The sequence below is a fragment of the Streptomyces sp. NPDC012935 genome (assembly GCF_042900345.1).
Taxonomy (GTDB): domain Bacteria; phylum Actinomycetota; class Actinomycetes; order Streptomycetales; family Streptomycetaceae; genus Streptomyces.
Window position 1 is genome coordinate 223,822 of the sequence record NZ_JBIBBC010000006.1, and the last position, 113,300, is coordinate 337,121.

A 113,300-nucleotide genomic window follows, 5' to 3' on the forward strand; every position below is an offset into this window, starting at 1 on the left:
GACTGGTACTGGCGCAAGAACCTACGGCCGCGGCTGGACGGTCTTACCGATGAGGAGTACTTCTGGGAGCCGGTGCGCGGCTGCTGGAGTATTCGCCCACGTGGCACGTCGGCCGCACCGATGTCGGAAGGTTCGGGGGCATGGACGATGGACTTCGCTTCCCCCGGCCCGGAGCCAGCGCCGGTGACCACGATTGCCTGGCGGCTGGCGCACATCATCGTCTCGTGCCTGGGCTATCGGGTCGGGTGGTACTTCGGAGGCCAGGACGTCGACTCTGAGACATTCGCCTACGCGGGGACCGCTGACGAGGCGCTGAAGCAGCTCGATGAGATGTATGGGAGATGGAACGCGGGGGTCCGCGAACTCTCGGACGCTGACCTGGAGAATCCGCCCACGGTGGGTCCCGAGGGGTTTCCCATGGAGAACAGGGTCCTGCACGTCAACAGGGAGCTGATCCATCACGGGGCCGAGATCTCCCTGCTGCGCGACCTCTACCGCTGGCAGGACGGAGCCGTACCGCGCCTCTGACATCAATGGCTGACACCAACACCGGCGAACGACTGCGGATCAGTGCGGACCTCAACGGCCGGTCTAAGGGCACGTAGCGGCTTCAATACAGGTCCGGGAGCCCCAGTGGATCGACCTGATAAGGATGAGGCCAGACTTCAACGCTTGGCCTATACGGACCGACCACACCATCGGCGGCGCCCATCACCTTGACTCGGTCATTGAGACTCCGTCGATCACGTGAGCCGAGGACCGCGCATGGACGCTGAGGTGCACGCCAACTGTTGCTGTCTAGTGCAGGTGGTCGTGCGGGGTACGACCGTGGACGGGATGTCGTCGGCAGATGTCCGTGAGTCGGGCTTGAGGTAGTTGCGGATGATGCCCTCGGCCCGGTCGTGCGACGTCTCCTCGTGCTCCGCGACGCCAAGCCACCGGTCGAGCAGGAACGACATGGTCACCTGCGTCTTGGGGTGGCGGTTCTCGTCGACCTGGTGGAGGAGCTTAGTGCGGGCCTTCTCAGCCTCGACCTCCGTGTCGGCTTGCTCGTGGAGATAGATGTCCTTCTTCGTGAGCGGGTCACGCCCGGCGTAGACCCGGACTTGGAAGCCGGCCCCGTTGGGGCGGATGCTGCCGCGCTGACGTCGCTTGTTCTTGGTGTTCGCCATGGTTCTGGAACCTATTCATGGTTAATGCCATGGCTACGACGAACAGCGCGCCTACCCGTGAGAGGTAAACGCGCTGGTCAGACTCTGTGCCCCCGGCAGGATTCGAACCTGCGACACCCGCTTTAGGAGAGCGGTGCTCTATCCCCTGAGCTACGAAGGCGGAAGGTGCCCTGACAGCGTAGCGGATGCGTCCCTCGGGGTTCGCCCCGGTTGTGGGGGATCGGTGGCGTGCCTTGTCGATCTTCTTCGAGAGTCGACCTCGGTCGCGCTTGACCTCAAGTTAACTTGAGATTTTACGTTGCTTGCGCGGGCCCCGCTCAGGGCCGATCGCGGTCACCTCCGGCTACCGAAACGAGGCACCTCCATGTCCGAGACCCCGCGCACCCCCGTACCTCAGGACTCCCGGATCCCCCGGACCCACCAGTCCCCCCAGCCCCCACTCAAGATCGGCGTACTCATCGGCAGCGTCCGCCCCGGTCGTTTCGCTGACAAGGTCTCCCGGTGGTTCGTGGCTGAGATCGGGCGGCGTGACGACATGGAGACGCATGTCATCGATCTGTCCGAGCCCGCCCTCACCGACGAGCTCAAGCTCACGCTGGAGCGGGCCGCGGGGCCCGGCGATGCACCGACGCTGGCCGAGCGGATCGGTGGGCTCGATGGGTTCGTCGTCGTGACGCCCGAGTACAACCACGGCTACCCCGCCTCCCTCAAGCTGGCCATCGACTACGTGTACCGGGAGTGGCGGGCCAAGCCGGTTGGCTTCGTTTCGTACGGCGGTATGGCCGGCGGTCAGCGGGCGGTGGAGCAGTTGCGGCAGGTCTTCGCCGAGCTGCACGCCGTCACGCTGCGCGACACCGTCAGCTTTCACATGGCGTGGGAGCAGTTCGACGACGAAGGGCGCCCGCACGACCGGGACGGCACCGGCAAGGCCGCCGCCGTGCTGCTGGACCAGCTCGCCTGGTGGGGGCTGACCCTGCGGGAGGGCCGGGCCGCCAGGCCGTACGACGGCTGAGGCGCCTCCCGGCACCCGGCCTCCCCCCTGCAAGCCCCGTCACGCCACCCCCACCCGAGCAAATCTCCCCGCCACCCGAAGGTCCCCCTCCACCCGCCCCGCCGTCTCCACCAGCTCCGGCAGCACCTCCCGCACGCACTCCTCCACCGATCGTCGAGCCGCATGCATCGCCACGTTCAGTGCGGCGACCACGCGGCCGGTGCGGTCCCGTACCGGTACCGCCACCGAGCGGAGTCCCGCTTCCAACTCCTCGTCGACCAGGGCGTATCCACGGGTCCGGATGTCCTCCAGCGTGGCTGTCAGAGTCGCCGGGTCGGTGGTGGTGTGGGGTGTCAGGGGGGAGAGGGGGCCCAGGTGGCGGTCTTCGGGAGGCAGATCCGCCAGCAGGACCCGGCCCAACGACGTCGCGTACGCCGGCAGTCGCGTGCCCACCGTGACGTCGACGCTCATCACGCGGCCCGTGGCGGCGCGGGCCGTGTACTGGATCTCGTCGCCCGACGGCGTCAGCACTGCCAGGGACGTCGACTCGTGGACACGGGCGGCCAGTTCGGTCAGGTGTGGGGTCGCGATCTGGGGGAGGGAGGTGCGGGACAGAGGCGGGAAGCCAAGAGAGAGTACGCGTGGGGTCAGGGCGAAGGCGCGGTTGCCGGACTGGCGTACCAGGCCCAGGTGCTCGTAGGTGATGAGTGCCCTGCGTGCGGTGGCCCTCGCCAGTCCGGTCGCCCGGGCCACATCCGTCAGTGTCAGTTCCGCCCGGCCCTCGCCGAAGGCGGTCAGTACGGTCAACCCGCGAGCCAGTGACTCCACGAACTCCCTGCCCAGTTCCTGCTTGGAGGCTCCTGTCCAGGCCGCCAGGCCGGCCGCTGTCGGCCCGCGCTGCGCGTGCGGCTGCGGTGCCTCGCGCAGTTCGTGCTCCATCTTCGCCACCGTGGCCCGTAGGCGGGGGAGCAGCGTGTCGCGCAGGTCCGCGGCTGTGTGCCGGCTGGTGTGGCTGACGACGTTCGCCACGCAGGCGATACGGCCACCCGCCCGAGGGTCCCTCACCGGCACGGACACGGCGACCAGTCCCGGCTCGATCAACTGGTCGTCCAGTGCCCAGCCGTCCTTTTGCGCACGTGCCGCGCGGCGCTCGAATTCCTCGTCGGGGGACGGGTGCGGTTGCGCCGGTACTGCGGGAAAGCCGCGGTCCTCCCGGTCCGCCGCCCGGCGCTCACGCCAGGCGTGCCACTCCGTGGCCGTCCACTCCGTCGCGAACAGCGGGCCCGGCGAGGTGCGTTCGGCCGGGAGCAGGTCGCCGATGCGGAAGCTCAGGGACATCGCGCGGCGGCGGGTGGCCTGGTGGATGAAGCGGATGCCGTCGCGGTCGGCGACCGCCAGCGACACCGACTCGTCCAACTCGTCCGCGAGCGCGTCGGCGTGGGAGGCGAGGAGGGCGGGCAGGCCGAGGGCGGCCAGGTAGGCGTTGCCCAGTTCCATCACTCGGGGCGCCAGGATCACGTCGCGGCCGTCGAGGCGGACGTATCCCATGCGCGCGAGCGTGGACGCGATCCGGTCCACCGTGGAGCGTGCGAGTCCGGTCGCCCGCTCCAGCCCGCTCGCGCTCAGCGTCCCGCCCGCCTCCGTCAGCCGCCACAGCACCCCGACGCCACGGATCAGCGGCGTGACCGCCTCCACCGGCACGGCACGGTCGTCCAGGGTCGTCTTCGCGGGCATCGGCTCTCCGGTACGGCGGTCGCGGCAGGCCTAACCGTAATGCGATGTGCCGCGAGGCGACGCGATGGGATGGGATGCGATGCGGTTCGTTCGATTCACGCGCTCGTACGGCGGCGACTCGAGCCCACACCCCAGCCCAGCAACCCTCTACGCCCCCAGCTCAGTAACCCCCCAGACCCCAGCCCAGCAACCCTCTACGCCCCAGCCCAACAACCCCCCACACCTCAGCCCAGCAACCCTCTACGCCCCAGCCCAGCAACCCGCCACATCCCCAGCCCAACAACCCCCACACCCCTACCCCCGCGAAACCCGCACCCGATACCCCCCCGCCAGATCCGCCCCCACCACCGCCACCCGCACCCCCCTCTTCTCGTCCCGGAACTCCTCCCCCGGCACGAACGTCGCGTCCGAGAGTTCGGCGTGGACGTTCGGGCTGCGGGTGCAGCCGCCGCTGTCCTCGTGGGAGTCGAGGACCTTTACCGGGCCCATTCCGGTGTCGACGTCGGCGTCGACCTTGTAGATCAGGACGCCGGGGCGGCACACGGCCTCGTCGTTGCCCTCGCGGGTGCGTAGTTCGACGGCGTAACCGGTGCGGCGGTCCAGCGGGACGAAGACCAGTTTGGGGCCGCCCGTGCGGGCCAGCGGGGTGAGGGCGTACTCGGCCTTGCCGGGGGTGGCCGCGCACCGGACCTGGTCCGAGTCCAGCCAGCCCAGTTTCCACTTGTGCCAGCCGAGGAGGTCGTTGTTGGCCCCCCAGTCCTCGCTCATGATGTCCCAGTGGCCGACCGCGCCCCCGCCCTCGGCGGTGTACAGGTCCGGCAGGCCGAAGACGTGGCCGTTCTCGTGGGGGAGTACCCGGTAGCCGGTGCGGTGGTAGGTGCCGGAGCCGTCGTCCTGGCGGGAGTAGACGAAGGACGCGTTGGTCACCGAGACGCCGTCGGCCACCGGAGCCTCGGCGTTGCCCGCGAAGGTCACCGACAGGACCGTGTCCAGGGCCGACGGGCCGGCGTTCGGGGTGACCAGGACGTTCAGGAAGTCGTACGACCGGAAGTCCACCTTGGGGTCGGCCGCGATCACGAGGTCCTGGACCAGTTGCCGGTACCCGGGGTCGAAGGGCGCGCCGCGCTCTATGCCGTACGCCCGGAACGACTTGGGCATGCGCAGCCAGCGGGGTATCGGGGTGTCGGGGCGGTAGTCGAGGCGGCCGTAGGAACTGGTGCGGAACCACTTCTGGGTCTGCGGGAAGAACTCCCCGAAACGGTCGAGCGCCTTGCCCGTGCCGGGCGCGTCGGGGAAGTCGACCATCAGGGTGAGGGCGCGGACGGTTCCGGTGGAGCGGGCGTAACCGCGCGGTGTCGGTACGCCCTCCGACATCTGGACCGTCGGCCGGCCGCTGATCATGCAGGGGCCGAGAGCCGCGGAGTGGCCCGGTGGTATCGGGCTCGCTCCGGCCGCCGTGGAGGTCCCCGCCGTGAGGTGCCCGGTGCCTGCCGAGGTGCTGACCGCCAGGGTCAGGGCGGTCACGGAGGCAAGGGCGGCCACACGGCGGGGGCGTATCCGACTGGTCGGCTGCATGCATGGGCCTCTCGTCCATGGCAGCCGCCGACTGCGTACTGCACCCTCTCGATCACCCTGTGTCGAGGGCTGGACGTGCGCGCGTTGGAGGAGACCGAACGTGGGTCCCCGGCCGCGAGAGGCGGGCGAGATTGTGACTCAGGTCACAAGGAATTCCTTGCGGGTTTGGGAAATAACCGGGGAGCCCCTCCCCGTTTAGTCATGTGTCCGAGCGAAACGGGGACAGCTTCCCCGGATCGCCACCAGAGAACTCAGGAGTACGCCGTGCAGACCGCAACCCCCGCACCGCGCAAGGCGACCCGGCCGCGCGCCGACGCCCTGCGCAACCGGGAGCGGATCGTCACCGCCGCCCGGGAGATGTTCGTCGAGTTCGGCCCTGACGTGCCACTGGACGACATCGCCCGCCGGGCCGGCGTCGGCAACGCCACGGTGTACCGCAACTTCCCCGACCGCGACGCACTGGTCCGCGAGGTCGTCTGCTCCGTCATGGACCGTACGGCCGCGGCGGCCGAGCTCGCGCTCGCTCAGACCGGGGATGCCTTCGAGGCTCTGGAGCGCTTCGTGCACACGGCCGCCGACGAGCGGATCAGCGCGCTGTGCCCGATGGTCCAGAGCACGTTCGACAGCAACCACCCTGACCTGGAGGCCTCGCGCGAGCGGGTCGAGCAGCTCATCGGGGCGATCATGGACCGCGCCAAGGTGGCCGGCCAGCTCCGCTCCGACGTGGACGTCGGCGACGTCATGATCGCCGCCGCCCAGCTCAGCCGGCCCCCGGCCGGCACGGGCTGCGACATCGCCGACCGTTACGTCCACCGCCATCTGCAGCTGTTCCTGGACGGGCTGCGGGCCCCGGCCCGTTCCGCCCTGCCGGGCACGCCGCTGACCATGGAGGACCTGCGCCAGGCCTGACCGATCAGTTCAGAGCACAACGGCAGTCATCAGAGCGCCACGGCAGCCGATAGACCGAACCACAAAGCCACCGACTGACTCTCACCGGCCGTCACAGCCGACGAGCCGTCCCCTTTCCTTTCACTTTTTCCGTCACGAAGTCCCGAAGTGGGTAGACCCATGTCTGAAACGGCCGTAAAGGCTTCCGGCGGCACCCTCGGTGCCGCTGATCCCAACCGCTGGAAAGCGCTCGCGTTCATCGCGATAGCCCAGCTGATGGTCGTGCTCGACGCGACCATCGTGAACATCGCCCTGCCCTCCGCCCAGCAGGACCTGGGTATCTCCGACGGCAACCGGCAGTGGGTCGTCACGGCCTACGCCCTCGCCTTCGGTGGTCTGCTGCTCTTCGGCGGCCGTATCGCCGACCTCTGGGGCCGTAAGCGGGCGTTTGTCATCGGTCTGGGCGGCTTCGCCGCGGCCTCCGCGCTCGGTGGCGCGGCCACCAACGAGGCCATGATGTTCGGCGCCCGCGCCCTGCAGGGTGCGTTCGGCGCGCTGCTCGCTCCTGCCGCGCTCTCGCTGCTCGCCGTGATGTTCACCGATGCCAAGGAGCGCGCGAAGGCGTTCGGCATCTACGGTGCGATCGCCGGTGGTGGCGGTGCCGTGGGTCTGATCCTCGGCGGTTTCCTCACCGAGTACCTGGACTGGCGCTGGACGTTCTTCGTGAACATCCCGTTCGCCATTCTCGCCGCGGCCGGTGCCTGGTTCGTCATCCGTGAGCCCAAGGGCGCCCGCAACCGCTCCGCGCTCGACATCCCGGGCGTGATCCTGTCCACCCTCGGTCTGGTCGCGCTGGTCTACGGCTTCACCCGCGCCGAGTCCAACGGCTGGGGCGACTCCCTGACGGTCGGCATGTTCGTCGCCTCCGGTGTGCTGCTGGCGGCCTTCGTCCTGGTCGAGTCCAAGGTCAAGGCCCCGCTGCTGCCGCTGCGCGTGGTCACCGAACGCAACCGCGGCGGCATTTACCTCTCGCTCGGCCTCGCGATCATCGCGATGTTCGGCCTGTTCCTCTTCCTGACCTACTACCTGCAGATCGTGAAGGGCTACTCGCCGGTCAAGACCGGCTTCGCCTTCCTGCCCATGATCGCGGGCATGATCGCGGGCTCCACCCAGATCGGCACCCGCCTGATGACCCGGGTCGCGCCGCGCCTGCTGATGGGCCCCGGCTTCCTGGTCGCCGCCCTCGGCATGCTGCTGCTGACCCAGCTGGAGATCGGCTCCTCGTACGCCGCGCTCCTGCTGCCGGCGATGCTGCTGCTCGGCCTCGGCATGGGTACCGCGTTCATGCCGGCGATGTCGCTGGCCACGCAGGGCGTCAAGCCGCAGGACGCCGGTGTGGCCTCCGCGATGGTGAACACCTCGCAGCAGGTGGGCGGCGCGATCGGTACGGCGCTGCTGAACACGATCGCCGCCTCGGCGACCACGGCGTACGTCGCCGACCACATCGCCGGTGCCACCAGCCGGTCCCAGCAGCAGCTGGTCCAGCTGGAGGCCATGGTGCAGGGCTACACCAGCGCCATCTGGTTCGCCGTCGGCATCCTGGTCGCGGCCGCGGTCATCGCCCTGACCTTCGTCAACGCCGGCCGCCCGGGCGGTACGACGGTGGCGTCCTCCGAGGAGGGCGCCGAGGACGAGGTGCCGGTGCCGGTCGTCGCGCACTGACGTAGCACCGAGGCCGGCGGCGACCGCCGGCCACCCCTTCGGGCCAGGCGTACGTACGGGGATGGGGACGCTCCGTACGTACGACCCCCAGGACCTGCCCCGGCTCGCTGAATGAGCGGTTCAGCGGAGCCAGGGCAGGTCCGCACCCGCTTCGCTGGGCTGCAGGCCCTCGGCGACGATCCGCATGATCTCGCCGAGGGCCTTTTGCTGTTCCGGCGTAAGCCGGTCGAACATCGCCTGCCGCACGGCCTCCACATGGCCAGGCGCGGTCTGCTGCAGCACCTCCAGGCCCGCGTCCGTCAGCACCGCGAACTGGCCCCGCTTGTCATCGGGGCAGTCCTCGCGCCGGACCCAGCCGTTCTTCTCCAGCCGGGCGATGGCATGCGAGAGACGGGAGCGGGTGATCTTCGCGTACATCGCCAGCTCGGTCATCCGCAGCCTGCGGTGCGCGGACTCGGCGAGCTTGACCAGCAACCCGTAGTAGATGTGCGGCATGCCCGCGTCCCGCTGGAGCTGACGGTCCAGGTGGTCCTCGAGCAAGGTGGCCGCATCCAGGTAGGTGCGCCAGACGCGCTGCTGCTCGTCGGTGAGCCAGCGCGGTTCCGGTGCGGATGCGGGGTCGGGCGAGGGTGGCGCGGAGGTCGATGCCGTATTCATGTACTCCACTGTACGAGAGCTCTCCTTGAAATTTTAACTACTGCGGCGTACCGTCTCTGGCAGAGAAGCTTTAGATTTGAAGCAAATGGCTTCAAGTCCCCGGAGGGAGCCGTCGCCATGTCCGCCGCCACGCAGGAGCGCATGCCCGCCCTCTATCTCAGTCACGGCGCCCCGCCCCTTGCGGACGATCCGCTCTGGCCCGCCGAGCTCGCCGCCTGGTCCGCCGACCTGCCGCGCCCGAAGGCGATCCTCATGGTCTCCGCCCACTGGGAGGAGGCCCCGCTCGCGATCGGTGCCACCGGGACCGTTCCTCTCGTCTACGACTTCTGGGGCTTCCCCGAGCACTACTACCAGGTGCGATACGCGGCCCCCGGCGCCCCCGAACTCGCCGAGTCCGTACGCAAACTGCTGCGCGCCCCCGGCATCCCCGTGCAGGACATCCCGGACCGCGGCCTCGACCACGGCGCCTACGTCCCCCTCGTCGAGATGTACCCCACCGCCGACATCCCCGTCCTGCAGATCTCCATGCCGACCCTCGACCCGGTGCGGCTCATGGAGATCGGCCGCAAACTGGCGCCGCTGCGCGACGAGGGCGTGCTGATCGTCGGCTCCGGCTTCTTCACCCACAACCTGGCCGCCCTCAGGCAGGGTGGAATACCCGCGTGGTCGGTGGAGTTCGACGACTGGGGCCGCCAGGCGCTGGAGAACCGCGACTGGGACGCCCTGCTGGACTTCCTGCGCAAGGCTCCGGCCGGCCGCTACGCCCATCCGCGCACCGAGCACTTCGCCCCGCTGTTCGTGACGATGGGCGCCGCGGACGCGACCGGTGAGCTGGAGGCGACGCAGAAGTCGGTGATCGACGGGTTCTGGATGGGGCTCGCGAAGCGCTCGGTGCAGTTCGGCTGAGGTCCGGCCTTCCGGCCCGGCTCACAGCTCCTTCTCGTACCAGGCGACGTCCCAGTACCGGCCGAACTTGCGGCCCACCTCGCGGTACGTGCCGACGTACCGGAAGCCGAACCGCTCGTGCAGCCGGGTGGACGCCTCGTTCGGCTGGGCGATACCGGCGTAGGCGCGGTGCACGTCCTCGCCGTCCAGGGCCTCGAACAGGGCCTTGTAGAGGAGGGTGCCGACGCCTCGGCGTCCGGCGTCCGGTGCGAGGTAGACGGTCACCTCGACAGAGGTCTCGTAGGCGGGCTTCGGCCGGAAGGCGCTGGATGTGGCGTAACCGAGAATCCGCTGTGAGTCGGCCCCAGGAGCCCCCTGGGTGGCAACCATCAACCGGTGCGGGCCGTCTTCAGGGTGGGAGAGCAGCCAAGGGCGGCGCTCTTCCGGCGTGAAGAGGGCGGTATCGAATGTGATCGGCGTCTCACGTACATAGTGGTTGTAGATGTCGGTGAGGGCTTCGAGGTCACTCTCGACTCCCGGTCTGACCTGCACCTCTGTACGTGCCGACGGCATCATGCCTCCTCGTGTGGCCGGACAGGGTACTGCAAGATCAGAAAAATACGGGGGTGGGTTGGGAATTCTGTCCTGATTCCAGTCGTTGTTTCCATCGGATGCAGGGCACTCGAGAAGAGTCCCAAGCGTTCACGAATCACCCGCCCGCCCACATCGCAAGGGAGCACGCATGGCAACCCGTGCCGTCGCCCGTCGTCAGTCCGCCACCGGCGAGACCGTCGACAAGGCACGCAGTGTTCGCGCCCATGGCGGCGAGATCGCGGACCGCGACCTGGTCGGCATGTACCTCGACGAGATCGCGCGCACGCCGCTTCTCGACGCAGCCAAAGAGGTCGAGCTGTCACAGATCATCGAGGCGGGTGTGTTCGCAAGGCAGGTCCTCGACGGCTACGAGGAGGCCAGGGCGGACGCCACCCGCGAGGAGCTCGAGGCCCTGGTCGCCGACTCGGAGCGGGCCAAGGACATCTTCATCCGCTCCAACCTCCGCCTGGTCGTCGCGGTGGCCCGCCGCTACCCGCGCAGCGGCCTGCCCCTCCTCGACCTGATCCAGGAGGGCAACGCCGGCCTGGTGCGCGCGGTGGAGAAGTTCGACTACCGCAAGGGCTTCAAGTTCTCCACGTACGCCACCTGGTGGATCCGCCAGGCGATCACCCGCTCCATAGCTGACCAGTCGCGCACCATCCGCCTCCCCGTCCACCTGGTGGAGGAGCTGGGCCGCATCCGCCGAGTGCAGCGCGAGTTCAACCGCGAGCACGGCCGCGACCCGGAGCCCGCGGAGATCGCCGCCGAGCTCGGTTCGAACCCGGACCGCGTGGTGGACGTCCTGGACTGGGCCCGCGACCCCGTCTCCCTGAACATGTCGGTGGACGACGAGGGCGAGACCCAGTTCGGCGACCTGCTGGAGGACACCTCCGCGGTCTCTCCGGAGCAGTCGGTCCTCACCCTCCTGCGCAGCGAGGAGCTGGACGACCTGATCGGCCGCCTCGACCAGCGCACGGCGTCCATCATCAAGATGCGGTACGGCATCGAGGACGGCCGCGAGCGCACCCTGACCGAGGTCGGCAAGGAGCATGGCCTCACTCGCGAGCGCATCCGCCAGATCGAGAAGCACGCTCTGCTGGAGCTGAAGAAGCTCGCGCGCAGCACCGGCTTCGACGCCGCGGCGTAACGTCACGGCCACAGGGCGTGCAAAGGGTGCGGCCGCGTACGCCGGGTGGCGAAAGACCGCGCAAACATGGCGCGTAACGCCGCTTTCAACCGACAGGACCCCGGGAACAAGACCTCCAGGCAAGGGAGTTCAGCCTCCGAGGCCACTGACCCGCACCGCACCGGGTCCCACTGACCAAGTCCCGACGCACTCCCCCCGGCGCCGGGACTTTCCCCGAGCCGGGCTTCGGCGCCCAACCCCCCTGGGTGCCGGGCCCGGCTCTCTCGCACGCCGGGGCAGGCCTGGAAGGGCGGGCCACCCCGTACCTGAACCACGGGGTGGCCCACCCGAATGGCAGATTGTGCCACATGGGCATAGCCTGCCGAGCGTGAGCAGCCCCACCCCCGCTTCCTCCCCGTCCCTCACGGAGCGACGCAAGGCGGCAACCCGCATGGAGATCGCCCGCGCCGCGGCCGGCCTCTTCGTGAAACGCGGCCTGAAGGCCACCCGAGCCGAGGACATCGCGCAGGCCGCCGGTATCGCCCCGCGCACCTTCTACCGCTACTTCGCCACCAAGGAAGAGGCGGTGGCCCCCCTCTACGCGGCAGGCGCCGACCGCTGGTCGCAAGCGGTCCGCAAGGCCCCGCCCGACCTCCCCCTTCCCCAGGCCCTGGAACACGCGGCCCGCCACACCCTCACCCCCGGCACCGCGGTCTCCACAGCCTCCTGGGACTGGGTCCGCACCCTGGTCCGCCTGGCCAACTCGAGCCCCGCGCTGAGGAAGGTGTGGGCGGAGGTCTGCCACGAGTCGGAGACGACGCTGGCGGAAGTACTCGCCGCGAGGTCGGCGGCCCCCGGCACCGACGACAACGTTGCCGAACGCCCTTCCCCCTCCCTCCACTTCGCAGCCGCAGTGGCCGCCGCCGCAGTACGAGTGGCCGTAGAAACCTGGGCAGCAGGCGACGCCCCACCAGAGGGCCCGCAGGGCCCGGCGGCCCTGGCGATGCGCAACCTGGCGACGCTGAGGGACTTTCCCTGGGAGGACGTATAGCCACGGCCGAAGCGATGGCGGCCCGCAGTCGCGTACGGCGGCAAGGGGACGCGTCGGGGGGCGTCCGCCCGCAGCGGCGGGCGTCAAGAAGCGGCCCCTCTTGAGTGACTTCAACCGCCCGACCGAGGACGGACACCCCCCCGACGCGGCCCCGACCCACCCCCCACCCGCAGGCGCTACGCGCACCCCCACTCACCCGGGCGGGCCGCCGCAGGCATGCCCTCACCCACCCCCGGACTCGCCAGCCCTCCTCAGCCGTCCCCCCAACTCCCGCACAGCCCGCGCCAGTTCGCCGGGCGACTCCACCACGAACTCGCACCCCACCATCGCCAACCGCACCCCCATCCACTCAACGGGATCACTACTGCTGCCCCGCAGCCGGCACCGCTCCGCCCCCACCGCCTCGGGCACCCCCAGCCACCCCGGCAACCGAGCCCCCACCACCTCGGCAGACGCCGCGAACGTGACCACGAACTCGTACGACTCCTGCCGCCGCCACATCGACTGCCGCAGATACTCCGCCGCACTCCCCGTAGGCAACTCCCGCGGAGCGAACCGCGCCCCCGTGGCGAACGGTTCGCTCACCCGGTCGACCCGGAACGTCCGCCAGTCCCCCCGGTCGAGGTCGTACGCGACGAGGTACCAGCGCCGCCCCGTCGACACCAGCCGATACGGCTCCACCAGCCGCCGCGACCCCGTCCCGTCCCCCGCCCGATACGCGAAGCGCAACCGCTCCTGCCCCGCCACACTCGCCGCCATCACCGTCAGCGTCTCGGGCGCGATACTCGCCCCGTCCCCACTGGTCAGCGGCGTGGTCGCGGCCTGCAGCGTGGAGACCCGATGCCGCAACCGCGACGGCAGCACCTGCTCCAGCTTCGCCAGCGCCCGCACGGACGCCTCCTCCACTCCCTCCACTGCGTGCCCGGCCCCCGCCCGCAGCCCGACCGCGATCGCCACGGCCTCCTCGTCGTCGAGGACGAGCGGCGGCATCGCCTTGCCCGCGACAAGCCGGTAGCCGCCGTCGGCGCCCATGCTCGCCTGCACGGGATATCCCAGCTCCCGCAGCCGGTCGATGTCCCGCCGCACCGTACGCCGGGACACCCCGAGCCGGTCGGCGAGTTCGCCGCCGGGCCATTCGCGGGGCGTCTGAAGCAGGGAGAGAAGAGTCAGGAGCCGTGCCGGAGTATCCGTCGTCATGTATCCGAGGATCCCCCAGAAGTAGGACACGGCCTGACCTAGTGCGGTCCTATCTTCGATGCATGACCTCCTCCGAAACGTCACCCGCACCTCAGCCCGCCCCAGGCGACCGCCGCCGATGGTTCGCCCTGGCGATCGTGATGACCGCGGCCTTCATGGACCTCGTCGACGTCACGATCGTCAACATCGCCATCCCGTCGATCCAGCGGGAGGCCGGCGCGAGCTTCAGCCAGATCCAGTGGATCACCGCCGGCTACGCACTCGCCTTCGCCGCGGGTCTGATCACGGGTGGCCGTCTCGGCGACATCCACGGCCGCAAGCGGCTGTTCCTCATCGGCATCGGCGGCTTCACCATCGCCTCGGCGCTGTGCGGCTTCGCGGCGAACCCGGAGATGCTGGTCGCCTCCCGCATCCTGCAGGGCGCGATGGCGGCGCTGATGGTCCCGCAGGTCCTGTCGATCGTGCACGCCACCTTCCCGGCGCACGAACGCGGCAAGGTGTTCGGCCTGTTCGGAGCGGTCGTGGGACTCGGCGCGGTCACCGGCCCGCTGCTCGGCGCCCTGCTGACGGAGTGGAACCTGTTCGGCCTCGAATGGCGCCCGATCTTCCTCATCAACCTCCCGGTCGGCATCGCGGGCCTGATCCTCGGCGGCCGCTACATCACCGAGTCCAAGGCGCCGAAGGCACTGAAGCTGGACCTGGTCGGCGTCGCCCTTGTCACGCTGGGCCTGCTGATGCTGCTGTACCCGCTGACGCGCGGCCGTGAGCTGGGCTGGCCGCTGTGGGGGTACGTGTCGATGGCGGGCGCGCTCGTCGTCCTCGCGGTGCTGGTGGCGTACGAGAGGCGGAAGGCGACCCGCGACGGCTCCCCGCTCGTCGAACTGTCACTGTTCAAGGTGAAGAGCTTCGCGGCGGGTATCGCGGTGCAGACCGTGTTCGGTGTGGCGCTCGGCATCTTCTTCCTGGTCTGGACGATGTACATGCAGTTCGGTCTGGGCTGGAGTCCGCTCAAGGCGGGCCTGACCGGGATCCCCTTCTCGATCGCGGTCTCGGTGGCGGCCGGCATGTCCGTGCAGGCGCTGGTGCCGCGCTTCGGCCGCAAGGTGCTGCAGGCGGGCGCGCTGGTGATGGCGCTCGGCGTCCTGCTCTACATCTGGGAGTCCGACCACTACGGCCTTTCCATCGCGCCCTGGCAGATGGCCCTGCCCCTGATCGTCATGGGTGTCGGCATGGGCCTGATCGTGGCCCCGCTGACGGACGCGATCCTGTCGGAGGTGCCGCGCGAGCACTCCGGTTCGGCGTCGGGCCTGATCAACACCGTGCAGCAGATGGGCAACGCGCTCGGCCTCGGCCTGGTGTCCGTCGTCTTCTTCGGCGTCATCGACGATCAGCTGGCCGAGGCGGCGCAGCGTCCGGCGGTGGGCGCGGCCTTCGTGGACGGCTTCCAGCACGCGCTGGGCTGGGTGGCCGCGGTGATGGCCGTCATCTTCCTGCTGATGTTCGCGCTGCCGAAGCGGCCCGCGCAGCACGTGGAGGGTGCGGGGGAGGAGGCGTCGCCGGCACCGGAGCAGGAGCCCGTGCTGGTGCCCTGAGAGCGGGGAGAGCGGGGCGGCGAGCGGAACCGCGGAGCAGCTCCCGAGAAGCGGGGGAGGGGCCCGGCACTTCGGTGCCGGGCCCCTCGGCATTCCCGTTCATGCCCGATTGAGCCCGAACCTGTTTACTTTCCGGAAATCCAGGCGTAGCCTCCCGCTGAAACCACAAGTTCGGGCACAGTTCGGAGGCGAACGGACATGTACGCACCGGAGCGGCAGCAGGAGATCCTCCGCCTCGCCCGTGACGGCGGCCGGGTGGACGTCCTGTCGCTGGCCGAGGAGTTCCAGGTCACGGCGGAGACGATCCGCCGTGACCTGAAGGCCCTCGACCGCGCCGGGCTCGTGCGCCGTGTGCACGGTGGCGCGATCCCCGCCGGGCGTCTGGACTTCGAGCCGGATCTCGCCGAGCGCGAGTCGACGGCGGCCGACGAGAAGGACCGGGTCGCGAAGGCGGCCGTCGCCGAGCTGCCGACCGAGGGCACGATGATCCTCGACGCCGGTACGACGGTGGCCCGCCTGGCCGCCGCGCTGCCGCTGGAGGCGTCCCTCACCGTCGTCACGCACAGCCTGCCGATCGCGGCCCGCCTCGCGGACCACCCCGGCATCCAGCTGCACCTGGTCGGCGGGCGGGTACGGCACCGTACGCGCGCCGCCGTGGACGCCTGGGCGCTGCGCGCGTACGGCGAGATCCGCGCCGACGTCCTGTTCGTCGCGGCCAACGGCTTCTCCGCCGAGCACGGTCTGACCACCCCGGATCTCGCCGAGGCCGCGGTGAAGCGGGCCGCGGTGGCCGCGGCCCGCCGCGTGGTGCTGCTCGCCGACTCCTCCAAGCACGGCCAGGAGCACTTCGCCCGCTTCGGCGACCTGAGCGACGTGGACCTGCTGATCACCGACAGCGGGTTGAGCCCGGAAGACGCCACCGCGATCGAGCGCGGGGGCACGGAAGTAGTGCGCGCATGATCCTCACCGTCACCCCGAACCCGTCCCTGGACCGCACCTACGAGGTGCCGTCCCTCGATCGCGGCGAGGTCATACGCGCCACCGGCGAGCGCATGGACCCGGGCGGCAAGGGCGTGAACGTCTCGCGCGCCGTCACGGCCGCCGGGCAGCGCACGGTCGCGGTCCTGCCCCTGGGCGGCGCGCCCGGCGCGCTCGTCGCCGACCTGCTCGACGCGCAGGGCATCGAGGTCGCCCCGGTGCCGGTCGCCGGGGCCACCAGGTCCAACATCGCGCTCGCGGAGTCGGACGGCGTGCTCACGAAGATCAACGCGCCCGGGCCGCAGCTGTCGGCCGCCGAGCAGGAACTCCTGCTGGAGACGGTCCGCGAGCAGTCGCCCGACGCCGACTGGATCGCCTGCTGCGGCAGCCTGCCGCGGGGGCTCGCCCCGTCCTGGTACGCCGATGTCGTCACCCGGGCGCACGCGGGCGGCGCGCGGATCGCGCTGGACACCTCCGGGCGCGCTCTCCTCGAAGCGCTGCGTGCCCGGCCCGACGTGGTGAAGCCGAACGCCGAGGAGCTCTCGGAGGCCGTCGGGCGCCCCCTGACCACCGTGGGCGACGCGCTGAAGGCCGCCGAGGAGCTGCGCGCGATGGGCGCCGGCGCCGTACTGGCGAGCCTGGGCGCCGACGGGCAGCTGCTCGTGGACGGCTCTGGCGCCTGGTTCGGCAGCGCGCGCGTGGACGTCGTACGCAGCAATGTCGGCGCCGGTGACTCCTCCCTCGCCGGCTTTCTGATCGCCGGGGGAGCCGGGCCCGAGGCGCTGGCCTCCGCGGTCGCGCACGGTGCGGCGGCCGTACAGCTGCCCGGCAGTGTGATGCCCTCGCCGGCCGATCTGGACCCGACCGCGGTGACGGTCACCGCCGAGGTGCCGGTGGACCGCGTACTGAAGGAGCCGGTGTCATGACGAATGTCGTGGTTGTCACAGTTCTTGCCGATCCGGATCGTGACCGGCGAAGCTCGGCGTTACTCACGGCCACCGACGGACGGCAGAGCGACCTGAGCCGCTCTGCCGCCCGTGGGAGGCGGGTTCTCCCCGACCCCGCCTCCCTCGACCTCGCCTCCCCCCACCGCATTCATGCCGCCCCCCACGGCACCCCCGTCCCCTTCACCGCCCACCAGACTCCCCGGGCGATACGCGTGCGAAGGAGCCCGCGATGAGCGACATGATCACCGCGGACCTGGTCGATCTCGACCTGTCCGCCGACACAAAGGACGCGGCGGCGCGTGCCCTCGCCGAGCGCATGGTGGCCCTGGGCCGGGTGACCGACCTGGAGGGCTTCCTCGCCGACGTGGCCGCCCGCGAGGCACAGATGCCGACCGGCCTCGACGGTGGCATCGGCATCCCGCACTGCCGCAGCGAGCACGTCACCGAGCCGACGCTCGCCTTCGGGCGCAGCACCGCCGGCATCGACTTCGGCGCCGCGGACGGCCCCGCCGACCTGATCTTCCTGATCGCTGCTCCGGCGGGCGCGGACGACGCCCACCTGACGATCCTGTCGTCGCTGGCCCGGCAGCTGATGAACCCCGAGTTCACGGACGCGCTGCGGTCGGCGGGGGACGCGGCGTCGGCGGCGGCGCTGATCCGGGGGGAGGAGCCGGAGGCGGAAGGGCCGGCCGAGGCGGAGGGGCCGGCCGACACCACCGGTTCCGAAGGCTCTGGAGTCATTGAAGGCTCCCAGGACTCCGTGGCGTCGTCGGTGGCGGCCTCCGCCGACGACGCCACGGGCACCACCACCCCTGCCGAGGGCGCTTCCTCCGAAGCCACCACGGAGACCCCCGGCGACCGCCCCTTCCGTATCGTCGCCGTCACCTCCTGCCCGACCGGCATCGCCCACACGTACATGGCGGCCGAGTCGCTGGAGAACGCGGGCCGCGACGCAGGCGTCGAGCTCGTCGTCGAGACGCAGGGCTCGGCCGGCTTCACCCGCCTGGACCCGGCCGTCATCGCGGCGGCGGACGGCGTGATCTTCGCCCACGACGTGGCCGTACGGGAGAAGGACCGGTTTGCCGGAAAGCCCACCGTCGACGTCGGCGTGAAGGCGGGCATCAACCGCCCCGCCGACCTCATCTCCGAGGTCCGTGCCAAGGCCGAGCGCGGCGAGGCCACCGCGGCCGCCCGGCCCGGCACCCCCGTCGAGCGCGCCGGCGAGCCCGGCGAGGGCTACGGCACCAAGCTGCGCAAGTGGCTCATGTCCGGCGTGAGCTACATGGTCCCGTTCGTCGCGGCGGGCGGTCTGCTGATAGCCCTCGGGTTCGCGATCGGCGGCTGGGAGATCGACAAGGCTCAGCCGGTCACTGAGCACTTCGACTGGCTCCAGGTCGACAGCTGGGCTGCGCTGCTGTTCCAGATCGGTGGCGTCGCCTTCGGCTTCCTGATCCCCGTCCTCGCCGGGTACATCGGATACGGCATGGCGGACCGGCCGGGTCTCGTCCCGGGCTTCGTCGGCGGCATGATCGCGGCCAACATCAACGCCGGTTTCCTCGGTGGTCTGGCCGCCGGTCTGATCGCCGGTGGCGTGGTCCTCGGTATCCAACGGATCAAGATCCCGCCGGTGCTGCGCGGCATCATGCCGGTGGTCGTGATTCCGCTGATCTCGTCGATGGTCGTCGGCTTCCTGATGCTGGTGGTGATCGGCAAGCCCATCGCCGAGGCTCAGAAGGCCATGACGGACTGGCTGGGCGGCCTCTCCGGCACCAACGCCGCCCTGCTCGGCATCCTGCTCGGCCTGATGATGTGCTTCGACCTGGGTGGCCCGGTCAACAAGGTCGCGTATGCCTTCGCCACCGCCGGTATCGCCGTGCAGGATCCCAGCGACTCGGCGATGAAGGTGATGGCCGCCGTGATGGCCGCCGGCATGGTCCCGCCGCTCGGCATGGCCCTCGCCACCACGATCCGCAAGAAGCTGTTCACCACCGCCGAGCGCGAGAACGGCAAGGCCGCCTGGGTCCTGGGGGCCTCCTTCATCTCCGAGGGCGCGATCCCCTTCGCGGCCGCCGACCCGCTGCGCGTGATCCCCGCCTCCATGGCGGGCGGCGCGGTCACCGGCGCGCTGACCATGGCCTTCGGCTCGACGCTGCGCGCCCCGCACGGCGGCATCTGGGTCACCTTCCTGATTGGCAAGCCGTTCCTCTACCTGCTGGCCATCGCGGCCGGTACGGCGGTCACGGCGGGCTTGGTCATCGTCCTGAAGGGCATGCGCAGGACGGTTCCCGAGGGCGCCGCAGCCGCTGAGCCCTCGGCGGCGACGACCGCGGAGGCGAAGCAGCCGGTGGCCGCATAAGCCCTCCGCCGGGCAAGTCGCCGGCTTGTCCCTTTGCGGGCGCCGTGAGTTGTTCACGGCACCTGCGAGATACGTCACGGTCCGGGCCCAATGGCCCGGACCGTGTTGTCTACTGGAGCGTATGCCTGAGAACGTCTCGATCATCCAGCTGCTGGGCCCGGTCGTCCTCGCCCTGGCGGCCGTGCTGTGGGTGATGGGGCTGGCCCGCCTCCTGCGCCGCACCCGCCCCGAGGCCGCCCCCGGGACGCTCCCCGGCCTCCCGCACCAGCGGCAGACCGCCCCGGCCCTGGAAGCCGTGGAACTGACCCCGGCAGAACGGGACGCGTTCGCCGGCCTGGTGCGCCAACTGGACGACAGCCGCTGAAGGGTTGAGCCGCTCGGACGGGCTGCCTCCGGCGCCCGCGCCGCCCTCGCGGCCCCAGCGCCGCCCTCGCGGCACTCGCGCCGCCCTCGCGGCACCTGCACCAGGCCTCACGGCACCTGCACCAGCCCTCGCGGCACCCGCGCCGCCTGCGCAGCCCTGAGGCACCCGCATCAGCCCCGCGGCACCCGCGCCGCCCCTGAGGCACCCGCACCAGCCCTACGGCACCTGCCGCCGCCCCCTGAGGCACCCGCGCCAGCCCTACGGCACCTGCGCAGCCCGCCGTTCCATCGCGTCGCGTGCCGCGTCCTCGCTGGTGTACACCTCGCACATGTGCCGGCCGTCGGGCGTGGCTGTGTGCTCGACCTCCCAGAGGGAGATCTCCTTGCCGTCGCGGAGCAGGAAGGCGTGCTCGTAGAGCGAGAAGCACAGCCCGGGGCGCCCCGCGCGGCCGGGGCGGCCGAATGCCTGGGTGATCTGGTGCGCGAACGCCGTGGCCAGCAGCGCGGCCGTGGCCGCGTCCGGCCGGTCCGGGTTCTCCGCGCGGCGCAGCAGCCGGCGCGCGTGGTCCGCCGAGTCGTCCGGCACATAGGCGTGCCGGGGCGCGGGGATCGGCGACAGCTGCACCGTCACCGGCAGTTCGAAGTCCGGCGCGTCCGGCGGCAGCGGCAGCCGCCCGGTCGCGGCGCGCAACTCCTCCTCGTCGACGTACACCTCGTGCTGCGGGGCCCGGCCCCGCGCGGTGTTGTGGACGAGCTCCCACAGTGTGAGTGCCGACCCGTCGGCGAGCAGCCAGGTGTGCCGGTACGTCTCTCGATGCAGCCCCGCGCTGTGGTGCGCGGAGTGCAGTGAGCTGTCGTGAGCCAGCGCAGAGTCGAGCCGCCGTATCGTCTCGTCGGGCAGCTCGAACGAGTTCAGGGCACGGCCGAGGAGTCGCGCGAGGTGCTCCTCCGGAGACTCCGGCGACTCGGGTGGTTCGTACGCTGCCGTCTCGTACGGAACGCTCAAGGTTTCTCCCGGCGTTGCTGCATGTCACCTTGTGGGTGCATACCGTAGCCCCTCGGTCGGACATCATGTCCGGGAACCGAGAAAACGTACGTCCGGTAAAACGCGCGGGCCGCGCGAGAAGTTCCCGCGCGGCCCGACGAACTGTCAAGAATCCCTGCTCGGACGGCACTTCAGTGGGTCACGCGGCGCTGCCCGCGACCCACTCGTTCCACGACATGTTCCAGCCGTTGAGTCCGTTGTCCGGCGTCACGGTCTTGTCGGGGGAGTTCTTGACGATCACCACGTCACCGAGGATCGAGCTGTCGTAGAACCACTTGGCGGGGGTGTCCCCCTGCCCGCCCTTCATGTCCTGCAGACCGACGCAGCCGTGGCTGGTGCCCTGGCGGCCGAAGGGCGGATTGCCCTGGCTGTACCAGTAGTTGCCGTGCAGGAAGGTCCCCGACTGCGTCAGTCGCATCGCGTTCGGCACGTCCTTGATGTCGTACGCGTTGGCGAGATCGACCGTGCGGCTGTCCATGCGGACCTTCTTGTACTTCTCGGAGATCACCATCTGCCCGTTGTAGGTGGAGAACTCCGAGCTGCCCGCCGAGATCGGCACCGACTTGACCGTCTTGCCGTCGCGCACGACCGTCATCGTCTGCGTGTTGACGTCGACCGTGGAGACCTGCGAGCGCCCGACGGTGAAGGTGACCGTCTTCTTCTGCACCCCGTAGACGCCGTTCGCGCCCTCGACCCCGTCCAGGTCGACCTTCATCGTGACCTTGGAGCCGGCCTTCCAGTACGCCTCGGGCCGGAAGTCGAGCCGCTGCCCGTTGAACCAGTGCCCGACCACCTTCTGGCCGCTGCTGGAGGTGACGGTGATGTGCGACTGGACGTCCTTCTTGTTGCTGATCGCCTTGTCGAAGTTGAACGACACCGGCATGCCGACGCCGACCGTGGTGCCGTCGTCGGGCGTGTACGTCCCGACGAAGCTGTTGGCCTTCGACACCGTCGTGAAGGTCGAGTCGGCCGCGGCGTTGCGCCCGTCGGCATCCTTCGCGGTGGCCGAAATCTGGTATTTCGTCCCGCGCTCCAGCTGCTCCTTCGGCTTCCAGCTGACCCCGTCGGCGGCCAGCGAGCCCGGCACGGCCTGCCCGGTCCCGGCCACCGTCATCTTCACCTCAGTCAGCTTGCCGTCACTGACCTTCACACCGGTCGAGTTGATCGACGCCCCCGTCGAGCCGTCCTTCGCCGAGATCGCGATCTGCGCTGCGGAAGTCTTGGACGAACCATTGCCGCCCTTTCCGTCCTCGTGATCGGCGTTGGCGCTCCCACCGCAGGCGGTGAGCGTCAGAGCGCCGATCATCAGGGCGGCACATGCCCCCACTGTGCGCCGCGCTGCTATGTCCGGCGTTGTCACGAGATACTCCATCTTCATGCGATCTACGGGATCCGTTCCGTTCCACGGTGGAAGAGGCCACCGCCACGGGACCGGGTTCCCAACGTGCGCCGTGAACGCCATCACGTGACACAACCGGGACAATCGGCCGCGGCGCCCGCACCGGAGGCCTACGTTGCCGGTCCCTGTCACCGTTGCCCGTACAACTCCCCGTACGACGGCCACACTCCACCCGGCCCGTCCACCGGCACAGCCGCCCGCACGGCCCGCACGATCGCCCGCGTCAGCACGTCCGCGCCCGCCGCGAGAAGCTCGTTCAGCGCGAGGGGCTGCCCGGCGTCGAGCGGGCGTTCCCCGGTGGCCAGCGCGAACACGGTGTCCCCGTCATTGAGCAGATGCACCGGTCGTACGGCCCGCGCGATGCCGTCGTGCGCCGTGCCGGCCAGCTTCTGCGCCTGCGCCTTCGTCAGGTCCGCATCGGTGGCGACCACAGCGAGAGTGGTGTTGAGCGGTGGCGGCGCGTTCTTCGCCGCGATCTCGGCGAGGCTTTGGCGCGCGGCCTCGTGGACGCTCTCCTGCGGGTAGTCCACGCGCCCCTGGAACAACTCCCCGTACAGGACCCCGGTTTCGGGATCCACGACCGAACCCGCCGCGTTGGCCACCACCAGCGCGGCCACCGTGATCCCCGAGTCGAGGACGACGCTCGCGGTGCCGATCCCGCCCTTGACCGGTCCGACAGTCGCCCCCGTGCCGGCGCCCACGCAGCCCTCCCGCACCGGGTCGCCGGGTTCGCTCGCCGCGGCCGCCTCGACCGCCGCCCGCCCGGTGGCCGCGTCCGGCCGCGCCCGGAAGTCACCGCCCCGGCCGAGATCGAAGACACACGCGGCGGGCACCACCGGCACGACATGAGCCGGATCCACCCCGACGCGCACGCCGCGCCGCTGCTCCTCCAACCAGGCCATCACCCCGGACGCCGCGTCCAGCCCGTACGCGCTGCCCCCGGTCAGCACGATCGCCTCGACCTTCTGCACGAGGTTGCGCGGATCGAGGGCGTCCGTCTCCTTGGTGCCCGGACCGCCGCCGCGGACGTCCACGGCGGCGACGGCCCCGCCCTCGGGCGCCAGGACGACCGTGGTGCCGGTCAGCCAACCGTCGCCGGTACGCGTCGCATGCCCCACCCGCAGCCCGGCGACATCTGTCAGTGCGTCAACTGTCATGGGCCCAGTCTCGTCCAGTCACCTGCGCGGCCCCGCGAAGACCGGCCATACGTGGCCGGCCGGGGCACGGTGCCTGACCGGACCCAACTGTCAGGCGACCGGCGTCTCCGCCGTCGTCCCGTGTCCTCGGGCCGACCTGGTGGCCGTCAGCGTCTCCCCGGTCACCACCGCCACCGCCGTGACGATGCCGGCCACGAGAACCGCCCAATCGCCCAGGAAGGTGCAGCAGATCACCAGCAGAGCCGTGGTCGGCAGCACCAGCTGCTGGGTGATCCCCACCTTGAAGTAGCGCGAGTGCAGCGCCCACACCGTGAGGAGATAGAGGGCCGTAGGCAGGGTCACCGCGGCCGACGCCGCCAGCGTCGAGATGTGCGCCTTGCCCACGGTCTGCTCCACCGCCACCTCCAGACCCGCGCCGATCGCGGCCGCCGACGCGAACACCACGTAGTGGCCGTAGCCCCACAGGAACGCCTGTCTGTTGGAGCGCAGATGGCCGTGGATCGGCACCACGAAGTAGATCCACCAGGCGGCGAAGATGATCAGCAGTCCGCCCGCGGCGATCGGCAGGACATCGCCCAGCGCGTCGTTCTCGTCGATGCCGGTCTTCACCGCCACCGTGGCCGCGGCGATGGTCTCGCCGAGCACGATGATCGTGAACAGTCCGTACCGCTCGGCGATGTGATGCGGGTGCCAGGACGTGGGGTGCTCCCTCTCCGCGAACGGAGGCACGCACATCTCCAGGATCGCCATCACCAGGAACAGCCAGGGTCTGGCGTCCTCGGGCAGGAGCACCAGGCCCACCCAGCCGGCCTGGCACAGCAGCACGCCGCCGGCGTACCGCAAAGCCATTCTCCGCTCCGGGCCCTCACTCGACCTGGCCACCCGCAGCCACTGCGTCACCAGGGCAAGCCGCATGATCACATAGCCCAGCAGCACCGCCACGTACTCGCGGCTTTCGAACGCCCGCGAGATCCCGGCCGCCAGGACCAGCACGCCGGCGATCTGGACCAGGGTGACGACCCGGTAGAGGATGTCGTCGTTGTCGTAGGCGGAGGCGAACCAGGTGAAGTTCATCCAGGCCCACCAGATGGCGAAGAAGACCATCGCGTAGTCGAGGATCCCCTGGCCCGCGTGGCTCTCGGCGACCGCGTGCACCAACTGGATGCCGGCCTGGGCGATGGCCACGACGAAGCACAGGTCGAAGAAGAGCTCCAGTGGAGTGGCGACCCGGTGCTCCTCACGCCGGCCACGGGCGGTGAGCCTGCGCAGCGGGCGGCGGTGCCCGGGTGGGCGGGGAGCGCCCGACGCGGGAGTGGAACTGGACGTCATGGGGACAAGCACAGCAGATGGAGCGGGGAATTTCTCCCGTAAGGGATCACCCGTGTGCGAGGGCGGGGGGCATCACCGCGCGGGCCGTACTCTGGACGTATGAGCACCGCCCCCGCCGCCCCCGAACCGCGTGAGCCGAAGCCCGCGCTGGTCTTCGACGACCCGCTGGACCAGCAGTCCTCGGACGACACGGACCGCGGGTGGGGCGAGCGGCCCGGTACCGGCGGCGACAGCGCGGCCGACCTGAAGCGCTTCCTCGACGAGAAGCCGCCCCACCACCTCTGAGCCCCTACTGCTGGCTGTGCCCCGAGCCGCGCTGGGCGATCAGGGCGTCGCGGATCTCCTTGAGCACCTCCAGCTCGGTCACCTCGATGACCTCCTGCGTGCCCTCCTTCGCCTTGCGGCGGGCCTCCACTCGGGCCAGGTACTTCGCCATGGGCAGGACCATCAGGAAGTAGACGACGGCCGCGGTGATCACGAAGCTGAGGGCCGCGCCGAGGACGGTCCCCCACAGGATCTGGATGCCCTGCTCGCCCTGGCACGTCGAGCTCAGGCACGAGCTGTAGTGATCGAGGTTCTTGGTGCCGATCGCTCCGACCAGTGGGTTGATGATCCCCTTCACCACCGCGTTGACGATGTTGGTGAACGCGGCGCCGATGACCACCGCTACCGCCAGGTCGACAACGTTCCCGCGCATCAGGAAGGCCTTGAAGCCGTCCCAGAGGCCCGGTTCCTTCTTCTCGCTCACCGCGGAGTCTCTCCTCGCATACGCAGGTTGTGGAACGAACAGCTCCGCAACCTACGTCAGCGTTACGCCATCCTGTCCAGTCAGGCCACCTGAACGAGGGGCTTGACAGGGCATCCAGCGCCATGTGCACGACATGCGCGATCCGGCTCAGCACAGCGTCACCGCCAGCCGCGCCGTAGCGCTCGCGCCGGCCAGGCGTGCCGCGGTGGAGCGCGGAACCGACAGCACGACCAGCGCCCCGCTCTCGCTCGCGGCGTCCAACGGCTCCGGCACCTTCGTCACCCGCGCCCCGCGCGCGACCACCCGGGCCTCACCGCCCGCCACGCTCTCCTGCGCGGCGATCACGTCGATCCGATCGCCGGGCCGCAGCAGCCGCACGGTGGCCCCGTCGGAGATCCGCACCGGCGCGGACACCCGCTCGACGGCACGCGCCCGCTCGACGGCCGGGTGCCGGCGGACCGGCTCCGCCACCGGATGCCCGCGCGCCCGGTCGGCCGCACCCGGGCCCGCTGCCACGAGCGCCGCCGCGGTCACCGCGAGCCCGGCGGCCACGGCTCGCCTGCGCTGCCGTACGAGCCGGTGCAGGCGATACCGCCCGCCGCGCACCCGCACCGGGGCGAAGTGCGGCACCTCGCAGACGGCGGGGGCGTCCGTGCCCAGCGGGAGCGGAGCAGCGGGGACGGGGGAGGGGGACGAGGGTGCAACGGACACGTGGACCACCACCTGCGACGACGGGAACGGCTTGCGAAGCCACGATGAGGCATCGCGCCGCCGCCCGCCGGAGCTCGTGGACTACCGACCGGTTGTGGACAACTCCCTCGCCCGAACGAGGAGTTCCGCCCTCCCGCGGACCCCCTACGGCAGCGCGAACCCCGGATCCATCCCGCCCAGCGCCTTGGTGCACAGGCAGTCCCGCTCGTCGTTCGCCGGCAGCGCGGCCACCGCGTCGAACAGCACGCCCCGCAGCCGGTCCACGTTCGCCGCGAACACCTGCAGCACCTCGTCGTGCGAGACGCCCTCGCCGGTCTCGGCACCCGCGTCCAGGTCGGTGACCAGCGTCAACGAGGTGTAGCAGAGCTCCAGTTCCCGGGCCAGCGCCGCCTCGGGGTGACCGGTCATGCCCACCACCGACCAGCCCTGAGCCTGGTGCCACAGTGATTCGGCACGGGTCGAGAAGCGGGGCCCCTCGACCACGACCAGAGTGCCGCCGTCCACCGGCTCCCAGTCCCGTCCCCGCGCCGCCTTCAGCGCGGCCGCGCGACCGGTGGGGCAGTAGGGGTCGGCCAGGGAGACGTGTACGACGTTCGGCACGGCGCCGTCGGGCAGCGGCAGTCCGTCGAAGTACGTCCCCACCCGGGACTTCGTACGGTCGACCAGCTGGTCCGGCACCAGCAGCGTGCCCGGTCCGTACTCGGGCCGCAGCCCGCCCACCGCGCACGGGCCGAGCACCTGGCGCGCGCCGAGCGAGCGCAGCGCCCACAGGTTGGCCCGGTAGTTGATCCGGTGCGGCGGCAGATGGTGGCCGCGTCCGTGCCGGGGCAGGAAGGCGACCCGCCGGCCGGCGATCTCGCCGAGGAAGAGTGAGTCGCTGGGCGGCCCGTAAGGGGTGTCGACCTGTATCTCGGTCACGTCGTCGAGGAACGAGTAGAAGCCGGAGCCGCCGATCACGCCGAGTTCCACGTTCGCCTTGTTCGCCATGCCCGCACCCTAACCGCACCGGGAAACGCCGAGGACCCCGTCGCCGGACGGCGAAAGGGTCCCGTAAGGAACGAGTCCTACGCGGCGGAGCTGCTGGAGGAGGTGCCGGCGCTCGACGGCTTCGAGTCCGAGGAGGACGAAGACGACGAGGAGGCGGACGAGGACGAGTCGGACGAGGAGGTCGTCGACGACTTCGACGACGCCGGCGAGCTGCTCGACGAGGAGCCGCGGCTGTCGTTCCGGTAGAAGCCGGAGCCCTTGAAGACGATGCCGACCGCGGAGAACACCTTCTTGAGGCGGCCCTGGCAGCTGGGGCACTCGGTCAGGGCGTCGTCGGTGAACTTCTGCACCGCTTCGAGACCCTCGCCGCACTCGGTGCACTGGTACTGATAGGTGGGCACTGTCTTCCTCCTGGCACTCTCACTCGATGAGTGCTAACGACGGTCCATAGTGACGTATTCCAGCCGCTCAGTCCACTGCCACCGGCACGCGGTGACCCACGCCACGTGCGACCGTCCGGCTGCCGGACCGTGTCTCCAGCCGCGACCGCAGCGCCACCAGGGTCGCGAGGGCAAGGAGAGTGCCGCCCATCGGCACCAGGAACCCGGCGCCGCCCCAGAAGCGGTCCTCCAGCTGACCTGCGACGGTGACGGCGGCGGCCTGGCCGAGCGCGACCGCACCCGTGAGCCAGGTGAAGGCCTCGGTGCGGGCACCGGCCGGGACCAGGCTCTCGACCAGGGTGTATCCGGTGATCAGCGCGGGTGCGATGCACATGCCGACGAGCAGACCGAGGCCGGCCAGGACGAGCACCGAGTGCGCGGCCCACAGGCCGGACGCGGTGAGCGCGAGGGCGGCGTATCCGATGAGCAGGCGGCGCTGCGGGGCGACCTTCCAGGCGATGGCTCCGCAGGCGATGCCCGAGAGCATGTTGCCCGCGGCGAAGGTGCCGTACAGGACGCCGTTCAGGCCGGGCTCGCCGATGGACTCGGAGAAGGCGGTCAGCGAGACCTGCATGCCGCCGAAGACGGAGCCGATGCCGAGGAAGGTCACGATCAGCACGCGCACGCCGGGGATGCGCAGCGCGGAAGTCTGCTCCACGCGCGTGTGCCCGACGGCGGTGACCGAGGGCTGCGTGCTCTTCTGCGCGGCGAACAGCAGACCGCCGAGCAACGTGAGCGCGGCCTCCGTGACCAGGCCCGCGGCCGGGTCGACAGCGGTGCACAGGGCGGTGGCCAGCAGCGGGCCGACGACGAAGGTCAGCTCGTCGGTCACCGACTCGAAGGCGGCGGCCGTCGTCATCAGGGGGGAGCCCTGGAGCTTCACGCCCCAGCGGGCCCGCACCATGGGTCCGACCTGCGGCACCGAGGCGCCGGTGGGCACGGCGGCGACGAACAGGGCCCACAGGGGCGCGTCGGTCAGGGCGAGCGTCGTCAGGGTCAGGCCCGACAGGGTGTGCAGCAGGATGCCGGGGATCAGGACGGCGCGCTGGCCGTAGCGGTCGGCGAGGCGGCCGCTGTAGGGCGCGAACAGCGCCATGGAGACGCCGGTGACGGCAGCGGCGGCGCCCGCCGCACCGTAGGAACCCGTGGTGTGCTGCACGAGCAGCACGATGGAGATGGTCAGCATCGCGAACGGCTGGCGTGCCGCGAAGCCGGGGAGCAGGAACGTCCAGGCGCCGCGGGTGCGCAGCAGCTGTCCGTATCCCGGGCGGGAGGAGGCCGGCGCGTCCTTCGACGGCTCGGTGGTGACCGTGGATGCCACGGCCCGTGCCTTTCTGCCGCCTGGTAGCGCGGCCCCTACGGGTGGGGGGCGGCGCCGAGAGCTGTCCTCTTGCGCGGAACTGCGGTAGATACCGGCGCCCACTTGAGGAAGGACGTCCCGGCCGCCATACGGTCGCGCCAGCTCTGCTTCAGGCAGAGTTGGTTCGATCTGGGTGCTCCTGCATAGTACAGGGGAAAGCGGCCGTTGATCCTGTGAAAATGAGCACTACGTGGCGCTCCACCTGCGATTGGGCAGGCGTCTCCGGCCGCCCCCGGCCGTCGCTCGGGCCGCCCCTCAGGCCTTCCCGTTCGTCCCCAGCCACCCGGCCAGCTTGCCCCCGGCGCCCACGGCGCGCAGCCGGCGCTCGGCGGCGTCCCGCACCGGGTCCGTGGCGACGACGAGCAGTTCGTCCCCGTGCCGCAGCACCGTGGTCGGCAGCGGAACGAACGACTTTCCCTCGCGGACGACGAGCGTCACGGCGGCCCCGGCGGGCAGCCGCAGCTCGTTGATCTCGACGCCGTGCATCTTCGAACCGTCTGGGATCACGAAGGACAGCAGGTGCCCGCGCAGCCGCTCCAGCGGCGCCGACTCGATGCCGAGGTCGTCGGCCTCGGGTCCCCGGCTCAGGTGCAGCTTGCGGGCCAGCCAGGGCAGGGTCGGACCCTGGACCAGGGTGTAGACGACGACCAGCACGAAGACGATGTTGAAGATGCGGCGGCTGTCCTCGACGCCGGCGACCATGGGGATCGTCGCCAGGATGATGGGCACGGCCCCGCGAAGCCCGGCCCAGGACATCAGGGCCTGCTCCCGCCAGGCGACGCCGAACGGCGTCAGGCACAGGACGACGCTCAGCGGGCGGGCCACCATGGTCAGCGCCAGCCCGATGACGAGGGCGGGCAGGATGTCGTCGCCCAGCTCGTGCGGGGTGACCAGGAGGCCGAGCAGGACGAACATGCCGATCTGCGCGATCCAGCCGACCCCGTCGGCGAACCCGCGCGTGGCGGGCCAGTGCGGCAGCTTGGCGTTGCCCATCACCATCGAGGCGAGGTACACGGCCAGGAAGCCGCTGCCGTGCGCCATCGCGCCCGCGGCGTACGCGGCGACGGCGATGGCCATGACCGCGATCGGGTAGAGACCGGAGGCGGGCAGCGCCACGTGCCGCAGGCCCCAGGAGCCCAGCCATCCCACGGCGAGACCGATGGCGGCGCCGATGGCCAGCTCCAGCAGTATCTCGCCCAGCAGCACGTACGAGTGCTCGATCGGACCGTGCGCCGAGAAGGCGACGACCAGGATGACCACGGGGGCGTCGTTGAAGCCGGACTCGGCCTCCAGCGTGCCGGTCACGCGCGAGGGCAGGGGAATCCGCCGTAGCACCGAGAAGACCGCGGCGGCGTCGGTCGAGGACACGACCGCCCCGATGATGAGCGCCTGCCGCCACTCCAGCCCGACCAGATAGTGCGCTGCCGCCGCCGTGACCCCGACGCTCACCGTGACCCCGGCCAGTGCCAGCGCGGTGGCGGCCGGAAGCGCAGGCTTGATCTCTGTCCACTTCGTGCCCAGACCGCCTTCGGCCAGGATCACGACCAGCGCCGCGTACCCGATGACCTGGGTCAGCTCGGCGTCGTTGAAGCTGATGCCGCCGATCCCGTCCTGGCCCATGAGGACGCCGATCCCCAGGTACACGAGCAGGCTGGGGAGCCCGCTGCGCGAGGAGATCCGGACCGCGGCGACCGCGACGAGCAGGACGAGCGAGCAGACGAGCAGGAGCTGGTTGAGGTCGTGGACAGTCAGCGGCCGTTCCCTTCCCTGGCCCGCACGCACGCGCGCGTGGGCTCACGTACATAGGACACGAAGTGGCGGTTCTCCGCACCCAACTACTTCGTTACCTTACCTAACTCTTGACGATTTCTTGACACTCGGGCAGGCATGATCGAACGTCCGTCCGCGCTGGTTCCCCACTCCGCGTCAAGGTGGAGCGGGCCCTGCGCCTATGGTTGCTCCAGCACTCCAGGACCGCCTGCCGCTCGCGTTAGGACAGCAAGGACAGCGATGCCCCCCAACACCACCGCCTCCACGGGTCAGCAGCCCGGCAAGTCCGGCAGGAAGAAGGGGCGCAGAGGCCGCCTGATCGTCATCGTGCTGGTCCTGGCCGTCGTGGCGGGCGTCACCGGCGGTGCGTACTGGTCCATCAGCACCGTGCGCGCCTCCTTCCCGCAGACCAAGGGGTCGATAACGCTCGACGGGCTGTCCGGGCCCGTCGACGTGAAGCGCGACGGCTACGGCATCCCGCAGATCTACGCCTCCTCCGACGAGGACCTGTTCATGGCGCAGGGCTTCGTCCAGGCGCAGGACCGGTTCTACGAGATGGACGTGCGCCGCCACATGACCTCCGGACGCCTGTCGGAGATGTTCGGCAAGAGCCAGGTCGACAACGACGAGTTCCTGCGCACACTGGGCTGGAACCGCGTGGCCGAGGAGGAGTACGAGAAGACGCTGTCCGACTCCACCAAGAAGTACCTCCAGGCATACGCCAAGGGAGTCAACGCCTACCTGGACGGCAAGAGCGACAAGGACATCTCCCTGGAGTACGCGGCCCTGGGGTTCGCCAACGACTACAAGCCGCAGAAGTGGACCCCGGTCGACTCGATCGCCTGGCTGAAGGCGATGGCCTGGGACCTGCGCGGCAACATGCAGGACGAGATCGACCGCGCCCTGATGACCAGCCGCCTGGGCCCCAAGGAGATCCAGGACCTGTACCCGGACTACCCCTACGGCCGGAACAAGACGATCGTCCAGGCGGGCCAGTACGACGAGGTCACCAAGACCTTCGAGCAGGGCTCCACGGCCGGCGCGGGGTCCTCCGCCGACAGCTCCGCGAGCGGCACGGGCACGGCCGCCGGCTCGGACGGCGCCGGGCTGCAGAGTCAGCTGTCGGGCCTCCAGGACGTCCTGGACGACCTGCCGACCGCCGTCGGCGTGAACGGCAACGGCATCGGCTCCAACTCCTGGGTGGTCGGCGGGAAATACACCATCACCGGCAAGCCGCTGCTGGCCAACGACCCGCACCTGTCGGCCTCGCTGCCGTCCGTCTGGTACCAGATGGGCCTGCACTGCCGCTCGGTCTCCAGCAAGTGCCAGTACGACGTCAGCGGCTACACCTTCGCGGGCATGCCCGGCGTGGTCATCGGCCACAACCAGGACATCTCCTGGGGCATGACGAACTCCGGCGTCGACGTCACCGACCTCTACCTGGAGAAGCTCTCCGGCGACGGCTACCTCTACGACGGCAAGACGCGCCCCTTCACCACGCGCGAGGAGACCATCAAGGTCGCCGGCGGCTCCCCCAAGAAGATCGTCGTCCGCGAGACCGGCAACGGACCGCTGCTGTCCGACCGCAGCAGCGAACTGGTGAAGGTGGGCAAGAAGGCCACCGTCGACACCGCCGCCCCCGACCGCGGCGACGGCTACGGCATCTCGCTGCGCTGGACCGCGCTCCAGGCGGGCACCACCATGGACGCCGTCTTCGCCATGGACAAGGCGAAGAACTGGACCGACTTCCGCGCCGCGGGCGCCCTGTTCGACGTGCCCTCGCAGAACCTGATCTACGCCGACACCGAGGGCAACATCGGCTACACGCTGCCCGGCAGGATCCCCACGCGCGCGCAGGGCTACGACGGATCCGTCCCGGCGCCCGGCTGGGAGTCCAAGTCCCGCTGGACCGGCTACATCGACGACGACGAGCTGCCGTACGAGTACAACCCGTCCCGCGGCTACATCGTCACCGCCAACCAGGCGGTGGTCGACAAGGCCAAGTACCCCTACACGCTCACCACGGACTGGGGTTACGGCGCCCGCAGCCAGCGCATCACCGATCTGATCCAGTCGAAGATCGACGACGGTGGCAAGATCTCCACCGAGGACATGCGTCAGATGCAGCTCGACAACAGCAGCGAGATCGCCAAGCTGCTGGTACCCAAGCTGCTGAAGATCGACATCGACGACAAGAACGTCCGGGACGCGCAGGAACTGCTGGAGGGCTGGGACTACACCCAGGACGCCGACTCGGCGGCCGCCGCCTACTTCAACTCGGTCTGGCGCAACATCCTCAAGCTCGCCTTCGGCAACAAGCTGCCCAAGGAGCTGCGGGTCAAGGGCCAGTGCCTGTGGGTCGACCCGGTCAACACCACCGGTCCCGCGGACGCGACGGAGAAGGTCCGCGAGTGCGGTGAGCGCGACGCCGACCAGGCGCAGCCGGACGGCGGCGACCGCTGGTTCGAGGTCGTGCGCAGCCTCATGGACGACGAGAAGAGCGACTGGTGGACGACGCCGAAGAACGGCACCCGTCCCGCGGCCACCGACCGTGACAGCCTGTTCGAGCGCGCCATGATCGACGCCCGCTGGGAACTGACCGCCAAGCTCGGCAAGGACATCGACACCTGGAGCTGGGGCCGGCTGCACCGCCTGTTCCTGAAGAACCAGACCCTCGGCACCGACGGCCCCGGGTTCGTCCAGTACGCCCTCAACCGCGGACCCTGGAAGCTCAGCGGCGGCGAGGCCACGGTCAACGCCAGCGGCTGGAACGCCGCCGGCGGCTACGGCGTCGTCTGGGTGCCGTCGATGCGGATGGTGGTCAACCTCGGCGACCTCGACAAGTCGAAGTGGATCAACCTCACCGGCGCCTCGGGGCACGCCTACAACGCTCACTACACCGACCAGACGAACAAGTGGGCCGACGGCGAACTGCTCGACTGGTCCTTCTCGGACGACGCGGTCGAGGAGAGCACGAGCGACACCCTGGTGCTCAAGCCGTGAGCCGCTGACGACCCACAGCCGAAGACGAACGCCGAAAGGGCCCTCCACGCACGCGTGGAGGGCCCTTCGCCTGTGCCGCCCGGGGGACTCAGTCCTCGCCGAACCTGCGCACACCGGACGGCGTCACCACCGCGTCCACCGGACGATCGTGCGGCTCTGCGGGGACGTGCTCGACGACCTCGGAGTCGTACAGCAGCACCACGCGCGCGGGATGCGCCCCCGCGCCCTCGAGGCGGGCCAGAACGCGGTCGTACGACCCGCCCCCGCGCCCCAGACGCATCCCGCGCGCGTCGACCGCGAGGCCCGGCAGCAGCACGACGTCGGCGCCGGTCACGGCGTCCCGGCCGAGGCGTTCGCCGGAGGGCTCGAAGAGGGCCATCTTTGCGGCGTGTTGGACGCGGGCGAGGGAGTCCTGCCCGAAGTAGGCACCCCAGTCGAGGTCGTTGTCGGGCAGGAGGGCGGGGAGCAGGACGCGTACGCCGCGGGCGCGCAGCGCGTCCAGCAGCGCGAGCGTGCCGGGTTCACTCCCCACGGAGACGTACGCCGCCACCACGCGCGCGTGCGCGAGCTCGGGCAGCTCCAGTGCCCGAGCCGCCAACGCGGTCGCCGTTTCCCGCAGGTCATCGGCCGTCAACCTGCTTCTCACCGAGATGAACTCTCGCCGCAACGTTCGCTTGTCAGTCTCGGCCGGACGTCCGGAGTGAGTCACTGGTCGCACCCGTACCCTTCCTAATGCGCTCATATGAGAGTGAATTAACCGGAGCCTCAGATTCACTGCAAAGGCACCGGATATGGTGTCGGGCATGACTCAGTCGCACCCTCGGATCAGCAAGGCTGTCATCCCCGCAGCGGGCCTCGGCACCCGCTTCCTGCCGGCCACCAAAGCCACTCCCAAGGAGATGCTGCCGGTCGTCGACAAGCCGGCGATCCAGTACGTGGTCGAAGAGGCCGTATCGGCAGGCCTCGACGACGTCCTCATGATCACGGGCCGCAACAAGCGTCCGCTGGAGGACCACTTCGACCGCAACTACGAGCTGGAATCCGCTCTTCAGAAGAAGGGCGACGCCGGCCGGCTCGCCAAGGTGCAGGAGTCCAGCGACCTCGCGACGATGCACTACGTCCGCCAGGGCGACCCCAAGGGCCTCGGCCACGCCGTCCTGTGCGCCGCCCCGCACGTCGGCCACGAGCCCTTCGCCGTCCTCCTCGGCGACGACCTCATCGACCCGCGCGACCCGCTGCTCAAGCGGATGGTCGAGGTGCAGGAGCAGCACGGCGGCAGCGTCATCGCACTGATGGAGGTCGCGCCCGAGCAGATCCACCTCTACGGCTGTGCGGCCGTGGACCCCACCGAGGACAGCGACGTGGTCAAGGTGCACGACCTCGTCGAGAAGCCGGCCGCCGCGGACGCCCCGTCGAACTACGCGATCATCGGCCGCTACGTCCTCGACCCGGCCATCTTCGACATACTGCGCAAGACCGAGCCGGGGCGCGGCGGTGAGATCCAGCTCACCGACGCCCTGCAGCAGCTCTCGCAGGACGAGAAGGTCGGCGGCCCGGTGCACGGCGTCGTCTTCAAGGGCCGCCGCTATGACACCGGCGACCGTGGCGACTACCTGCGTGCCATTGTCAGACTCGCATGCGAACGTGAAGACCTGGGCCCGGACTTCCGGACCTGGCTTCGCAGTTACGTAGCCGAGGAGATGTAGCGAGTTGAGCACCGCCGCCGCGCCCCGCCCCGCCGGCCAGGACCACCTCTGGTCGGTGGACGAACACCTGGAGGACATCCTCGCGACCGTCCGCCCCCTCGAACCCATCGAGCTGCAACTGCTCGACGCCCAGGGCTGTGTCCTGGTCGAGGACGTCACGGTGCCGGTCTCCCTGCCGCCGTTCGACAACAGCTCCATGGACGGGTACGCGGTGCGGGTCGCGGATGTCGCGGGCGCGAGCGAGGAGTTCCCGGCGGTCCTGGATGTCGTGGGGGACGTGGCGGCGGGCCAGGCCGACCTGGTCCACGTGGGCGCCGGCCAGGCCGCCCGCATCATGACCGGCGCCCCGCTGCCGCCCGGCGCGGAGACGGTCGTTCCGGTGGAGTGGACCGACGGCGGACTCGGCGAGGGCCCGGTGACCGCGATGCGCGCCCGCAGCCTTGCCCCCGACGGCGCACAGGGCCAGGTGCTCGTCCACCGGCCGGCCGAGGCGCGCGCGCATGTGCGCGCGAAGGGCAGCGACGTCAAGGCGGGCGACCGGGCCCTCGAGGCGGGCACCGTCCTCGGGCCGCCCCAGATCGCCCTGCTCGCCGCTGTCGGACGGGGCACGGTGCGCGTGCGCCCACGTCCGCGCGTGGTCGTCATGTCCACCGGCAGCGAACTCGTCCAGCCCGACGAGGCGCTGGGCGGCGGGCAGATCTACGACTCCAACAGCTTCGCCCTCACCGCCGCGGCCCGTGACGCCGGCGCCATCGCCTACCGCGTGGGCGCCGTCGCCGACGACGCCGAGACCCTCCGGTCCACCGTCGAGGACCAGCTCGTGCGCGCCGACCTCATGGTCACCACCGGCGGCGTGAGCGTCGGGGCGTACGACGTCGTCAAGGAGGCGCTGTCGCACGTCGGCGACGAGGACGAGGCCGGCAGCGGCATCGACTTCCGCAAGCTCGCCATGCAGCCCGGCAAGCCCCAGGGCTTCGGCTCCATCGGCCCCGACCACACCCCGCTGCTCGCGCTCCCGGGCAACCCGGTGTCCTCGTACGTCTCCTTCGAGCTGTTCGTGCGCCCCGCGATCCGCACCCTGATGGGCCTGGAGGACGTCCACCGGCCGCGGACGACCGCGACCCTTGCGGCGGACGAGGCGCTGAGCTCGCCCAAGGGCCGCAGACAGTTCCTGCGCGGGACGTACGCCGACGGCGAGGTGCGGCCGGTCGGCGGTGCCGGATCCCATCTGGTCGCCGCCCTCGCGCACGCCGACGCGCTGATCGTCGTCCCGGAGGATGTGGAGAGCGTCGAGCCCGGCGCCGAGGTCGAGGTGGTCCTGCTCGGCTGAGGGGCTCCGGCCCGCGATACCGTGTCGCGCACAGCAGGCCCGTGCGCCGCACCGCGACGGGCCCGGACCGGGAGCGCCACACGATCATGACTGTGCCTTCCCGGGGGGAGACCCCCGGACCCCATGAGCACGACCGACCCACGCAGGAGCGGCTGACGCACATCGACGACGCGGGAGCGGCCCGCATGGTCGACGTCTCCGAGAAGGACGTGACCGCGCGCACCGCCCGCGCCAGCGGACGCGTCCTCGTCTCGCCCCGCGTGGTCGAGCTGCTGCGCGGCGAGGGGGTACCCAAGGGCGACGCCCTCGCCACCGCGCGTATCGCGGGCATCATGGGCGCCAAGCGCACACCGGACCTGATCCCGCTGTGCCACCCCTTGTCGGTGTCCGGTGTGAAACTGGATCTGTCGGTCGCGGACGACGCGGTGGAGATCCTGGCCATCGTGAAGACGACGGACCGCACGGGCGTCGAGATGGAGGCCCTCACCGCGGTCTCCGTCGCCGCGCTCACCGTGATCGACATGGTGAAGGCGGTCGACAAGGGAGCGGTCATCACGGACGTACGGGTGGAGGAGAAGACGGGCGGCAAGTCGGGCGACTGGAGCCGGGCATGACACTGGACGCGTCGATCGGTGGTGCACTGCTCGCGCCGTACAGCGCCCTCGTGGTCACCGCCTCCAACCGAGCCGCCGCCGGGGTCTATGAGGACAAGGGCGGCCCGCTGGTCGCCGACGGCCTCAAGGGCTTCGGCTTCGCGGTCGACGGACCGCAGATCGTGCCCGACGGCGACCCCGTGAAGGCCGCTCTGCGGGCCGGGGTCGACGCCGGGTACGACGTCATTGTGACCACCGGCGGCACCGGCATCTCGCCGACCGACCGCACCCCGGAGGCGACCCGTGCCCTCCTCGACTTCGAGGTGCCGGGCATCGCCGAGGCGATCAGGGCGTTCGGACGGGACAAGGTGCCCACGGCGGCACTGTCCCGCGGGCTCGCCGGAGTCGCCGGAGGCACACTGATCATCAACCTGCCCGGCTCCAGCGGCGGGGTGAAGGACGGACTGGCCGTCCTCGAACCCCTGCTGACCCACGCCGTCGACCAGATCCGCGGCGGCGACCACCCCAGACCCAGCGGGGGTGCGAGCTGAACAGCCCATCCTGGCCCGTCGTGCTGAGGGACGGCGACGTCGTCCTGAGGCCGATAAAGATGCGCGACCAACGGGCCTGGCGCGAGGTCAACCGGCGCAACCGGGACTGGCTGCGGCCCTGGGAGGCGACCATTCCGCCGCCCACGCCCAGCGGACCGATCACGCACCGGCCGACCTACCGCCAGATGGTCCGGCATCTGCGGTCCGAGGCGCACTCGGGCCGGATGCTGCCGTTCGTCATCGAGTACCAGGGGCGGCTGGTCGGGCAGTTGACCGTCGCCGGGATCACCTGGGGCTCGATGTGTTCGGGACACGTCGGCTACTGGGTGGACGAGGCGGTGGCGGGCCGCGGCGTGATGCCGAGTGCGGTGGCACTCGTGGTGGACCACTGTTTCCGCACCGTTGGTCTGCACCGCATCGAGGTCTGCATTCGCCCCGAGAACGGGCCCAGCCGCCGGGTCGTGGAGAAACTCGGATTCCGCGAGGAGGGGCTGCGTCCGCGCTATCTCCACATCGACGGAGCCTGGCGCGACCATCTCGTCTTCGCGCTCACGGCGGAAGAGGTCCCGGAAGGGCTGGTCGGCCGCTGGCACCGGGCGCGCTCGCAGAAGACATCGCAGTCGAACCCGCAGGACACCCGCCAGAACAGCCAGGGGAATCCCGCCTGGCCCGGAAATTGAATAAGTGTTCGAAATTGATCGCCGGATGACCGGCTCAGGGCATTAAATTCGCGCCTCGGCGGGCTGCTGATCGCATCGGTCACAAAAAAAGTTCGAAATATCAGCCAGATCGTGCGACACACCGGCTCAATTGGCGGATGGCCTCACGCAAACCCCTCTACCGTGTGAGACGTGAGCAGCAGCGGCCTCATCTACGCAGTCATTGTCGGGGCCTGGGCCGCCTACTTGGTGCCGATGTGGCTCCGTAGGCAGGACGAGCTGAACGAGGCCCGTCCGACGGAACGCTTCAGCACAGCCATCCGGTTGCTGTCCGGACGGGCGGGGATGGAGCGCCGGTACGCCAAGGACCTGCGCGCGCGCTCCACCGAGGAGGGGGAGCCCAGCGCCGATGACCCGGGCGACGTCACCGAGTCGGTGGACGTCCGGGCCTTCGCCGTGCCTCCGACCCGTCAGCAGACCCAGGCTGCGGTACCGGCGCAGGCACCGGGGCGCCCGGAGCCGGCACGGGAATCCGCGCGGGAATCCTCGCGAGAACAGGGGGGCAAACCGGCACCCGAACACGGGTCCGGGCAGGCCCCCGAACGTGCGGGCGCGCCCACGGCCGAAGCGGGCTCCGGCCCGGACTCCAAGGCACGCAAGCGCGTGCCCGCCGCCCGGCGGGCGCCCTCGGCCTCGGAGGAGGCGGCAGCAGCGCGCGCCCGGCGCTTGAAGGTGCTCGCGCGCCGTCGGCGTACCACCGTCGTCCTCTTCCTCGCCTTCACCCTCGGCGCGATCGTCGCCGCGGTCGGCGGGCTCGCGTTCCTGTGGGCGCCCGGCGTTCCCGCCGTGATGCTCAGCGGGTACATCGCGTATCTGCGGTCCCAGGAGCGCCGTCGCTTCGCCTACCAGATGGACCGGCGCCGCGCCGAGGTCGCCGCGCAGCGGCTTCGCGAGCATGCGCGCCAGTCGCGCCGCCGCGGCGCCGCCGAAGCCGGCGCCGGCCTCGACGCGCCCGACGAGGGGCCCGAACCAGCCACCGACCCCGGGCTCTCCGCCCTCGCCGCGGACCGGCGTGCCCTCGTCGAGCAGACCGATCACGCCGAATGGGTCGACCAGCAGCGCGAGCGGCAGCGCAGGCCCGGCCACGGGGACAGCTGGGACCCGGTGCCGGTGCCCCTGCCGACGTACGTGACCGCGCCGGTCGCGCCTCGGGCCACATCCGACGTGGACCTCGGCGCGCCGGACACCTGGAGCTCGGCCCGTTCCAGCCCCGTCGGCCGGGACCGGGAGGCGGCCGCCGAGGCTGCAGACGGGTCCGCGCCGGGTGCCGAGCCGGGCGACGCCGGCCGCGAGGAGGAGAAGGGCGAGGGGGGCGGTCGTAGCGACGCACGCCGGGCCGCGTCCGCTCGCCGGGCGCGTGAGCGCGGCCGGACGCCGCTGTTCGACCAGTTCGAGGACGGTGAGCGGCCGCGAGCCGCGAACGAGTAGCCGCCCCCCGTCCGGCCAGGGAACGGATTTCCAAGCAGGCCGATCGGGGTGCTAAAGTTTCACTCGTTGCAAGGGCCTGTGGCGCAGTCCGGTAGCGCACCTCGTTCGCATCGAGGGGGCCAGGGGTTCAAATCCCCTCAGGTCCACCGCAACAACTTTCCAAGGAAACTTGGGCAGTTGAAAGATCCCGTCCGATCGGTTGATCGGGCGGGATCTTTGTTGTTCCCAAGTGCTTCCCAAGTGCTTCCCAAGTGGTTCCCAAGGGGTCACGTCTTGAGGGGGGACTGTGCAGAAGGCCACCGCGGAGTTACCGACGAGGCCCGCGACGCCGCTACGCAACGCACGCTTCCGGCGGTTCGTGACCGCCAGTCTCATCTCGGCCACCGGATCCGCGATGGCTCCCCTCGCGCTCGCCTACTCCGTGATCGAGCAGGGCGGTGGAGCCGCGGAGCTCGGTGTGGTGCTCGCCACGAACACCGTGCCGACCATCGTCTTCCTTCTCGTGGGCGGAGTGCTCGCGGACCGTGTCTCCCGGAGCAGACTGCTCTTCCTCGGCAACCTGCTTGCGGCCGCCGCGCAGGGGGCACTGGCCGTGACCGTCGCCATCGGGCAGGCGACGACCACGTCCATCGCGGTCTGCGGCTTCGTCTCGGGGACGGCCATGGCCTTCACCGTGCCGGCCACCCAGGGGGCCGTACCCCAGATCGTGCCGGCGGAGCAGTTGCAGCAGGCCAACACGCTGCTCAGGCTGCCGAGCAACGCCGTCAAAGTCCTCGGGCCGGCCATCGGTGGAGTCGTCGTCGCGGTCAGTGGCCCGGCCTGGGCGCTGGCCTGGGACGCGCTCACCTTCGCCGTGGCCGCCGTCCTGCTCCTCGGGCTGCGCCTGGACGCACCCGTCACCCTCACCAGTGCGCTGAGTGACCTGCGGCACGGCTGGACCGGCTTCTGGTCGCGGACCTGGCTGTGGACCTACACGGTCGCCGGGGCCGTCCTCGTCGCCGCCTGGCTGGCAGGCTTCCAGTTGCTGGGGCCGGTCGTCGCGGCGGAACAGTACGCGGGGGCGCGTGACTGGGGGCTCGTGGCCGGCTCGTTCTCTGCTGGGCTGCTGGCCGGGACCGTGGTGTGCCTGCGGTGGCGGCCCTACCGGCTGATGGTCGTGGCAGTCGTGGCCGGTGTACCGCTTGCCGGGCCGTTGCTCGTCATGGCGTGGGAACTGCCGCTGCCCTGGCTGCTGTTGGCTGCCCTGCTCGCCGGGATCGCCTTGGACGTGGCGATCGTCGCGTGGACGACCGCCTTCCAGCAGCACGTTCCGCAGGGCGAGTTGGGGCGCATGAGCGCGTTCAACAGCATCGGGGAGCGACTGGCCATTCCGCTCGGCTACCTGCTCACCGCGCTCGCCGCGGGCAGCTGGGGCAACCGGACGGTGCTGCTCGCGTGCGCCGGGCTCGTCGTCGCCGCCACCGTCCTCAACCTCTGTGTGCGGGACCTCTACCGCGTCAACGCCGCACGGAACTGACCGCTCACAGCGCCTTCGCGTAGCACAGGCTCAGCTCGTGGAAGCGGTAGTAGCCGAACTTCCCGCACGGCTCATAGCCGCTGGACGTGTACAGCGCCACCGCCTCCGGCTGCTTCGCCCCGGTCTCCAGCACCATGCGCGTGCGGCCCGCCGCCCGCGCGTCCTCCTCCAGCGCCGCCAGGACTTGTCTCGCCAGGCCTCGCCCACGCATCTGCTCGATGACGTACATCCGCTTGAGCTCGGCGTCCCCGTCCTCGTTGCCCTCGCCGTTCTCGTCCTGTGACCGCCAGCCGCCGGAGGCGACGGGAGTGCCGAGCGCGTCGTACGCGATCAGGTAGAGGCCGTTCGGCGGCCTGAAGTCCGCCGCGTCCAGGGGCGTGGCGTCGCCGTCGTCGCCGTAGCGGATGCCGTACTCGGCCTGCACCTGGTCGTTGAGCTTGACGGCGTCGGGGTGGTCGAACGGGACGGGACGTATATGCATGCTAGATACCGTATATCAATTCAAGATCAAGAGGTTCCAGAATCGGACACCGTCCAGTGTGCCGGTAAGGTGCCCGAGTGCTCACTGTGACCTCTGTGAATGTGAACGGGCTGCGGGCCGCCGCGAAGAAGGGCTTCGTGGAGTGGCTCGCCGGCACCGAGGCCGATGTGCTGTGCCTTCAGGAGGTGCGGGCGGAGCCGCAGCAGCTGCCGGAGTCCGTCCGCACGCCCGACGGCTGGCACGTCGTGCACGCGCCGGCCGCCGCGAAGGGCCGAGCCGGCGTCTCCCTCTATACCCGCCGCGAGCCCGACCGGGTCCAGGTCGGCTTCGGGTCGAGTGAGTTCGACGACAGCGGGCGATACGTCGAGGCCGACCTGCCGGGTGTGACGGTCGCCTCGCTCTACCTCCCCTCCGGCGAGGTGGGCACGGAGCGGCAGGACGAGAAGGTCCGCTTCATGGGCGAGTTCCTCGCCTACCTCAAGGCCCTGCGCGAGCGCGCCGCCGCCGACGGCCGCGAGGTCCTGGTCTGCGGCGACTGGAACATCGCCCACCAGCAGGCCGACCTGAAGAACTGGCGCGGCAACACCAAGAACTCCGGCTTCCTGCCTCAGGAGCGGGAGTGGCTGACCGAGGTGTTCGCCCCGGCCGCGGGCGGCTACGTCGACGTCGTACGGTCACTGCACCCGGATGTGGAGGGGCCGTACTCGTGGTGGTCGTACCGCGGGCGGGCCTTCGACAACGACACGGGATGGCGCATCGACTACCAGGTGGCGACGCCGGGGCTCGCCGCCAGGGCGCTCAAGGGGTACGTCGAGCGCGCCGCGACGCATGCCGAGCGATGGTCGGACCACGCGCCGGTGACGGTGGTCTACGGCCGCTAGTCCGGCCCTCGCCGTCAGTCCCGATCGCTCTGCTTGCGCAGCCGTCGGTCCAGCGCCAACGACAGCTCCGCCTCCACCACGCTCCGCGCCAGCGGGCGCAGGCGGTGGAGGTCGTCCTCGTGGGCGTGGCGCAGGACCAGGTCGGCGAACATCTCCGCGAGGTCGTCGACGTGTTCGCGGACCTGCTTGCCCGCCGCCAGAACTTCCGCGAGGGGGATGCCCTCGCGGACCAGGGCCGAGGAGACGTCCAGGAGGCGGCGGCTGATGTGGACGATCTCGCCGCCGTCGGTGCCGAGGTAGCCGAGGTCCAGGGCGGCGGCGAGGTTGTCCGGGGTGACCTGGCCCTCGAAGCGGGCGGCGAGTTCCTCGGGGGTGAGGCGGACCGGTTCCTCCTCCGTGGGGGCGGCGCCGAGGAGGTCGGCGACGTCGCGGCCGTGGTCGAGGGCGTCGGCCAGTTCCGCGATGCCGTTCAGCGTGTGGCCGCGTTCCAGCAGTGCCGAGATCGTGCGCAGGCGGGCCAGGTGGTGGTCGTCGTACCAGGCGATGCGGCCCTCGCGGCGGGGTGGCGGGATCAGCTTGCGTTCGCGGTAGAAGCGCAGGGTGCGCACCGTGATGCCGGCCAGGCCGGCCAGTTCCTCCATGCGGTACTCACGCTTCTGGGTCACCCGGGAACCTTAATTCGTACCGGCGGTAACTTTCCTCGATCCGACCCCTACCGGTCGGTACGGACCTCCTCTACTCTCCCCATTGTGCCAGTGTTCACTGGCATGGTTCCGGGTTCCGGGTGAAGCAGGGAGGCACAGGCATGGCCGAACGCGAACATGTGCGGGTCGCGGTGGTCGGGTCCGGGTTCGGTGGGCTGGGGGCCGCCGTACGGCTGCGGCGCGAGGGCGTCACCGACTTCGTCGTCCTGGAGCGGGCCGACAGCGTCGGCGGCACGTGGCGGGACAACAGCTACCCGGGGTGTGCGTGTGACGTGCCCTCCCATCTGTACTCCTTCTCCTTCGCGCCCAATCCCGACTGGCCGCGCACCTTCTCCGGCCAGCAGCACATCCGCGCCTACCTGGAACACGTCACCGACGTCTTCCGGCTCCGGCCGCACATCCGCTTCAACTCGGAGGTGCAGCGGATGACCTGGAACTCCGAGCGGCTGTGCTGGGACATCGAGACCAGCCAGGGGAATCTGTCGGCCGACCTCGTCGTCTCCGCCACCGGGCCGCTGTCCGACCCGAAGATGCCGGACATCCCGGGGCTCGACTCCTTCCCGGGCAAGGTCTTCCACTCCGCTCGCTGGGACCACGACTTCGACCTGCGCGGCAAGCGCGTCGCGATGGTCGGCACCGGCGCCTCCGCCATCCAGATCGTGCCGTCCATCCAGCCGCAGGTCGAGCGGCTCACGCTCTTTCAGCGCACCCCGCCGTGGGTCATGCCCCGCGTCGACCGTGCCATCAGCGGCGTCGAGCGTTCCCTGCACCGGGCCCTGCCCCTCACCGCGCAACTGCGCCGCGGACTGCTGTGGGGCATCCGGGAGCTTCAGGTCCAGGCGTTCACCAAGCGCCCCAACGAGCTCGGCCTGATCGAGCAGTTGGCCAAGCGCAACATGGCCCGCTCCATCAAGGACCCGGCCCTGCGCGCCAAGCTGACCCCCGACTACCGCATCGGCTGCAAGCGGATCCTGCTGAGCAGTGAGTACTACCCGGCGCTCGCCCAGCCCAACGTGGACCTCGTCGCCAGCGGTCTGAGCGAGATCCGCGGCTCGACCCTCGTCGCCGCCGACGGCAGTGAGGCCGAGGTGGACGCGATCGTCTTCGGTACGGGGTTCCACGTCACCGACATGCCGATCGCGGACCGGGTGGTGGGTGCGCAGGGGCAGACCCTCGCCGAGTCGTGGAAGGGCGGGATGGAGGCGCTGCGCGGCGCGTCCGCCGCCGGGTTCCCGAACTGGATGACGATCATCGGGCCCAACACGGGGCTCGGGAACTCGTCCATGATCCTCATGATCGAGTCCCAGCTGAACTACCTGGCCGACTTCGTGAAGCAGTTGAACGTCCTCGGCGGACGCGCGGCTCTGGACGCCCGGCCCAGCGCCGTGCACGCCTGGAACCGGCGGGTTCAGGAGCGCATGAAGCGGACGGTGTGGAACACGGGCGGCTGCACCAGCTGGTACCTGGACGCCAGCGGCCGCAACACGACCGTCTGGCCCGGTACGACGACCGAGTTCCGGCGGGCCACGCGGCGGGTGGATCTGGCGGAGTACGAACTCCTGCGAGCGCCGGACGGGAAGGACGCCACGCCACAGGACGTCAAGTCACCGGGCAGCAGGGCGAAGAGCGGCAAGTCGAAGGACACCAAGTCCAAGGACGCCAAGTCGGGGGTGACCGCGTGAGCCGGCTGACGCACGTCGCTTCCGGGCCGTACGCCCCGCCCGCCCCCGCCCGTGAGCTGACGGCGATATCCGCCGACGGCGCCCGTCTGCACGTGGAGGTGCACGGCCGCGTCGACGAGGCCGCGCCCGCTGTCGTGCTCGCGCACGGCTGGACCTGTTCGACCGCCTTCTGGGCGGCGCAGATCCGGGAGCTGGCCGTCGACCACCGGGTCATCGCCTACGACCAGCGCGGCCACGGACGCAGCCCGGCGAGCCCGGCGTGCAGCAGCGACGCCCTCGCGGACGACCTCGAAGCCGTACTGGAGGCGACCCTCGCACCCGGCGAGAAGGCCGTGATCGTCGGGCACTCCATGGGCGGCATGACGGTGATGGCCGCCGCCGATCGCCCGGGGTTCCGTGCGCACGCCGCCGCGGTCCTGCTGTGCAGCACGGGCGCCTCGCGGCTGGTCGCCGAGTCCACGGTCGTACCGATGCGGCCGGGGCGGCTGCGGACCTGGCTGACCAAGCACATCCTCGGCTCCCGCGCGCCGCTCGGGCCGGTCACGCCGGTCGCCAGGTCGATCCTCAAGTACGCGACGATGGGCCCCGGTTCGGCCCCGCACATGGTCGAGGCGTGCGCGCGGATCGTGCACGCGTGCCCGCGCAGGGTGCGACACGCCTGGTCGAACGTGCTGGATCTGCTTGATCTCGACCACCGCGTACGGGAGTTGACGGTGCCGACCGCGGTGGTCGTCGGCACGGCCGACCGGCTGACTCCGCCGGTGCACGCCCGCTCGCTGGCCGCCGCGCTGCCGCACTGCCTCGGCGTCACCGAACTGCCCGGCCTCGGGCACATGACACCGGTCGAGGCGCCCGAGCTGGTGACCGGGAAGATACGCGAACTGGCAATGACGTACCCGCAGGCCAAGACGTACACGCAGGTCAAGGAGGGCGCATGAGCAGGGTGAGCCTCGAAGGACAGGTCGCCGTCGTCACGGGGGCGGCGCGGGGAGTCGGGGAGCTGCTCGCCCGCAAGCTCTCGGCGCGCGGTGCGAAGGTGGCACTCGTGGGGCTGGAGGCGGACGCCCTCAAGCAGGTCTCCGCACGGCTGCACAGCGACAGCGACCACTGGTACGCCGACGTGACGGACCACGAGGCGATGGCGCGGGTGGCGCGGGAGGTGAAGGAACGGTTCGGGAAGGTCGACATCGTCGTCGCCAACGCGGGCGTCGCCAGCGGCGGACCGTTCGTGGACTCCGACCCGGAGGCGTGGCGGCGGGTCATCGAGGTCAACCTCATCGGGTCGGCGGTGACGGCTCGCGCGTTCCTGCCGGTGCTGATGGAGAGCCGGGGCTATCTGCTGCAGATCGCCTCGCTCGCGGCCATCACGCCGGCGCCCATGATGACCGCATACTGCGCGTCCAAGTCGGGTGTGGAGGCGTACGCGCACAGTCTGCGGGCCGAAGTCGGTTACAAGGGCGTGCGGGTGGGGGTCGGGTATCTGTCGTGGACCGACACCGACATGGTGCGCGGCGCCGATCAGGACGACGTCATGCGGGAGTTGAGGAAGCGGCTGCCGTGGCCGTCCAACAAGACGTATCCGCTGGGGCCGGCGGTCGACCGGATCGTGGCGGGTATCGAGCGGCGCTCCAGCCATGTCTACGGGCAGTGGTGGCTGCGCGGGATGCAGGGGGTCCGCGGTTACCTGCCGGGGATCATCGGCACCGTGGGGCAACGGGAGATGCGGCGCTTCGGGGACCGGCTGGCGGGGGTGCGCACGGGGCTGGTCGGAGCGGGCGGCGCCGCCGATGAGCAGGAGCGAATTACGCGGCGTAACTGATCGACATGCGCAGGGTTATCGCCCGTGTGAATCTGGTCGAGGCCCCACCGAGGGGCCAACCCCCACTCACTACGGGAGTGAACCCACATGGGCATGAAGGACCAGTTCAAGGAGAAGTCCGAGCAGCTGCAGGAGCGTGCGCGTCAGCACGGTCAGCAGGAGCGGGAGCGGGAGCGTCCGCAGGGGCAGCCGGAGCGGGGCCGTCCGCAGGGGCAGCCGGAGCGGGGCCGCCCGCAGCGGCCGCAGCGGGACGAGGAGTCCGACCGCATGCGTGAGGACGAGGAGCGCTTCGACCACGACTACGACCGGTAGTCAGTCGGTTCGCTGAACGCGACGCGGGGTGCCCCCTGTTCGGTGGGTGCCCCGCGTTCGTGTGGGTGTCCGGGGGTGCGTTGTCGGGTGCGGGCCGGTGGGGGTTTGTCGCGCCCGCGCGGCGGAGCCGCAAGTCGATACAGCCTCGCGCCCCTGGGGGTGGGTGCCGCCGCCCCTCAAGAACGCGGCGGCAATTTTGGTCTTGATCGGTCCGGTACGTGTGCGTAATCCGGCGGTGTCGCCGGGGGGTTGGTCTCCAGGAGCTCCAGCGCCAGCTCCACCGCGTCCTTGAGCTGCGCGTGCTTCCCCTCGGCCCAGTCCAGCGGTGTCCGCAGGACCTCGACATCCGGGCTCACCCCCTTGTTCTCGATGCTCCAGCCGTACGCGTCGAACCAGGCCGCGTTCATCGGGACCGTGATCACCGTGCCGTCGCCCAAGCGGTGGCGGCCGGTCATGCCGACGACTCCGCCCCAGGTGCGCTGGCCGACGACCGGGCCCAGTTTGAGGAGTCTGAAGGCGGCCGTGATCATGTCGCCGTCCGAGGAGGTCGCCTCGTCGGCGAGGGCGACGACGGGGCCGCGCGGGGCGTTCGAGGCGTACGACACCGGCTGGGCATTGCGGGTGAGGTCCCAGCCGAGGATCGTGCGGGTGAGTTTCTCCACGACCAGCTCGCTGATGTGGCCGCCCGCGTTGCCGCGCACGTCGACGATCAGTGCGGGGCGGGACATCTCCATGCGCAGGTCCCGGTTGAACTGGGCCCAGCCCGAGCCGCCCATGTCCGGGATGTGCAGGTAGCCGCAATGGCCGCCGCTCAACTCCCGTACGACGGCACGGCGTTTGGCGACCCAGTCCTGGTAGCGCAGGGGGCGTTCGTCGATGAGGGGGACCACCGCCACGCGGCGTGCCCGGCCCGCCTCGCCCTCCGCGGGCGTGAACGTCAGCTCCACCGTCGTGCCGCCGGCGCCGGCCAGGAGGGGGTAGGGCCCGGTGACCGGGTCCACGGGGCGGCCGTCGACGTGGGTGAGGACCGCCCCTTCCCGGATTCCGGTGCCTGCCAGTGGCGAGCGGGCCTTGGAGTCGGAGGACTCGCCGGGGAGGATGCGCCTGACCATCCAGCCCTCGTCGCGGCGTACGAAGTTGGCGCCGAGCAGGCCCTGCCAGCGCTGGTAGTGGGCCGGGCCCTCGTTGCGGCGGGCCGCGGAGACGTAGGCGTGCGACGTGCCGAGTTCGCCGAGGACCTCGCGGAGCAGGTCGGCGAACTCGTCGGGGGAGGCGACCCGTTCGACGAGCGGGCGGTACTGGGCGAGGACCGCGTCCCAGTCGATGCCGCACATCTCGGGCTCCCAGAAGTACGCCCGGATCAGCCGGTCGGCCTCCGCGTAGGACTGCCTCCACTCCGCCGCCGGGTCGACCTGGTGCAGGATGCGGCGCAGGTCGATCCACACCGTGGTGTCGCTGTCGCCGGACTCGGAGGCCGGAACTCCGCGCAGGTCGCTCTCGTCGACCACGACCAGGCGGCTGCCGTCGCCGCTCACCGCGAACCAGTCGAGATGGTCGACCAGTTCGGACTTCTTCGCCTTGCTGATGTTGAAGTGTTCGAGGGTCGGCCGGCCGGTCATGTCGTCGGGGTTGGCGAACGTCTCGCCCAGCGCGCCCGAGATCGGCCAGCGCAGCCAGACCAGCCCGCCGCCCGCGACCGGGTACAGCGCCGAGTATTTGGAGGCGGTGACCGGGAAGGGGGTCACCCGGCTCTCCAGGCCCTCGAGCTCGACGGTCGGCGCGCCCCCGTCGCCGCCCTCCTCGTCCTCCACCGGGTCCAGGCCGCCGGCCGCCGGGCGGCCCTCCGGGTTCAGGGCGAAGGGGGAGGGGGTCGCAGACGACAGGGGGACCAGGTAGGGGCGGCAGCCCAGCGGGAAGGACAGGTCGCCGGTGTGGACGTCGTACACCGGGTCGAAGCCGCGCCAGGAGAGGAAGGCCAGGTAGCGGCCGTCCCGCGTGAACACCGGATTCTCGTCCTCGAAGCGGCCGTTGGTGACGTCGACGATCATCCGGTCCTTTATGCGCGCCAGCTTGATCTGGCGCAGGGTGCGGCCGATGCCGGGGTGCGACCACGTCAGCCAGCTGCCGTCCGGGGAGAAGGCCAGGTCACGCACCGGGCCGTTGACGGACCGGATCAGCTCGGTGACCTCGCCGTTGGAGTCCTCCGTCACGTCCAGAAGCAGGAGACGTCCGTCGTGCGCGGCGATCGCGACGCGCTCGCCCTGCGGGTCGGCGACCATCTCCAGGACCCGGCCCAGCTCGCCCGAGGCGAGTCGGCGGGGTTCGCGGTCGCCGGTCGCCCTGGGCAGGTAGGCGATCTCGACGGCGTCCTCGCCCTCGGCGTCCGTCACATACGCGACCTGGCCGACCGAGCCGAGCATCTCCGGGAGCCGGACCCGTACGCCAGGGGTGTCGATGATCGTGCGGGCGGGGCCGTCCCGGTGGGTGAGCCAGTACAGGCTGCCGCGCACGACCACGGCGCTCGCGCGGCCCGTCTCGTCCACGGAGATGCCGTCGACGTGCTGGGCGGCCGGCACCTGGTACGGACGGCGGCCCGCGCGCGGCCCGCTCAGCCGTACGTCGAGCCGGCGCGGCTCGGAGTCCGCGGCGAGGTCGTCCACGATCCACAGGTCGCCCGCGCACTGGTACACCACCCGGGTGCCGTCGCTCGCGGCGTGCCGGGCGTAGAAGGCGTCGTGGTCGGTGTGCCGGCGCAGGTCGGAGCCGTCGTACGCGCACGAGTAGAGGTTGCCGACGCCTTCGTGGTCGGAGAGGAAGGCGATCCGGCCGCCGACGAACATGGGGGAGGCGAGGTGGCCGCCGATGTCCGCGAGCAGGCGTTCGCCGTGCAGCCACAGTCTGCCCATGGCACCGCCCCGGTAGCGCTTCCAGGCGGCCGGTTCGTGCGGCGGGGTGCCGGTCAGGAGCAGGGTCTTGCGTTCGCCGTCGAGGTCGGCGACCTGGAGGTCGGAGCACGGGCCCCAGGGGAGCTTGCGGCCGGGGTCGCCGTCCGGGCGGACCTTGTAGGCCCAGGTGAAGTGGGAGAAGGGCTCGCCGTGGGAGGCGACGGCGAGGATCACGCCGTCGGGGGTCCAGCCGCACACCTGGGTGTCGGCCGAGCCCCAGTGGGTGAGCTGGCGGCCGGGGCCGCCGTCCACCGGGACGAGGTGGATCTCGGGGACCAGGCTGCGCCAGCTCGTGTACGCGATGTGGCGGCCGTCGGGGGAGAAGCGGGGGTGGCCGCTCTTGGTGCGGTCCACGGTGAGCCGCCAGGCGCGGGCCGGGCCGTCGAGGGGGGCCAGCCACAGGTCGTCCTCGGCCACGAAGCACAGCAGGTCGTCATGGAGGTGCGGCAGGCGCAGATAGCTCACCTATCCATGCTTTTCCCGGGGACGGACCTGAGCAACTCGTGACCTGGAGGTGCACGTGACCCAGGACACGAACGAAACCGTTTCGTTTCGCTCGCGGAATGGGGTACCTTCTAGGTGTACGAAACCGTGTCGTTCGGAGTTGGGAAGGTGAGGACCGTGACCGAGGTGGCAACCACGCGTCGCAGTCGGATCACCCCTGAGCGCGAGGCCGAGTTGTACGAGGCCGTGCTCGACCTGCTCCGGGAGGTCGGCTACGACGCCCTCACCATGGACGCCGTGGCGGCCCGCACCCGGTCCAGCAAGGCGACGCTCTACCGCCAGTGGGGCGGCAAGCCGGAGCTGGTGGCGAAGGCGATCCGGCACAACAAGCCGGGGAACATCGCCGACGTCGACACCGGATCCCTGCGGGGCGACCTCCACGCCCTCACGTCACGCGAGGACGACTGCCACATGCAGCAGAACGCCGCGCTGATGCGGGGTCTGTTCATGGCGGTGCACGCCAACCCCGACCTTCTCCGGGCTTTCAAGGAACTGCTCATCGAGCCGGAGATGGAGGAGTTCAACCGGGTCGTCCAGCGGGCCGTCGACCGCGGCGAGGTCCGCGCCGACTGCCCCGCGCTGGACTACGTGGTGCACATGCTCGTCGGCGCGTTCGCCACCCGGACGCTGATCGACGACCAGCCGCCGACGCAGTCCTTCCTCATGTCGTACATCGACGCCGTGGTCCTCCCCGCCCTCGGCGTGCCCGTCACCTGACGAGAACCGACGAGTCCCCTTTAGGCAAGCCCTCCACCTGACGTATCCGCTCACGTCGTCGGGCTGATCACCCCTGCCCTCAGTACCAACTCACGACCTGACCGGGAGTCGCCCTCGTGGCCACGTTCCTCTACAAACTCGGCCGGCTCGCCTTCAGGCGACGGCATTTCGTCGCCCTCATATGGGTCGCGCTGCTCACCCTCGCCGGTGTGGGCGCGGCCAGCGCACCCGCCGCGGGCACCACGTCCTTCTCGATCCCCGGCACCGAGGCGCAGAAGGCCTTCGACCTGCTGGAACAGCGCTTCCCCGGCATGAGCGCCGACGGCGCCACCGCCCGGGTCGTCTTCAAGGCGCCCGACGGGCAGAAGATGACGGACGCCGGCAACAAGGCGACCGTCGAGGACACCGTCAAGGAGCTGTCCGACGGCTCCGAGGTGGCCTCCGTCGCCGACCCGTACACCGCGAAGGCCGTCAGCAAGGACGGCACGGTCGCCTACGCGTCGGTGAAGTACGACGTCTCCGGCATGGAACTGCAGGACTCCTCGCGCGACGCCCTGGAGGACGCCGCGCAGGACGCGCGGGACGCCGGGCTGACCGTGGAGATCGGCGGTGACGCGCTGCAGACGGTGCCGCACACCGGCGCCACGGAGATCATCGGCATCGGTGTCGCCGCCGTCGTCCTCGTCATCACCTTCGGCTCGCTCATCGCGGCCGGGCTCCCGCTGCTGACCGCCCTGATCGGCGTCGGCATCGGCATCTCGACGATCACCGCCCTGGCGAGCACGCTGGAGCTGGGCTCCACGACCTCGACGCTGGCGATGATGATCGGCCTGGCGGTCGGCATCGACTACGCCCTGTTCATCGTCTCCCGCTACCGCGCCGAGCTGGCCGAGGGCCGCGAGCGCGAGGAGGCGGCCGGCCGGGCCGTCGGCACCGCGGGTTCGGCGGTGGTCTTCGCCGGCCTGACGGTGGTCATCGCGCTGGTCGGCCTGTCGGTCGTCAACATCCCGATGCTCACGAAGATGGGCATCGCGGCGGCGGGCACGGTCGTGATCGCGGTGCTGATCGCGCTGACGATGATCCCGGCCCTGCTGGGGTACGCCGGCAAGAAGGTGCAGCCCGCCGGGAAGAAGAGCCGGTGGATGGGCGGCAAGCGGGCCGAGAAGAAGGCGGCCTCCGGCAGCGAGGCGGGCAGGCCGGCCAAGCCGAACCTGGGCACCCGCTGGGCCAGCTTCGTCGTACGCCGTCCGATCGCCATCCTCCTCCTGGGGGTCGTGGGCCTCGGCGCCGCGGCCATCCCCGCGACCTCCCTCGAACTCGGTCTCGGCGACGACGGTTCGCAGCCGACGTCCACCACCCAGCGGCGTGCCTACGACCTCCTGTCCGACGGCTTCGGGCCCGGCTTCAACGGCCCGCTGATGGTGGTGGTCGACGCCAAGGGCAGCGGTGACCCGGACGCCGCCTTCAAGCAGGTCGGCGACGACATCAAGGGCATCAAGAACGTCGTGGCGGTGACACCGGCGACGCCCAACAAGACGGGTGACACGGCGACGATCACGGTGATCCCGGACGCCAAGCCGTCGTCCGTCACGACCGAGGACCTGGTCCACGCCATCCGCGACAAGGGCGCGGAGGTGAAGGCCGACACGGACGCGACCGTGCTGGTCACCGGCTCCACCGCGATGAACATCGATGTCTCGGAGAAGCTGAACGACGCTCTGCTGCCGTATCTGGCGCTGGTGGTCGGCCTCGCCTTCCTGCTGCTGATCGTGGTCTTCCGCTCGATCCTGGTCCCGCTGAAGGCGGCGCTCGGCTTCCTGCTGAGCGTGATGGCGGCGCTGGGCGCGGTGGTCGCGGTCTTCCAGTGGGGCTGGTTCGCGGGCCTCCTGGGCGTGGAGGAGACCGGCCCGGTGATGTCCATGATGCCGATCTTCATGGTCGGGGTGGTCTTCGGCCTGGCGATGGACTACGAGGTGTTCCTCGTGACGCGGATGCGCGAGGCGTACGTCCACGGCGAGAAGCCGAGCCAGGCGGTGGTGACCGGGTTCAGGTACGGCGCCCGGGTGGTCTCCGCGGCCGCGGTGATCATGATGGCGGTGTTCGCCGGCTTCATCGGCTCCAGCGAGTCCATGGTCAAGATGATCGGCTTCGGCCTGGCGATCGCGGTGTTCTTCGACGCGTTCATCGTGCGGATGGCCATCGTCCCGGCGGTGCTGGCGCTGCTCGGAAGGAAGGCCTGGTGGCTCCCGAAGTGGCTGGACCGTGCCCTGCCGAACGTGGACGTGGAGGGCGAGGGCCTGCGCACGGACGCCGAGGCGAAGGGATCCGAGGACCCCGACGAGGACCGGGCACTGGTGCGCGCCTGACGGGCCGCACCTGAGGTACCACCCTTGAAGTGACAGGCCGGCCGGTGAGGGCTCCGTGGGGACGGGGCCCTCACCGGCTTCTTCATATGTCCGAACTGCGGCCTCCCGACGGGCCCGAGCGGCCGAGACGTCGGCCACACAACGGAATCGAAGGCCCCGCACCCGTGTTGGGATGACTGTCGTAGGCGGACGAGCCGGCCGCACAGCGAAGCCGGCCGGCCGCGGAGCGAGACAGTGGCAGGGGAGCACGGGCGTGGACGTGAACGGCACAGTGGCCGAGGGCTTCGAGCCGGTCCGAGAGGCGTTCATACGGAACTTCGGCACGCTCGGGGAACGCGGCGCGGCCGTCGCCGTGTACCGGGACGGGCGCAAGGTCGTCGACCTGTGGGCCGGCACGAAGGACGTCGACGGCACGCAGCCGTGGCAGCACGGCACCGCGCAGGTCGTGCGCTCGGCGACCAAGGGCGTCGCCGCCGCCGTACCGCTGATCCTGCGGCAGCGTGGGCAGCTGGACCTGGACGCGCCGGTGGGTGCGTACTGGCCGGAGTTCAAGGCGCACGGCAAGGAGCGGCTGCTGGTCCGGCATGTGCTGAACCACCGTGCCGGGCTCCCGGTACTCGACCGCCCGCTCACGCCCGAGGAGGCGCTGGACCCGCACCGCGGCCCCGAGGCGGTGGCTGCTCAGGCGCCCGCGTGGGTGCCCGGCACCGATCACGGCTATCACGCGCTGACGTATGGCTGGCTGCTCGACGAGCTGGTGCGCCGGGTGACCGGACGGTGGGCCGGCGAGTGGCTCGCGGCGGAGATCGCCGGTCCGCTCGGCCTGGACCTGTGGCTCGGACTGCCGGAGTCCGAGGCGGGCCGGGTGGGCCGTACGGGCCGCGTCGAGGGACCCGAGCCGGCGGGCGGGCTCCGCGCACGTCCGAAGCGCTCGGTCACGGAGGCATACCAGGACCCGGCCTCCCTCACGCGCCGCGCCTTCGCCGCGATCACCCCCTTCCCCGACCAGAACGACCCCGCCTACCGCGCCGCCGCCCTCCCCGCGACGAACGGCATCGCGACGGCCGACGGACTGGCCCGCTTCTACGCCGCGCTCATCGGCGAGGTCGACGGGGTACGGCTCTTCGACCCGGCGACGGTGGAGCTGGCGCGGGCCGAGGAGTCGGCGGGGCAGGACCGTGTCCTGGTGGTCAACACCCGTTTCGGGCTTGGCTACATGCTGCACGGCAGCGCGTCCCCGCTGCTGGGCCAGGGTTCCTTCGGCCACCCCGGCCGTGGCGGCGCCCTCGGCTTCGCCGACCCGGAGACGGGGATCGCGTTCGGCTATGTGACGAACGGTTTCCGCAAGACGGTGACGGCGGACCCGAGGGCGCAGGCGTTGATACGGGCGGTGCGGGCGGCGCTCGCCTAGCTCGCGGACACGGCCTGGCGTGCGGTGTTCGCGCGGCGATCGGTTCAGACGTGGATGGGGTGCGACGTACGCCCCGACGCCTGGTCGATCTCACTGTGCGCTTTGGTGAGCATCTGCATCGCGAGCTCGTTCAGCGCACGGGCGGCGGCGATCTCCTCGCCGACGCGTGGCTGATTCGAGTCCGTGTGGTGCCGTGTGGCGTGTCCGTGGGCGCGTACCTCGCTGCCGTCGGGGAGCCGCACCATCGCGACGGCCCTGGTGTGGGTCTCGTCCTCCTGGAACTCCATCTCGACGTGCCATCCCACTGTGGTGTGCAACATGACGATCACCTCCGGAATGTCTGCTTCCAGGGTGCGCCTCCGAGGGTGCCGCCGCATAGCCGGGGTCGCCGAACTGTTCGGGTCGCGGGGCGCGGTGGGGCGCCTGGTGCCGTAGGGGACGCCCGGGGTGCAAAGAGCGCAACTCGGGATCAGTGAGACTCGGCACATCCGCTTCGGGGACCGGCTTCGCCCTGCTTCCATGGAGATGTCGCGTTCCATGGAGATGTCGTGCGCCGGACCTGGCCCCGCCGTCACCGCCACCTCCCCCGTTAACCGCACAGGGCCATATCGAGGACATGCGCTGCTGCTTCTCCGCCCACCTCCCCGCTCTCGCAGCACTGTCGGCCTTCCCCGGCCCCTGCGAGGTGCTGCGCTCCGGTGCCCGCCTCGCCCCCGCCCTGCTGCGCTCGGCCTCCGCCGCCATGCAGCGGGCCCGCTCGCACCATCCCGACGCCCTGACCGCGGTCAACCTCGAACTGGTCACCCTCACCGAGGACAGCGCCGTCATCACCTGGTACACCGGCATCCCCGGCACCGACGACGGCCTGGGCCACCCGCTCCCCGCGATCACCGAGGGCGAGGTCGTCTACGGCACCCACCCCTCCCGGCTCAACCGCACCGCGTCCGTCGACCGGCCGACCGCCCATCACCAGGTCGAGCTCACCGGCCTGGAGCCGGGGCAGACGTACTACTACCGGGCCCGCTCACGGGGCGTGACCGCCACACCGACGCCGCTGCATCTCGTGCGCGGCAACGCGGTGGGCACGTCGACGTTCGGGTTCGGCGCGAGCGGCGGGCCGTACTCCTTCACCACCCCGCAGCCCCCGCCCGGCCGTCATCTGCTGTCGATCGCGCTCTGCAACGACCTGCACCTCGGTGAGACCACCGCCGGCCTCGTCGGCGGCCTGCCCCTGTTGCGCGGGGTGCCGCAGCAGCCGGGACGCGCGCCGTATCCGGAGCTGATGAGCCGCGCCCTGGTCGAGGAGGCCCGGCGGCGCGGAGCGGACCTGCTGCTGGCCGGGGGTGACATCTCGGCCGGCGGTGCGGCGCACGACCTGGGCGAGGCCCGGCGGATCCTGGACGGTTTCGGCACCCATGGGCAGGACTACTTCGTCGTACGCGGCAACCACGACCGCTCCGCCGACAACTCCACCTTCCGCACCGCCTTCCCGGGCCTGACGGGCAGCGACGGGCCCGGGTACTTCGCCCGCGACCTCGGCGGGCTGCGGATCATCGGCCTCGACACCTACGTCAAGACCGGCAACGGCGCCGACGCGGGCGGACTCGGACCCGAGCAACTGGCTTGGTTCCAGGCCGCGTTGAGGGAGGCGCCGGACCAGCCGACGGTGGTGTTCGGCCACCATCCGCTGACTGTGCGGGACTCCGTCTTCCCGGTGACCCGCGGCCAGTGCCTGGAGCGCCGCCAGGCCCGCACCGTCGTCGACGCCTACGCGAACGCGCCCGGTGTCTTCCTCCACCACGCGGGCCACACCCACCGCAACAAGCGCACCGTGCTGGTGCGTGCCCCGCACGTCACCCAGCAGGAGGTCGCCGCCGCCAAGGAGTACCCCGGCGGTTTCACCCTGCTGCGCATCCACTCCGGCGGCTACGCGCTCAACCACTACAAGGCCGGCGACCTGGCGGCCCGGCAGTGGAGCGAGCGCAGCCGCCGGGTGGCCGCGGGCCTGTGGCCGCACCACGCCCTGGGCCGCTCGGTCACCGACCGCAACAGCGTCGCGGCACACGACCTCTCGGGCGTCACACCACCCTCACCACTCTCACGGAGCGTGAATCGCGAGCAACGGTGAGTGTCCGTAGCATCGGAGCATGGCGACCCTCTGGGACCTCATGCGGGACTGCATCCCCGACGACCACGCCCGACAGGTCACCTCGCGGTACTACGTCGACGAGGTGATGAGCGCCCCCGGTGCGCCCGGGCTGGTCGTCGACCTGGGATGCGGGCGCGGCACGTCGGCCGCGCTCTTCCGCAAGCACGACCCCGAGGTGCGGTGGGTCGGGGTCGACATCCGGGACTCACCGGAGGCGGGCCAGCGCACGCCCGGCGGCGACCCGGTGGTGCACTACGACGGCGTCCGCCTGCCGCTCGCCTGCGACTCGCTGCCGCTGATCTACTCGCACCAGGTCTTCGAACATGTCGCCCGCCCGCGCGAACTGCTCGCGGAGATCGCCCGGGTGCTGGCGCCCGGCGGTTGCTTCATCGGATCGACGTCCCAGTTCGAGCCGTACCACTCCTTCAGCCTGTGGAACTACACGCCCTACGGCTTCCGGGTGCTGGTGGAGGACGCGGGGCTCGCGCTGCAGGAGATCCGGCCCTCGCTCGACGGGGTCGCGCTGATCATGCGCAGCTACCTCGGCAGGCCGCCGGAGTACAGCCGTTACTGGGACGAGCAGTCCCCGCTCAACTCCGAGATCGACCAGTGGGCGCGGGGCGGGCGCCGCAGGACGGCCCTGGTGAACCTGCGGAAGCTCACCTACTGCGGCCAGTTCGCCTTCCGGGTGGCCAAGCCGGCGCTTGCCTAGGCCGCCGCACTTCCGGTGCAACATCACGAAACTCGGCGCGCCGCAGGATGATTTGGGGCATTTCTTACTTAATCTCCCTTAATCGTAAGGGGTCACCCTTCACGCATTGCATCCACCTCACTCCACCGGAGATGACATGCACAAGCTTCGTAAGGCCGCCGTCCTGGTCGCCGCCCTCAGCACTGTCGGGCTCCTGGGCGCCGGCACGGCCCACGCCGCCGGCGACGACTACAAAGTCCAGCAGAGCACCCAGTGCAAGTCCCACGACCTGAACATCGACATCCTCGGCGCCGTCGGTCTGCTCAACGGCCTGCTGGGCAACGGCCTCAACGGTGAGGGCGACACGGCCGCCCAGAGCACCCACCTCGGCTCGACGATGGGCTGCAACAACAGCGCCTTCGGCGGCTGACCGCCTGACGGGTACGGAGCCCCGGCCGACGGCCGGGGCTCTCACCCGACCCGCCCCTAACTCGTGTGCAGCATCAGCCCGATGCCCACGACCAGCAGCGCAGCCGCCGCGATCCGCGGCGCCCCGAACCGCTCCTTGAAGAACACCGCCCCGATCGCGGCCCCCACGATGATGGAGGACTCCCGCAGGGCGGCGATCGGCGCCAGTTCGGCCTTCGTCTGCGCCCACAGGACCAGCGCGTACGCGGTGACGGACAGCGCGGCACCCAGCAGACCCAGCGCGGCGAACGGCCGCAGCACGGCGACGGTCTGTCCGCGCCAGCGCCAGACCGCGTACGCCGGGATGACGAGCCCCTCGACCACCATCAGCCAGGCGATGTAACCGAGGGACGATCCGGAGGCCCGTACGCCCAGTCCGTCGATGACGGTGTACGCCGCGATGCTCAGCCCCGTCGCCAGCGCGGCCCCGATCGCGGCCCAGTTGGGCCGTCGCCCGCGCAGCCCCCACAGGGCGACACCGGTCAGTCCCGCGCACGACAGGGCGATGCCGGCGGCCCCCCAGCCGTTCGGCACCTCGTGTGCGAACACGGCCGCCAGTACGGCGACCACGAGCGGCGCGGTGCCGCGTGCGAGGGGGTATGCCTGCCCGAAGTCGCCCAGCTGGAAGGACTTCATCAGCAGCGCGAAGTAGACGATGTGGACGAGGGCGGAGGCGAGCAGATACGGCCACGCCTCGGCCGCCGGGAACGCCCCGAAGGGCATGAGGGCCAGCCCGATCACCACCCCGCCGCCCGCGATGAGCGTGAACCCCACCAGCTTGTCGGTGATCTTGTGGGCGATGGCGTTCCAGCCGGCGTGCGTGACGGCCGCGAGCAGGACGGCGGCCGTGACCAGCGGGGTCACGAAGTCTGCTCGCGCACGTCCACCAGGGTGGCACCGGCATGGGCGACCAGGTCCAGGGGTGCCATGGGGAACACCACGTGCGGGTTACCGGCGGCGGCCCAGACGACGTCGTGCCCGAGCAGCGACCGATCGGCGAGCACGCGCGTCTTCGTCCGGTGCCCGAAGGGCGGTACGCCGCCGATGGCGTACCCGGTGGTCTCCCGTACGACGTCGACCTTGGCACGGGTGACCTTCTCGGCGCCGAGTTCCTTCCGCACCAGCTCCAGGTCGACCCGGGAGGCCCCGTCCATCAGGACGAGCACGGGGACCCCGTCGGCCGCGAAGATCAGCGACTTGCAGATCTCGCTGAGCTCGCACCCGATCGCTGCGGCGGCCTCGGTCGCGGTGCGGGTCGCGTCCGGGAACCGGCGCATCCGGGCGTTCAGATCGCTCAGCCCGAGCTCGTGCAGAGCCTCGGCGAAACGTGGGTGGGCATGTGATTCCGATGCTTCCGAGGACGTCATGCCCGGCAGGCTAGCTGTCGGATACGTGTGCCACGAACGAATTCCAGGTGCTGAGAGAGCGGGACCTCAGCCGAGCAGGATCGTGACGTCGATGTTGCCGCGGGTGGCGTTGGAGTACGGGCAGATGTCGTGCGCCGCGTCCACCAGCTTGGCGGCGAGATCCGCGTCCAGCACCGGCAGGGAGACACTGAGGGCGACCGCGAGGCCGTAGCCGCGCTGCTTGTTGGGGCCGATGCCGACCTTCGCGGCGACCGTGGAGCCGGTGAGGTCGTAGCCCTCGCGGTTGCCGACGAGGATGAGCGCGTTGTGGAAGCAGGTGCTGTAGCCGGCGGCGAACAGCTGCTCGGGGTTGGTGCCGTTGCCGTCGCCGCCGAGGGCCGGGGGCATCGCCACCTTGAGCTCGATCTGGCCGTCCTGGCTGGTGACATAGCCGTCGCGGCCGCCGTGCGCGGTGGCCTCGGCGACGTACATGATCTTCGTCGGACGGGTGTCGACGGCGGTGCCCTCGTCGGTCATGGTTGGCCCTCCCCCCAGACAGCGCGCATCGGAAAAGGCGCGCACAAGTGCATTGTGCACAAGGTACTGGCCGGTCGGTCGGTGACCGTTACCAGGGGGTAGGAACCGGGGGTAACCCGATTTCAGGGGGTGGGGTCCGCGGTGGGGTGTGCTCGGTGCGCGAGCTGCCACAACTCCTCGCGCAGTCGCGCGACTCCCGCCGCGTCGAGCCCCGTCGCGGTGAGCAGTGCGCCGGGCACGCACTTCGCGCGCTCCCGCAGCTCCGCCCCGTGCCCGGTGAGGGTCACGAGCACGGACCGCTCGTCCCGCGCCGACCGCTCACGCCGCACCAGGCCGGCCGCCTCCAGCCGCTTCAGCAGGGGAGAGACGGTGCCGTAGTCGAGCCGCAGCGCGGCGGCCAGCTCCTTCACCGTCGCCTCGCCCCGCTCCCACAGCACCAGCAGCACGAGGTACTGCGGGTAGGTGAGGCCGAGTTCGTCGAGGAGCGGGCGGTAGGCGGCCGTCACCGCCCGCTGGGCGGCGTACAGCGCGAAGCAGAGCTGGTCGTCCAGGGACAGCGACCCCGCGTCCTCTTGATGCGTCACGCGCCCATTGTCACGGACCGCGGGTCGAATCCGAACGGCAGCTCGAGGCGATGGGCGCGCATCAGCTCGTCGTCCGCGAGGAGTCCGGCCGTCCTCCCGTCCGCCGCGATCACGCCCTCGCTCAGGATCAGGGAGCGGGGGCACAGCTCGAGGGCGTACGGCAGGTCGTGCGTGACCATCAGGACGGTGACGTCCAACGAGCGCAGGATGTCGGCCAGTTCGCGGCGGGAGGCGGGGTCGAGGTTGGAGGAGGGCTCGTCCAGGACCAGGATCTCCGGTTCCATCGCCAGGACGGTCGCCACCGCGACCCGGCGCCGCTGGCCGAACGAGAGGTGGTGCGGCGGACGGTCCTTGAACTGCGCCATGCCGACCCGCTCCAGCGCCCGGTCGACGCGCTCCTCCAGCTCCGCCCCCTTCAGCCCGGCCGCCGCCGGCCCGAAGGCGACGTCCTCACGGACCGTCGGCATGAACAGCTGGTCGTCGGGGTCCTGGAACACGATCCCGACCCGGCGCCGGATCTCGGCCATGTGCTGCCTGCCGACGGGCAGTCCGGCGACCTTCACGCTGCCGGTGCCGCCGGTCAGGATGCCGTTGAGGTGCAGGACCAGGGTCGTCTTGCCGGCGCCGTTCGGGCCGAGCAGCGCGACCCGCTCACCGCGCGCGATGGTGAAGTCCACGCCGAACAGGGCCTGGTGACCGTCGGGATAGGCGAAGGCGAGGCCAAAGACCTCCAGGGAAGCAGTACTCACAGGGCCCATCCCAACACGCAGACGACAAGGGCGGCGAAGGGCAGCGCGAGGGCGTACGACCACTGCGCCCGGGACGCGGTCACCTCGTCGATCACCGGCATCGAACCGGCGTACCCCCGGCTGATCATGGCCAGATGCACGCGCTCACCCCGCTCGTAGGACCGGATGAACAGCGCGCCCGCCGACTTCGCGAGCACGCCCCAGTGCCGCACGCCCTTGGCCTCGAAGCCGCGTGACTCCCGTGCGATGCGCATCCGCCGCATCTCGTCGGCGATGACATCGCCGTACCGGATCATGAAGGACGCGATCTGCACGAGGAGCGGCGGGAGTCTCAGCCGCTGCAGGCCCAGCAGGAGTTCGCGCAGCTCGGTGGTGGAGGCGAGGAGCACGGAGGCGGCGACGCCCAGGGTGCCCTTCGCGAGCACGTTCCAGGCGCCCCACAGCCCGCTGACGCTCAGCGACATGCCCAGCACCTCGACCTGCTCGCCCTCCGCCACGAACGGCAGCAGCACGGCGAACGCGACGAACGGCACCTCGATCAGCAGCCGCTTGAGCAGAAAGCCGGCCGGCACGCGCGCGACACAGGCGACGACCGTGAGCAGTACGGCGTACAGGCCGAACGCCCACATCGCCTCCCGCGGCGTCGACACCACGACCACCACGAACGCGAACGTCGCGGCGAGCTTGGTGTGCGGCGGCAGGCCGTGCACGGGCGAGTGCCCGTGCCGGTAGAGCCTGTGCGCGTGCCCGGCGCCCATGTCGCGTCTCAGACCTTCGTGCTCGTGGGCGACACGTCGGCGGCCTCGTCCGTACGACGCCGGCGCACCGCCCAGAAGATGCCGGTGCCGGCGACGACGGTCGCGCCGACGCCGATCACGCCGGCGAGACCGCCGGACAGCCGGACGTTGTCGACGTCCTTGACGCCGTAGTCGGCCAGCGGGGAGTCGGCGTTCGCGTGCTCCTCCGCGGACTCGGCGAAGCCCTTGTCCTCGGCGACCTTCTCCAGACCGTCGGGGCTGGCGGAGGCGTAGAAGCTCACGAACCCGGCGAGGACGAGGGAGGTGACCAGACCGCTGATCCACAGGGTGCGGCGCGAGGTCCGGGCCGCGACCGGCTGCTCGGCCTCGGCGCCGGGAGCGTCGACGAGCTCGCCGCCGACCCGCAACTTCAGCGGCTGGCGCAGGTCACGGGCGCCGTACACGAGGTCGGGCCGTACGGCGATGACGGCGCCGATCGTCAGCGCGGTGATCGCCGCTTCGCCGATGCCGATCAGGAGGTGGACGCCGCCCATCGCGGTGGCGACCTTGCCGATCGGGACGTCGGTGGTGCCGCCGATCCAGAACAGCAGCGTGAACGCCAGCGCGGCGGCCGGCACCGACACCAGCGCGGAGACGAAGGAGGCGGCGGTGATCGAGCGACGGGTCTTCGGTAGGACCTTCACCAGGGCCCGGAAGACGGCGTAGGCGACGACGACGCCGACGATCGCCATGTTGGTGATGTTCACGCCGAGCGCGGTGAGGCCGCCGTCCGCGAAGAGGATGCCCTGCATCAGCAGGACGACGGAGATGCACAGCGCGCCGGTGTAGGGGCCGACGAGTATCGCGGCAAGGGCGCCGCCGAGCAGATGTCCGCTGGTCCCGGCTGCGACGGGGAAGTTCAGCATCTGCACGGCGAAGATGAAGGCGGCCACCAGGCCGGCCAACGGGGCCGTCCGCTCGTCGAGTTCACGGCGTGCGCCGCGCAGGCTCACGGCGACGGCGGCAGCGGCGACCACTCCGGTCACGGCGGAGGTCGGGGCGTCTATGAATCCGTCAGGTACGTGCACCCTTCGATGGTGTGGCTTGATGCGAACTGTTCGCAAGAGCGTCTCACTCTCTGTTGTAAACACGAGATAAGACGCTCCGGAGGGTGTAATCCCGGAAATATGGGACATTGAAGGGGAAGCGGATGCACGGTTTCCGCCTAGGTGACGTACGGTAAGGGGTCGTCCGATGTCCGTAGTCGAGCAGTACGCGCGAGCCCATATCGTCACGGACGCGGACCTCCTGGCGGAGGAACAGGATGCCGTGCCGGTGGTCCTGAAGTACGACCCCGACGCCGACCCGCGTTCGGTGTGCGTCAGGTTGCCCGGCCGCCAGGCACACGAGTGGACCTTCTCGCGCTCCCTGCTTGAGCAGGGGCTGCGCGCTCCCGCGGGCAGCGGGGAGATAAGGGTGTGGCCGTGCGGCCGGGTGCAGGCCGTGGTGGAGTTCCACTCCGCGCAGGGTGTCTCGGTGGTGCAGTTCGACATGAAGGCCCTGATGAGGTTCCTGCGGCGGACGTACCTGGCTGCCGCACCTGCCGCACCTGCTGCATCCGCCGCCCCCGTCGAGCGTGAGGCTCAGGCTCAGCTGCGGGGCTGAGTCGCTGAGTCTCAGCCGCCCAGCTTCAGCAGTTCCGCCACGATCGGGCCCGCCGTCTCGCCGCCGTGGCCACCCGCCTGGACGACGCCCGCGGCCGCGAGGTCGTTCCGGTACGCGGTGAACCAGCCGTTCGGCTTCTTCTGGGCGTCGACCTCCGCCGAGCCGGTCTTCGCACCGACGTCACCGGTGACCCCGGACATGGCCTCGGCCGCCGTGCCGTAGGCCGCCGTGTAGGACATCAGCTCGCGCAGCTGCGACAGCGCGGACGCGGACATGGTGCGGGAGGCCGTGGCGAGGGTGCGGTTGTCGACCGTCGGAGCGACCAGGTACGGCTGCTTGAAGGTGCCCGTCTTGATGGTCGCGGAGACCGACGCCATGTTCAGCGGGTTCATCCGCACCCCGCCCTGGCCGATCAGCGAGGCCGCCATCTGGGCCTGCGACTGGACCGGGACGGAGCCGTCGAAGGTGGGGACGCCGACGGACCAGTTGTTCAGGGAGAGACCGAAGACCTGCTGGGCCTGCTTGGTCAGGCTGTCGTTGTCCAGCTCGGGCGCCTGGCTGATGAAGGCCGTGTTGCAGGAGCGGGCGAAGCTCGCCTTGAAGGTGCCGCCCTTGATCTCGAACTTGTCGTCGTTCTGGAACTTCCAGTGCCCGTACGTGAAGTACTTGGGGCACGGGTGCTCCTTGTCGGCCTCCGCCAGGCCCTTCTCGATCAGCAGCGACGAGGTGATGACCTTCATGGTGGAGCCGGGCGCGAGGGAGCCCTGGAAGGCGATGTTGAAGCCGTGCGAGGAGTTCGCGACCGCCAGGATCTCGCCGGTCGAGGGGCGCAGCGCGACCACCGACGCCTTCGACTTGGCGGCCACCTGCTTCTCCGCGGCGGCCTGCAGCGTCGGGCTCAGCGTCGTCTCCACCGTGCCCGGCGTGCCCTTGCTCAGCTCCACCAGGGTCTTGTCGGACAGCTCGGCCTTCTTGGACTCCTTGCCCCGGATCACCTGGAGCTCGATGCCCGCCTTGCCGCCCGCCTTCTCGCCGTACTTCTCGCGCAGCCCGTCCAGGACCGAGCCCAGCGACGGGTACTCGTCCTCGGTCAGCTCACCGCCGTCCCGGTCGAGCGCCTTGACCGGCGGGGTGCCGGACTCGCCGGTGACGAGGGTGTCGCCGTCCTTCAGGTCGGGGTGCACGACCGCGGAGTGCCAGTCGACGAGCGGCTTGCCGTCCTCGGCCCGCCGCACGACGGTCAGCGCGCTGTCGTACGTGAGCGGCTTGGTGGTCCCCTTGTACGACACCGTGCCCTTCACGGAGAAGGGGACCTTGGCGCCGGTGCGGGTGCCGGTGGTGAGGGTGACGTCCTTGATGTGGGCGTCCTTGGCGTAGCCGGCCAACAGGGCCTTGGCGGCCGTGGTGTCGTCCGTGGCGGCGGCCGCCTCGGTCACCTTGCCCTGCTGCCAGGCGGTGAGGAACTCGCGGGCCGCGGTCTTGACCTCCGTCGCCGACAGCGGGCCGGTCTTGACGGACTTGGCCTTCTCCGAGCTCGACGACTGCGCACCGTTCTCGGCGGCGGCTCCGCTGCCGAGCAGGGCGTAGACGCCGACCCCGGCGCCGCCGAGGACCACGGCGATCATCCCGCCGAGCACGGCGGGGTTGGTCTTCCGTCGCTCGGCGACGCGCCTTCTGTTGCCCACTGCTTTCCGTTCCCTCGCGTATTCCAGGGGCCCCCGCCCGCCCCGCCTGCCTCACGCATACCAACGACGACGACCACCCTAGAGTCCCGTGCCGCGAGGGATAAGTTCACCCGGACGCTCGTAGCACGGCTGCGACAATCGGCCCGGCCGCGTCGCTGCCGTGACCGCCCTGCTGGGACATGGCCGCGGCCGCCACATCACCCCGGAATCCGGTGAACCAGCTGTCGGAGGTGGCCTCCCCGTCGACCTCCGCGGACCCGGTCTTGGCGCCGATGTCGCCGCCGAGCCCGGACATGACCTGCACGGCGGTGCCCTGGGGCGCGGTCGCGGTCAGCCGCATCATCTGCTTCAGCTGGGAGGCGGTGCTCGCCGGCAGCCCCTTGGCGGTGGCGAGTTGGCGGTCGTCGAGGTCGGGTGAGACCAGATACGGCTGGCGGAACTCGCCGGTGATCGCGGTGGCTGTGACCGATGCCATGTTCAGCGGGTTCATCTGGACCTGGCCCTGGCCGATGGCGTTCGCGGCGCGGTCCGGGCCGGTGGCGGCGGGGACGCTGCCGTCGAAGGAGCTGATGCCGGTCTTCCAGTCGCCGCCGAGCCCGAACCGCTCCTGCGCCTCCGTCGTCAGCGAGGCGTCGGTGAGCGGCTCCTCGTCGACGAGCTTGATGAAGGCCGTGTTGCAGGAGCGTGCGAAGCCGTTGGCCAACGTGGCGTTCGCGGTCTCGTCAGGCTCGAGGCCCGTGAGGTTCTTGAAGGTCTGGCTCTTCCAGGTCGCCGTGTCCGGGCAGGGCGCGGGGCCGTTCATCGTGGTCACGCCGTTGTCGATGAGCGTCGCCGCGGTGATGATCTTCATCGTGGAGCCGGGCGGGACGCGTCCCTCGAAGGCCGCGTTGAAGGCGTCCGCACGGTGGTTCGCCACCGCCAGCACCTCGCCGGTGCTCGGCTTGAGGGCCACGACGGAGGATTCGGCGTACCGCTTCACCGCCTTCTCGGCGGCTGCCTGCACGCTCGCGCTGAGCGTCGTCCGCAGTTTGCCGGGCCTGCCCTTCGCGAGGGTCAGCAGCGAGGTGTCCGGCGACTCGTCGGCGTGCCGGATCGCGAGCTCGACGCCGGGTGAGCCGCCGGCCTTGCTGCCGTACCTGTCGCGCAGGGTGTCCAGGACCGGGCCGAGGGAGGGGTACTTGTCCTTCGTCAGCACCGTGCCATTGCGGTCGACGGCCTCGATGGGCGGGGCTGCCGCCTCGCCGGTGACGAGGGTGTCGTTCCTCTTCAGCTGCGGATGGATCACGGTGGGCTGCCAGTCGACGAGCGCCCTCCCGGTGGTGCGGCCGCGGACGACGGTGAGCTCGCTGCGGTAGGACAGCGGCTTGGACTTGCCGTCGTACGACACCTTCGCCTTCACGGTGTAGGGCACCGTGTCGCCGTTCGCCTTGCCGGGCGTGATCTTCACGCCGGTTATGTGGGCGTCCTGGCCGTAGGACCTGAGTACCGGGGCGGCTGCCGCGTCGTTGTTCGTCAGCTGTGCCGCCTGCGCCGCCTGCCCCTTCTCCCAGGCCGCGAAGAACTTCGCGGTCGTCTCCTCGACCTCATCCGCGCTCGGCGGCCCGGACCGCACCGGCGCGGGCCCGCTCGCCCCCGTCGCCCCACCGCCGTTCAACGCCGACATGATGTTGTACGCGCCGTACCCGGCACCGCCCACCATCACGGCGAACACGCCGCCTATGACGGCGACTTTGACCCCCTTGGACATGGTCCCCTCCCCGTTTTCGTCCACCGCACTGTAAGTGGCATGGGGGAAAGGTGTGAGAGGTGTTTTCTTTTGTTGGCCGAACTATTGACCGAATAGTGACCGTTTGGCCGGTCAGACCCAGGTGTCCAGCCACATCCGCGACCGCCAGTCGTCGACCGGGATCGCCGTGCCCGTGTAGATCGGCCAGAAGTAGATGAAGTTCCAGGCGATGAGCAGCACCAGCACACCCGCGCCCGTGGCCCCCGCCACCCGGCGGGTGTCTCCGGCGCGTGGCGGGCCGATGATCGCGCCCAGGAGCATGGCCACGGCGAGGCAGAGGAAGGGGAGGAAGACGATGGCGTAGAAGAAGAAGATGGTGCGTTCCTGGTAGAGGAACCAGGGGAGGTAGCCGGCCACGACACCGCAGGCGATGGCGCCGGCGCGCCAGTCACGGCGGAAGGCCCAGCGCCACAGGACGTACAGGACCGCGAAGGCGGCCACCCACCACAGCAGCGGCGTGCCGAGTGCCAGTACCTCGCGGGCGCACTTCTCGCCCGCGTCGACGGGGCAGCCGTCCTTGCCGGGCGTGGGGGACTCGTAGAAGTACGAGACCGGGCGGCCGACGACCAGCCAGCTCCACGGGTTGGACTCATAGGTGTGCGGGGACGACAGGCCGACATGGAACTCGTACACCTGGTGCTCGTAGTGCCACAGGCTGAGCCACCAGTCGGGGAACAGCCAGGACCAGCTGCTGCTGCGGCCGTTCGCGCTCGCCCAGTCGCGGTAGTAGCCGCCGCTGCCGTCCGTGGAGGAGAGGATCCAGCCCGCCCAGGAGGCGACGTAGGTGACGATCGCCACCGGCACGGTCGCGAGGAAGGCAAAGCCCAGGTCGTGCTTGAGCACCGCCAGGTAGGGGTTGCGGGCACCGGCGACCTTGCGGGCGCCGACGTCCCACAGGACCGTCATCAGGCCGAACGCGACCAGGAAGTACAGGCCGTTCCATTTGGTCCCGATGGCCAGGCCCAGCATCAGGCCCGCCGCCCAGCGCCAGGGGCGCCACCCGAGGCGCAGGGTCCCGGCGATGTGCGCGTCGGGGCGGAACCTGCCGTCGGGGTCGGCCGGGAGCGCGGCCGCGAGTTTCGCGCGTGCCCTGTCCCGGTCGATGACGAGGCAGCCGAACGCCGCCAGCACGAAGAACATCAGCACCCCGTCGAGCAGCGAGGTGCGGGCCATCACGAAGGCCAGCCCGTCCACCGCCATCAGCGTGCCCGCGAGGCAGCCGAGGAAGGTGGAGCGGAAGATCCGGCGGCCGATGCGGCACAGCATCAGCACGGCCAGCGTCCCCAGCAGCGCCGTCATGAACCGCCAGCCGAACGGGTTGAACCCGAACATCAGCTCGCCGAGCCCGATGACGTACTTGCCGACCGGCGGATGCACCACGTACGCCGCGTCCGTCGGGATCTGGACCTGGTCGCCGACCTTGAGGATCAGGTCGTTGGCGTTCTTGTCCCAGTTGACCTCGAAACCGCGGTGGACGAGCGCCCAGGCGTCCTTGGCGTAGTACGTCTCGTCGAATATCACCGCCTTCGGGTTGCCCAGGTTCCAAAAGCGCGTCACTCCCGCCAGCAGCGTCACCAGCAGCGGTCCGACCCAGCCCGACCAGCGAGCGATCCGCTCGGCGAGCGGGCGCGGGACGCCGAGGAACTGCCACATCCGCGGGCTGGGCTGGACGTAGGGCGGCACGAGCCGGTCGCGGACGTCGCTGCTGGGCGCAGCCGTGTAGCCGAATCGGCGCAGCCGCTGCTGCCACGACGGCCGCTGCTCGTGGGTCGCCTGGCCCTGCCGGGTGTCCGTGGAGGACGCGGTACTGGTCACCGCGCCATCGTAGGGAACACGTCTGTGACAGTCGCGTGGATGCGCCCTGCGAGGATGGAAACGTGACAGGAACCCTTGTTTTGGCAGGCACCCCCATCGGCGACGTCAAGGACGCCCCGCCCCGGCTGGCCGAGGAGCTGGCCGGAGCGGACGTGGTCGCCGCCGAGGACACCCGGCGGCTGCGGCGCCTCACCCAGGCGCTGGGCGTGCAGCCCGCCGGGCGGGTCGTGTCGTACTTCGAGGGCAACGAGTCGGCCCGGACGCCCGAGCTGGTCGAGGCGCTGCTCGAGGGCTCGCGCGTGCTGCTGGTGACCGACGCGGGGATGCCGTCCGTGTCCGACCCCGGGTACCGGCTGGTCGCGGCGGCGGTCGAGAAGGACATCAAGGTCACCGCGGTGCCGGGGCCGTCCGCGGTGCTGACCGCGCTCGCCCTGTCCGGGCTGCCCGTCGACCGTTTCTGCTTCGAGGGGTTCCTGCCCCGCAAGGCGGGGGAGCGGCGCTCGCGCCTGAAGGAGGTCGCCGAGGAGCGGCGCACCCTCGTCTACTTCGAGGCGCCGCACCGGCTCGACGACACGCTGGCCGCGATGGCCGAGGTGTTCGGCGCCGAGCGGCGGGCCGCCGTGTGCCGGGAGCTGACCAAGACGTACGAGGAGGTCAGGCGCGGCGGGCTGGGGGAGCTGGCCGAATGGGCGGCCGAGGGCGTGCGCGGGGAGATCACCGTCGTCGTCGAGGGAGCGCCCGAGAAGGGGGCCGAGGAGGTCGACGCCGCCGAGTTCGTCCGGCGGGTTCGCATCCGCGAAGAGGCGGGGGAGCGGCGCAAGGAGGCCATCGCGGCGGTGGCGGCGGAGGCCGGGGTGCCCAAGAGGGAGGTCTTCGACGCCGTTGTGGCGGCGAAGAAGGCGGGGGCGTGAAACGCCGTGTGAGCAGGGCGTATATCGCATGAGCGTGCGCCCCATGCCGGGGTAAAGGGACCCGGCCCTTTCGGCAAGGAACGTCCAAGTCGGCGCCAACACTGGACAGATCCCGTGCGTTCACTGCTGCGGAGCAGTCCACTGGGTTCAGGGACGCGACCCGTCCCACCCAGCGGACCACAGGAGCTGGCATGAGTGAGATCGCACAGCAGACCACGGGCCTTCGCAGCGCCGCGACCGCCGTCGTCCACGAGTCGTATTCGTTCGCCTGCATGCACTGCGGGCACGGCTGGGAGCAGTCGTACGAGATAGAGCACCACATGGACGGTGACGGCCACGAGTTCGTCATGTACGTGGCGAACGGCCAGGTGGTGCCCTCCCCGTTGAGCCGGCCCACGTGCCAGAACTGCGACGGCCACGTCGTGCGGATCATGCGGCCCGGTCAGGTGTCCTCCGTGCAGAACTCCCTGCACCGCGCCCGCCCGATCCCGACCCAGCCGAAGGGCGAGCACGAGTCGGAGCCGGCGGCGGCGCCGGTCGAGCCGCACCACTGGCATCTGTCCGATCTCCTGCACGTCTTCCACCGCAAGGCGAGCTGAGCCGAGCACCCGGCGCTCGGGCATGCCCCTTTCGTAGGATCGGGGCATGCCTTCGAACGCCGCCGACAAGCACGCCGCCCCGCCGCTCCCGCAGCCTCTGCGGGTGCCGGTCGCCGACTCGCACACCCACCTCGACATGCAGTCCGGCACGGTCGAGGAGGGGCTCGCCAAGGCGGCGTCGGTGGGCGTGACGACGGTCGTGCAGGTCGGCTGTGACGTACGCGGCTCGCAGTGGGCGGCCGAGACGGCGGCCCAGTACGACGCGGTGCACGCGACCGTCGCCCTGCATCCGAACGAGGCGCCGCGCATCGTGCACGGCGACCCCGACGGCTGGTCGCGGCAGGGGGCGCGTGAGCCGGGTGGTACGCGGGCGCTCGACGAGGCGCTCGCCGAGATCGACCGCCTGGCCGCGCTCGAGCAGGTCAAGGGCGTCGGCGAGACCGGCCTCGACTACTTCCGCACCGGGCCCGAGGGCAAGGAGGCGCAGGAGGCGTCCTTCCGTGCCCACATCGAGATCGCCAAGCGGCACGGCAAGGCGCTGGTCATCCACGACCGCGAGGCCCATGCGGACGTGCTGCGGGTGCTGAAGGAGGAGGGCGCCCCGGAGCGGACCGTCTTCCACTGCTACTCCGGGGACGCCGAGATGGCCCAGGTGTGCGCCCGCGCCGGATACTTCATGTCCTTCGCCGGCAACGTCACCTTCAAGAACGCCCAGAATCTGCGGGACGCGGTGGCGGTGGCTCCGCTGGAGCTGCTCCTCGTGGAGACGGACGCGCCTTTCCTCACGCCTGCCCCGTACCGCGGACGGCCCAACGCTCCGTATCTCATTCCGATCACGGTGCGGGCCATGGCAGCCGTACGGGAGATCGACGAGGACGTGCTGGCGGCGGCCCTGGGCTCGAACACGGCACATGCCTTCGGCTACTGACGGATAACCGCTCGATAACGCTCGCACGGGTTCACCTCGACCCGGCCGCAACTGTGCGTAGTCGCGTCGCCTTGGAGAGTAATCGACGCTCCGCTAGGTTCTGGGGGCCCTAAACGGACCCCTCCGCTGGAGCGTGTCGTCGTGAGCAACGCGCAGTTCGAGACGTATGGCCCGAGCCCGGCCCGCGAGCCTGCGGCGTACGGCGGCTTCGACCCGCACAGCGCGCAGACGCTGGGTTACGGGGTGCAGGCGGTGTACGAGACGCACGACGCGTACGGCACGTACAGCGCAGCCCCTGCCTACGCCACTTATGAGGACACCTACCGGCCCGCCTACGAGGCGTCCGAAACGGGGTCCGAAACGGCGTACGAGACGGCGTACGAGGCGGAGTACGAGCCGGTTGTGCGCCCCAGGAGCGGACGTCGGGCCGCGCACCGGCGCAGGGCGCGGGCCGCCGAGCGGGGGGACGGGCCCATGCGCAGGCTCGTCCCGCAGGCGCTGGTCGTGGCGTTCCTCGCGGGCGGCACGAGCGCCTTCGTCGCCAAGGACAAGGCGATCGAGCTGAGCGTCGACGGCACGCCGCGCACTCTGCACACCTTCGCGGACGACGTCACCGAGCTGCTCGCCGAGGAGGGCGTCGACGTCGGCGCGCACGACGTGGTGGCGCCCGCTCCCGACGCGGCGCTCACCAGCGGTGACGAGGTCGCGGTGCGCTACGGCCGCCCCGTGCGGCTCACGCTCGACGGGCAGCGCCGCGAGGTGTGGACGACCGAGCGCACGGTGGAGGCGGCGCTCAGACAGATCGGGGTGCGCGCGGAGGGGGCGTACCTCTCGGCGTCGCGATCCCGGCGCATCGGGCGTGAAGGGCTCGCGCTGGATGTGCGTACCGAGCGCGCGGTGACGGTCATGGCGGACGGGCGGGCGCGCACCATCCGTACGAACGCGGCGACCGTGAGCGAGGTCGTGGAGCAGGCCGGCATCACCCTGCGCGGTCAGGACGCGACGTCCGTGCCGCTCGACAGCTTCCCGCGCGACGGGCAGACGGTCACGGTCCTGAGGATCACCGGCCGCAAGGAGATCCGCGACGAGGCGATCCAGTTCGCCGTGCAGCGGATCGAGGACCCCTCGGTATTCAAGGGGACGGAGGTCGTCGAGCGGGCGGGGCAGCTGGGGCTGCGGCGGGTCACGTACTCGCTGCGCACCGTCAACGGCGTCCGGCAGAAGCCGCGGCGGACCAGGTCCGAGGTGGTGCGCGAGCCGCAGACGCAGGTGGTGAAGGTCGGCACCAAGCCGCTGCCGACTTCCGTGCGCGGTGCGGGAGGGCTGAACTGGCAGGGTCTCGCGGCGTGCGAGTCCGGGGGCAGGGCGGACGCGGTGGACTCGTCGGGGACGTACGGCGGGCTGTACCAGTTCGATACGCACACCTGGCGGAGCCTCGGCGGGAAGGGCCGTCCGCAGGACGCGCCGGCGGCGGAGCAGACGGCACGGGCGAAGAAGCTGTACGTGCGGCAGGGGGCGAGTCCCTGGCCGCACTGCGGGGAGCGCTTGCACGGGTGAGCCGTGTGAGGTGACGGGCGGCCGGAGGCAGCTGTACGGCCCCGTACCCTTGTCGGGTGAGCAGCCCCACCCCCGACGCCCTCCTGGGCCCCGCCGACATCCGTGAACTGGCGGCCGCCCTCGGTGTGCGCCCCACCAAACAGCGCGGCCAGAACTTCGTGATCGACGCGAACACGGTCCGCCGCATCGTCCGCACCGCGGGCGTCCGCCCCGACGACGTGGTGGTCGAGGTGGGACCGGGACTCGGCTCGCTCACCCTGGCGCTGCTGGAGGTGGCCGACCGCGTCACCGCCGTCGAGATCGACGACGTCCTCGCCGCCGCGCTGCCCGCGACCATCGCGGCCCGCATGCCGGAGCGCGCCGACCGGTTCGCGCTGGTGCACTCCGACGCGATGCAGGTCGCCGAGCTGCCGGGCCCGCCGCCCACCGCACTGGTCGCCAACCTCCCCTACAACGTGGCCGTCCCGGTCCTCCTGCACATGCTCGAAACCTTCCCGAGCATCGAACGCACCCTCGTCATGGTGCAGTCGGAGGTCGCCGACCGACTGGCCGCCGCGCCCGGTTCGAAGGTGTACGGCGTCCCCTCGGTCAAGGCCAACTGGTACGCCGAGGTAAAGCGGGCCGGCGCCATCGGACGCAACGTCTTCTGGCCCGCCCCGAACGTCGACAGTGGGCTCGTGTCCCTGACCCGGCGCGCCGAGCCGCTCAGGACCACGGCCTCCAGGCGTGAGGTCTTCGCCGTCATCGACGGCGCGTTCGCCCAGCGCCGCAAGACGCTCCGGGCCGCACTCGCCGGCTGGGCGGGCTCGGCGGCCGCCGCCGAGCAAGCCCTTGTCGCAGCCGGCGTCTCACCGCAGGCCCGCGGAGAGGCCCTGACGGTCGAGGAGTTCGTCCGGATCGCCGAGCACAAGGCGGCCGGCACCCGCCCGCAGGAGTCCGGCGCGCGGGACGAGGAGTCCGGCGCGCGGTCGCAGGAGTCCGCCGTTGCGCGCAGCGAGCCCACCGCCGAATCGACGGGGGCCGCCGCCCGGGACGGAGAGTCCGGCGCGGAGTCGGCTGTGTCCGACGCCCGGTCGCAGCAGCCCGGCGTCCCGCCCGCCGAGTCCGCCGCCCGGTCCACCGCCCCGCACAAGGAGTCCGAGTAAGTGAGCGCGAGCGTCACCGTACGTGTCCCCGCCAAGGTCAACGTCCAGCTCGCGGTCGGCGCCGCACGGCCCGACGGCTTTCACGACCTGGCCAACGTCTTCCTGGCGGTCGGGCTGTACGACGAGGTCACCGTGACCCCCTCGCCCGACGGGCTGCGCGTCACGTGTGAGGGGCCCGACGCCGACCAGGTCCCCCTCGACCGGACGAACCTCGCCGCCCGCGCGGCGCTCGCCCTGGCGCAACGCCGTGGCCTGGACGCCGCCGTCCACCTCCACATCGCCAAGGACATTCCGGTCGCCGGCGGCATGGCGGGCGGCAGTGCGGACGGCGCGGGCGCGCTGCTGGCCTGCGACGCGTTGTGGGGTACGCACGCCTCCCGTGAGGAACTCCTGGACATCTGCGCCGAGTTGGGCAGCGACGTGCCGTTCAGCCTGGTCGGCGGGGCGGCTCTGGGCACCGGGCGGGGCGAGAAGCTCCGTGCGCTCGACGTGGGCGGCACCTTCCACTGGGTGTTCGCGATGGCCGAGCGGGGTCTGTCGACGCCGGCCGTGTTCCGTGAGTTCGACCGGCTCGGCGAGGGCACCGACATTCCCGAGCCCATCGCCTCCGAGCCGCTCCTCGCCGCCCTCGCGAAGGGCGACCCCGACGCCCTCGCCGCGGCCGTCTCCAACGACCTGCAGCCCGCCGCGCTCTCCCTCTTCCCGGAACTCGCCGGCACCCTCGCCGCCGGCCGTGCTGCCGGTGCGCTCACGGCGCTGGTCTCCGGCTCCGGCCCGACGACGGCGTTCCTCGCGCGCGACCCCGAGTCGGCGGAGAAGGTGGCCGACACCCTGCGGTCGTCCGGCACCTGCCGGTCGGTGCGCACGGCGTCCGGGCCCGCGCAGGGTGCCACGGTCGTGCGGGCCGCCGGAGCGTGACGCCGTACTCACAAGTACGCGTTCTTCGCCCGATCTCCACACGGAAGTACTGCGATCGCAGTACCCGTGGGGCGGCTGAGGCGTTTAGGGTCGCTTGACGTTTCAACTTTCGGGCTGTCATGCCCGGCTCACCGTCAAGTGCACTTCTGGAAGGGGACACTCCTGTGTCCGAATCCCCCACCCCCGCCCAGCCGTCTCACCGTAGAAAGCGCTCCCTGTCCCGTCGCGGCATGATGGCCGCGGGTGGGGCGGTGGCCGCCGGAACCGCGCTCACACCGATGGTGTTCGCCGCGGGCGACTCCGGCGAGACAGACAACTCCACCTCCGATTCCGGTGGATCGGGCACGACGCCGGAGAAGTTCCCCGCCACCCGGACCGAGGCCGCCACCGGCACCGGCGAGGCCACCACCGCCTTCGCCGCCTCCTACGTCGGTGTGCGCTGGTCCGGCGCCAAGGAGGGCGCCGCCATCCGGCTCGCGGACGGCAACTGGCAGACCCTGACCCACGGCTGCGCGGCCGTCGAGGACGGCGGTACCGCCCTGGTCGCCGCCGACAACGCCAAGGCCTACGAGGTGAAGGCCCCGACCGACATCAACGGCGTGCGCTCGCTGGCCATCGACACCACCGACGGCCCCGAGCGCACCTACCAGGTGCCGAGCGAGCCCACGCGCGTACGCGGCGTCGGCTACCTCTCGCGGCCGGCCTGGGGCGCCGACGAGTCCAAGCGGTACAAGGACGGCAAGGTCAACTCGCCCGAGACGTACTACCCGCTCCAGGTCATCACGGTCCACCACACCGCGACCCCCAACGGCGACCCCGACCCGGCCGCGACGGTCCGCGCGATCTACGAGTTCCACGCGATCACCAACGACTGGGGCGACATCGGCTACCACTTCCTCATCGACGAGGCCGGCACGGTCTACGAGGGCCGCTACTCCGGCGACGACGGCATCCCCGCCTTCAACCCGGACGGCGACCTCGTCACCGGCTTCCACTCCGTGGGTTACAACTCCGGCGCCCTCGGCATCGCCCTGATCGGCAACCTCGACCAGCAGGCCCCCACGGACGCGGCCAAGGCCTCCCTGATCCGGCTGATCAAGGTCATATCCCGGTTCCAGGGCCTGGACCCGCAGGCGAGGGTGACGTACACCAACCCCGTCAACGGCACCAGGAAGGACACGAACACGGTCGGGGGTCACCGCGACTACTTCGACACCGAGTGCCCCGGCCAGGTCATGTACGACCTCCTCGCCGAGGTCCGCGCGGCGGCCGCCCGCCACTGACACCGGCCTCCACGCCCCCGCGCCCCGAGGCCGCCGGTCCCCGGGGCGCAGGGGCTGTCGTACGGGCCGACTAGGCTGGGTGGCTGACCGACCCCCTGGGCAGGAGAGAAATGGCCGTCAATCTGGTCAATGTCGAGAACGTCAGCAAGGTGTACGGCACCCGTGCCTTGCTCGACGGTGTGTCGCTCGGCGTCTCCGAGGGGGACCGCATCGGCGTCGTCGGTCGCAACGGCGACGGCAAGACGACCCTGATCCGGATGCTCGCCAAGCTGGAGGAGGCCGACACCGGCCGGGTCACGCACTCCGGCGGGCTGCGGCTCGGGGTGCTCACCCAGCACGACTCGCTGGACCCCGAGGCGACCGTCCGGCACGAGGTCATCCGGGACATGGCCGACCACGAGTGGGCGGGCAACGCCAAGGTCCGGGACGTGCTCACGGGCCTGTTCGGCGGCCTCGACCTGCCCGGCTTCCCGCAGGGCCTCGACACCGTCATCGGCCCCCTGTCCGGCGGCGAGCGGCGGCGGATCGCGCTCGCCAAGCTGCTCATCGAGGAGCAGGACCTCATCGTCCTCGACGAGCCCACCAACCACCTCGACGTCGAGGGCATCTCCTGGCTGGCCCAGCACCTGCGCGAGCGCCGCTCGGCGCTCGTGTGCGTCACCCACGACCGGTGGTTCCTCGACCAGGTCTGCACGCGCATGTGGGACGTGCAGAAAGGCGACGTCTACGAGTACGAGGGCGGCTACTCCGACTACGTCTTCGCCCGCGCCGAGCGCGAGCGCATCGCCGCCACCGAAGAGGTCAAGCGGCAGAACCTGGTCCGCAAGGAGCTCGCCTGGCTGCGCCGCGGCGCCCCCGCGCGCACGTCCAAGCCGCGCTTTCGCGTCGAGGCCGCCAACGAGCTCATCAAGGACGTCCCCCCGCCCCGGGACAGCAGCGAGCTGATGAAGTTCGCCTCCTCCCGGCTCGGGAAGACCGTCTTCGACCTGGAGGACATCACCGTCCAGGCCGGCCCCAAGGTGCTGCTCAAGCATGTGACATGGCAGCTCGGGCCGGGGGACCGGGTCGGTCTCGTCGGTGTCAACGGCGCCGGCAAGACCTCCCTTCTGCGGGCCATGGCCGAGGCGGCGCGGACGGAGGGCGAGGCGCAGCCGGCCGCCGGACGGATCGCCGTCGGAAAGACCGTCAAGCTCGCCTACCTGTCCCAGGAGGTCGCCGAGCTCGCCCCGAACCTGCGTGTGCTGGAAGCCGTGTCGCAGGTGCGTGAGCGCGTCGACCTCGGCAAGGGACGCGAGATGACCGCCGGACAGCTGTGCGAGACCTTCGGCTTCAGCAAGGAGAAGCAGTGGACGCCGGTCGGCGACCTCTCCGGTGGTGAGCGGCGCAGGCTGCAGCTGCTGCGCCTGCTGATGGACGAGCCCAACGTCCTCTTCCTCGACGAGCCCACCAACGACCTCGACATCGAGACCCTCACCCAGCTGGAGGACGTCCTCGACGGCTGGCCGGGCTCGATGATCGTCATCTCCCACGACCGGTTCTTCGTCGAGCGGACCACGGACCGGGTGTTCGCCCTGCTCGGGGACGCCACGCTGCGGATGCTGCCGCGCGGCATCGACGAGTACCTGGAGCGCCGCCACCGCATGGAGGCCCAGGTCGCCACCGGCGCGGTGTCCACCCCCGTCGCCGCGAAGGCCGTACCGGAGAAGAGCGCCGCCGATGTGCGCGCCGCCAAGAAGGAGTTGCAGAAGATCGAGCGCCAGCTCGACAAGATCTCCGAGAAGGAGACCAAGCTGCACACGCAGATCGCCGAGCACGCCACCGACTTCGGAAAGGTCGCCGAACTCGATGCGGAACTGCGCGACTTGGCCGGTCAGCGGGACGAGCTGGAGCTGCGCTGGCTCGAACTCGCCGAGGACGCGTAGCGTTTCGCCGGGAAGAGCGCGACTGCCGAGGTGGCACTGTGTGTCGGCTGTCGTCTGCGGTGCCGTCGTGGCTGGTCGCGCTCGCGCGGCGGTAGCCGCATATCGATACAGCCCCGCGCCCCTTCAGGGCGCATCCGCGCCCCGCGTGAAGGGCGCGTGAAGGCGCATAACGGGGGCATCACAGGCCGGTCCTCCCTTGGGAACAGGGGGCGGGACGACCCGGTGCACTGTCGTCGGCGGGTGATAGAAAGAGCCGTCTGAGAACAGTCTGAGAACCGTCGGTGTGGCGGAAACGCGACGGCACATGACGTGGCACCACACCGGTCACGAGGGGGAACCGCTCATGAGCCAGCCGCCCAACCAGCCGCCCCAGGGCGGTTTCGGCGCACCGCAGGATCCGCGGCAGGGCGGCTTCGGCGCCCCGCAGCCGGACGCGCCGCAGACCCCGCCCCCGCCGCAGGGCCCGCCGCAGACACCCCCGCCGCCGCAGGGCCCGCCGCAGACGCCGCCGCCCCCGCAGAGCCCGCCGCCCGGCGCCCCGCAGCCCGGCTACGGCTACCCGCAGCAGCCGGCGCAGCCGGGCCCGTACCAGTCCGGCCCGTACGTACAGCCGCAGCCGCAGCAGCAGCCGGGGCCGTACGGCTATCAGCAGCAGCCCGGCCCCTACGGCCAGCAGCCCGCCCAGGGTTACGGATACCCGGGGCAGCCGCAGTACCCGGGCGCGCCCGGCGCTCCCCAGCCCGGCTCGCGCAACCCCTTCAAGGGCAAGCCCGCCCTCGCCATCGGTGCCGCGGTGGCGGCGTTGCTCGTCATCGGCGGCGGCGTGTACGCGGTGACCAGCGGCGACGACGACCCGAAGAAGCCGGTCGCCCAGGAGAGCGGTGACTCGAAGAACACCGAGTCCCCGTCCGACGACCCCGAGGGCAGCGGTGGCAGTGGCGGCGGCGCCGACCCGGAGAACCTCAACGGCGGTCGCCAGTCCGGCGACTCGAAGGTGCTCTGGTACAAGCCCGCGCCCGACGCGCCCGCCTCCGGCGCCGACGCCCCCGGCATGTGGATCACCGACAAGGCCGCGGTGAAGGCGGCGTACAAGCAGCTCTTCGCCTACAACGTCGGCGACGGCGAGGCCACTTGGGACCCGATCGCCTTCCCGGAGAAGATCTGCGCGGTCACCCCGCAGAAGTCGTCCGACGACAAGATCGTCGTCGCGTACATGAGCGGCGGCAGCGACCGCGCCAAGTGCAACCAGCTCCAGCAGGTCGACCTCAACACCGGCGCCAAGGGCTGGAAGGCCTCGGTCGCCAACGGCGCGCTGTTCGACAGCACGCTCGACGTCGAACTGTCCATCACCGGCAAGACGCTGATGGTGGGTCGCTCGCAGTCCGGCACGGCGTACGACGTCAACAGCGGCAAGAAGCTGTGGGACAAGACGCGGTTCGGCGACAAGTGCTTCCCGGACGCCTTCGCCGGCGGAGACAAGCTGATCGCCGTGGCGGGCTGTGACGCCACCGGCAGCAACGAGCACGACGAGGTGCAGGAGCTCGACCCGGCGACCGGCAAGGTCAAGTGGACCTGGCAGTTCGACAAGGGCTGGAAGGTCGCGCGCGTCTTCTCCCTCGACCCGCTGGTCCTCTACAGCACCAACGAGGACAAGAAGCAGTGGAACATCTCCACGCTCGGCGACGACGGAAAGCGCCGCTCGCAGGTCGAGGTCGCTCTGGAGATCGGCGCCCAGTGCGGCTGGGCCATCCTCCAGCGTGACCTCCAGGGCTGCAGCGGTGTGGCCTCGGACCCCGACACCCTCTACATGCCGACCAAGGCGACCACCGGGGCCAACGAGATCGTCGCGATCAACCTGGCCAACGGCAAGGAGAAGTGGCGCGTCAAGTCCCCCGCCGAGGAGCCGATGCTGCCGATCAAGGTCGAGGACGGCAAGCTCCTCGCCTACGTCGACCCGTCGTACGACGCGGGCGGCCAGGTCGTGTCCATCCCGGTCGCCGGCAGCAACCCCAAGCCGACGACGCTGCTGCAGAACCCGGCCGGCGCCGCGGATGTCGAGAACGGCTTCTTCTCCAAGGCGTTCGACTGGGCCGACGGGCGCTTCTACCTCTCGAGCACCCGGCTGAGCGGCAACGACGAATCCAAGGAGAAGCTGATCCTCGCCTTCGGTAAGTGAGCCGAGCGGCAGTCCTTCCCTTGCCGTCGTCCCCCTCGTCCCCGCCGTGCCCGTCGCCCCCTCCCCTGAGGTACCCACGCCATGACCCAGCCGCCGCCTCCGCCGCCCAACCAGCCCCCGCAGGGCGGGTTCGGCCCGCCGCAGGACCAGCCGCCCCACCAACAGGGGGGTGGCGGCTTCGGCCCGCCGACACCGCCGCCGCCTGCGCAGACGCCGCCGCCCCCGCAGGGTCCGCCGTCCGGGGCCCAGCAGCCGGGGTACGGCTATCCGCAGGCACCCCAGGGTGGGCAGGGGGGTCAACAGCCGACTCCGCCCGCCGGGTACGGCTACCCGGGCCAGCAGCCCGCCACCTACGGGCAGCCGCAGAACCCGTACGGCCAGCAGCAGAACCCTTACGGTCAGCAGCCCGGCTACGGCTATCCGCAGCAGACCGTGCCGATGCACCCCCAGTCCGGCGGGCCGGGCGGTGGCGGGCAGCGGTCCAGCGGGCAGCTCGCCGTCATCGTGGCGGCGGCCGTCGTGGTGATCTCGCTGATCATCGGTGGCGTGTTGTACGCCAAGTCCGGTGACGAGGGCGGCAAGGACGACACCGCCAGCTCCAGCGGCGGCACGGGCGGCGGGGACAACGGTGACGGTGACGGCGGCGGCGTCGATGCCCCCGACGGCACCGAGAAGGTGCCCGCCGACACCAACTCCGATGTCCTCTTCCAGGTCAAGGCGCCCGACGTCGAGGACGACACCAGCGTCGTGGTGTCCGGCTCGTGGCTGACCGACGACGCCTACGTCAAGAGCGGCGTCGCCGAGATCGTCGGCTACGACCGCGACAAGGGCACCAAGCTGTGGACCGTCAAGCTGCCGGGGCCGGTCTGCCAGGCCAGTAAGCACGTCAACGAGGACGGGCTGACGGCCGTGGCCTTCCAGCCCGACATGCCGACCAAGGAACGGCCCTCGTACGGCTGCAGCGAGGTCGCGGCGATCGATCTCGACGCCGGCAAGAAGCTGTGGACGAAGAGCACCGAGGTCGACGGCTCACCGCTGCGCTTCGACAACATCACCGTCAGCGGCGGCACCGTCGCCGCCGGCGGTACGAGCGGCGGCACCGCGTTCGACCTCGAGACCGGCAAGCAGCTGTGGGTCCCGAAGGCCGAGGACGGCTGCTACGACCTCGGGTACGCCGGTGGCGAGAAGCTGGTCGCCGTACGCAAGTGCGGTTCCTACGCCCAGCCTCAGCTGCACATCCAGACCATCGACCCGAAGTCCGGGAAGGTGATCTCCGAGTACAAGATGGCCGAGGGCGTCGAGTACGCGAGTGTGGTGTCCACCGAACCGCTCGTCGTCGCCGCCGAGGCCGGGCAGTCGGACGCCATCGGCATCTCGGACGTCTTCTCCATCGACAACAAGACCGGCAAGCTGCGTATCCGCATCTCCGTGCCCGCCGACCAGTTCGCGGCCAAGTGCTCCGGCGTCACCACGATCGAGCAGTGCAAGGGCGTCGTGGTGGGCAATGACCGGCTCTACGTGGAGACCGAGCAGCACAGCAGCGGTGGTGCGCGCGGCCGGACCAACGAGATCGTCGCCTTCGACCTGGCCACCGGCAAGCAGACCGGGCAGCGGGCGGACGCGGGGGACGGCTACACGATCACGCCGCTGCGGATGGACGGCGGCAACGTGATCGCGTACAAGCGGCCGCCGTACGACAAGGGCGGGCAGATCGTCAGCGTGGACGGCGGCAGCTTCAAGGAGACGAAGCTGCTGGAGAATCCGGCGGCGCGGTCGGTGCGGGATGTGGAGACGCGGATGTCTCCGGAGTACTCCGAGTTCATCTACTCGCAGGGGCATCTGTACATGTCCGCCGTGTTCGCGAGCGAGTTGACGAGTTCCGCCGATCCGAAGGCTCATGTGATCGCGTTCGGTACGACCGCCGAGTGAGCTGACCCCTCCGGCGACCATGGCCCCGTTCCTGTTCAGGAGCGGGGCCGTGTGCGTACGTACCGTCGTACCGTCTCATCGTCCTCGAATGCGGGGAACGCCAGAAAATCCGCCGTTCCGGGGCACTTCTCACCAGTAGGGGGAGCGTAACGTCGAACAAGCGTGTAGCTTCCGGGGGCATGAAGGGCGGGGGAGCCGGGAGGGGGCTTCTGTCCGCGCGGCCAGTGGGTATCCGTGGTGGGGGCTCCGTGGTGGGCGTTCACCGGGTTCCATTGGCGGGACAGGGGGACTGGGGGACTTGGGGGGTTGGTCGATGGGAGTGCGGCTCATGGTGGTCGACGACCACCGATTGCTCGCGGAGGCGCTGGCCTCGGCGCTGAAGCTGAGGGGACACCGGGTGCTGGCCGCGGCGGCGCCGGCCGCGGGGGCGGCGGAGCTGGTGATCACGCGGGCGCCTGAGGTGTGCCTGTTGGGGACGGCGACACCTGCGGAGCCTGGGATGTTCGATCCGGTGGTGAAGATCAAGCGGGAGCGGCCGCAGGTGGCTGTCCTGGTGCTGGGGCCGGTACCGAGTCCGCGGGGGATTGCGGCGGCGTTTGCGGCGGGGGCCTCCGGCTATGTGCGGCACGACGAGCGGATAGAGGGTGTCGAGCGGGCGATCATGAAGGCCAGGGCGGGGGAGGCGGCGGTGGCGCCGCAGCTGCTGCAGGGGGCCTTCAGCGAGTTGCTCAATCCGGCGGCCCAACCGGACGACGAGGGGCAGCGGTTGCTGCAGATGCTCACGCCCCGGGAGGTCGAGGTTCTGGTCCGCGTGGCCGATGGCGAGGACACCCGCCTGATCGCGGCGGGCATGGGCATCGCACCGTCGACTGCGCGTACCCATGTCCAGCGGGTGCTGATGAAACTGGGCGTGGGGTCGCGGCTGGAGGCGGCTGCGTTGGCGGCGCGGACAGGGTTGCTGGATCGGGCGGGGGAGGGTGGTGCGTGACGCGTACTGCCTGCGGCGGCCTGTGGCTGTTGGGTGGGGGTTCGCGTAGCGCCCGCGGGTGTGTGGTGGGTCGGGGCCGTGCCGGGGGGTGTCCGTCCTCGGACCGGCGGTCGGGGCCGGGCAGGGTGGTGCCGTTTCTTGACGCCGGCCACTGCGGGCGGACACCCCCCCGGCACGTCCCCTTGCCGCCGTGGGCGGGTGCGGCGCCGCGGCGGCACGCCACCGCCATCAGGGCCCGTGTGGGACGGCGGTCCCGGCCTTGCAGCCTGTCCGGCGTTTGAGGACGAGGCCGTTCAGGCCGATGGGGGTCCAGGGGGCGCAGCCCCCTGGCGGGGTCGAAGGGGCGGAGCCCCTGGGACGGGACGGGTAGGGGCGGCGGGGGCGAAGGAGTTGTGGGTTGCCCCCCGCCGGCGGGTTACTGGGCCGGCTCGTCCTCCTGTGCGGTCTCCGGAGGAGGCGGCGCCGTAGGCCGCAGCTTCAGCCAGGCCAGGAAGAACAGGCCCAGGAGCAGCATCCCGAGCCCGGTCCAGAGGTTGATGTTGACGCCCTGGGCCTTGTCGATCGCGGCGTCGTCGTCGGTGATGCCCGCGATCGTGACGATGACGCCGTAGAGCACGAAGAGCCCGCCGATGATGCGCCGGATGTCGAACAGCCGGGCGGCCGTCGCGGACTTGCCCTCCAGGTCCGTGACTTGTCGCAGCAGGTCCTTCTCGGAGGAGCCGGGGCGTTCGGAGTGGTGGTCGGTCATGGGTCTCGGACCTCCGTCGTCAGAAGGAGAACGGGATGTAGCAGGCCGCAGCGAGGACCACCGCGCCCCAGCCGAGCAGCGCCGGTTTGCGGTACCAAGCCTCGTCCCCCGGCGCGGGCGGCTCGGCCATGCCGGGGGAGCGGGTGCCGTAGACCAGGCCCTGGAGTTCCTCCGTCGGCTTGGGGGCCGTGAAGAGGGAGACGGCCACCATGACGACTGCGCCGGCCACGAAGCCCGCGATCGCGGAGACGAAGTTCGCCCCCTGGTCGGAGGGGATCGAGATGATGTCCTGCTTGTAGAGGACGAAGTAGTTGATCATCGCCGCCGTCGTGCCCGCCAGCAGGCCCCAGAAGCCCGACTTCATCGAAGCCCGCTTCCAGAACATGCCGATGATGAAGACCACGAACATCGGCACGTTGAAGAAGGAGAAGAGGGTCTGGAGGTAGCTCATGATGTTGGAGAAGGACGACGCCAGGAACGCCGTGCCGATCGACGCCAGTACCCCGATCGCGGTGATGAGGCGGCCGAAGCGGACGTAGTAGCCGTCCTCGCGGTCCGTGACCACGTACCGCGCCCAGATGTCGGTCGTGAACACCGTGTTGAAGGACGAGACGTTCGCCGCCATGCCCGCCATGAACGCGGCGAGGAGGCCGGTCACGGCGATGCCGAGGACGCCGTTGGGCAGCAGGCCCTCCATCAGGTACGGGATGGCGTCGTTGTACTGGTAGCCCGATTCCTCGGTGCCGAAGCCGGGGACCAGGGCCGCAGCCGCGAGCCCCGGGATCATCACCAGGAACACGATGAAGATCTTCGGGAACGCCGCGATGAGCGGGGTGCGCTGGGCCGCTGAGAGGTTCTTGGCCGAGAGCGCCCGCTGGACCTCGGCGAAGTTGGTCGTCCAGTAGCCGAAGGAGAGCACGAAGCCGAGGCCCAGGACGATCGTCAGCCAGTTCGCGCCCAGCGGGTTCGCGTCGCCGATGCCGGTGCCGCCCCAGGCGGTGACGAAGTCGTCGCCGTGGGACTTGGTCAGGGTGTCCGTCAGGCCGTCCCAGCCGCCCACCTTCTTCAGGGCCAGCACGGTGATCGGGATCAGCGCGGCCAGGATCACGAAGAACTGCAGCACCTCGTTGTAGATCGCGGAGGACAGGCCGCCGAGGGTGATGTAGGCGAGGACGAAGAAGCCCGCCACGACGATCGCGACCCATTGGGGCCAGCCCAGCAGGGCCTCGACCACGATCGCCAGGGCGTAGAGGTTCACGCCGGCGATCAGGATCGCGGCGAAGGCGAACAGGAGCGAACTGAGCAGGTGCGCCGCCCTGTCGAAGCGCAGCAGCAGGAATTCCGGGACCGAGCGGACCTTGCTGCCGTAGTAGAAGGGCATCATCACCAGGCCGAGGAAGACCATGGCCGGGATGGCGCCGATCCAGTACCAGTGGACGGTGTAGGCGCCGTACTGCGCGCTGTTGGCGGCCATCCCGAGGATCTCGGTGGCGGCCAGGTTGGCGGAGATGAAGGCGAGTCCCGTGACCCAGGCGGGCAGGGAGCGGCCGGAGAGGAAGAAGTCGAGGCTGGTCTTCACCGAACGGCGGGCGGCGAAGCCGATGCCCAGCACGACGACGAAGTAGATGCCCAGCAGCGTGTAGTCGAGCCAGTTCGTGGGGAGCCGTAGCTCGGCGGCGAGGTAGGTGGGGGAATGTGTGGGGGTTTGCATAAGTACCCGCTTCGTTGCGCGAACCGATACAGAGCGGAACCTACGCCGCCGTGTTCAGTAATTGAACACGTTAGGTGATGGTCTTTGTTTGATTGTGATGTTGACTGAGGTGGTGAGTTGTGTTTCTCTGTGTTTAGTTATGTTTGATGGAGGAGTCCAGCGTGAAGAAGACCTCGACCCGGCTGGCCGACGGTCGTGAGCTCGTCTACTACGACCTGCGCGACGACACCGTGCGGGACGCCGTGGACCGGCGGCCGCTGGACCGGACCGTCACCACCTCCGAGGTCCGCGAGGACGCGCTGCTCGGGGACGCGGTCGCCATCGCCTCGCACCGGCAGGGGCGGACGTATCACCCGCCGGCCGACGAGTGCCCGCTGTGCCCTTCGCAGGGTGAGCAGCTGAGCGAGATCCCCGACTCGTCGTACGACGTCGTGGTCTTCGAGAACCGCTTCCCCTCGCTCGCCGGTGACTCCGGGCGCTGCGAGGTCGTCTGCTTCACCTCCGACCACCACGCCTCCTTCGCCGACCTCACCGAGGAGCAGGCCCGGCTGGTCCTCGACGCGTGGACCGACCGGACCTCCGAGCTGTCGTCCCTGCCCTGCGTGGAGCAGGTCTTCTGCTTCGAGAACCGCGGCGCCGAGATCGGTGTCACCCTCGGCCACCCCCACGGGCAGATCTACGCCTACCCCTTCACCACCCCGCGCACCTCCCTGATGCTGCGCTCGCTGGCCGCCCACAAGGACGCCACCGGCGGGGAGAACCTCTTCGACGCCGTCCTGGAGCGTGAACTCGCCGACCAGCGGGTCGTCCTGGAGAGTGAACACTGGGCGGCCTTCGTGCCGTACGCCGCGCACTGGCCCTACGAGGTCCACCTGTACCCGAAGCGCCGGGTGCCCGATCTGCTCGCGCTCGACGAAGAGGCGCGCTCAGAGTTCCCCAAGGTTTATCTGGAACTCTTGAGGCGCTTCGACCGGATCTTCGACGGGCGGGACGGAGGGGAGAACTCCGGGGGTGAGCCTCCGACGCCGTACATCGCCGCCTGGCACCAGGCGCCGTTCGGCACACTGGAGGAATTCGAGGGCGTGGTGCGTGAGGACTTCGCTCTTCACCTCGAGCTTTTCACCATCCGCCGCACTTCCGGCAAGCTTAAGTTTCTCGCGGGTTCCGAGTCCGGCATGAACGTGTTCATCAACGACGTGCCGCCGGAGCGCGCGGCCGAGCGACTGCGAGAGGTAGCGAGTTCATGAGTGGGAAGTACCTGGTCACCGGTGGCGCCGGCTATGTGGGCAGCGTGGTCGCCCAGCATCTGCTGGAGGCGGGAGACGAGGTCGTCGTCCTCGACAACCTCTCGACCGGATTCCGCGAGGGCGTGCCGGCCGGGGCTTCCTTCATCGAGGGCGACATCCGCGACGCCGCCAAGTGGCTGGACTCCTCCTTCGACGCCGTGCTGCACTTCGCCGCGTTCTCGCAGGTCGGCGAGTCGGTCGTGAAGCCGGAGAAGTACTGGGACAACAACGTCGGCGGCACGATGGCGTTGCTCGGCGCGATGCGTGACGCCGGTGTGCGCAAGCTCGTCTTCTCCTCCACCGCCGCCACCTACGGCGAGCCCGAGGAGGTGCCGATCGTCGAGTCGGCCCCGACGCAGCCCACGAACCCGTACGGCGCCTCCAAGCTCGCCGTCGACCACATGATCTCCGGCGAGGCGGCGGCCCACGGGCTCGGTGCCGTGTCCCTCAGGTACTTCAACGTGGCGGGTGCGTACGGCGACTGCGGCGAGCGCCACGACCCCGAGTCGCACCTCATCCCGCTCGTCCTCCAGGTCGCCCAGGGCCGGCGCGAGGCGATCTCCGTCTTCGGCGACGACTACCCGACGCCGGACGGCACCTGCGTGCGCGACTACATCCACGTCGCCGACCTCGCCGACGCCCACCTGCTGGCGCTCAGGGCCGCCGAGCCGGGCGAGCACCTCATCTGCAACCTCGGCAACGGCAACGGCTTCTCCGTCCGCGAGGTCGTCGAGACCGTCCGCCAGGTCACCGGGCACCCGATCCCCGAGGTCGTGGCCCCGCGCCGGGGCGGCGACCCGGCGGTCCTGGTCGCCTCCGCCGACACCGCCCGCGAGCGGCTCGGCTGGAACCCGTCCCGCGCGGACCTCGCGGGGATCGTCGCCGACGCCTGGGAGTTCGCCCAGCGGCGCGCAGGCTAAGTCCTACGGCCGGTAGCGACGGCCGTACGTTCCAGGGCTGTTCGGCCGGTCAACTCACCGGCCGCTTCGGCCCCCGCCGCGTAGCGGCTGTCGGATGCAGCAGCAGGGAAGGTCAGGGTCAGGGGATGAGCGTCGACACGTCAGCCGCGGTCGCCGAGCGGTTCAGGGAGCTGTACGGGGCGGAGCCGGACGGGGTGTGGGCCGCGCCGGGCCGGGTCAACCTGATCGGCGAGCACACCGACTACAACGACGGCTTCGTCATGCCGTTCGCGCTGCCGCACACCGCGGTCGCGGCGGTCGCACGGCGCACGGACGGCGCCCTGCGGCTGCACTCGGCGGACGTCGAGGGCGGCGTCGTGGAACTGCGCGTCGAGAAGCTGGAGCCCGAGTCGGACCGGAACTGGACGGCGTACCCGGCGGGTGTCATCTGGGCGCTGCGCCAGGCCGGCCATGCGGTGACCGGCGCCGACATCCACCTGGCCTCGACGGTCCCGGCGGGTGCGGGCCTGTCGTCGTCGGCGGCGCTGGAGGTCGTCGTGGCGCTCGCCCTGAACGACCTCTACGACCTCGGCCTGAAGGGCTGGCAGCTGGCCCGTCTGTGCCAGCGCGCGGAGAACGTCTACGTGGGCGCCCCCGTCGGCATCATGGACCAGACGGCGTCCGCCTGCTGCGAGGCCGGGCACGCCCTGTTCCTCGACACCCGGGACCTCTCCCAGAAGCAGATCCCCTTCGACCTGGCCGCCGAGGGCATGCGCCTGCTCGTCGTCGACACCCAGGTCAAGCACTCGCACAGCGAGGGGGAGTACGGCAAGCGGCGCGCGGGGTGCGAGAAGGGCGCGGCGCTGCTGGGCGTGGACGCGCTTCGGGACGTGGCGTACGACGAGCTGGACACGGCGCTCGACCGGCTCGGCGACGACGAGGAGGTGCGCCGGCTGGTGCGCCACGTCGTCACCGAGGACCAGCGCGTCGAGCAGGTCGTCGCCCTGCTGGAATCGGGCGACACCCGCGCGATCGGCCCGGTCCTGACGGCCGGCCACGCCTCACTGCGCGACGACTTCCGCATCTCCTGCCCGGAGCTGGACCTGGTCGTGGACACCGCCCTGGCGAACGGCGCCCTGGGTGCCCGCATGACCGGCGGCGGCTTCGGCGGCTCGGCGATCGTGCTGGCCGAGGCGGCCGACGTCGGGACCGTCACCAAGTCCGTCGAGGAGGCCTTCGCCGCCGCCGGGTTCACGGCACCGCGGGTGTTCGAGGCGGTGCCGGCGGCGGGTGCGCGGCGGGTGCGCTGACCCGCTCACCCCAACCGCTTGGTGAGCGTGTACTCCGTGATCCCCGGCGGATAGTCGGGGATCACGCACACCACGTCGTACCCGCGCTTGCGGTAGAACTCCGGCGCCTGGAAGTCCCAGGTCTCCAGGCGTACGGCCGTGCAGCCGCGTTCGTCGCGGGCCATGCCCTCTGCAGTTGCGAGCAACTGCGAACCAAGGCGGGCACCGCGGTGGCGTTCGTCGACCCAGAGGTACGTGACGTGGAGCCAGGTCGTCCAGGTGTGACCGACGAGGCCGCCGGCCACGGCACCTGAGTCGTCCAACGCCCAGACCTGGAGCGGGTGTTCGCGTTCACCTGGGGTTCCGCGCAGGGCGCGCAGGATCGGGGAGGCCGCGGTGTTGGTGTCCCGCAGCCGCCGGCGGAGCAGATCCTGGCGAGACTTGTCGACTTCTGTCTCCAGACGAAACATGCGGCTCACCATAAACGCGTCGGCCAACCAGTTCTGCAAATTACCTTCCGCTCCTGCCCCCCGCCCGTACTCTGATGAGCAGCACCGGTGGGGGCCGGTGCTGATCAGGGGGCGAGACGGGTCGGGTACGACGCCCGAAGTGGGGGTAGCAGTTCTTGCACGGCGGCGGCCGTGCGGTCATCCACGCTTCGGGCGCCGTGCCCGCGACGGTGTTCGTCTCCCGGTGTCGTCCTCATGACGATGGGGTATCCCCTGCTCTTCGGGAGCTTGGGGAAGGGGGTTTCGTGGTTCGCATCCGAGTCCTGGTCGTCGACGACCATCGCATCTTCGCCGAGTCACTCGCCGCCGCGCTGGCGGCCGAGCCCGACGTCGACGTCTCCGCCGCCGGCAGCGGCCCGGCCGCGCTGCGCAGCCTGGAGCGCGCGGCCGCCGAGGGGCGCCGGTACGACGTGCTGCTCGTCGACGCCGACCTGGGCGGCAGCGTGCCGGGCGTACGGCCCGCCGTGCCCGTTCAGGAGGTGGGCGACGACGGGCTCGTCGACGGCATCTCGCTGGTCGTCGGCGTCCGCTCCGCGCAGCCGGCGGTACGGATCGTCGTCCTCGCCGAGAAGGACGATCCGCGTCGGGCCGCGCTCGCCCTGCAGGCCGGGGCCTGCGGGTGGGTCGCCAAGGACTGCTCACTGTCCCGGCTGCTCACCGTCATCCGCGGGGTGCTGCGCGACGAGACGCATCTGCCGCCGGCCCTGCTCACCGGGGTTCTGCGGGAGCTGACGGCCGCGCGTAAGCACCGCACCGAGAGCGAGCGGCTGGTGGAGTCGCTGACCCCGCGCGAGCGGGAAGTTCTCCGGTGCATGGTGGCGGGACTGGGGCGCAAGGCCGTCGCCGAGCGCCTGTATCTCTCGCCGCACACCGTCCGCACCCATATGCAGAACGTCCTGGGCAAGCTGGGCGTCCACTCCACACTGGCCGCGGTAGCGCTCGCACGACGGGCGGGGGTGGGGCCCGTCGACCTGGGGCCCGCGGGACGGATCCTGCCCGAGGAAAGCAGCAGCGCCTGATGGAACGCCGCTGAGCGGCAACCCCTTCAGGGGCGCGGGGAACTGCGCGGCCAGCCACGACGGCGCCGCAGACAACCAACGACACAACCCGGCACTACCCATCCGGCCCTACCAGCGGAGCGCCTAGCCAGGGATGTTGTCGAACGGCGCCGTCAGCTGACGCAGCAGCCCGGCCAGTTCGCCCCGCTGCGCACGCGACAGTTCCGCAAGGATCGCGCGCTCCTGGTCCAGCAGGCCGGCGAGGGCCTGGTCCGCGCGGTCGCGGCCCTCGTCCGTGAGGCGGACCAGCACTCCGCGCCGGTCGCTGGGGTCGGGGAGCCGCTCCACCAGGCCCTTCTTGGCCAGCCGGTCGATGCGGTTCGTCATCGTGCCCGAGGTGACGAGGGTCTGTGTCAGCAACTGTCCCGGTGAGAGCTGATACGGCGTCCCCGCGCGCCTGAGCGCGGTCAGCACGTCGAACTCCCAGGGCTCCAGGCTGTGCTCGGAGAAGGCCAGCCGGCGTGCGCGGTCCAGATGGCGGGCCAGCCTGCTCACCCGGCTGAGCACCTCGAGCGGTTCCACGTCGAGGTCCGGGCGCTCCCGGCGCCATGCTGCGACCAGCCGATCGACCTCGTCCTCCATGACGATCAGTGTAGTGGTTGTGTCGATGTGAAGTCTCTTGACGTCAAGATATCTTGCGGGGCAGGCTGGAGAGCGACAGAAGCGACAGACAGGAGACCCCGCCATGTCCGCTGCCGCCACCCCCACCTGGGACCCCGCCCAGTACCTGCGCCATGCCGACCACCGCGCCCGCCCCTTCACCGACCTCCTCGCCCGCGTCCCCGGCCTCCCGGGCGACCGGCCCCGCATCGCCGACCTCGGCTGCGGCCCCGGCAACGTCACCGCGGTGCTCGCCGAGCGCTGGCCCACCGCGCACATCACCGGCCACGACAACTCCGCCGAGATGCTCGACAAGGCCCACGTCGAGCACGAAGGGCCGACAGCCGGTGGAGGTCGCCTCGACTTCGCCCATGCCGACGTACGGACGTGGACGCCCGACGAGCCGTACGACCTGATCATCAGCAACGCCACCCTGCAGTGGGTACCGGGGCACGCGGACCGCTTCGGCGAGTGGGTGACCGGCCTGCGCCCCGGTGGCACCTTCGCCTTCCAGGTCCCCGGCAACTTCGACGCCCCGAGCCACCGCCTGATGCGCGACCTCGCCCGCCGCCACGGCCTCACCGACACCCTGCGCCACACGGACGCCGTCCTCACCCCGCAGGACTACCTGGCCCGCCTGACCGACCTGAACTGCACGGCCGACGTGTGGGAGACGACGTACATCCACCTCCTCACCGGCGACGACCCCGTCCTCGACTGGGTGAAGGGCACCGGCCTGCGTCCCGTCCTGACAGCCCTCGCCGACGCCCCCGACCAGCGGGAAGCCTTCCTGCACGACTACCGGGCGGCCCTGCGCGAGGCCTATCCGCCCGGCGCGCACGGCACACCCTTCCCGTTCCGGCGGATCTTCGCCGTGGCCCGCAGGGGAGCGTGATGATCACCGCCGTCGACCATGTCCAGCTCGCGGCACCCCCCGGCTCGGAGGAGCGGCTGCGGGCGTACTACGTGGGCGTCCTCGGGATGACCGAGATCCCCAAGCCGCCCGTGCTCGCCGCGCGCGGAGGCTGCTGGTTTCCGGGCGGGGCCCGTGCAGCTGCACCTCGGTGTCGAGACGGACTTCCGGGCCGCCAAGAAGGCCCACCCCGGTCTGCGGGTCACCGGCATCGAGGCCTGCGCCGCCCGGCTGACGGCCCGAGGAGCGGCCGTGACCTGGGACGAGAAACTGCCGGGGCACCGCCGGTTCTACTCGTACGACCCCGTGGGGAACCGGCTGGAGTTCCTGGAGCCGGTCGCCGCGAGGCCCGGGACCCCGGTTTGAGGGACCCCGTGGCGGGTCACCCGCCGGGGTGAAACCGACGTCGAGCCTTACGGGAGTGAGGAACGTGGCGAAGGAAGAGAAGAGCCGGGCCAAGAAGGAACAGCTCAAGGGCAAGGCCAAGGAAGCGATGGGTCGCATGGCCGGCAATGAGCGGATGACCGCCGAAGGCAAGGCCGACCAGATGAAGGGTGACGCGCGCCAGGCGAAGGAGAAGGGCAAGGACACCTTCAAGCACTGAGTACGCCGGCACCGCGGAGCGCGTCAGCTCTTGCGGTGCCCGATCAGCCGCGGCTTCGGCTCCAGCCCGTCCAGCCCGTGCCATGCCAGATTCACCAGGTGGGCGGCCACCTCCGCCTTCTTCGGGCGGCGGACGTCCAGCCACCACTGGCCGGTCAGGGCGACCATCCCGACCAGGGCTTGCGCATACAGCGGGGCCAGCTTGGAGTCGAAGCCGCGGTTCTTGAACTCGCGGCCCAGGATGTCCTCCACCTGGGTCGCGATGTCAGAGATCAGCGAGGCGAAGGACCCCGTCGACTGCGGGATGGGCGAGTCGCGGACCAGGATGCGGAAGCCGTCCGTGTACTCCTCGATGTAGTCCAGGAGAGCGAACGCCGCCTGCTCGCACAGTTCACGCGGGTGGCCGGCCGTCAGCGAGCTGGTCACCATGTCCAGCAGCCGCCGCATCTCGCGGTCCACCACCACCGCGTACAGGCCCTCCTTGCCGCCGAAGTGCTCGTACACCACCGGCTTGGACACCCCGGCCTTCGCCGCGATCTCCTCCACCGACGTGCCCTCGAAGCCCTTCGCGGCGAACAGGGTCCGACCGATCTCCAGCAACTGCTGGCGGCGCTCCGCACCGGTCATCCGGGTACGGCGCGCCCGCCGCTGCTTCTCGTTGCCGGTGTTGCTGCTGGAGTCGGTCGCCACGGCGTCAATCATGCCGCCTTCGCGGGCTCCTTCCGGCGCCGGGAGCCGCCTTCCCCGGTGTTCCGGCGCGAATCGATACGCGAGCGTGACGGCCAGCGCACGTCGTAGGCCAGGCCGAGCTGCTCGCACCAGCGGATGATCCGCGCCGAGGAGTCGATCTGCCCGCGCTCCACACCGTGCCGAGCCGACGTGGGGTCCGCGTGGTGCAGGTTGTGCCAGGACTCACCGCAGGACAGGACCGCGAGCCACCAGACGTTGCCGGACATGTCGCGCGACTTGAAGGGGCGCTTGCCCACGGCGTGGCAGATCGAGTTGATCGACCACGTCACGTGGTGCAGCAGCGCCACCCGGACGAGCGAGCCCCAGAAGAAGCCCGTGAACGCGCCCCACCAGGACATCGTCACCAGACCGCCGATCAGGGCGGGCAGCGCCAGCGACAGCACCGTCCAGTAGAGGAACTGACGGGAGATCGTCCGGATCGCCGTGTCCTTGATCAGATCCGGCGCGTACTTCTCCTGCGACGTGCGCTCCTCATCGAACATCCAGCCGATGTGCGCCCACCACAGGCCCTTCATCAGAGCCGGGACCGTCTCCCCGTAACGCCACGGGGAGTGCGGGTCACCCTCCGCGTCGGAGAACTTGTGGTGCTTGCGGTGGTCCGCGACCCAGCGGACCAGCGGGCCCTCGACCGCCATCGAGCCCGCGATGGCGAGAGCGATGCGCAGCGGGCGCTTCGCCTTGAAGGAGCCGTGGGTGAAGTAGCGGTGGTAGCCGATCGTGACGCCATGGCAGGCGAAGAAGTAGAAGAAGACCAGCAGACCGAGGTCGAGCCAGCTCACGCCCCAGCCCCAGGCCAGCGGCACCGCGGCGGCGAGCGCCAGGAACGGGACGACGATGAAGAGGAGGAGCGCGAACTGCTCGAGCGATCCCTTCTTCTCACCGCCGAGCGTGGCAGAGGAGGTCGTGGTGTCGTCGTTCGCCTTCGGGGCGTCTTCGATCACATCGGAGCTCGTGGTCATGGGCGTCCCCTGTGGGGTTCGAGGGTTGTGGCAGGTGCCGGGGTCGCAGGAACTGTTCCCAGGTTCCGTTACATCGGTCCCTACGGCTACGTAACCTACGGCGTCGTAAGTATGGCAGTGCGTCGCCCGGCGGCAAGAGCCCGACAGTCTGCGCGTCCGCATGGACACCTATCCTTGGAGTCGGTCGGACAGCGCGGTCCGCTCTGAATTCTTCCCGGATGCCAGGAGCCGTAAGCGGCCCCCGCCGCGCGGCCCCCAGGCGCCGGGTTCCCTCCCGGACGAGCTTCAACACTGCAAGGAGCCGCACCTGTGAGCAGTGCCGACGACCAGACCACGACGACCGGCAGTGAGCTGCGTGCCGACATCCGCCGACTGGGTGACCTCCTCGGGGAGACCCTCGTCCGGCAGGAAGGCCCCGAGCTCCTCGACCTCGTCGAGAAGGTCCGCCGCCTCACCCGCGAGGACGGCGAGGCCGCCGCCGAACTGCTGCGTGGCACGGAGCTGGACACCGCGGCCAAGCTGGTCCGCGCCTTCTCCACCTACTTCCACCTGGCCAACGTCACCGAGCAGGTCCACCGCGGCCGCGAGCTGCGCGCCCGCCGCGCCGCCGAGGGCGGCCTTCTCGCCCGTACGGCCGACCGCCTCAAGGACGCCGACCCCGAGCACCTGCGCCAGACCATCGAGCACCTCAACGTGCGCCCCGTCTTCACCGCGCACCCCACCGAGGCCGCCCGCCGCTCCGTCCTCAACAAGCTGCGGCGTGTCGCCGCGCTCCTGGAGACCCCCGTCCTCGAAGGGGACCGGCGCCGGCACGACACCCGACTGGCCGAGAACATCGACCTCGTTTGGCAGACGGACGAGCTGCGCGTCGTACGCCCCGAGCCCGCCGACGAGGCCCGCAACGCCATCTACTACCTCGACGAACTGCACGCCGGCGCCGTCGGCGACGTCCTGGAGGACCTCACCGCGGAACTGGAGCGCGTCGGCCACAAGCTCCCCGACGCCACCCGCCCCCTGACCTTCGGCACCTGGATCGGCGGCGACCGCGACGGCAACCCGAACGTCACCCCTCAGGTGACCTGGGACGTCCTCATCCTCCAGCACGAGCACGGCATCAACGACGCCCTGGAGATGATCGACGAGCTGCGCGGCTTCCTGTCGAACTCCATCCGCTACACCGGCGCCACCGAGGACCTGCTGACCTCCCTCCAGGCCGACCTGGAGAACCTCCCCGAGATCAGCCCCCGCTACAAGCGCCTCAACGCCGAGGAGCCCTACCGGCTCAAGGCCACCTGCATCCGGCAGAAGCTGGAGAACACCAAGCAGCGCCTCGCCAAGGGCATCCCGCACGAAGCCGGCCGCGACTACCTCGGCACCGGCGAGCTCCTGCACGACCTGAAGCTGATCCAGACCTCGCTCAGGGAACACCGCGGCGGCCTCTTCGCCGACGGCCGCATGAACCGGACCATCCGCACCCTGTCCGCGTTCGGCCTCCAGCTCGCCACCATGGACGTGCGCGAACACGCCGACGCCCACCACCACGCCCTCGGCCAGCTCTTCGACCGCCTCGGCGAGGAGTCCTGGCGCTACGCCGACATGCCCCGCGACTACCGCGCCAAGCTGCTGGCCAAGGAACTGCGCTCCCGCCGTCCCCTCGCCCCCACCCCCGCACCCGTGGACGCGGCCGGCGAGAAGACCCTCGGCGTGTTCCAGACCGTCAAGCGGGCCCTCGAGGTCTTCGGGCCCGAGGTCATCGAGTCGTACATCATCTCCATGTGCCAGGGCGCCGACGACGTCTTCGCGGCAAGCGTGCTCGCCCGCGAGGCCGGCCTGATCGACCTGCACGCCGGCTGGGCGAAGATCGGCATCGTGCCGCTCCTGGAGACCACCGACGAGCTCAAGGCCGCCGACACGATCCTGGAGGACATGCTCTCCGACCCGTCGTACCGGCGCCTCGTCGCGCTCAGGGGCGACGTCCAGGAAGTCATGCTCGGCTACTCCGACTCCTCCAAGTTCGGCGGTATCACCACCTCGCAGTGGGAGATCCACCGCGCCCAGCGCCGGCTGCGTGACGTCGCCCACCGCTACGGCGTCCGCCTGCGCCTCTTCCACGGCCGCGGCGGCACCGTCGGCCGCGGTGGCGGCCCCTCCCACGACGCGATCCTCGCCCAGCCCTGGGGCACCCTCGAAGGCGAGATCAAGGTCACCGAGCAGGGCGAGGTCATCTCCGACAAGTACCTCGTGCCCTCCCTGGCCAGGGAGAACCTGGAGCTGACCGTCGCGGCCACCCTCCAGGCCTCCGCCCTGCACACCGCACCCCGCCAGTCCGGCGAGGCACTCGCCCGCTGGGACGCGGCCATGGACGTCGTCAGCGACGCCGCCCACGCCGCGTACCGCAAGCTCGTCGAGGACCCGGACCTGCCGACGTACTTCCTCGCGTCGACGCCGGTGGACCAGCTCGCCGACCTGCACCTGGGCTCGCGGCCCTCCCGCCGCCCCGGCTCGGGTGTCTCGCTCGACGGGCTGCGCGCCATCCCGTGGGTGTTCGGCTGGACCCAGTCGCGGCAGATCGTGCCCGGCTGGTTCGGTGTGGGCTCCGGTCTCAAGGCGCTGCGCGAGGCGGGCCTGGACACGGTTCTCGACGAGATGCACGAGCAGTGGCACTTCTTCCGCAACTTCATCTCCAACGTCGAGATGACCCTCGCGAAGACCGACCTGCGGATCGCAGCCCACTACGTCGACACCCTCGTGCCCGACGACCTCAAGCACGTCTTCGACACGATCCGCGCCGAGCACGAACTCACCGTCGCCGAGGTCCTGAAGATCACCGGTGAGAAGGAGCTTCTCGACGCCGCCCCGGTCCTCAAGCAGACGTTCACCATCCGCGACGCCTACCTGGACCCGATCTCCTACCTCCAGGTCGCCCTCCTCAAGCGCCAGCGCGACGCAGCGGCCGCCGGCGTCGAGCCCGACCCGCTCCTCGCCCGCGCCCTGCTGCTCACCGTCAACGGCGTGGCGGCAGGCCTGCGCAACACCGGCTGAGTCACCCGCACATGACGGTGCCCCCGTGCTCGTACGCAGAGCACGGGGGCACCGTTCGTTTCACCGCCGTGGCGGTCAGGCCCTGCGACGCCGGAACACCAGGTACCCGCCCGCACCCAGCAGCGCCGCGGCGGCCGCGGACAGCAGGCCCACCGGCGCGCCGTTCCCGGTCTCGGCGAGGTCGCCCTCGGTGCCGCCCTGCGGAGACGGGGACGACGACGGGACGGCGGCCGGCTCGGTCGAGTCGTCCGGCGCGCCGGGCTCGGACTCGGTGCCGGACGGTGCCGTGGACGACGGGGCGGACGGCGTGGGGGTGCTGCCGCCGCCCGGCTCCTCGTCCTCGCAGTCCGTCCAGAACACCTTGTGCTTGGCGGACCCCTTCTCGTTCTCGAAGTTCCAGAACAGCTTGTAGTGCCCGTCGGGCAGGGTCATGTCCCCGGTCCGGCCATGACCCTCGCCGTCCAGGGTGATCGCACCGGACTTCACGGTCTCGCCCTTGACGGCGGCCGTCGGAGCCCAGGCCTCGATGTGCCAGCCGACCTGCTGGGCGCTGTCGAAGCCGAAGGCGTCAAGGTAGAACTCGCACACGTGCGGTTCGTTCTTGCGCAGTTCCTCGCCAGTGGTGGCGTCATGGATCTTGACGGTCCCGTTGTCGCCGGGAGCGGTGGCGTGGGCGGCGGACGGAGCGGACAGCACCGCGGCCGCGGCGACGGCGGACAGGGCACCGACGCGGTTGAGGGTACGCATGAGGCAGTAGTCCATCTTCGAGAAGGAACGGGAAGATGTGGAGGGGGCGGCTCAGCATCCAGCCCGCGCTGACTCCTGGTCAATCACGGACAGACAACACTCAGTTCCTCCACAGACATGGAGAACGGCACACACCTCAGACCGTCACGAACGCCGCCGTCAGCAGCGCGACCCCCGACCCCGCCATCACCCACGCCAGCCGCGTGCGCCGCAGCCCGCCCGCGACGACGATCGAGGCCAGCAACAGCGCACCGCCCAGCGGCACCCACGAGTACAGGATCCCCGCGGGTCCGGACCGCACGACAGTGTCACCACTCGGCTTGATCACGACCGTGTACGTCTGCCCCTTGCGCACGGCCACGTTCTTCTCGATGACGACCGACCTGCGCGGCTGCGACCCCGCCGAGATCGGCGTATACGGCCCGGTGCACGAGTCCGCGCCACACCGCGACACCTCGATCGTGCCGCTCTCGCGCCCCTTCGTGAGCATCACATGCTGCGCGGTGCCCCACGACGCCCACACACCCGCGATCAGGATCAGCACCGTGACCGTACCCATCGCCGCGAGCCGCCCGAACCGCAGCGCGGCGAAAGCGCCCTGACTGGAGACAACGGCAGAAGGCATGGCCGCGATCCTTGGCCATGCCCCTACTGCCGGTCAACCTGGGCCCGTTCGCGTGGGCGGACAAGTCAGGAGTTGTACGTGCTTTGCGCCCGCTCCAGCCCCTCGATCACCAGAGCCTCCACCGCATCCGACGCCCGGTCCACGAAGTAGTCCAGCTCCTTGCGCTCCGCCGCCGAGAAATCCTTCAGCACAAAGTCCGCGACCGGCATGCGCCCCGGCGGCCGGCCGATCCCGAACCGCACCCGGTGGTACTCCGAACCCATCGCCTTGGTCATCGACTTGAGCCCGTTGTGCCCGTTGTCCCCGCCGCCCAGCTTCAGCCGCAGCGTGCCGAAGTCGATGTCCAACTCGTCATGAACAGCGACGATATTGCCCACCGGGACCTTGTAGAAATCCCGGAGAGCGTTCAACGGGCCGCCGGAGAGATTCATGTACGACATCGGCTTCGCCACGATCACCCGACGGTTCAACGGCCCCGGCGGCCCGATGCGGCCCTCGACGACCTGCGCCTGAGCCCGGCCGGCCCGCTTGAACTTCCCCCCGATCCGCTCGGCCAGCAGATCCACCACCATGAACCCGACGTTGTGCCGGTTCCTGGCGTACTCCGGTCCGGGATTACCGAGGCCGGCGATCAGCCAAGGGGCGCTCGGGTCGGTCGTCACGTCCATGTCTCCTTGCTGTGCTTTGCCGGGGGACGACCCCCGGACCCTCAGCAGAAACGCCGGTCCGCCGGGATGACCGGCGCGGACACTGCCAGGCAAGCTTGAGTGATACACGCCAGCCGCTGCCCCCATCGGGAACAGCGGCTGACGAACCGATGACAGAGCCGAGGATCACGCCTCTGCCGGAGCCGATGATCAGGCCTCGGCGACTTCCTCGCCCTCGGCGGCCTCTTCGCCCTCGGCGGCCTCCTCGGCCTGCGCGGCCAGGACCTGAAGGACGACAGCGTCCTCCTCGATGGCCAGCGTGGTGCCCTTCGGCAGCGTGATGTCCTTCGCCAGGATGGAGGCACCGGCCTCCAGGCCCTCGACGGACACGGTGACGGCCTCGGGGATGTGCGTGGCCTCGGTCTCGACCGGCAGAGCGTTCAGCACGTGCTCCAGCAGGTTGCCGCCCGCGGCCAGCTCGCCCTCGGTGTGGACGGGGATCTCGACGGTGACCTTCTCGCCGCGCTTGACCAGCAGCAGGTCGACGTGCTCCAGGAAGCCCTTGATCGGGTCACGCTGCACGGACTTCGGGATCGCCAGCTCGTTGGCCTTGCCGTCGATGTCCAGGGCGATCAGGACGTTCGGCGTACGCAGGGCGAGCAGCAGCTCGTGACCCGGGAGGGTCAGGTGCAGCGGGTCGGTGCCGTGGCCGTACAGGACACCCGGAACCTTCGAGTCACGACGGATACGACGGGCGGCACCCTTACCGAACTCGGTGCGGGTCGCGGCGGAGATCTTGACCTCGGACATGATCACTCCTCGTAGAACTGGAGACGGACGTGGTCACCCGGCCACGAACGGCCTGCTACGAAGAGCGCGTCGATAACGGATCGCCGACACCTGCGCGAACAGGTACGGCCTCCCTCGCCGAGCAACTGAAGCAGTCTACTCGGACAGGGAGGCCGTACCAAAAGGATCTCTACTGCTCGTCGAACAGGCTCGTCACCGAACCGTCCTCGAACACCTCACGCACCGCGTTCGCCACCGTCGGCGCGATCGACAGCACCGTCAGCTTGTCCAGGTCACGGCTCAGCTCACCCGGCGTCGGCAGCGTGTTCGTGAACACGAACTCGCTCACCCGGGAGTTCTTCAGCCGGTCCGCCGCCGGACCCGACAGCACACCGTGCGTCGCCGTCACGATGACGTCCTCGGCGCCGTGCGCGAACAGCGCGTCAGCCGCCGCACAGATCGTCCCGCCGGTGTCGATCATGTCGTCGACCAGCACACACACCCGGCCCTTGACCTCACCCACGACCTCGTGGACCGTCACCTGGTTCGCCACGTCCTTGTCACGACGCTTGTGCACGATCGCGAGCGGCGCACCCAGCCGGTCGCACCACCGGTCGGCCACCCGCACACGCCCCGCGTCGGGAGACACGACCGTCAGCTTCTCCCGGTCCACCTTGCGGCCCACGTAGTCCGCGAGAAGCGGCAGGGCGAAGAGGTGGTCGACGGGACCGTCGAAGAAACCCTGGATCTGATCGGTGTGCAGATCCACGGTCAGGATCCGGTCCGCACCCGACGTCTTCATCAGATCCGCGATCAGACGCGCCGAAATCGGTTCACGCCCACGGTGCTTCTTGTCCTGACGTGCGTAACCGTAGAACGGCACAATCACGGTGATGGAGCGCGCCGACGCCCGCTTCAGTGCGTCGATCATGATCAGCTGCTCCATGATCCACTGGTTGATCGGAGCCGTGTGGCTCTGGATCACAAAGCAGTCCGCACCGCGCGCCGACTCCTGATAGCGGACGTAGATCTCACCGTTCGCGAAGTCGAAGGCCTTCGTCGGGACAACCCCGACACCCAGCTGCTGGGCGACCTCCTCGGCAAGCTCGGGGTGGGCGCGGCCGGAGAAGAACATCAACTTCTTCTCGCCGGTCGTCTTGATCCCGGTCACAGCACTGTCTCCTCAGAGGTGTCTCAGCTGCCTGTAGAGCGACCTCGGCTGGGCATGGTGGAGGCCGTCTCAGCTGGTGGGGTGCGGGTGTGCACTTATCACGGTACGCCGTGTTTGACGCACCTGTTTCCGGTCAGCCCTCGCCGTCCTCCCGGCGAGACGCCTCCTCAGCCGCCTTCGCGGCCGCACTGCCCGGACGCTTACGGGCCACCCAACCCTCGATATTCCGCTGCTGACCGCGGGCCACAGCCAGCGAACCGGGCGGCACGTCCTTCGTGATCACAGACCCGGCCGCCGTGTAGGCACCGTCCCCGACCGTGACAGGCGCCACAAACATGTTGTCCGAGCCGGTACGGCAGTGCGAGCCGACCGTCGTGTGGTGTTTGTCCTGTCCGTCGTAGTTCACGAAGACACTCGCGGCACCGATGTTCGTGTACTCGCCGATGGTCGCGTCACCGACGTAAGAGAGGTGAGGCACCTTCGTCCCCTCACCGATCGAGGCGTTCTTCGTCTCGACGTACGTACCGATCTTGCCCTTCGCGCCCAGCCGCGTTCCCGGCCGCAGATACGCGTACGGCCCCACGGTCGCGTTCGGCCCCACATGAGCGCCCTCGGCCACCGTGTTGTCCACCCGGGCACCCGCATCGACACGCGTGTCCTTCAGCCGGCTGTTGGGGCCGACCTCCGCGCCCTCGCCGAGGTGGGTGGACCCAAGCAGCTGGGTACCGGGCTGGACGATCGCGTCCTGCTCGAAGGTCACGGTCACGTCGACCCAGGTCGTCGCCGGGTCCACGACGGTGACGCCGGCCAGCATCGCGCCGGTCAGCAACCGGTCGTTCAGGATCCGACGGGCCTCGGAGAGCTGCACGCGATTGTTGATCCCGGCGATCTCACGGTGATCGCCCGCCACGGAGGCACCGACCCGGTGACCGGCCTCGCGCAGAATCCCGAGCACGTCGGTCAGGTACTCCTCGCCCTGCGAGTTGTCCGTACGGACCTTCCCGAGGGCGTCGGCCAGCAGTTGCCCGTCGAAGGCGAACACACCCGAGTTGATCTCCCGGATCGCCCGCTGCGACTCGCTCGCGTCCTTGTGCTCGACGATGGCCGTCACAGCACCCGAGGCACCGTCGCGCACGATCCGCCCGTACCCGGTCGCGTCCGGGACCTCGGCGGTCAGCACCGTCACGGCGTTGCCGTCGGCGGAGTGGGTGGCGGCGAGATGGGTCAGAGTCTCGCCGGTCAGAAGGGGAGTGTCGCCGCAGACGACCACCACGGTCCCGTCGACGGCCCCGCCGAGCTCCTCCAGGGCCATCCGTACGGCGTGTCCGGTGCCGTTCTGCTCCGCCTGGACGGCGGTGCGTACGCCGGGGTCGATCTCACCGAGGTGCGCGGAGACCTGCTCGCGGGCGTGCCCCACGACCACGACCAGGTTCTCGGGCTGCAACTCACGCGCGGCGGCGAGCACATGACCGACGAGGCTGCGTCCGCAGATCTCGTGCAGGACCTTCGGTGTGGCCGACTTCATACGGGTGCCCTCACCCGCTGCGAGAACGACGACGGCTGCCGGGCGAATGGCGCTCACGGGATGCCCTTCGGCTGTGGAGGGGGGTGGGTGACATCCGCAGGATACCGGGGTGTTTCGTGGGGGACATGGGAGCGGGCCCTGACTGAGCTGTCAGGGCCCGAACCGAGCATGTGCTCCCCCGCCAGGACTCGAACCCGGACAGATGGCACCAAAAGCCACAGTGCTGCCAATTACACCACGGGGGAATTAACTCGGCTGAACCGGACATTTGGTCAGGTCGCCGAGTCGGCACCCAACACTATGCCGTAAAGGGCGCCTCCCACGCGACGGTACAGGTCGGCCCGGCGATGGCCGGTGCTCCCGGGGCTGTGCCCGCGTCCGGCTTCGCAGTTCGAGGGATATCGGGTCGTTTCGCTTACGTTCGGTTACGGAGTGTGGTGTAGGCCAGTCCACAAAAGTCGCCGGAAAACCACGGCTGCCCGCCCGTAGGCTGGAGGCATGACCACGACGGGGGAAGAGCAGGCCGGGGACCCGCCACCGGGGGCGGGGCCGTGGTGGTGGGGCAGGTTGCGCAGTGCCGTGCTGGACGTGAGTCTGGCCGTCGTTTCCGCGCTGGAGTGCGGGGCGGAGGGGGTTCGATTCGCGCGGGACGCCGGGATTCCGGTGGCCGCGGGGGTGGTGTTCGGGGTTCTGGCCGGGTCGGTGCTCGTGGTGCGGCGCCGGTGGCCGATAGCGGTCGTGCTCGTTTCGATCGCCGTCATGCCCGCCCAGATGGGCATCCTGCTGGGCATCGTCGGCCTCTACACCCTCGCCGCGTCCGAGCTGCCGCGGCGGATCATCGCGTCGCTCGCGGGGATGTCGTTCGTCGGGACGCTGATCGTGACGTTCGTGTGGGTGCGCCAGGACGTGGCGCGAGGGAATCTGACCTTCGGGGACTGGGTGATTCCGTTCGCGTCGGTCACCACGGCTCTCGGCGTGACGGCGCCCCCGCTGCTGCTCGGGCTGTATGTGGGTGCCCGGCGGCGGCTGATGGAGAGCCTGCGCGAGCGGGCGGACAGTCTCGAGCGGGAGCTTCAGTTGCTCGCCGAGCGCGCGGAGGAGCGCGCGGAGTGGGCGCGCAACGAGGAGCGGACGCGGATCGCACGGGAGATGCATGACGTCGTCGCGCATCGGGTGAGCCTGATGGTGGTGCACGCGGCGGCGCTCCAGGCCGTGGCGCGTAAGGACCCCGAGAAGGCCGTGAAGAACGCCGCGCTCGTGGGAGACATGGGGCGCCAGGCGTTGACCGAGCTGCGGGAGATGCTCGGGGTGCTGCGCAGCGGGGGTGCCGCGCGGCGGCCCGCGGACGTGGGTCGGCCCCCTGGGGCCGCCGTACCGCTTGCCGCTGTGGGGGCCGCTGCCGCGGCCGCGGCGGATCGGGGGCGGGGTGTCGGCGGGGACGACGTCGGCGCCGAGGGACCTTGTCTGTCGGAGTTGGACGAGCTGATCGGGCAGTCGGCCGCGGCCGGAATGGTGGTGGATCTGTCCGTGGAGGGGGAGTCGCAGGGGTATGCGCCGGAGATCGAGCAGACCGCGTTCCGGGTGGTGCAGGAGGCGTTGACGAACGTCCACAAGCATGCGGCGGGTGCGAAGACGCATGTGCGGCTCGCGCACCGGATGTCGGAGATCGCGATGCAGGTGGAGAACGAGCCGCCGCCGGAGCTGTCGTCGGCGTCGCTGGCACGGCTGCCGTCGGGCGGCAACGGCCTGGTGGGGATGAAGGAACGGGTCGTGGCGCTCGGCGGGGTGTTTGTGTCGGGGCCGACGGATGCCGGGGGTTTCCGGGTGTCGGCGGTGATTCCGGCGGCGTAGCCGCAGGCCACGGTCGCTGGGCCGGTTGTTGCCGTGGTGGCCGTTCCCGTGTGTCAGCCCGCTGTGAGCCGTGCCGGTTCTATGCCGGCGACGAGGCCGGCCAGGGCCTGGTCGATGTCGGGGCCGAGGTACCAGTCGCCGGTGTGGTCGAGGGCGTAGATGCGGCCCTCGGTGTCGATGGCGAGGAGGGCCTGGGTGTCGGTCTCGGCGCCCAGGGGGCAGACCTCGGTGTCGAGGGCACGGCCGAGGTCGCCGAAAGTGCGGGCCATATGGAGGCCGTGGAGCGGGTCGAAGTGGAGGGCGGCGGGGGCGACCTGGCGGCCGGGGCCGGTGGGTGCGAGGTGCAGGCCGCCGAATTCGGCCCACGCTTCCACGGCAGCGGGGAAGACGGCGTGGCGGTGGCCCGCGGGTGAGGTGTGTTCGCGCAGGGTGTCGGCCCAGATCTCCGCTTGCTTGATGTCCCAGCGTCCGGGTTGCCAGCCGGCAGCGCGCAGGGCGGCGTCGACGGGGACGGGGAAGCGGGTGGTGGAGGTGCGGTCGGTCTGCATCTGCCCTTCGTTCGTCGGTGCCTATGGGATGTGCGGGGGGTGCGAGGTGGGGGTGGGCCCGCCGGTCTGTGGCGGGCTGCGGTCAGCCGTCTGCCGCCGCCGGGTCGACGATGCGTACGCCGAAGTGGGCGCTGAGGGCCGTGCAGGCGCGGCATGGGGTGGCGAAGCTGCCGTGCAGGGGATCGCCGTCCTCGCGGATGCGGCGTGCGGTCAGTTTGGCCTGTTTGAGGGCTTTGCGGGCTTCGCCGTTGGTCATGGGTTTGCGGGCGGCGCGTTTGCTGCGGGTGGCGTCGGCTGCCGCGATGTGGCGTGAGATGAGGATGGTTTCGGCGCAGCGGCCGGTGAAGCGGTCGCGTTGGCCGCTGGTGAGGGTGTCGAGGAAGTCCTGGACGAGGTGGTGCAGTGCGGGGGGCTGGTCGCCGCGGGCGGCGGTGCCGGTGAGGGTTTCGCCGCGGACGGAGAGGGCGGCGGCGACGGTGGGGAGTATGCCGTCGCGGCGGTGGCGGAGGACGGGCGCGTGGGGGTTCTCGGTGGCGCTCCAGCCGATGCGGGGGTCGCCGGACCTCGCGGCGGGTTGGCCTGTCTGCGTCGCGTTCATGTTCATCATCCCCTCCCGAGCATCCCCCGGGCATGCTCTCGGACGTCACAGAGTGCCAAATGGCGTGGCGGGTGCGGAAGCTGGGGCGTCGCGACACGCCCGGGTTTGGGCGGGCTGTCACGGCAGGGTGACGGCTGGTCACGGAAGCGGAGGGGGTCACAACCGGCGCCGGTGACCGGTGTCGTCGTACCGCATAGGCTGTCGGCACCGCTTTCCATGCGGTGACGCGTGGATGGGGACGAGACAGTTGATACGGGGCGTTGTGACCGAGAGTGGTCATGGCGGACCGTATCTGAACGCCGCAGGGGGCAACCGCCATGACGACAGGTCGGCTCGGGCTGGGGGCACCTCCCGGCCGCCAGGCCGGGGGACACGCCGCGCCGCCGAACGCGGCCTACGCCGGGCAGGTCGTGAATTTCCCGGATCCGGTTCGCGCGTCACGTCACCCGAGAGGAGTACGGGTGGACGAGCGTGGTCACCCCGACTTCTCGCCGTATGCGCGCGCGGCGGTGGAGATCGCGGAGCCGCCGGAGGGTTTCGGTGTCGACGAGTTGCGGCTGACGGACTATGTGTCGGCGAACGCGGCGCTGGCGGCGTCGGGGCACGCGTTGTGGGACACGGTGCCGGCGGTGGCGACGCCGCATGGCTGGACGTGGCACCACGTGGTGGGTTCGCGGCGGCTGGAGCTGGTTCCGGTCGAGGTGAAGGCGTTGCTGCGGCATCACGGTGGTATCGCGACGTCGGCGGTGGACCATGACAAGCGGGGGACGCGGCCGTTGCAGGAGACGCGGCCGGCGCACTTCCGGCTGCCGAAGTCGGGTGTGGCGGTGACGGAGGCGCAGGCGCTGGGGGTCGAGGAGGATCTCGGGTACCGGCTGCCGGGCGCGTATCGGTCGTTCCTGAAGGCGGCGGGCGGGTGCGCCCCGGTGGGCACGGCGTTGGACGCGGAGTTGGGCCTGCTGGTCGACCAGCCGCTGTTCACGGTGCGGGACGAGGCCGCGGTCAATGACCTGGTCTATGTCAACAAGTGTCTGCGCGACCATCTGACCAAGGACTACCTGGGTGTCGGGTTCGTGCAGGGCGGGTTGCTGGCCGTGAAGGTGAAGGGCGACCGGCTGGGTTCGGTGTGGTTCTGCGCGTACGACGACGCGCGGGATGCCGATCCCTCGTGGTCGCCGGCGGAGCGTGTGGAGCGGCTGCTGATGCCCTGCGGTGAGGACTTCGACGCGTTTCTGTCCCGGTTGGCGGGTTCTCCGCCGGAGTTGGAGACGGTGGCGAATCTGATGGTGGACGGTGGGTTCGCGCGTGTGGTGCCCGTTGCTGCCGCGGCTGTGGGGGAGTGAGCTTCGCGATGGTGACGTTCGCGCAGGCGCAGGAGCGCGCGGAGGAGTGGATCAACGGCGAGGTGCCGGCGTACCAGCATCGCGAGGTGCGGGTGCGGGAGTTCGGGCTCGGGTTCGTGGTGTGGGCCGAGGACCGTGCGGACGGCGCGCGTTCGGACGGTGGCGCACAGCGGCTGGTGATCGCCCGGGACAGCGGGGAGGCCACGTTGTGGCCGGCGCTGCCGGTGGGTGAGGTGATTCGCCGGTACGAGGAGGAGTACGGCCGTGGGGACGCGGCCGTTGCTCCGGCGCCGGCGGCTCCGGCGCGGGTCGATCTGAACCAGACGTCGTTCCTTCTGACTCCGCCGGAGTGGCTGCAGGAGGCGGCGGACCGGATAGGGGTTCCGGACCGGCGGGACGGGGGCTCGGGCTCCGGTTCGGGCTCCGGCCCGGGTTCGGTCGCGGACTTCGACGATGGTGCGGCCGGTGGTACGTCGGGTGCCGGGTCGTTGCCCGAGACGCAGGGCGGGGTGCCGGTGGGCGCCGCGTCTTCGTCGACTCCTCCGCCGCGGGAGCCCGGGGTGCCCGAAGGGGCGACTCCCTGGGCCGGTACGGACACCAACGCCGATCCCGGTGAGGACCGTTCGGTGCCGTTGCCGGAAACGGTGTTCGCGCCGCCGCTGAGCGGTGACGACGCCACGCCGCCGGACGCCAAGACGGCGCTGATGTCGGGCGGCAGCCAGCTTCCGAAGACCGCGGTCTCGCCGGCGATGGACGGTTCCGACGCGCCGGGCGCGACGCCTCCGCCGCCGGGGGCGCCTCCTTCGTACGGGTATCCGCAGGGTGCGGGCGGCCCGGGTACGCCGCCTCCGCCTCCGGGTGCGCCTTCGTACGGGTATCCGCAGGGGCCGGGTGCGCCGGGAATGCCCGCGCCGGGTACGCCTGCGCCGGGTGTCCCTGGGGCGGGTGCCACGCCGCCGCCTGCGCCCTCCTACGGCTACCCGCAGGGTGCGCCGCAGGCTCCGCAGACGCCCGGACGGCCGCTCGCGCCCAACGCCGGGGACATCGCCGACGCCGCGACGAGCAAGGCGGCGCCTCCTCGTGCGCGGAGTGGGGCCACGCCGCCGCCTCCGCCGGGCGCTCCGGGGACACCGGGTGCTCCGGGTACACCCGGGGGCGGGTACGTTCCGACGCAGCTGGTGTCGTCGCTCGGCCCCGACGGGCCCGAGGGCGCTGCCGGGCCGGGGGCCCCTGGCGCGCCCGGCATTCCGCAGCCGCCCGGAGCCCCGGGCGCACCCGGCCTGCCCGGCGCACCGCAGCCTCCTGGTGCCCCCAACCCGCCCGGCACGCCCGGCGGTACGCCCCCGGGCGGTGTGCACCATGCCGCGACCGTGCTGGCCGACCCGAGCCAGATGGGCGGCGCCCCGCAGCCTCCGGGGCCCCCTGGGGCGCCGGGTGCGCCGCATCCGTCCGGACTTCCCAACCCGCCTGGCGCTCCTGGCGCTCCGGGTATGCCTGGTGGGCCGAACGTGCCTGGCATCCCGAACCCGCCCGGCGCTCCGGGTATGCCGGGTATGCCGCATCCGCCGGGTGCCCCTGGTGCGCCCGGTGCTCCGGGCGCCCCTGGCGGCGCTCGCGAGGGCGTTCACCACGCGGAGACGGTGCTCGCCGCCCCCTCGGTGGGCGGGCCCGGTGTGCCGCCGCCACCGTCGGCGCCCGGCGCGCCGCAGCCGCCCGGAGCTCCAGGCATGCCGCCGGGCGCCCAGGGCACGCCGCCCGGAGCCCCTGGTGTTCCGCCCGGCGCCCCCGGAATGCCGCCGGGCGCACTCGGCATGCCGCCCGGCGCCCCCGGTACCCCGCCCGGGGCTCCGGGTATGGCTCCCGGCGCTCCGGGTATGCCGCCCGGCGCCGCCCAGCACCCGATGCCGCCCGGCGCGATCCCCCCGCCCGGTCAGCCCGGACCGGGTCAGCCCGGCCCGGGTCAGCCTCCGGCATACGGCTACCCTCAGCCGCCCGCCGGTCAGCCGACCGTGGGACCCGGCTACCAGGCCGTTCTCCGTTACCGTGCGCAGGATGGCTCCGAACAGCAGCTGATCCGGCGTTCGGCGCCGGGTACGCCGCATCCGGAGTGGCAGATCTTCCACGAGCTGCGGGGCATGAACGTGCCCCCGGACCAGGTGCTGGAGCTGCACACGGAGCTGGAGTCGTGTGAGCTGCCGGGCGCGTACTGCGCGCGGATGATCCGGGAGCAGTGGCCGCAGGCGCGGATCACCTCGATCGCGCCGTACGGCACGGATCACGCGAGCCGGCAGCAGGGCATGCAGCAGCTGATCGCCCACCAGGGCGAGTTGCACCAGGTGGCCGACGGGCCCGCCCGGCCGGCTCCGGCGCGGGTCCCGGTGCAGCCGGTGCAGCCCGTGCCGCCGATTCCGCCGGAGGGTGTGGCGCAGGAGCTGGCGGGGGCGTTCGGGCCGGGACTCTTCCGGTTCGAGCAGGCCGCCGTGTCCCGGCAGGGCGTGCCGCCGGTCGTGGCGCACTGCCTGGTGGTCGGTGGTCTGCCGATGGACATGGGTCCGTTCTTCTGGGCGCAGGCCCAGCCGGGGCGGCCCGTTCCGACGCTGGCGGAGCTGGCGCAGGAGCGCGGCGTGCAGCCGGCGTCGGACGCCGGGTCGTACCTCGTCATGGGCAGCGACTTCGGCAAGGCGATCTGTGTGCAGTACGGGACGGCGAACATCGTCGCCGTGCCCGTGGAGGCGGGCCCGGGCGGCGCGCCCGTACCGCCGCAGTTCGTGAACACGGGTCTGCCCGAGTTCCAGCGCTGTCTGGCGCTGCTGGGCCAGATGTGGCGTCTTCGCTTCGGCCTGAACCAGGAGCAGGCGGGCCGCTGGACCGTCGACTTCCAGGCCCAGCTCGCCTCGCTCGACCCGGCGGCGCTCGGGTCGCCGGAGAGCTGGTGGTCGGTGCTGCTGGAGCAGATGTGGGACGGACTGTTGTGACGCCGTGCCCGCTGCTCGATGTGAGGTGATGTCACCCGACTGCCGCTGACGGCGGCGTGCGGGTTGTGAAAGGGCCGGCTCCCGGTTGTGCGACCGGGGCCGGCCCTTTGCGTATGCGCTGTTCGTCGCGCCCTTGTGCCTCTGTGCCCACCGTGCCGTGCCTTCTGCGCGGAGTGTCGCGTTATGAACGCTTCCGCCCGATACATCAAGATGTGCGCTAAATCATCATTTCGCATCCGTTCGGCGGTGAGGGGTTCAAGGATGAGCAGCGCACCGGTCCCGCTCTACGACTTCGTGGTCGTACGAGGGCGTGGCTACCGTCCCGAACAGGTCGACACCTACATCGATGCCCTGTTCCGGGACCGCGACGCCGCCTGGGAGCGGGCCGCCCGGCTCACCGTGCTCGCCAGGGAGATGGATGCGAAGGCGGAGCGGCTGCGGGAGGTCGTGGCGGAACTCGAGCCGCAGACGTACGAGGAACTCGGGCATCGGGCGTGGCGGCTGTTCGAGATGGTGCAGGAGGAGGCCGCCGCCGTGCGTGAGGGTGCGCGCAAGGAGGCGAAGCGGCTGATGGAGGAGGCCCAGACGTACGCGGACGAGGTGCGTGACGCGGCACAGGCGCACGCCGACGCCGTGAGCGCCGAGGCCGAGGAGTACGCCCGTCAGCGGTTGCTCGCCGCGCGCGGTGAGGCGGGCGAGATCCGTATCGCCGCCCGGCGCGAGGTGAAGGAGGAGCGCGGGGAGGTGCTCGGCCCGATGCGCGAGGTGCGCCAGCGCGCCAAGGTGTTGCTCGCCCAGCAGGCCAAGGAGCACACCGAGCGGGAGGCGGAGGCCGAGCGGGAGGCCGAGAAGGGGCTGGCCGCGGTGGAGGCGTGGGAGGAGGAGGGGGTGGCCCGGGCGGAGGCCGCGTTGGCCGAGGCGCAGCAGGAGTTGGCGGACGCGCAGACCACGGCGAAGACCCTGCAGGAGGAGGCGCGGGTGCGTGCGGAGGAGGTGGTCGAGCAGGCTCGGCTGCGGGCGCAGGAGATCGCCCGGGACACGGAGCAGGTGCTGCGCGAGCACGGGGAGACGTGGGACGAGGTGCGGATGCAGATGGACCAGATGCGCAACAGCCTCTCGACGCTGGAGCGGCAGGCGGCCCTGGAGTGAAGCGGGGCCGGGATCCGCAGGCGGACCCCGACCCGGGCCCCGTGAGGCAGGCTCAGTTCCCCCTGCGTACCGCCCCCGCCAGAATCCACCCCTCCACGGCCTCGTACTGCCGCCGCTGTTCCTCCGACTTGCCCTGCCCCGACAGGACCGTCCCCAGCCAGCCGAAGAGGAAGCCGGCCGGAATCGACACGAGCCCGGGCGTGGTGAACGGGAACCAGTTGAAGTCGGCTTCGGGGAAGGCCGAGATCGGCGACCCGGAGACCAGATTGGTCCCCGGCATCAGCACCAGCACGACCAGCGAGCCGCCGATCAGCGTCCACAGCAGACCGGACCGCGTGTACCGGCGCCAGAAGAGGCTGTAGACCAGGGCCGGGGCGATCGCCGAGGCGCCCAGCGTGAAGGACAGCGTCACCAGCGGCTGAAGGCTGCGGTGCTGGACCATCGTCGCCAGCACGATCGCCGGGACGCCCACCGCCAGCGCCGCCAGCCGGGCCACCATCATCTCGCGGCGGCCGGACAGCTCCCGCAGCCGGGTGGCGAACACGTCGTGGGCCAGGGAGTTGGCGCAGGCGAGGATCATGCCGGCCACCGAGGCGAGCACGGTCAGGAAGATGGCCGTGGTGACCGTCGTGAACAGCAGCGTCTCCGCGGTGGAGACCTCGGCGCCGAACGCGGCCCTGGAGCCCAGCAGATACGCCGTGTTGCCCTGCGGGTCCGCCCCGGCGATCACCTCACGCCCGATCAGCGCCGTCGCGCCGAAGCCGACCACCGTGATCACCAGCACGAACAGTGCCACGCTCGACACCGCCCACGACATGGAGCGCCGCACCTGACGAGCGCCCGACGCCGTGTACATGCGCATGGTGATGTGCGGCAGGACCGCACCACCGAGGACGACCGCGAGCTGGGAGCTGATCATGTCGAGCCGGGGATGCGGACCGCCCGCGAACTGCAG

The 113,300-nt window shown here is 70.7% G+C and carries 100 protein-coding genes, 3 tRNA genes and 2 pseudogenes (2 of these 105 only partly in view); 57 read left to right on the plus strand and 48 right to left on the minus strand.

Annotation, left to right across the window (positions count from 1 at the left end; translation table 11 throughout):
* Window positions 1–528, plus strand: partial view of a DinB family protein gene (locus tag ACFY5C_RS17440; protein ID WP_389445135.1) — the 3' portion only. The gene continues 33 nt to the left of window position 1, outside the view; 528 of the gene's 561 nt are visible here — the last part of the coding sequence; the start codon falls outside the window, past its left edge; its stop codon occupies window positions 526–528.
* 215 nt (window positions 529–743) lie between these two features.
* Here ACFY5C_RS17440 and ACFY5C_RS17445 read toward each other — a convergent pair whose 3' ends face one another.
* Together ACFY5C_RS17445 and ACFY5C_RS17450 are read right to left on the minus strand one after the other, a co-directional pair.
* A complete protein-coding gene (locus ACFY5C_RS17445) occupies window positions 744–1,172 on the minus strand; it encodes a hypothetical protein (protein WP_389445136.1) in 429 nt (142 codons plus the stop codon).
* Between the two features lie 87 nt (window positions 1,173–1,259).
* Window positions 1,260–1,332: transfer RNA gene (locus ACFY5C_RS17450), tRNA-Arg, on the minus strand.
* Between the two features lie 204 nt (window positions 1,333–1,536).
* Between ACFY5C_RS17450 and ACFY5C_RS17455 the strand changes: the two genes are divergently transcribed.
* Window positions 1,537–2,184 carry an NADPH-dependent FMN reductase gene (locus ACFY5C_RS17455; RefSeq protein WP_389445137.1) on the plus strand — a complete coding sequence of 216 codons (648 nt, stop codon included), beginning with the start codon at window positions 1,537–1,539 and terminating at the stop codon, window positions 2,182–2,184.
* A gap of 39 nt (window positions 2,185–2,223) precedes the next feature.
* Here the strand turns inward: ACFY5C_RS17455 and ACFY5C_RS17460 are convergent, their stop codons facing one another.
* The gene (locus tag ACFY5C_RS17460) at window positions 2,224–3,897 is read right to left on the minus strand and encodes an IclR family transcriptional regulator C-terminal domain-containing protein (protein ID WP_389445139.1); all 1,674 of its coding nucleotides are present in this window, start codon (window positions 3,895–3,897) and stop codon (window positions 2,224–2,226) included.
* A gap of 294 nt (window positions 3,898–4,191) precedes the next feature.
* Entirely contained in the window at window positions 4,192–5,472 is a 1,281-nt protein-coding gene (locus ACFY5C_RS17465; protein WP_389445142.1) for a M6 family metalloprotease domain-containing protein, read from the minus strand.
* Between the two features lie 264 nt (window positions 5,473–5,736).
* On the opposite strand from ACFY5C_RS17465, the gene ACFY5C_RS17470 reads away from it, so the two are divergent.
* Together ACFY5C_RS17470 and ACFY5C_RS17475 are read left to right on the plus strand one after the other, a co-directional pair.
* The gene (locus ACFY5C_RS17470) at window positions 5,737–6,381 is read left to right on the plus strand and encodes a TetR/AcrR family transcriptional regulator (protein ID WP_389445143.1); all 645 of its coding nucleotides are present in this window, start codon (window positions 5,737–5,739) and stop codon (window positions 6,379–6,381) included.
* Between the two features lie 159 nt (window positions 6,382–6,540).
* Window positions 6,541–8,082, plus strand: a complete 1,542-nt coding sequence (locus tag ACFY5C_RS17475) for an MFS transporter (protein WP_389445144.1) — start codon at window positions 6,541–6,543, stop codon at window positions 8,080–8,082.
* Window positions 8,083–8,202: 120 nt separating this feature from the next.
* On the opposite strand, the gene ACFY5C_RS17480 is transcribed toward ACFY5C_RS17475, so the two are convergent.
* A complete protein-coding gene (locus tag ACFY5C_RS17480) occupies window positions 8,203–8,739 on the minus strand; it encodes a MarR family winged helix-turn-helix transcriptional regulator (protein ID WP_389445145.1) in 537 nt (178 codons plus the stop codon).
* A gap of 117 nt (window positions 8,740–8,856) precedes the next feature.
* Here ACFY5C_RS17480 and ACFY5C_RS17485 point away from each other — a divergent pair, with 117 nt between their 5' ends.
* Entirely contained in the window at window positions 8,857–9,645 is a 789-nt protein-coding gene (locus tag ACFY5C_RS17485) for a dioxygenase (RefSeq protein WP_389445146.1), read from the plus strand.
* A 21-nt stretch (window positions 9,646–9,666) separates the two neighbouring features.
* Here ACFY5C_RS17485 and ACFY5C_RS17490 read toward each other — a convergent pair whose 3' ends face one another.
* Complete coding sequence (locus ACFY5C_RS17490) at window positions 9,667–10,197, minus strand: GNAT family N-acetyltransferase (protein WP_389445461.1); 531 nt, start codon at window positions 10,195–10,197, stop codon at window positions 9,667–9,669.
* A 169-nt stretch (window positions 10,198–10,366) separates the two neighbouring features.
* Here ACFY5C_RS17490 and ACFY5C_RS17495 point away from each other — a divergent pair, with 169 nt between their 5' ends.
* A complete protein-coding gene (locus ACFY5C_RS17495) occupies window positions 10,367–11,365 on the plus strand; it encodes an RNA polymerase sigma factor RpoD/SigA (RefSeq protein WP_389445148.1) in 999 nt (332 codons plus the stop codon).
* A 430-nt stretch (window positions 11,366–11,795) separates the two neighbouring features.
* A complete protein-coding gene (locus ACFY5C_RS17500; protein ID WP_389445463.1) occupies window positions 11,796–12,395 on the plus strand; it encodes a TetR/AcrR family transcriptional regulator in 600 nt (199 codons plus the stop codon).
* 222 nt (window positions 12,396–12,617) lie between these two features.
* Here the strand turns inward: ACFY5C_RS17500 and ACFY5C_RS17505 are convergent, their stop codons facing one another.
* A complete protein-coding gene (locus ACFY5C_RS17505; RefSeq protein ID WP_389445149.1) occupies window positions 12,618–13,592 on the minus strand; it encodes a helix-turn-helix transcriptional regulator in 975 nt (324 codons plus the stop codon).
* 62 nt (window positions 13,593–13,654) lie between these two features.
* Between ACFY5C_RS17505 and ACFY5C_RS17510 the strand changes: the two genes are divergently transcribed.
* The 5 genes from ACFY5C_RS17510 to ACFY5C_RS17530 all read left to right on the plus strand — a co-directional run bounded on the left by ACFY5C_RS17510 (window position 13,655) and on the right by ACFY5C_RS17530 (window position 19,829).
* The gene (locus ACFY5C_RS17510) at window positions 13,655–15,184 is read left to right on the plus strand and encodes an MFS transporter (protein ID WP_389445151.1); all 1,530 of its coding nucleotides are present in this window, start codon (window positions 13,655–13,657) and stop codon (window positions 15,182–15,184) included.
* A 198-nt stretch (window positions 15,185–15,382) separates the two neighbouring features.
* On the plus strand, window positions 15,383–16,144 hold the full coding sequence (locus ACFY5C_RS17515) for a DeoR/GlpR family DNA-binding transcription regulator (protein ID WP_328427065.1): 762 nt from the start codon (window positions 15,383–15,385) through the stop codon (window positions 16,142–16,144).
* Entirely contained in the window at window positions 16,141–17,088 is a 948-nt protein-coding gene (gene pfkB / locus ACFY5C_RS17520; RefSeq protein WP_389445153.1) for a 1-phosphofructokinase, read from the plus strand. The genes ACFY5C_RS17515 and pfkB overlap by 4 nt, the downstream gene beginning before the upstream one ends.
* A gap of 250 nt (window positions 17,089–17,338) precedes the next feature.
* Window positions 17,339–19,465 (plus strand): fructose-specific PTS transporter subunit EIIC, encoded by a 2,127-nt coding sequence (locus ACFY5C_RS17525; RefSeq protein ID WP_389445154.1) that lies wholly within the window; start codon window positions 17,339–17,341, stop codon window positions 19,463–19,465.
* A 121-nt stretch (window positions 19,466–19,586) separates the two neighbouring features.
* Window positions 19,587–19,829, plus strand: a complete 243-nt coding sequence (locus ACFY5C_RS17530; protein ID WP_389445155.1) for a hypothetical protein — start codon at window positions 19,587–19,589, stop codon at window positions 19,827–19,829.
* Between the two features lie 258 nt (window positions 19,830–20,087).
* Here ACFY5C_RS17530 and ACFY5C_RS17535 read toward each other — a convergent pair whose 3' ends face one another.
* The 4 genes from ACFY5C_RS17535 to ACFY5C_RS17550 all read right to left on the minus strand — a co-directional run bounded on the left by ACFY5C_RS17535 (window position 20,088) and on the right by ACFY5C_RS17550 (window position 24,758).
* Entirely contained in the window at window positions 20,088–20,834 is a 747-nt protein-coding gene (locus ACFY5C_RS17535) for a DUF6227 family protein (RefSeq protein ID WP_389445157.1), read from the minus strand.
* A gap of 178 nt (window positions 20,835–21,012) precedes the next feature.
* Complete coding sequence (locus ACFY5C_RS17540) at window positions 21,013–22,233, minus strand: Ig-like domain-containing protein (RefSeq protein WP_389445465.1); 1,221 nt, start codon at window positions 22,231–22,233, stop codon at window positions 21,013–21,015.
* 167 nt (window positions 22,234–22,400) lie between these two features.
* Window positions 22,401–23,429, minus strand: a complete 1,029-nt coding sequence (locus ACFY5C_RS17545) for a P1 family peptidase (RefSeq protein WP_389445158.1) — start codon at window positions 23,427–23,429, stop codon at window positions 22,401–22,403.
* 90 nt (window positions 23,430–23,519) lie between these two features.
* Window positions 23,520–24,758: a low temperature requirement protein A gene (locus ACFY5C_RS17550; protein WP_389445160.1), complete on the minus strand. Its 1,239-nt coding sequence runs from the start codon at window positions 24,756–24,758 to the stop codon at window positions 23,520–23,522.
* Between the two features lie 99 nt (window positions 24,759–24,857).
* On the opposite strand from ACFY5C_RS17550, the gene ACFY5C_RS17555 reads away from it, so the two are divergent.
* Entirely contained in the window at window positions 24,858–25,043 is a 186-nt protein-coding gene (locus ACFY5C_RS17555) for a hypothetical protein (RefSeq protein ID WP_362384496.1), read from the plus strand.
* Between the two features lie 4 nt (window positions 25,044–25,047).
* Here the strand turns inward: ACFY5C_RS17555 and mscL are convergent, their stop codons facing one another.
* The 6 genes from mscL to ACFY5C_RS17585 all read right to left on the minus strand — a co-directional run bounded on the left by mscL (window position 25,048) and on the right by ACFY5C_RS17585 (window position 30,786).
* The gene (mscL, locus tag ACFY5C_RS17560; RefSeq protein ID WP_389445162.1) at window positions 25,048–25,506 is read right to left on the minus strand and encodes a large conductance mechanosensitive channel protein MscL; all 459 of its coding nucleotides are present in this window, start codon (window positions 25,504–25,506) and stop codon (window positions 25,048–25,050) included.
* A gap of 147 nt (window positions 25,507–25,653) precedes the next feature.
* On the minus strand, window positions 25,654–26,226 hold the full coding sequence (locus ACFY5C_RS17565) for a hypothetical protein (RefSeq protein WP_389445466.1): 573 nt from the start codon (window positions 26,224–26,226) through the stop codon (window positions 25,654–25,656).
* Between the two features lie 135 nt (window positions 26,227–26,361).
* Window positions 26,362–27,204 (minus strand): S-methyl-5'-thioadenosine phosphorylase, encoded by an 843-nt coding sequence (locus tag ACFY5C_RS17570; RefSeq protein WP_389445163.1) that lies wholly within the window; start codon window positions 27,202–27,204, stop codon window positions 26,362–26,364.
* Window positions 27,205–27,281: 77 nt separating this feature from the next.
* The gene (locus tag ACFY5C_RS17575) at window positions 27,282–27,605 is read right to left on the minus strand and encodes an FmdB family zinc ribbon protein (protein WP_389445165.1); all 324 of its coding nucleotides are present in this window, start codon (window positions 27,603–27,605) and stop codon (window positions 27,282–27,284) included.
* 67 nt (window positions 27,606–27,672) lie between these two features.
* Window positions 27,673–28,965 (minus strand): MFS transporter, encoded by a 1,293-nt coding sequence (locus ACFY5C_RS17580; RefSeq protein WP_389445166.1) that lies wholly within the window; start codon window positions 28,963–28,965, stop codon window positions 27,673–27,675.
* Window positions 28,966–29,259: 294 nt separating this feature from the next.
* Entirely contained in the window at window positions 29,260–30,786 is a 1,527-nt protein-coding gene (locus ACFY5C_RS17585) for a potassium/proton antiporter (protein WP_389445168.1), read from the minus strand.
* A gap of 228 nt (window positions 30,787–31,014) precedes the next feature.
* Between ACFY5C_RS17585 and ACFY5C_RS17590 the strand changes: the two genes are divergently transcribed.
* Window positions 31,015–33,777 (plus strand): penicillin acylase family protein, encoded by a 2,763-nt coding sequence (locus tag ACFY5C_RS17590; protein WP_389445169.1) that lies wholly within the window; start codon window positions 31,015–31,017, stop codon window positions 33,775–33,777.
* An 88-nt stretch (window positions 33,778–33,865) separates the two neighbouring features.
* Here ACFY5C_RS17590 and ACFY5C_RS17595 read toward each other — a convergent pair whose 3' ends face one another.
* Window positions 33,866–34,519, minus strand: coding sequence for a 5-formyltetrahydrofolate cyclo-ligase (locus tag ACFY5C_RS17595; protein ID WP_389445171.1), 654 nt, complete (start codon window positions 34,517–34,519; stop codon window positions 33,866–33,868).
* 61 nt (window positions 34,520–34,580) lie between these two features.
* Here ACFY5C_RS17595 and galU point away from each other — a divergent pair, with 61 nt between their 5' ends.
* The 8 genes from galU to ACFY5C_RS17635 all read left to right on the plus strand — a co-directional run bounded on the left by galU (window position 34,581) and on the right by ACFY5C_RS17635 (window position 41,620).
* Window positions 34,581–35,483, plus strand: a complete 903-nt coding sequence (galU, locus tag ACFY5C_RS17600) for a UTP--glucose-1-phosphate uridylyltransferase GalU (RefSeq protein WP_389445173.1) — start codon at window positions 34,581–34,583, stop codon at window positions 35,481–35,483.
* 4 nt (window positions 35,484–35,487) lie between these two features.
* The gene (gene glp / locus ACFY5C_RS17605) at window positions 35,488–36,813 is read left to right on the plus strand and encodes a gephyrin-like molybdotransferase Glp (RefSeq protein WP_389445174.1); all 1,326 of its coding nucleotides are present in this window, start codon (window positions 35,488–35,490) and stop codon (window positions 36,811–36,813) included.
* Window positions 36,814–36,899: 86 nt separating this feature from the next.
* Entirely contained in the window at window positions 36,900–37,427 is a 528-nt protein-coding gene (gene moaC, locus ACFY5C_RS17610) for a cyclic pyranopterin monophosphate synthase MoaC (RefSeq protein WP_389445176.1), read from the plus strand.
* Window positions 37,424–37,957: a molybdenum cofactor biosynthesis protein B gene (locus ACFY5C_RS17615; RefSeq protein WP_389445178.1), complete on the plus strand. Its 534-nt coding sequence runs from the start codon at window positions 37,424–37,426 to the stop codon at window positions 37,955–37,957. Before moaC ends, ACFY5C_RS17615 begins: the two co-directional genes overlap by 4 nt.
* A 59-nt stretch (window positions 37,958–38,016) precedes the next feature.
* Window positions 38,017–38,637, plus strand: coding sequence for a GNAT family N-acetyltransferase (locus ACFY5C_RS17620; RefSeq protein WP_389445180.1), 621 nt, complete (start codon window positions 38,017–38,019; stop codon window positions 38,635–38,637).
* Window positions 38,638–38,808: 171 nt separating this feature from the next.
* The gene (gene glpR, locus ACFY5C_RS17625) at window positions 38,809–40,104 is read left to right on the plus strand and encodes a gephyrin-like molybdotransferase receptor GlpR (RefSeq protein WP_389445181.1); all 1,296 of its coding nucleotides are present in this window, start codon (window positions 38,809–38,811) and stop codon (window positions 40,102–40,104) included.
* A gap of 72 nt (window positions 40,105–40,176) precedes the next feature.
* Window positions 40,177–40,250, plus strand: a tRNA-Ala gene (locus tag ACFY5C_RS17630).
* Window positions 40,251–40,390: 140 nt separating this feature from the next.
* The gene (locus ACFY5C_RS17635; protein ID WP_389445182.1) at window positions 40,391–41,620 is read left to right on the plus strand and encodes an MFS transporter; all 1,230 of its coding nucleotides are present in this window, start codon (window positions 40,391–40,393) and stop codon (window positions 41,618–41,620) included.
* Between the two features lie 4 nt (window positions 41,621–41,624).
* On the opposite strand, the gene ACFY5C_RS17640 is transcribed toward ACFY5C_RS17635, so the two are convergent.
* Window positions 41,625–42,101: a GNAT family N-acetyltransferase gene (locus ACFY5C_RS17640; protein ID WP_389445183.1), complete on the minus strand. Its 477-nt coding sequence runs from the start codon at window positions 42,099–42,101 to the stop codon at window positions 41,625–41,627.
* Window positions 42,102–42,178: 77 nt separating this feature from the next.
* Between ACFY5C_RS17640 and ACFY5C_RS17645 the strand changes: the two genes are divergently transcribed.
* Entirely contained in the window at window positions 42,179–42,982 is an 804-nt protein-coding gene (locus ACFY5C_RS17645; protein WP_389445184.1) for an exodeoxyribonuclease III, read from the plus strand.
* Window positions 42,983–42,996: 14 nt separating this feature from the next.
* On the opposite strand, the gene ACFY5C_RS17650 is transcribed toward ACFY5C_RS17645, so the two are convergent.
* On the minus strand, window positions 42,997–43,623 hold the full coding sequence (locus tag ACFY5C_RS17650; protein ID WP_389445467.1) for a MerR family transcriptional regulator: 627 nt from the start codon (window positions 43,621–43,623) through the stop codon (window positions 42,997–42,999).
* Window positions 43,624–43,787: 164 nt separating this feature from the next.
* Between ACFY5C_RS17650 and ACFY5C_RS17655 the strand changes: the two genes are divergently transcribed.
* From ACFY5C_RS17655 to ACFY5C_RS17670, 4 genes are all read left to right on the plus strand, one after another.
* Window positions 43,788–45,368 (plus strand): flavin-containing monooxygenase, encoded by a 1,581-nt coding sequence (locus tag ACFY5C_RS17655; protein ID WP_389445186.1) that lies wholly within the window; start codon window positions 43,788–43,790, stop codon window positions 45,366–45,368.
* Window positions 45,365–46,306: an alpha/beta fold hydrolase gene (locus tag ACFY5C_RS17660; RefSeq protein ID WP_389445188.1), complete on the plus strand. Its 942-nt coding sequence runs from the start codon at window positions 45,365–45,367 to the stop codon at window positions 46,304–46,306. Before ACFY5C_RS17655 ends, ACFY5C_RS17660 begins: the two co-directional genes overlap by 4 nt.
* Window positions 46,303–47,187 (plus strand): SDR family oxidoreductase, encoded by an 885-nt coding sequence (locus ACFY5C_RS17665; protein ID WP_389445189.1) that lies wholly within the window; start codon window positions 46,303–46,305, stop codon window positions 47,185–47,187. Before ACFY5C_RS17660 ends, ACFY5C_RS17665 begins: the two co-directional genes overlap by 4 nt.
* An 87-nt stretch (window positions 47,188–47,274) precedes the next feature.
* The gene (locus tag ACFY5C_RS17670) at window positions 47,275–47,499 is read left to right on the plus strand and encodes a hypothetical protein (protein WP_389445190.1); all 225 of its coding nucleotides are present in this window, start codon (window positions 47,275–47,277) and stop codon (window positions 47,497–47,499) included.
* Between the two features lie 176 nt (window positions 47,500–47,675).
* Here ACFY5C_RS17670 and ACFY5C_RS17675 read toward each other — a convergent pair whose 3' ends face one another.
* Complete coding sequence (locus tag ACFY5C_RS17675; protein ID WP_389445192.1) at window positions 47,676–50,909, minus strand: S41 family peptidase; 3,234 nt, start codon at window positions 50,907–50,909, stop codon at window positions 47,676–47,678.
* A gap of 156 nt (window positions 50,910–51,065) precedes the next feature.
* On the opposite strand from ACFY5C_RS17675, the gene ACFY5C_RS17680 reads away from it, so the two are divergent.
* The 3 genes from ACFY5C_RS17680 to ACFY5C_RS17690 all read left to right on the plus strand — a co-directional run bounded on the left by ACFY5C_RS17680 (window position 51,066) and on the right by ACFY5C_RS17690 (window position 55,442).
* Complete coding sequence (locus ACFY5C_RS17680; protein ID WP_389445194.1) at window positions 51,066–51,665, plus strand: TetR/AcrR family transcriptional regulator; 600 nt, start codon at window positions 51,066–51,068, stop codon at window positions 51,663–51,665.
* Window positions 51,666–51,781: 116 nt separating this feature from the next.
* On the plus strand, window positions 51,782–54,031 hold the full coding sequence (locus tag ACFY5C_RS17685) for an MMPL family transporter (RefSeq protein WP_389445196.1): 2,250 nt from the start codon (window positions 51,782–51,784) through the stop codon (window positions 54,029–54,031).
* 253 nt (window positions 54,032–54,284) lie between these two features.
* Window positions 54,285–55,442 (plus strand): serine hydrolase domain-containing protein, encoded by a 1,158-nt coding sequence (locus ACFY5C_RS17690; RefSeq protein ID WP_389445198.1) that lies wholly within the window; start codon window positions 54,285–54,287, stop codon window positions 55,440–55,442.
* 44 nt (window positions 55,443–55,486) lie between these two features.
* Here ACFY5C_RS17690 and ACFY5C_RS17695 read toward each other — a convergent pair whose 3' ends face one another.
* Entirely contained in the window at window positions 55,487–55,762 is a 276-nt protein-coding gene (locus ACFY5C_RS17695; RefSeq protein ID WP_383606336.1) for a DUF1876 domain-containing protein, read from the minus strand.
* Between the two features lie 296 nt (window positions 55,763–56,058).
* Between ACFY5C_RS17695 and ACFY5C_RS17700 the strand changes: the two genes are divergently transcribed.
* The 3 genes from ACFY5C_RS17700 (at window position 56,059) to ACFY5C_RS17710 (ending at window position 58,712) form a co-directional block, all read left to right on the plus strand.
* Window positions 56,059–57,570 carry a metallophosphoesterase gene (locus ACFY5C_RS17700; RefSeq protein ID WP_389445200.1) on the plus strand — a complete coding sequence of 504 codons (1,512 nt, stop codon included), beginning with the start codon at window positions 56,059–56,061 and terminating at the stop codon, window positions 57,568–57,570.
* Between the two features lie 19 nt (window positions 57,571–57,589).
* Window positions 57,590–58,303 (plus strand): class I SAM-dependent methyltransferase, encoded by a 714-nt coding sequence (locus ACFY5C_RS17705; RefSeq protein WP_389445201.1) that lies wholly within the window; start codon window positions 57,590–57,592, stop codon window positions 58,301–58,303.
* A 136-nt stretch (window positions 58,304–58,439) separates the two neighbouring features.
* Window positions 58,440–58,712, plus strand: a complete 273-nt coding sequence (locus tag ACFY5C_RS17710; RefSeq protein ID WP_389445202.1) for a hypothetical protein — start codon at window positions 58,440–58,442, stop codon at window positions 58,710–58,712.
* A gap of 56 nt (window positions 58,713–58,768) precedes the next feature.
* On the opposite strand, the gene ACFY5C_RS17715 is transcribed toward ACFY5C_RS17710, so the two are convergent.
* The 7 genes from ACFY5C_RS17715 to ACFY5C_RS17745 all read right to left on the minus strand — a co-directional run bounded on the left by ACFY5C_RS17715 (window position 58,769) and on the right by ACFY5C_RS17745 (window position 63,791).
* Window positions 58,769–59,614, minus strand: coding sequence for an EamA family transporter (locus ACFY5C_RS17715; RefSeq protein ID WP_389445203.1), 846 nt, complete (start codon window positions 59,612–59,614; stop codon window positions 58,769–58,771).
* On the minus strand, window positions 59,611–60,117 hold the full coding sequence (locus ACFY5C_RS17720; RefSeq protein WP_389445205.1) for a YbaK/EbsC family protein: 507 nt from the start codon (window positions 60,115–60,117) through the stop codon (window positions 59,611–59,613). The genes ACFY5C_RS17715 and ACFY5C_RS17720 overlap by 4 nt, the downstream gene beginning before the upstream one ends.
* A 66-nt stretch (window positions 60,118–60,183) precedes the next feature.
* On the minus strand, window positions 60,184–60,633 hold the full coding sequence (locus ACFY5C_RS17725) for an organic hydroperoxide resistance protein (RefSeq protein WP_389445207.1): 450 nt from the start codon (window positions 60,631–60,633) through the stop codon (window positions 60,184–60,186).
* Window positions 60,634–60,755: 122 nt separating this feature from the next.
* Window positions 60,756–61,217: a MarR family winged helix-turn-helix transcriptional regulator gene (locus ACFY5C_RS17730; RefSeq protein ID WP_389445208.1), complete on the minus strand. Its 462-nt coding sequence runs from the start codon at window positions 61,215–61,217 to the stop codon at window positions 60,756–60,758.
* Window positions 61,214–61,975, minus strand: a complete 762-nt coding sequence (locus ACFY5C_RS17735; RefSeq protein ID WP_389445210.1) for an energy-coupling factor ABC transporter ATP-binding protein — start codon at window positions 61,973–61,975, stop codon at window positions 61,214–61,216. The genes ACFY5C_RS17730 and ACFY5C_RS17735 overlap by 4 nt, the downstream gene beginning before the upstream one ends.
* Window positions 61,963–62,724 carry a cobalt ECF transporter T component CbiQ gene (cbiQ, locus tag ACFY5C_RS17740; RefSeq protein WP_389445211.1) on the minus strand — a complete coding sequence of 254 codons (762 nt, stop codon included), beginning with the start codon at window positions 62,722–62,724 and terminating at the stop codon, window positions 61,963–61,965. Before cbiQ ends, ACFY5C_RS17735 begins: the two co-directional genes overlap by 13 nt.
* An 8-nt stretch (window positions 62,725–62,732) precedes the next feature.
* Window positions 62,733–63,791 carry an energy-coupling factor ABC transporter permease gene (locus ACFY5C_RS17745; protein WP_389445213.1) on the minus strand — a complete coding sequence of 353 codons (1,059 nt, stop codon included), beginning with the start codon at window positions 63,789–63,791 and terminating at the stop codon, window positions 62,733–62,735.
* A gap of 166 nt (window positions 63,792–63,957) precedes the next feature.
* Between ACFY5C_RS17745 and ACFY5C_RS17750 the strand changes: the two genes are divergently transcribed.
* Entirely contained in the window at window positions 63,958–64,368 is a 411-nt protein-coding gene (locus tag ACFY5C_RS17750; protein WP_389445214.1) for an SsgA family sporulation/cell division regulator, read from the plus strand.
* A gap of 11 nt (window positions 64,369–64,379) precedes the next feature.
* Here the strand turns inward: ACFY5C_RS17750 and ACFY5C_RS17755 are convergent, their stop codons facing one another.
* The 3 genes from ACFY5C_RS17755 to ACFY5C_RS17765 form a co-directional block, all read right to left on the minus strand.
* Entirely contained in the window at window positions 64,380–66,053 is a 1,674-nt protein-coding gene (locus ACFY5C_RS17755) for a penicillin-binding transpeptidase domain-containing protein (RefSeq protein ID WP_389445215.1), read from the minus strand.
* A gap of 106 nt (window positions 66,054–66,159) precedes the next feature.
* A complete protein-coding gene (locus tag ACFY5C_RS17760) occupies window positions 66,160–67,800 on the minus strand; it encodes a penicillin-binding transpeptidase domain-containing protein (RefSeq protein WP_389445216.1) in 1,641 nt (546 codons plus the stop codon).
* A 111-nt stretch (window positions 67,801–67,911) separates the two neighbouring features.
* The gene (locus ACFY5C_RS17765) at window positions 67,912–69,654 is read right to left on the minus strand and encodes a dolichyl-phosphate-mannose--protein mannosyltransferase (protein WP_389445218.1); all 1,743 of its coding nucleotides are present in this window, start codon (window positions 69,652–69,654) and stop codon (window positions 67,912–67,914) included.
* 62 nt (window positions 69,655–69,716) lie between these two features.
* Between ACFY5C_RS17765 and rsmI the strand changes: the two genes are divergently transcribed.
* The 11 genes and pseudogenes from rsmI to ACFY5C_RS17820 all read left to right on the plus strand — a co-directional run bounded on the left by rsmI (window position 69,717) and on the right by ACFY5C_RS17820 (window position 84,010).
* On the plus strand, window positions 69,717–70,565 hold the full coding sequence (gene rsmI, locus ACFY5C_RS17770; RefSeq protein ID WP_389445220.1) for a 16S rRNA (cytidine(1402)-2'-O)-methyltransferase: 849 nt from the start codon (window positions 69,717–69,719) through the stop codon (window positions 70,563–70,565).
* 191 nt (window positions 70,566–70,756) lie between these two features.
* Window positions 70,757–71,164 carry a hypothetical protein gene (locus tag ACFY5C_RS17775; protein ID WP_389445222.1) on the plus strand — a complete coding sequence of 136 codons (408 nt, stop codon included), beginning with the start codon at window positions 70,757–70,759 and terminating at the stop codon, window positions 71,162–71,164.
* A 46-nt stretch (window positions 71,165–71,210) separates the two neighbouring features.
* Window positions 71,211–72,092 carry a TatD family hydrolase gene (locus ACFY5C_RS17780; RefSeq protein WP_389445224.1) on the plus strand — a complete coding sequence of 294 codons (882 nt, stop codon included), beginning with the start codon at window positions 71,211–71,213 and terminating at the stop codon, window positions 72,090–72,092.
* Window positions 72,093–72,233: 141 nt separating this feature from the next.
* Complete coding sequence (locus tag ACFY5C_RS17785; protein ID WP_389445226.1) at window positions 72,234–73,649, plus strand: ubiquitin-like domain-containing protein; 1,416 nt, start codon at window positions 72,234–72,236, stop codon at window positions 73,647–73,649.
* 56 nt (window positions 73,650–73,705) lie between these two features.
* Window positions 73,706–74,566 (plus strand): annotated as a pseudogene (rsmA, locus tag ACFY5C_RS17790) (16S rRNA (adenine(1518)-N(6)/adenine(1519)-N(6))-dimethyltransferase RsmA); the annotation flags it as partial.
* Window positions 74,567–74,794: 228 nt separating this feature from the next.
* Complete coding sequence (locus ACFY5C_RS17795) at window positions 74,795–75,712, plus strand: 4-(cytidine 5'-diphospho)-2-C-methyl-D-erythritol kinase (protein ID WP_389445227.1); 918 nt, start codon at window positions 74,795–74,797, stop codon at window positions 75,710–75,712.
* A gap of 164 nt (window positions 75,713–75,876) precedes the next feature.
* Window positions 75,877–76,995 carry a peptidoglycan recognition family protein gene (locus tag ACFY5C_RS17800; protein ID WP_389445229.1) on the plus strand — a complete coding sequence of 373 codons (1,119 nt, stop codon included), beginning with the start codon at window positions 75,877–75,879 and terminating at the stop codon, window positions 76,993–76,995.
* Between the two features lie 110 nt (window positions 76,996–77,105).
* The gene (locus ACFY5C_RS17805) at window positions 77,106–78,917 is read left to right on the plus strand and encodes an ABC-F family ATP-binding cassette domain-containing protein (RefSeq protein WP_389445231.1); all 1,812 of its coding nucleotides are present in this window, start codon (window positions 77,106–77,108) and stop codon (window positions 78,915–78,917) included.
* A 343-nt stretch (window positions 78,918–79,260) separates the two neighbouring features.
* Window positions 79,261–81,093, plus strand: a complete 1,833-nt coding sequence (locus ACFY5C_RS17810; RefSeq protein ID WP_389445233.1) for a PQQ-binding-like beta-propeller repeat protein — start codon at window positions 79,261–79,263, stop codon at window positions 81,091–81,093.
* A gap of 81 nt (window positions 81,094–81,174) precedes the next feature.
* The gene (locus tag ACFY5C_RS17815; protein WP_389445235.1) at window positions 81,175–83,022 is read left to right on the plus strand and encodes a PQQ-binding-like beta-propeller repeat protein; all 1,848 of its coding nucleotides are present in this window, start codon (window positions 81,175–81,177) and stop codon (window positions 83,020–83,022) included.
* Window positions 83,023–83,335: 313 nt separating this feature from the next.
* Window positions 83,336–84,010 carry a LuxR C-terminal-related transcriptional regulator gene (locus tag ACFY5C_RS17820; protein WP_389445237.1) on the plus strand — a complete coding sequence of 225 codons (675 nt, stop codon included), beginning with the start codon at window positions 83,336–83,338 and terminating at the stop codon, window positions 84,008–84,010.
* Window positions 84,011–84,425: 415 nt separating this feature from the next.
* On the opposite strand, the gene ACFY5C_RS17825 is transcribed toward ACFY5C_RS17820, so the two are convergent.
* Entirely contained in the window at window positions 84,426–84,758 is a 333-nt protein-coding gene (locus tag ACFY5C_RS17825; protein WP_389445239.1) for a hypothetical protein, read from the minus strand.
* A 19-nt stretch (window positions 84,759–84,777) separates the two neighbouring features.
* On the minus strand, window positions 84,778–86,469 hold the full coding sequence (locus ACFY5C_RS17830) for a sodium:solute symporter family protein (protein ID WP_389445241.1): 1,692 nt from the start codon (window positions 86,467–86,469) through the stop codon (window positions 84,778–84,780).
* A 161-nt stretch (window positions 86,470–86,630) separates the two neighbouring features.
* On the opposite strand from ACFY5C_RS17830, the gene galT reads away from it, so the two are divergent.
* The 3 genes from galT (at window position 86,631) to galK (ending at window position 89,964) form a co-directional block, all read left to right on the plus strand.
* A complete protein-coding gene (gene galT, locus ACFY5C_RS17835) occupies window positions 86,631–87,716 on the plus strand; it encodes a galactose-1-phosphate uridylyltransferase (RefSeq protein ID WP_389445243.1) in 1,086 nt (361 codons plus the stop codon).
* Window positions 87,713–88,675, plus strand: coding sequence for a UDP-glucose 4-epimerase GalE (gene galE, locus ACFY5C_RS17840; protein WP_389445245.1), 963 nt, complete (start codon window positions 87,713–87,715; stop codon window positions 88,673–88,675). Before galT ends, galE begins: the two co-directional genes overlap by 4 nt.
* Window positions 88,676–88,800: 125 nt before the next feature.
* Window positions 88,801–89,964, plus strand: coding sequence for a galactokinase (galK, locus tag ACFY5C_RS17845; protein WP_389445246.1), 1,164 nt, complete (start codon window positions 88,801–88,803; stop codon window positions 89,962–89,964).
* Window positions 89,965–89,969: 5 nt separating this feature from the next.
* On the opposite strand, the gene ACFY5C_RS17850 is transcribed toward galK, so the two are convergent.
* Entirely contained in the window at window positions 89,970–90,425 is a 456-nt protein-coding gene (locus ACFY5C_RS17850; RefSeq protein WP_389445469.1) for a GNAT family N-acetyltransferase, read from the minus strand.
* 272 nt (window positions 90,426–90,697) lie between these two features.
* On the opposite strand from ACFY5C_RS17850, the gene ACFY5C_RS17855 reads away from it, so the two are divergent.
* The gene (locus ACFY5C_RS17855) at window positions 90,698–91,471 is read left to right on the plus strand and encodes a LuxR C-terminal-related transcriptional regulator (RefSeq protein WP_389445248.1); all 774 of its coding nucleotides are present in this window, start codon (window positions 90,698–90,700) and stop codon (window positions 91,469–91,471) included.
* A 123-nt stretch (window positions 91,472–91,594) separates the two neighbouring features.
* Here the strand turns inward: ACFY5C_RS17855 and tamR are convergent, their stop codons facing one another.
* A complete protein-coding gene (gene tamR / locus ACFY5C_RS17860) occupies window positions 91,595–92,092 on the minus strand; it encodes a MarR family transcriptional regulator TamR (protein ID WP_059196100.1) in 498 nt (165 codons plus the stop codon).
* A 103-nt stretch (window positions 92,093–92,195) separates the two neighbouring features.
* On the opposite strand from tamR, the gene ACFY5C_RS17865 reads away from it, so the two are divergent.
* The 3 genes and pseudogenes from ACFY5C_RS17865 to ACFY5C_RS17875 all read left to right on the plus strand — a co-directional run bounded on the left by ACFY5C_RS17865 (window position 92,196) and on the right by ACFY5C_RS17875 (window position 93,627).
* On the plus strand, window positions 92,196–93,005 hold the full coding sequence (locus tag ACFY5C_RS17865; protein ID WP_389445250.1) for a trans-aconitate 2-methyltransferase: 810 nt from the start codon (window positions 92,196–92,198) through the stop codon (window positions 93,003–93,005).
* A pseudogene (locus ACFY5C_RS17870) lies at window positions 93,005–93,389 on the plus strand (glyoxalase). The gene ACFY5C_RS17865 and the pseudogene ACFY5C_RS17870 overlap by 1 nt, the downstream one beginning before the upstream one ends.
* A gap of 64 nt (window positions 93,390–93,453) precedes the next feature.
* Window positions 93,454–93,627, plus strand: a complete 174-nt coding sequence (locus ACFY5C_RS17875; RefSeq protein WP_328881128.1) for a CsbD family protein — start codon at window positions 93,454–93,456, stop codon at window positions 93,625–93,627.
* A gap of 23 nt (window positions 93,628–93,650) precedes the next feature.
* On the opposite strand, the gene ACFY5C_RS17880 is transcribed toward ACFY5C_RS17875, so the two are convergent.
* On the minus strand, window positions 93,651–94,328 hold the full coding sequence (locus ACFY5C_RS17880; RefSeq protein ID WP_328427135.1) for a TetR/AcrR family transcriptional regulator: 678 nt from the start codon (window positions 94,326–94,328) through the stop codon (window positions 93,651–93,653).
* On the minus strand, window positions 94,325–95,335 hold the full coding sequence (locus tag ACFY5C_RS17885; RefSeq protein ID WP_389445251.1) for an acyl-CoA desaturase: 1,011 nt from the start codon (window positions 95,333–95,335) through the stop codon (window positions 94,325–94,327). Before ACFY5C_RS17885 ends, ACFY5C_RS17880 begins: the two co-directional genes overlap by 4 nt.
* 309 nt (window positions 95,336–95,644) lie before the next feature.
* Between ACFY5C_RS17885 and ppc the strand changes: the two genes are divergently transcribed.
* Window positions 95,645–98,377, plus strand: a complete 2,733-nt coding sequence (ppc, locus tag ACFY5C_RS17890) for a phosphoenolpyruvate carboxylase (RefSeq protein ID WP_389445253.1) — start codon at window positions 95,645–95,647, stop codon at window positions 98,375–98,377.
* Window positions 98,378–98,452: 75 nt separating this feature from the next.
* Here the strand turns inward: ppc and ACFY5C_RS17895 are convergent, their stop codons facing one another.
* The 7 genes from ACFY5C_RS17895 to ACFY5C_RS17925 form a co-directional block, all read right to left on the minus strand.
* A complete protein-coding gene (locus ACFY5C_RS17895; RefSeq protein WP_389445255.1) occupies window positions 98,453–99,124 on the minus strand; it encodes an LPXTG cell wall anchor domain-containing protein in 672 nt (223 codons plus the stop codon).
* Window positions 99,125–99,260: 136 nt separating this feature from the next.
* Window positions 99,261–99,749 (minus strand): hypothetical protein, encoded by a 489-nt coding sequence (locus ACFY5C_RS17900; protein ID WP_389445257.1) that lies wholly within the window; start codon window positions 99,747–99,749, stop codon window positions 99,261–99,263.
* A 65-nt stretch (window positions 99,750–99,814) separates the two neighbouring features.
* The gene (pth, locus tag ACFY5C_RS17905; protein WP_328427139.1) at window positions 99,815–100,417 is read right to left on the minus strand and encodes an aminoacyl-tRNA hydrolase; all 603 of its coding nucleotides are present in this window, start codon (window positions 100,415–100,417) and stop codon (window positions 99,815–99,817) included.
* 189 nt (window positions 100,418–100,606) lie between these two features.
* Window positions 100,607–101,206, minus strand: coding sequence for a 50S ribosomal protein L25/general stress protein Ctc (locus ACFY5C_RS17910; protein WP_389445258.1), 600 nt, complete (start codon window positions 101,204–101,206; stop codon window positions 100,607–100,609).
* A gap of 169 nt (window positions 101,207–101,375) precedes the next feature.
* Window positions 101,376–102,356: a ribose-phosphate diphosphokinase gene (locus ACFY5C_RS17915; RefSeq protein WP_389445260.1), complete on the minus strand. Its 981-nt coding sequence runs from the start codon at window positions 102,354–102,356 to the stop codon at window positions 101,376–101,378.
* A 133-nt stretch (window positions 102,357–102,489) separates the two neighbouring features.
* Window positions 102,490–103,938, minus strand: coding sequence for a bifunctional UDP-N-acetylglucosamine diphosphorylase/glucosamine-1-phosphate N-acetyltransferase GlmU (glmU, locus tag ACFY5C_RS17920; protein ID WP_389445262.1), 1,449 nt, complete (start codon window positions 103,936–103,938; stop codon window positions 102,490–102,492).
* A 116-nt stretch (window positions 103,939–104,054) separates the two neighbouring features.
* Window positions 104,055–104,126 (minus strand) — tRNA-Gln (locus ACFY5C_RS17925).
* Between the two features lie 253 nt (window positions 104,127–104,379).
* On the opposite strand from ACFY5C_RS17925, the gene ACFY5C_RS17930 reads away from it, so the two are divergent.
* Window positions 104,380–105,732, plus strand: a complete 1,353-nt coding sequence (locus tag ACFY5C_RS17930) for a sensor histidine kinase (RefSeq protein WP_389445264.1) — start codon at window positions 104,380–104,382, stop codon at window positions 105,730–105,732.
* A gap of 53 nt (window positions 105,733–105,785) precedes the next feature.
* On the opposite strand, the gene ACFY5C_RS17935 is transcribed toward ACFY5C_RS17930, so the two are convergent.
* Together ACFY5C_RS17935 and ACFY5C_RS17940 are read right to left on the minus strand one after the other, a co-directional pair.
* Window positions 105,786–106,280 (minus strand): SUKH-3 domain-containing protein, encoded by a 495-nt coding sequence (locus tag ACFY5C_RS17935; protein ID WP_389445265.1) that lies wholly within the window; start codon window positions 106,278–106,280, stop codon window positions 105,786–105,788.
* An 82-nt stretch (window positions 106,281–106,362) separates the two neighbouring features.
* Window positions 106,363–106,887: a YwqJ-related putative deaminase gene (locus tag ACFY5C_RS17940; RefSeq protein ID WP_389445266.1), complete on the minus strand. Its 525-nt coding sequence runs from the start codon at window positions 106,885–106,887 to the stop codon at window positions 106,363–106,365.
* A 308-nt stretch (window positions 106,888–107,195) separates the two neighbouring features.
* Between ACFY5C_RS17940 and ACFY5C_RS17945 the strand changes: the two genes are divergently transcribed.
* From ACFY5C_RS17945 to ACFY5C_RS17955, 3 genes are all read left to right on the plus strand, one after another.
* Window positions 107,196–108,221, plus strand: a complete 1,026-nt coding sequence (locus ACFY5C_RS17945; RefSeq protein ID WP_389445267.1) for an SMI1/KNR4 family protein — start codon at window positions 107,196–107,198, stop codon at window positions 108,219–108,221.
* Window positions 108,222–108,229: 8 nt separating this feature from the next.
* On the plus strand, window positions 108,230–111,196 hold the full coding sequence (locus tag ACFY5C_RS17950) for an SUKH-4 family immunity protein (RefSeq protein ID WP_389445269.1): 2,967 nt from the start codon (window positions 108,230–108,232) through the stop codon (window positions 111,194–111,196).
* A gap of 261 nt (window positions 111,197–111,457) precedes the next feature.
* The gene (locus ACFY5C_RS17955; protein ID WP_389445271.1) at window positions 111,458–112,345 is read left to right on the plus strand and encodes a cellulose-binding protein; all 888 of its coding nucleotides are present in this window, start codon (window positions 111,458–111,460) and stop codon (window positions 112,343–112,345) included.
* A gap of 52 nt (window positions 112,346–112,397) precedes the next feature.
* Here ACFY5C_RS17955 and ACFY5C_RS17960 read toward each other — a convergent pair whose 3' ends face one another.
* Window positions 112,398–113,300: the 3' portion of a cation acetate symporter gene (locus ACFY5C_RS17960; protein ID WP_389445273.1), read on the minus strand. 708 nt of this gene lie beyond the right edge of the window; the window shows 903 of its 1,611 coding nt (coding positions 709–1,611); its start codon lies beyond the right edge, outside the window; the stop codon is at window positions 112,398–112,400.

Bases quoted from the DNA above. Each gene is read 5' to 3' on its own strand.
- ACFY5C_RS17445 (WP_389445136.1), bottom strand. From the start codon at position 1,172: ATGGCGAACACCAAGAACAAGCGACGTCAGCGCGGCAGCATCCGCCCC.
- ACFY5C_RS17455 (WP_389445137.1), top strand. From the start codon at position 1,537: ATGTCCGAGACCCCGCGCACCCCCGTACCTCAGGACTCCCGGATCCCC.
- ACFY5C_RS17460 (WP_389445139.1), bottom strand. From the start codon at position 3,897: ATGCCCGCGAAGACGACCCTGGACGACCGTGCCGTGCCGGTGGAGGCG.
- ACFY5C_RS17465 (WP_389445142.1), bottom strand. From the start codon at position 5,472: ATGCAGCCGACCAGTCGGATACGCCCCCGCCGTGTGGCCGCCCTTGCC.
- ACFY5C_RS17475 (WP_389445144.1), top strand. From the start codon at position 6,541: ATGTCTGAAACGGCCGTAAAGGCTTCCGGCGGCACCCTCGGTGCCGCT.
- ACFY5C_RS17480 (WP_389445145.1), bottom strand. From the start codon at position 8,739: ATGAATACGGCATCGACCTCCGCGCCACCCTCGCCCGACCCCGCATCC.
- ACFY5C_RS17485 (WP_389445146.1), top strand. From the start codon at position 8,857: ATGTCCGCCGCCACGCAGGAGCGCATGCCCGCCCTCTATCTCAGTCAC.
- ACFY5C_RS17490 (WP_389445461.1), bottom strand. From the start codon at position 10,197: ATGCCGTCGGCACGTACAGAGGTGCAGGTCAGACCGGGAGTCGAGAGT.
- ACFY5C_RS17495 (WP_389445148.1), top strand. From the start codon at position 10,367: ATGGCAACCCGTGCCGTCGCCCGTCGTCAGTCCGCCACCGGCGAGACC.
- ACFY5C_RS17500 (WP_389445463.1), top strand. From the start codon at position 11,796: ATGGAGATCGCCCGCGCCGCGGCCGGCCTCTTCGTGAAACGCGGCCTG.
- ACFY5C_RS17505 (WP_389445149.1), bottom strand. From the start codon at position 13,592: ATGACGACGGATACTCCGGCACGGCTCCTGACTCTTCTCTCCCTGCTT.
- ACFY5C_RS17510 (WP_389445151.1), top strand. From the start codon at position 13,655: ATGACCTCCTCCGAAACGTCACCCGCACCTCAGCCCGCCCCAGGCGAC.
- ACFY5C_RS17515 (WP_328427065.1), top strand. From the start codon at position 15,383: ATGTACGCACCGGAGCGGCAGCAGGAGATCCTCCGCCTCGCCCGTGAC.
- pfkB (WP_389445153.1), top strand. From the start codon at position 16,141: ATGATCCTCACCGTCACCCCGAACCCGTCCCTGGACCGCACCTACGAG.
- ACFY5C_RS17525 (WP_389445154.1), top strand. From the start codon at position 17,339: ATGAGCGACATGATCACCGCGGACCTGGTCGATCTCGACCTGTCCGCC.
- ACFY5C_RS17530 (WP_389445155.1), top strand. From the start codon at position 19,587: ATGCCTGAGAACGTCTCGATCATCCAGCTGCTGGGCCCGGTCGTCCTC.
- ACFY5C_RS17545 (WP_389445158.1), bottom strand. From the start codon at position 23,429: ATGACAGTTGACGCACTGACAGATGTCGCCGGGCTGCGGGTGGGGCAT.
- ACFY5C_RS17550 (WP_389445160.1), bottom strand. From the start codon at position 24,758: ATGACGTCCAGTTCCACTCCCGCGTCGGGCGCTCCCCGCCCACCCGGG.
- ACFY5C_RS17555 (WP_362384496.1), top strand. From the start codon at position 24,858: ATGAGCACCGCCCCCGCCGCCCCCGAACCGCGTGAGCCGAAGCCCGCG.
- ACFY5C_RS17570 (WP_389445163.1), bottom strand. From the start codon at position 27,204: ATGGCGAACAAGGCGAACGTGGAACTCGGCGTGATCGGCGGCTCCGGC.
- ACFY5C_RS17590 (WP_389445169.1), top strand. From the start codon at position 31,015: ATGCCCCCCAACACCACCGCCTCCACGGGTCAGCAGCCCGGCAAGTCC.
- ACFY5C_RS17595 (WP_389445171.1), bottom strand. From the start codon at position 34,519: ATGAGCGCATTAGGAAGGGTACGGGTGCGACCAGTGACTCACTCCGGA.
- galU (WP_389445173.1), top strand. From the start codon at position 34,581: ATGACTCAGTCGCACCCTCGGATCAGCAAGGCTGTCATCCCCGCAGCG.
- moaC (WP_389445176.1), top strand. From the start codon at position 36,900: ATGACTGTGCCTTCCCGGGGGGAGACCCCCGGACCCCATGAGCACGAC.
- ACFY5C_RS17615 (WP_389445178.1), top strand. From the start codon at position 37,424: ATGACACTGGACGCGTCGATCGGTGGTGCACTGCTCGCGCCGTACAGC.
- ACFY5C_RS17620 (WP_389445180.1), top strand. From the start codon at position 38,017: ATGCGCGACCAACGGGCCTGGCGCGAGGTCAACCGGCGCAACCGGGAC.
- ACFY5C_RS17640 (WP_389445183.1), bottom strand. From the start codon at position 42,101: ATGCATATACGTCCCGTCCCGTTCGACCACCCCGACGCCGTCAAGCTC.
- ACFY5C_RS17650 (WP_389445467.1), bottom strand. From the start codon at position 43,623: ATGGAGGAACTGGCCGGCCTGGCCGGCATCACGGTGCGCACCCTGCGC.
- ACFY5C_RS17655 (WP_389445186.1), top strand. From the start codon at position 43,788: ATGGCCGAACGCGAACATGTGCGGGTCGCGGTGGTCGGGTCCGGGTTC.
- ACFY5C_RS17665 (WP_389445189.1), top strand. From the start codon at position 46,303: ATGAGCAGGGTGAGCCTCGAAGGACAGGTCGCCGTCGTCACGGGGGCG.
- ACFY5C_RS17670 (WP_389445190.1), top strand. From the start codon at position 47,275: ATGGGCATGAAGGACCAGTTCAAGGAGAAGTCCGAGCAGCTGCAGGAG.
- ACFY5C_RS17695 (WP_383606336.1), bottom strand. From the start codon at position 55,762: ATGTTGCACACCACAGTGGGATGGCACGTCGAGATGGAGTTCCAGGAG.
- ACFY5C_RS17700 (WP_389445200.1), top strand. From the start codon at position 56,059: ATGCGCTGCTGCTTCTCCGCCCACCTCCCCGCTCTCGCAGCACTGTCG.
- ACFY5C_RS17705 (WP_389445201.1), top strand. From the start codon at position 57,590: ATGGCGACCCTCTGGGACCTCATGCGGGACTGCATCCCCGACGACCAC.
- ACFY5C_RS17710 (WP_389445202.1), top strand. From the start codon at position 58,440: ATGCACAAGCTTCGTAAGGCCGCCGTCCTGGTCGCCGCCCTCAGCACT.
- ACFY5C_RS17720 (WP_389445205.1), bottom strand. From the start codon at position 60,117: ATGACGTCCTCGGAAGCATCGGAATCACATGCCCACCCACGTTTCGCC.
- ACFY5C_RS17725 (WP_389445207.1), bottom strand. From the start codon at position 60,633: ATGACCGACGAGGGCACCGCCGTCGACACCCGTCCGACGAAGATCATG.
- ACFY5C_RS17735 (WP_389445210.1), bottom strand. From the start codon at position 61,975: ATGGGCCCTGTGAGTACTGCTTCCCTGGAGGTCTTTGGCCTCGCCTTC.
- cbiQ (WP_389445211.1), bottom strand. From the start codon at position 62,724: ATGGGCGCCGGGCACGCGCACAGGCTCTACCGGCACGGGCACTCGCCC.
- ACFY5C_RS17750 (WP_389445214.1), top strand. From the start codon at position 63,958: ATGTCCGTAGTCGAGCAGTACGCGCGAGCCCATATCGTCACGGACGCG.
- ACFY5C_RS17760 (WP_389445216.1), bottom strand. From the start codon at position 67,800: ATGTCCAAGGGGGTCAAAGTCGCCGTCATAGGCGGCGTGTTCGCCGTG.
- ACFY5C_RS17775 (WP_389445222.1), top strand. From the start codon at position 70,757: ATGAGTGAGATCGCACAGCAGACCACGGGCCTTCGCAGCGCCGCGACC.
- ACFY5C_RS17780 (WP_389445224.1), top strand. From the start codon at position 71,211: ATGCCTTCGAACGCCGCCGACAAGCACGCCGCCCCGCCGCTCCCGCAG.
- ACFY5C_RS17805 (WP_389445231.1), top strand. From the start codon at position 77,106: ATGGCCGTCAATCTGGTCAATGTCGAGAACGTCAGCAAGGTGTACGGC.
- ACFY5C_RS17810 (WP_389445233.1), top strand. From the start codon at position 79,261: ATGAGCCAGCCGCCCAACCAGCCGCCCCAGGGCGGTTTCGGCGCACCG.
- ACFY5C_RS17815 (WP_389445235.1), top strand. From the start codon at position 81,175: ATGACCCAGCCGCCGCCTCCGCCGCCCAACCAGCCCCCGCAGGGCGGG.
- ACFY5C_RS17820 (WP_389445237.1), top strand. From the start codon at position 83,336: ATGGGAGTGCGGCTCATGGTGGTCGACGACCACCGATTGCTCGCGGAG.
- ACFY5C_RS17825 (WP_389445239.1), bottom strand. From the start codon at position 84,758: ATGACCGACCACCACTCCGAACGCCCCGGCTCCTCCGAGAAGGACCTG.
- ACFY5C_RS17830 (WP_389445241.1), bottom strand. From the start codon at position 86,469: ATGCAAACCCCCACACATTCCCCCACCTACCTCGCCGCCGAGCTACGG.
- galE (WP_389445245.1), top strand. From the start codon at position 87,713: ATGAGTGGGAAGTACCTGGTCACCGGTGGCGCCGGCTATGTGGGCAGC.
- galK (WP_389445246.1), top strand. From the start codon at position 88,801: ATGAGCGTCGACACGTCAGCCGCGGTCGCCGAGCGGTTCAGGGAGCTG.
- ACFY5C_RS17850 (WP_389445469.1), bottom strand. From the start codon at position 90,425: ATGGTGAGCCGCATGTTTCGTCTGGAGACAGAAGTCGACAAGTCTCGC.
- tamR (WP_059196100.1), bottom strand. From the start codon at position 92,092: ATGGAGGACGAGGTCGATCGGCTGGTCGCAGCATGGCGCCGGGAGCGC.
- ACFY5C_RS17865 (WP_389445250.1), top strand. From the start codon at position 92,196: ATGTCCGCTGCCGCCACCCCCACCTGGGACCCCGCCCAGTACCTGCGC.
- ACFY5C_RS17880 (WP_328427135.1), bottom strand. From the start codon at position 94,328: ATGATTGACGCCGTGGCGACCGACTCCAGCAGCAACACCGGCAACGAG.
- ACFY5C_RS17885 (WP_389445251.1), bottom strand. From the start codon at position 95,335: ATGACCACGAGCTCCGATGTGATCGAAGACGCCCCGAAGGCGAACGAC.
- ACFY5C_RS17895 (WP_389445255.1), bottom strand. From the start codon at position 99,124: ATGCGTACCCTCAACCGCGTCGGTGCCCTGTCCGCCGTCGCCGCGGCC.
- ACFY5C_RS17900 (WP_389445257.1), bottom strand. From the start codon at position 99,749: ATGCCTTCTGCCGTTGTCTCCAGTCAGGGCGCTTTCGCCGCGCTGCGG.
- pth (WP_328427139.1), bottom strand. From the start codon at position 100,417: ATGGACGTGACGACCGACCCGAGCGCCCCTTGGCTGATCGCCGGCCTC.
- ACFY5C_RS17910 (WP_389445258.1), bottom strand. From the start codon at position 101,206: ATGTCCGAGGTCAAGATCTCCGCCGCGACCCGCACCGAGTTCGGTAAG.
- ACFY5C_RS17930 (WP_389445264.1), top strand. From the start codon at position 104,380: ATGACCACGACGGGGGAAGAGCAGGCCGGGGACCCGCCACCGGGGGCG.
- ACFY5C_RS17935 (WP_389445265.1), bottom strand. From the start codon at position 106,280: ATGCAGACCGACCGCACCTCCACCACCCGCTTCCCCGTCCCCGTCGAC.
- ACFY5C_RS17940 (WP_389445266.1), bottom strand. From the start codon at position 106,887: ATGATGAACATGAACGCGACGCAGACAGGCCAACCCGCCGCGAGGTCC.
- ACFY5C_RS17945 (WP_389445267.1), top strand. From the start codon at position 107,196: ATGACGACAGGTCGGCTCGGGCTGGGGGCACCTCCCGGCCGCCAGGCC.
- ACFY5C_RS17950 (WP_389445269.1), top strand. From the start codon at position 108,230: ATGGTGACGTTCGCGCAGGCGCAGGAGCGCGCGGAGGAGTGGATCAAC.
- ACFY5C_RS17955 (WP_389445271.1), top strand. From the start codon at position 111,458: ATGAGCAGCGCACCGGTCCCGCTCTACGACTTCGTGGTCGTACGAGGG.